Genomic DNA, 113,801 nt, shown 5'->3' with positions numbered 1-113,801 from the left:
GTTATTGCCCTTGGTAATGCTGCTGGTGTTCACTCGGGCTTGGTATTTCAGCCTGTTGCCGGGGCTTGTGTGTGTCGCCGCCAATCAATGGCAGATTCTGCTCAATAGCGGCACGCTCGTGGCGCTGCTGGGGTTGGCTGCATGTCTGATTGCCCCGCTGGCAGGATTGGTCTTATTGCGACATGGCAAAAACGCCAAGCCACCTGCCATGCGGCGCTGGGCCTATGCCCTGTATCCCATGCATTTTCTTCTGTTGCTACTCGTTCGCAAGCTCATCGTCTAACCCCTGTGGGAGCTGGCTTGCCTGCGATGCAGACACCTCGGTCTGTCAGTTGCACCGCAGCGATGCCATCGCAGGCAAGCCAGCTCCCACACAAGCTTTGCACATTCTTCAGTCCATGTCGTAAACGCACCTTTGCGTGGCGTGCGCAGGCATTTGGCCCGCACGCGCCAGCCCTACCATCGCATCAAAGGGCCCTGCACGGGCCTCAACAATACGAAAGGCTGGGAGAGACGCGATGTTCAGCAAACAAGACCAGATCCAGGGATATGACGACGCACTGTTGGCGGCGATGAGTGCCGAGGAGCAGCGTCAGGAAGACCATATCGAGCTGATCGCGTCGGAGAACTACACCAGCAAGCGCGTCATGCAAGCCCAGGGCAGCGGCCTGACCAACAAATACGCCGAAGGCTACCCGGGCAAGCGCTACTACGGCGGCTGCGAACATGTGGACAAGGTCGAGGCCCTGGCCATTGAACGCGCCAAGCAGCTGTTCGGTGCCGATTACGCCAACGTGCAGCCGCACTCAGGCTCCTCGGCCAACAGTGCGGTGTACCTGGCGCTGCTGAACGCCGGTGACACCATCCTCGGCATGAGCCTGGCCCACGGTGGTCACCTGACCCACGGCGCCAAGGTGTCGTCCTCGGGCAAGCTGTACAACGCGGTGCAGTACGGCATCAACACCGACACCGGCCTGATCGACTACGATGAAGTCGAGCGCCTGGCGGTGGAGCACAAGCCGAAGATGGTGGTGGCCGGGTTCTCTGCCTACTCCAAGACCCTGGATTTCCCACGTTTCCGTGCCATCGCCGACAAGGTCGGTGCGCTGCTGTTCGTCGATATGGCTCACGTCGCCGGCCTGGTCGCTGTCGGCCTGTACCCGAACCCGCTGCCCTACGCCGATGTGGTCACCACCACCACCCACAAGACCCTGCGCGGTCCGCGTGGCGGCCTGATCCTGGCCAAGGCCAACGAAGAGATCGAAAAGAAACTCAACGCCGCGGTCTTCCCCGGTGCCCAGGGTGGCCCGCTGATGCACGTGATCGCCGGCAAGGCGGTGTGTTTCAAGGAAGCCCAGGAACCCGGTTTCAAGGCTTACCAGCAACAAGTGATCGACAATGCCCAGGCCATGGCCGGCGTGTTCATCAAGCGCGGGTATGACGTAGTCTCCGGTGGTACCGACAATCACCTGTTCCTGGTCAGCCTGATCCGCCAGGGCCTCACCGGCAAAGAGGCGGACGCCGCCCTCGGTCGCGCCCATATCACCGTCAACAAGAACGCGGTGCCGAACGACCCGCAGTCACCGTTCGTGACCTCGGGCCTGCGTATCGGCACCCCGGCGGTAACCACCCGTGGTTTCAAAGTGCCGCAATGCATCGAGTTGGCCGGCTGGATCTGCGACATCCTCGACAACCTCGGTGACGCCGATGTCGAGGCCAACGTGGCCAAGCACGTGTCTGCCCTGTGCGCTGATTTCCCGGTTTATCGCTGAGCGCGGTTTTGGAGTAATGACTATGCAACGCTACTCAGGCTTCGGCCTCTTCAAGCACTCCCTCAGCCATCACGAAAACTGGCAGAAAATGTGGCGCACGCCGACGCCGAAAAAAGTCTACGACGTGGTCATCGTCGGCGGCGGCGGGCATGGTCTGGCGACCGCGTACTACTTGGCCAAGGAGCACGGCATCACCAACGTGGCCGTGGTCGAGAAGGGTTGGCTCGGTGGTGGTAACACTGCGCGCAACACCACCATCGTGCGGTCCAACTACCTGTGGGACGAGTCGGCGCACCTGTACGAACATGCGATGAAGCTCTGGGAAGGCTTGTCCCAGGACCTGAACTACAACGTCATGTTCTCCCAGCGCGGCGTCTACAACCTGTGCCATACCCTGCAGGACATTCGTGATTCCGAACGTCGCGTCAGCGCCAACCGCCTCAACGGCGTGGACGGCGAGCTGCTGAATGCCAAGCAGGTGGCGGATGAGATTCCGTACCTGGACTGCTCGAAAAATACCCGCTACCCAGTCCTGGGTGCAACCGTGCAGCGTCGCGGTGGCGTAGCCCGTCACGATGCCGTGGCCTGGGGCTTTGCCCGTGCCGCCGATGCCTTGGGCGTGGACTTGATCCAGCAGACCGAAGTGATTGGTTTCCGCAAGGAAAACGGTGTGTGCATCGGTGTGGAAACCAACAAGGGTTTTATCGGCGCCAAGCGCGTCGGTGTGGTCACCGCCGGCAACTCAGGGCACATGGCCTCGCTTGCCGGGTTCCGCCTGCCGATCGAATCACACCCGTTGCAAGCCCTGGTGTCGGAGCCGATCAAGCCGATTATCGATAGCGTGATCATGTCCAACGCCGTGCACGGTTATATCAGCCAGTCCGACAAGGGCGACCTGGTGATCGGTGCCGGTATCGACGGCTACAACGGCTACGGCCAACGCGGCTCGTACCCGGTGATCGAACACACCATCCAGGCCATCGTCGAGATGTTCCCGGTGCTGTCGCGGGTGCGCATGAACCGCCAGTGGGGCGGCATCGTCGACACCACGCCGGACGCCTGCCCGATCATCTCCAAGACCCCGGTACCGAACATGTTCTTCAACTGCGGTTGGGGCACCGGTGGCTTCAAGGCCACCCCGGGTTCAGGCAACGTGTTTGCCGCCAGCCTGGCCAAGGGTGAAATGCACCCGCTGGCCGCCCCCTTTTCCATCGACCGTTTCCACAACGGTGCGCTGATCGACGAACACGGCGCTGCGGCCGTCGCCCACTAACAGGAGAAATTTCCTATGTTGCATATCTTCTGTCCTCACTGTGGCGAACTGCGCTCCGAAGAGGAATTCCACGCGTCCGGCCAAGCGCATATCCCGCGCCCGCTGGACCCGAATGCCTGCACCGATGAAGAGTGGGGCGACTACATGTTCTTCCGCGACAACCCCCGTGGCCTGCATCACGAGCTGTGGATCCATGTCGCCGGTTGCCGCCAGTATTTCAACGCCACCCGCGACACCGTCACCTACGAAATTCTTGAAACCTACAAGATTGGCGAAAAACCCCAGTTCACCGCCAAGGCTTCTGGAGAGAAGGTATGAGCCAGATCAATCGCCTGTCCAACGGTGGCCGCATCGACCGCAATAAAGTCCTGACTTTCAGTTTCAACGGCCAGACTTACAAAGGCTTTGAAGGCGATACCCTGGCCGCCGCGTTGCTGGCCAACGGCGTCGACATCATCGGTCGCAGCTTCAAGTATTCGCGCCCACGGGGCATTTTCGCTGCCGGCGCCGAAGAGCCGAACGCAGTGCTGCAGATCGGCGCCACCGAAGCCACCCAGATTCCCAACGTCCGTGCTACCCAGCAGGCGCTGTACCAGGGTTTGGTCGCCACCAGCACCAACGGCTGGCCGAGCGTCAACAACGACATGATGGGGATTCTCGGCAAGGTCGGCGGCAAGCTGATGCCGCCGGGTTTCTACTACAAAACCTTCATGTACCCGCAGTCGTTCTGGATGACCTACGAGAAGTACATCCGTAAGGCCGCCGGTCTTGGCCGCTCGCCGACCGAGAATGATCCGGACACCTACGACAACTTCAACCGTCACTGCGACGTGCTGATCGTCGGCGCAGGCCCTGCTGGCCTCGCCGCTGCACTGGCTGCCGCCCGCAGCGGGGCGCGGGTGATCATCGCCGATGAGCAGGAAGAGTTCGGCGGGTCTTTGCTCGATTCCCGCGAAAGTCTCGACGGCAAGCCGGCCACCGAATGGGTTGCCAGCGTGATCGCTGAACTCAAAGCCCTGCCGGACGTGGTGCTGCTGCCCCGCGCCACCGTCAACGGTTACCACGACCATAACTTCCTGACTATCCACGAGCGCCTTACCGATCATCTCGGTGACCGTGCGCCGATTGGTGTGGTGCGCCAGCGTATCCACCGCGTACGTGCCAAGCGCGTGGTGCTGGCGACGGGGGCGTGCGAGCGTCCACTGGTGTACGGCAACAACGACGTGCCGGGCAATATGCTCGCTGGGGCGGTTTCTACCTACGTGCGTCGCTACGGCGTGGCACCGGGTAAAAAGCTGGTGCTGTCGACCAACAACGACCACGCCTACCGCGTAGCACTGGACTGGTTCGATGCCGGTCTGCAAGTCGTGGCCGTGGCCGATGCACGCCACAACCCCCGCGGCGCCCTGGTCGAAGAGGCCCGCGCCAAAGGCATTCGCATCCTTACCGGCAGCGCCGTGATCGAAGCCCGTGGCAGCAAGCATGTGACCGGTGTGCGCGTCGCCGCCATCGATGTCAAAGCGCATAAAGTCACCAGCCCCGGCGAATGGCTGGACTGCGACCTGGTGGCCAGTTCCGGCGGCTACAGTCCGGTGGTTCACTTGGCCTCGCATCTGGGCGGCAAGCCGACCTGGCGCGAAGACATCCTCGGTTTCGTACCGGGTGAAGCACCACAGAAACGCGTATGCGTCGGCGGCATCAACGGCGTCTATGGGCTTGGTGATTCCCTGGCCGATGGTTTTGAAGGCGGCGTGCGCGCCGCCAGCGAAGCCGGTTTTGCGCCGGTGGAAGGTACGCTGCCAAAAGCCTTGAGCCGTCTGGAGGAACCCACCCTTGCGCTGTTCCAGGTGCCCCACGAGAAAGCTACCGCACGAGCGCCAAAGCAATTTGTCGACCTGCAAAATGACGTCACTGCTGCTGCCATCGAACTGGCCACCCGCGAAGGTTTCGAGTCGGTGGAACACGTCAAGCGCTACACCGCGCTGGGCTTCGGCACCGACCAGGGCAAGCTGGGTAACGTCAACGGCCTGGCTATCGCGGCGCGCTCGCTGAACGTGACCATCCCGCAGATGGGCACCACCATGTTCCGTCCCAACTACACGCCAGTGACCTTCGGTGCGATAGCGGGGCGTCACTGTGGGCATATCTTCGAACCGGTGCGCTACACCGCCTTGCACGCCTGGCACGTGAAGAATGGCGCCGAATTTGAAGACGTCGGCCAGTGGAAACGCCCCTGGTATTTCCCGCGCAACGGTGAAGACCTGCATGCCGCGGTGAAACGCGAATGCCTGGCGGTGCGCGACAGCGTCGGCCTGCTGGATGCCTCCACCCTCGGCAAGATCGATATTCAGGGCCCGGATGCGCGCGAGTTCCTCAACCGCATCTACAGCAACGCCTGGACCAAGCTCGACGTGGGCAAGGCGCGCTATGGCCTGATGTGCAAGGAAGACGGCATGGTCTTCGACGACGGCGTCACTGCCTGCCTGGCCGACAACCACTTCCTGATGACCACCACCACCGGCGGCGCCGCCCGCGTGCTGCAGTGGCTGGAAATCTACCAACAGACCGAATGGCCGGACCTCAAGGTGTACTTCACCTCGGTCACCGACCACTGGGCGACCATGACCCTGTCCGGCCCCAACAGCCGCAAGCTGCTGAGTGAAGTGACTGACATCGACCTGGACAAGGACGGCTTCCCGTTCATGACCTGGAAGGAAGGCCTGGTCGGCGGCGTACCGGCGCGGGTATTCCGGATCTCCTTTACCGGTGAGCTGTCGTACGAAGTCAACGTGCAGGCCGACTACGCCATGGGCGTGCTGGAACAGATCGTCGAGGCCGGCAAGAAGTACAACCTGACCCCGTACGGCACCGAGACCATGCACGTACTGCGGGCCGAGAAAGGGTTCATCATCGTTGGGCAGGACACCGACGGCTCGATGACCCCGGACGACCTGAACATGGGCTGGTGCGTGGGCCGCACCAAACCGTTCTCGTGGATCGGCTGGCGTGGCATGAACCGCGAAGACTGCGTGCGTGAAGAGCGCAAGCAACTGGTGGGCTTGAAGCCGATTGATCCGAACGTGTGGCTGCCGGAAGGCGCTCAGTTGGTGTTCGATCCGAAGCAGACGATCCCGATGAAGATGGTCGGTCACGTCACTTCAAGCTATGCGCACAACTCCCTGGGTTATTCGTTCGCCATGGGTGTGGTGAAGGGCGGCTTGAAACGCATCGGCGAGCGGGTGTTCTCACCGCAAGCGGATGGCAGCGTGATCGAGGCAGAGATTGTTTCATCGGTGTTCTTTGACCCTAAAGGCGATCGGCAGAACATCTGATCGACCGAGTCGCCCGCATCGCAGGCAAGCCAGCTCCCACAGGGAAATGCATTCCAAATGTGGGAGGGGGCTTGCCCGCGATGAGGCCAGAACAGTCACCACAGAATTCAGACAGGTGCTTTATGACAGCAGCCAATGTTTACCAACAACGCCCCACCACCGGCGCCAAGGCCGAGTCGTCGCTGCACCATGCCGACCTCGCCAGCCTGGTTGGCAAGGGTCGCAAGAACGCCGGCGTGACCGTGCGCGAAAAGAAACTCCTCGGCCACCTGACCCTGCGCGGCGATGGCCATGATGCTGCCTTCGCCGCTGGCGTACACAAGGCCGTCGGCATTGAACTGCCCGGCCCCCTGAGTGTGGTCTTCAAAGGTGAAACCAGCCTTCAGTGGCTCGGCCCGGATGAGTGGCTGTTGATCGTGCCGAGCGGTGAAGAGTTTGCCGCCGAACAAAATCTACGCGCTGCCCTGGGCGACCTGCATATCCAGATCGTCAACGTCAGCGGCGGCCAGCAGATCCTTGAGCTGAGCGGCCCGAATGTGCGCGATGTGCTGATGAAGTCCACCAGCTACGACGTACACCCCAATAATTTCCCGGTGGGCAAGGCGGTGGGCACGGTGTTCGCCAAGTCGCAACTGGTGATCCGCCACATCGCTGAAGACACCTGGGAGCTGCTGATCCGCCGCAGCTTCTCAGATTACTGGTGGTTGTGGTTGCAGGATGCCTCGGCCGAATTCGGTTTGAGCGTTCAAGCCTGAGGAATCGCCCATGAGCCGCGCACCCGATACATGGATTTTGACCGCCGACTGCCCCAGCGTGCTCGGCACGGTGGACGCGGTCACCCGCTATCTGTTCGAGCAGGGCTGCTACGTCACCGAGCACCACTCGTTCGATGATCGCCTCTCGGGCCGGTTTTTCATTCGTGTGGAATTCCGCCAGCCCGACGGTTTCGACGAGCAAGCCTTTCGCGCAGGTCTGGCGACCCGTGGCGAAGCGTTTGGCATGATCTTCGAGCTGACCGCGCCGAACTACCGGCCGAAAGTGGTGATCATGGTCTCCAAGGCCGATCACTGCCTCAATGACCTGCTCTATCGCCAGCGCATCGGCCAGCTGTCGATGGACGTGGTTGCGGTGGTCTCCAACCATCCCGATCTCAAGCCGTTGGCCGACTGGCACCAGATTCCCTACTACTATTTTCCGCTGGACCCCAACGACAAACCGTCCCAGGAGCGTCAGGTGTGGAAGGTGGTGGAAGACACCGGCGCCGAGTTGGTCATCCTTGCGCGCTACATGCAGGTGCTGTCGCCGGAACTGTGCCGCAAGCTGGATGGCAAGGCCATCAATATCCATCACTCGTTGCTGCCGGGTTTCAAGGGCGCCAAGCCCTATCACCAGGCGTACAACAAGGGCGTGAAGCTGGTGGGCGCGACGGCGCACTACATCAACAACGATTTGGACGAAGGCCCGATCATCGCCCAGGGGGTGGAGGTGGTGGACCATAGCCACTATCCCGAGGACTTGATTGCCAAGGGGCGGGATATCGAAGGGCTCACATTGGCGCGGGCGGTGGGGTATCACATTGAGCGGCGAGTGTTCTTGAACGCCAATCGGACGGTGGTGCTCTGACTGACGCTTTCGCGAGCAAGCCCGCTCCCACATTCGACAGCATTTCAAGGTTGGAACCCGATCAAATGTGGGAGGGGGCTTGCTCCCGAAGGGGCCCTTACAAGCAACACAGGAAACAGCATCTGTAATCCGAGCACTCAACGCGCTGCCCACCCAAGCGGCAACGCAGTTCCATAAAAACAACAGCGAGGTGAAAGCATGTCTGGTAATCGTGGTGTCGTGTATCTCGGCAACGGCAAGGTCGAAGTACAGAAAATCGACTATCCCAAAATGCAGGACCCCCGTGGCAGGAAAATTGAGCACGGCGTCATCCTGCGCGTGGTCTCCACCAACATCTGCGGCTCCGACCAACACATGGTGCGCGGCCGCACCACTGCCCAGACCGGCCTGGTACTCGGTCACGAGATCACTGGCGAAGTGATCGAGAAGGGCAGCGACGTCGAAAACCTGAAAATCGGCGACCTGGTCTCCGTGCCCTTCAACGTGGCGTGCGGCCGCTGCCGTTCGTGCAAAGAACAACACACTGGTGTCTGCCTGACCGTCAACCCGGCCCGTGCCGGTGGTGCCTACGGCTACGTGGACATGGGCGACTGGACCGGCGGCCAGGCCGAATACGTGCTGGTGCCGTATGCCGACTTCAACCTGCTGAAACTGCCGGACCGCGATAAGGCCATGGAGAAAATCCGCGACCTGACCTGCCTCTCCGACATCCTGCCCACCGGCTATCACGGCGCCGTCACGGCCGGCGTTGGCCCTGGCAGCACCGTGTACATCGCGGGCGCCGGCCCGGTCGGCCTGGCGGCGGCGGCATCGGCACGCCTGCTGGGCGCGGCGGTGGTGATCATCGGCGACGTCAACTCGATCCGCCTGGCCCACGCCAAGGCCCAGGGTTTTGAAATTGTCGACCTGTCCACCGACACCCCTCTGCACGAACAGATTGCCGCGTTGCTCGGCGAGCCGGAAGTGGACTGCGCCGTTGACTGCGTGGGCTTTGAAGCACGTGGCCACGGTCACGACGGCGTCAAGGCCGAAGCCCCGGCCACCGTGCTCAACTCGCTGATGGGCGTGGTGCGCGTGGCTGGCAAGATCGGTATCCCGGGCCTGTACGTCACCGAAGATCCGGGTGCTGTCGATGCTGCTGCCAAAATGGGCAGCCTGAGCATTCGCTTCGGCTTAGGTTGGGCCAAGTCCCACAGCTTCCACACCGGTCAAACCCCCGTGATGAAGTACAACCGCCAACTGATGCAGGCGATCATGTGGGACCGTATCAACATTGCTGAGATCGTCGGTGTGCAGGTAATCAGCCTGGATGATGCGCCACGCGGGTATGGCGAGTTCGATGCGGGTGTGCCGAAGAAGTTTGTGATTGATCCGCATAAGTTGTTCAGTGCGGCGTAACTCACGGGTGGATGAAAAAGGGCGACGTTGCAGTTTGTGCGAAAACCTAGCAGCCTGCTGTTCGGTCCAAGGAAACTGCCAATATCTTTAGGTATGAGTATGTATGTAAAAGGGCGACCAGTATCGCCCTTTTACTTCATTACATCTATATCTGGTCCGTTGGCTGCTTCGCCCATTTCTCAATGTTTGAAGACTTGCAGGTCACTGCTGCGCTCAATTAAACCGGCAGTCCTTCGCTTCTTGCGCGTGGCAAGTATTGTCAGTCCATTCACCCCCCTCGGGAGTAATCGCTCGCCCAGTATTCCATCTCAGAGAGAGCCGGACGGCGGAAAACAGGCCTTTTCCTTCATAACTGCATGCCACGTATTGGGAGTCGCTGTTGATAAAGACATTTTTAAAGCCGACCTCATCGCTGTAGTCGGTGGTATCTCCGGGATTTTCTCCATGCCAAAGTCCATCCATGCTGGTGTAAATAGCAACGCCGCCATTTGGGGTATTTTGGACTCTATGTTCGAGCTCGCGCGGTTCAGGGCAACTGGCTGCCTGAGCGTTCAGACTTCCGAGCACAGCCAAAACAGCCACAAGCCCTCCCACACACGCCTTGGGGTCACTGAACTTGCCTAGCCAGTTTTTATTAGCCTTTTTCATTGCTTGTACTCCTTTACTTTATTAGGGAGCCCTCATATTAAGTAGCCGAAACAGGCTTCGAAACTGTCAGATCTCACAGTCCATAAAACTCGTTGGATATAAAAATCAAAGTACTTATAGCGTTTGGGTGTCGATGAGCGGTGCATGGTCAGTGAGCGGGTCAGACGTCGCCACACGAGATGTGGGAGGGGGCTTGCTCCCGATAGCGGTGGCTTAGTCAGTAATCTGTGACTGAACTGCCGCTATCGGGAGCAAGCCCCCTCCCACAAGAGTTTTATGATGTTTTGGAGATCAGCGAATGGCCAGTGCGCCCTGGTATACGGTCGGGCCGGTTGGCTGCTTACTCACTGAGCCTCCTTTGGTTTCAGAACTTACCATCAACTCCACGGGTTGTTTGATCGTCTCCTGCTGGCGGGGATTCAGGCCAATGATACCTTTGCCATCCTCCGGTAACAGGCCAAGGGACACAGGCGCGCCATCTTTGGGAATTGCCCACAGTTCAAGGCTTTGGTCCGGTGCTGGCGCTGTGGAGGCAATCGGTTCTACTTCCAGGTAATCCTTGTGGGCCATGATCTGTGCCGCTGGCTGCTGGGTAGTGGTCACCAGTGTCGCGGCGGACTTGACGCTGTCCTGGGTGTAGAGCGCGCCGCCGATACCAGCAACCACCACCACACAGGCGCCTATGAACAGGCGTGGGCGGCTCCAGAATGGAGGCTTTTGCTCAATCACTTGGGGTTGGATCGCAGTCATAAGTCTCTTCCTGACAAATTTTGTAGTCAGTGCATGGACCCCCTTATCCTCGATGGGTTCCAGGGTGGCCCTGGAACAACCGACGAGATACCCAGTCCAACGCCTGCTTTTGCTCCCACATTCAGAGGTTGTCTTGATGAAGATTTCACGCGGTTTTGCCCTGTCCTGCCTGTTGACCGTGGCCACCGGCCCGGTGTTCGCCGCAGGCTTCAGCCTTGGCGATGCGGCCAATGCCATCTCAGGCATGCAAGGCGGTAACAACAAGGCCGCAGCCGCTGCACCGTCGTCTGAGACAGCTGGCTTGCTCAGCGCCCTGACTTCGCAACTGAACATTACCCCCGAGCAGGCGGTGGGCGGCACGGGAGCCATGTTGGGCCTGGCGAAAAACAAACTGAGCGGCAACGACTTTTCGCAGCTGGGTCATAGCGTTCCAGGCCTCGCTCAGCTGTCGGGTAACAACGCACTGGGTAGCCTCGGCGCCTTGAGCGGCATGCTCGGCCAAACCGGTGGCAGCAAGACCAGCGGCCTCGACGGCCTGTTGGGTAACGTGAAAAACACCAGCGACTTGAACACCGCGTTCAGCGCCCTGGGTATGGACAGCGGCATGATCGGCCAGTTTGCGCCGGTGATCCTGCAGTACCTGGGCGGGCAGGGTGCCGACAGTTCAGTACTGGGCAAGCTGGCCCAAGCTTGGGGCACCAGCAATTAATCGCCCTTCCTACGCAGTAGTAACCTTCGCAGCATTACTTTGTTGCTGCCTGAGGTGAAAACCGACTGACTTAATAGTGCCCACTGCGTCGGCAGGCAAGGCGGTACGTTCGCGGTGCTGACGGACGCTTCTGTATATCGATGGTGACCTCGGGCACCGCGTTAGATTCAGTAGCACTCTTGCTGGAACCACGGAGTTAGGTTCGCCACACAAGTGGTGGACCTCCAGGGCTGGTAGGGCCGGGAGTTACTCTAACTCGCTATAGGAAATTATCTTATGAGTATAATTAGAAACAGTTTTCCACCTTTCGCACCACCCTTTTACCCGGGTCAGGATATGCCACCCAAGTTGCCTGACGTATCGAGTAAGGGCAGTGGAGAGCCGGGCCTCTACTCCAAGTATCCTAACTGGTTTCCGAAGGAAGCTCGGCCTACCGACTGCGGGTTTGGCCGCTCGTCGACCTGGCCTGACACTGTAGCGGACAAGAGTCTCCCTCCGCGACAAACCAGCTTGCAGGAGAAGCTGGAAAAAAATACGAAATACTCGTCAGATCAAACATAATGTGTTGACTGTATTGCAGCACGCAAATAAGTGGCGATCCGTTCAGGGTCGCTATTTTTAATTTGTAATATCGGTTGTGTGAGCTTTGTGCAAAGCACGGTAGTTCCTGCCCCGCCAGCTCCGGGTGCTTGACCAGGAACGCCTTGGTGTAGCGCTTCATGAACGGATAATCCAGCGCCCACCAGCGGTTAATCGCCCTTCCTCCAAGGGATTGCGTTTCCTATAACTATTTCCAAGCCATCCTTCGTGATGAGTTGTGGGCGAAATAGTTTGTATCTAAGCGGCCGGAACTGTAGGAAGTCTGAGTGCCACGCAGTAGTACCCTTTGCAGCACCACATTAGTGCGTTTGAAGGGTAATCAACTAACTGAGTGGTGACCTGATGACTTCCGTTAATTCGCTGCAGCACATGCTCCATAATCAATACAATCTGCTCGGCAACACGGTGCCGACCACCAAGGCTGAGCCCAATACCCATAACCTGGGATTGAACGCGAACTTACTGCAGAACTTGCGCGTTGATCTGGGATCCGTAGCCAACGGGTCGAACCCTGAGCGGGCACTTAATAACCTGATGGCTGGGCTGCAACAATTCCTGGGATCTACCCATGCCATGGCCCAAGAGTGGCCGGCCGGAAAAGCGCTCCCTGAAGGCGGCGTAGACCTTGTAAAGGGTGAGGACGGTCAGCCAAAAGTGGTTACCCCAGCCCAAGAGTGGCCGGCCGGAAAAGCGCTCCCTGAAGGCGGCGTAGACCTTGTAAAGGGTAAGGACGGCCAGCCAGTAGAGTTCGAGGCATCCGAAGCGCAGCGCAACGCCTGGGAAAACTCGAACTCAGCTGTGCAAACTGACGCTAACGCAGCGATTTCAAACCTCAAGCAGCTGCTGGACACTCAGGCCGCTGGAGGAGATATTTCTCAGGCATCGGCCCATTTGCGCTCGGCTTTGCAGTCCCTTTTTGAGAATACTTCTTTGGCTGACGGCCTTAAGCAGGTACGAGATGCTCTGCGCGAAAGCATAAGGTCTCAGGTTTGAGAAACAGTAGGGTTAAATACCCCTACCCACTTTGCGGCTTTCATTTGAGAAGTTCCTGAATACGTTGATCCTTCTCCCCCCAGAGCTGGTTGACCCAGCTCTGGACGGTCTGGCGAAACGCCGGATCGTTCTCGTAATCCCCCTGCCACAACGCCGAGTCCAGTTCGCGGGTGCGGATATCCACGATCACCTTCGGCACCGCGCCACTGATCAAGTCCCAGAACCCTGGAATCTTTTGTTGCGGATACACCACGGTCACGTCGAGTACCGCGTCCAGCTGTTCACCCATCGCGGCCAGCACAAATGCCACGCCGCCCGCCTTGGGCTTGAGCAACCGGTTAAACGGTGAAGCCTGTTGCTTGCGCTTGGCCTCGCTGAACCGCGTGCCCTCCAGGTAATTGACCACCGTGACCGGCTGGCGCTTGAACAGCTCGCAGGCCTCTTTGGTGATCTTCAAGTCCTGGCCCGCCAGTTCCGGGTGCTTGGCCAGGAACGCCTTGGTGTAGCGCTTCATGAACGGGTAGTCCAGCGCCCACCAGGCCAGGCCGAGGAAGGGCACCCAGATCAATTCTTTTTTCAGGAAGAATTTGAAGAACGGCGTGCGCCGGTTCAGCGTCTGGATCAGCGCCGGGATATCGACCCAGGATTGGTGATTGCTGATGACGAGGTAGGAGGTGTCACCGCGCAAGTCATCGCCACCGCGTATATCCCATTGGGTCGGGATGCACAGCGAAAAGATCAGCTTGTCGATCTCGGCCCAGGTCTCGGCGATCCACATCACCGCCCAGGACATGTAGTCGCGAAAGCGACCCGGAGCCATCAGCTTGAGCAGGGCAAACACCATCAGCGGCCCGAACAGCACCAGGGTGTTGAGCAATAGCAGCAGTGTGACAAAACAGCCGGTGAGCAGGCGGCGCATAAATAACTCTTGGAATCTTGTGGGCGGGCCATGATAAGCAAGGTCAGTCTAGAGGCCAAATCGCAAATCAGCGGACGAATGTTTCACAATGTGCCGTGTAGGGTGGCAGTCACTAACTAAGTGCCGCGTTTGCGGTCTAGAATCCGCCTACTTCTTTCCGAGGACCTCACTTCGTGAAACTATTATTTGCCTCCCTAGCTCTAGTGGCCCTGCCGGTCATGGCCGCTGAACCGACCCTCTACGGTCGCTATGAATACATTCAGTTGCCGGAGATCGGCGAAACCTTCAAGGCTAAGATGGACACCGGCGCGCTGACCGCCTCATTGTCGGCCCGGGACATCGAGACCTTCACCCGCGATGGCGATGATTGGGTGCGCTTCCGCCTTGGCGGCAAGGACGCCGGCAACAAGGTCTACGAGCATAAGGTGTCGCGCATCAGCAAGATCAAGAGCCGTGCCGACGAAGACGATGACAAGGACGAACCTGCCGTGGCCAAGCGCCCGGTAGTCGATCTGGAAATGTGCCTGGGCAACGTCAAGCGCACCGTCGAGGTCAACCTCACCGACCGCAGCAGCTTCAATTATCCGCTGCTGATCGGCGCCAAGGCCCTGCGTGAATTTGGCGCGGCGGTGAACCCGGCACGTCGCTACACTGCCGACAAACCGGACTGCTGATTGAACCCATGCCGCACATCCTGATTGTCGAAGACGAAGCGGCGATAGCCGACACGCTGATCTTTGTCTTGCAAGGCGATGGCTTCACCACCACCTGGCTGACCCTTGGCCAGGCTGCGCTGGAGCATCAGCGCCAGAGCCCGGCCGACCTGATCATCCTCGACATCGGCCTGCCGGACATCACCGGCTTTGAAACATGCAAGCAACTGCGTCGTTTCAGTGAAGTGCCGGTGATGTTCCTCAGTGCCCGGGATGCCGAGATTGATCGGGTGGTAGGGCTGGAAATCGGTGCCGACGATTATGTGGTCAAGCCCTTCAGCCCACGGGAAGTGGCGGCGCGAGTCCGGGCGATCCTCAAGCGGGTCGGCCCGGGCGTGGCGCCGACGCAGTTCCAGGTCGACCTGGAGCGCATGCAGATCAACTATCGCGGACAACCCTTGAGCCTTACGCGCCACGAGTTCCGCCTGCTGCAAAGCCTGTTGGAACAACCCGAGCGCGTGTTCAGCCGCGAACAATTGCTGGACGCGGTGGGTGTGCCGGCCGATGCGGGTTACGAGCGCAATATCGACAGCCATATCAAGAGCCTGCGCAGCAAACTGCGCAGCGTGGCGGCGGACGCCGAGCCGATCCAGACTCACCGCGGCCTCGGCTACAGCTACAGCCCGAGCAACGGCTGATGCGCCTGGGGCTGCGGATCTTCCTGGTGTATGCGCTGTTTATCGGCCTGACCGGCTACTTTGTGCTTAATACAGTGATGAAGGAAATCCGTCCCGGCGTGCGCCAGTCCACCGAAGAAACCCTGGTCGACACCGCCAACCTGCTGGCTGAAATCCTGCGCGAGGATGTGAAGAACGGCACTCTCGGCCAGAGTCATTGGCCGGCGCTGCTCAAGGCCTATGGCAGCCGCCAGCCGGGAGCGACGATCTGGGGCCTGCCGAAAAACCAGGTCAACCACCGCATCTACGTCACCGATGCCAAGGGTACGGTGCTGCTCGACTCCACGGGCGAAGCGGTGGGCCAGGACTATTCGAAATGGAACGACGTGTACCTGACCCTGCGCGGCGAATACGGTGCGCGCTCCACCCGCAGCGCTGTGGAGGATCCAGCCTCATCTGTGATGCACGTGGGCGCGCCGATTCGCGATAACGGCCAGATTATCGGCGTGGTCACCGTGGCCAAGCCCAACAGCTCATTGCAACCCTATGTGGACCGCACCGAGCGCCGCCTGCTGTGGTACGGCGCCGGGCTGGTGGTGCTCGGCTTGTTGCTGGGGGCTGTGTTGTCATGGTGGTTGAGCGTGGCGCTGCGGCGGTTGACGGCTTACGCCGAGGCGGTCAGCGAAGGGCGGCGTGCCGAGTTGCCCCATTATCGGGGCGGCGAGTTGAGGCAGTTGTCCGCCGCCGTGGAGCACATGCGCACGCAGCTGGAGGGCAAGGCTTACGTCGAGCATTACGTGCACACCCTGACCCATGAACTGAAAAGTCCGTTGGCGGCGATTCGTGGCGCGGCGGAGCTGTTGCAGGGCGATATGAGCCGTGAGCAGCAGCAGCGTTTTGTCGGCAACATCGACAGCGAAAGTGCGCGCCTGCAGCAGTTGATCGAGCGCTTGCTCAACCTGGCCCAGGTGGAGCAACGCCAGGGGCTTGAAGAGCAGTCGAGCATCCCGCTGGCGGCCTTGGTCGAGGATGTACTCAAGGCCCAGTGTGCGCGGATCGAAGGCGTCGGCTTGCACGTCGAGCAGGCGATTGCCGCCGACGTGAAGGTGTTTGGCGAACCCTTCCTGCTGCGCCAGGCCCTGGGCAATCTGCTGGACAACGCCCTGGATTTCACCCCGCCCGGTGGTGCGCTGCGGTTCAGTGCGCAGGTGCGGCATAACGATGTGCAAGTCAGCCTGTTCAATCAGGCCGATGCCATTCCCGACTACGCCTTGCCGCGTTTGAGCGAGCGCTTCTACTCGTTGCCACGTCCGGCCAGCGGGCGCAAAAGTACCGGCCTGGGCCTCAACTTTGTCGAGGAAGTGATGAAGCTGCACGGCGGCTCGTTGCAGATCGGCAATGTGCCTGGCGGCGTGCAAGCGGTGCTGCATCTCCACACAGTCTCCACATTACCCACATAAATCCCCCACACGTATTCCCCAGACTCTCTCCCATTCACACAGGGAGAGACCCATGAACCGCAGCCTGCTTTTCAAACTTGGCGCGATTGCGCTGCTGATCCTGTTGTTGTTGATTCCGTTGCTGATGATCAACGGCATCATCAGCGACCGCCAGCAACTGCGCGACGGCGTCTTGATGGACATTGCCCGCAGTTCCAGCTACGCCCAGCGCCTGGCCGGGCCGGTCATGGTGGTGCCGTATCGCAAGACCGTGCGCGAATGGAAGCTCAATGAAAAGCTCAACAAACGCTATGAAGAAACCCGTGAGGAGCGCGGGCGTCTGTATTTCCTGCCGGACCGCTTTGAACTTGACGGCAAAGTGCAAACCGAACTGCGTTCACGGGGCATCTACCAGGCGCGGCTGTTTCACGCCGACAACCGTATCAGCGGGCGTTTCGAGTTGCCTGCGCAGTTGGGCATCACGGAAAACTTTGCCGATTACCGTTTTGAACCGGCGTTCCTGGCGGTGGGCATCAGCGATATTCGCGGGATTGAAAATGCCTTGAAGCTGGAACTGGGTGACCAACGTCTGGAGTTTTCGCCGGGCTCTCAAGTGGCCTGGCTGGGCGAGGGCGTGCATGTGACGTTGCCGGAGCAGGACGGCAAGCAACCTGCGGTACTGGAGTTCGCCTTCGACCTGCGCCTGCAAGGCACCGAACAACTGCAAGTGGTGCCGGTGGGCAAGGCCAGCCAAGTTTCGCTGGCGTCCAACTGGCCGCACCCGAGTTTTATCGGCAACTTCCTGCCGGCTCAACGTGACGTCACTGACAAAGGGTTTACCGCTGATTGGCAGACTTCATTCTTCTCCACCAACCTGGAGCAGGCCCTGCAAAACTGCCTGGACGGGCAAGGCTGTGAAGATTTTACCAACCGCAGCTTTGGCGTGAACTTCATCGACCCGGTGGACCAGTACCTCAAGAGCGACCGCGCGATCAAGTATGCGCTGCTGTTCATCGCCCTGACCTTTGCCGGCTTTTTCCTGTTCGAAGTGCTCAAGAGCCTGGCCGTGCACCCGGTCCAATATGCGTTGGTGGGGGTCGCACTGGCGTTCTTCTACCTGCTGCTGTTGTCGTTATCCGAGCATGTGGGCTTTGCTCTGGCGTACCTGATATCCGCCAGCGCCTGCGTACTGCTGATCGGTTTTTACGTGTGCCATGTGCTGCGCAGCGTTGCTCATGGCTTGGGGTTCTCGGCGGGGCTGGCGGCATTGTATGGCTTGCTTTACGGGCTGCTGAGTGCCGAGGATTACGCGCTGCTGATGGGCTCGCTGTTGCTGTTTGGCCTGCTGGGCACGGTGATGGTGCTGACGCGCAGGCTGGATTGGTATGGGGTGGGCAAGCGCAAGGTGGAGGAGGAGCAATGATTGGGTTGCGCGAAGACCAGCAGATGAAGGTGAGGATGGTCAACTTCCTCAATTATACCGCCGCCGAATGTGGGAGGGGGCTTGCCCCCGATAGCGGTGGTTCAGAAACAGATGTGCCCAATGACACGCCGCAATCGGGGGCAAGCCCCCTCCCACAGTGGACGGCGGTAAGGTTTAGATGGGCGGCTGGGTCTGCAGCATCGAAGGCCGCTGGCTGATCTCGGCGTACCAGGCGGCGAGCTTGGGATTGTCCGTGCGCCATTGCAGGTCCGGGTGACGAAAGTCCAGGTAACCCAGGGCACAGGCCACGCTGATGGCGGCAATATCGAAATGGCTGGTCAGTTCGGCAATGGCGTCCTGTTCCAGCTCGGCGAGGGCGCGGCGGATCTTGTTGCGCTGTTCATCCAGCCATTGGTGCCAATGCTTTTCCACCGGGCGCATGGCAGTCTCGTAACGTACCAGCACGGCGGCATCCATGATGCCGTCGGCCATCGAGGCCAGGGTCAGGCGCCGCCAGCGGGCCGAGCCATCGCGGGGGATCAGCGGGTTGCCGACGTGCTGGTGGTCGAAGTAATCGAGGATCACCCGGCTGTCATGCAGGACCGAACCGTCGGCCAGGCGCAGGGCCGGGATCTTGCCCACGGGGTTGCCTTGCAGCACTTGGGCGTCCGGGTTGACCGGGGTCGGCAGGCAGGCGTGCAGGGCCACACGGTCCTGCTGGCCGGTCTCGATCAGCAGCACGCGGACTTTGCGTACGAACGGTGAAGCGGGGTTGTGGAACAAGGTCATGCTGGGGGCGGACATGGGCATTCCTCGAGGTGAATTGTGGCTAGCCTAGAGCGTTGTGCGGTGCCTGGCGAGGGGGACGCGTTGTTTTTGAGGGCCCTATCGCAGGCAAGCCAGCTCCCACATTGGGCTGTGTTCACAGGTCAAAATGTGGGAGCTGGCTTGCCTGCGATAGCGACCTCAGCCGCGCCGCTTAACCAACCCCCATACACCCATCATTGCAGGTATCCCGAGCCCGACCCAACTCAACGAATCCCACCACCCATCCCCCAGCAACGCCGCAAACAACCCTGCGGCACTGAGCAGGCCAATGCCCAGCGGTATGCCAAACACCTTCCAGAAATTCGACTGGCGCGGCTTCATACCTTGGCCGCCTTGCGCCGCACGATCCACAGGTAAATCCCGCTCACCAGTACGACGATGGTCAGCACATCCAGCATCGCCCACAGGATTTTCATCGGCATGCCGCCGTAATCACCGAAGTGCAACGGTTGGGACAGGCCCATGGCGTCCATGTACCACGGTCGTTCGGCGATGGCGGTAACGGCCAGGGTGCTGGCGTCAATCAGCACTGGCGTCAGCAGATGAGAAGTCAGGTGGGTGCTGCCCTTCATGAACACGGCGTAGTGATGTTCACTGGAAAAGCGTGTACCGGGGAAGGCGATAAAGTCCGGTTCCATACTGGGCGCGGCCTTGGCGGCAATGCTCAGCAGCTCAGTGGCCGGTGCGCGCTGGGTCAGCGGCGGGGCGTTTTTGTAGGGTTCGATCATGGCGCTGAGGCTGTCCTGGCGCCAGGCGGCGATGAGCAGGTCGGCGCAGGCACTGATCACGCCGGTCACGCCCACGACCAGCGCCCAGGTCAGGGTGACTACGCCGATCAGGTTGTGCAGGTCGAGCCAGCGCAGGCGGGTGGACTTGTCCTGGCGCACGGTGGCGAACTTCAAGCGGCGCATGAACGGCAGGTACAACACCGTGCCCGAAATAATCGCCAGCACAAACAGAATACCCATGAGTGCCAGCAGCAACTTGCCCGGCAGGCCGGCAAACATATCCACATGCAGGCGCAGCAGGAACAGGGTCAGCCCGCCATTCGCCGATGGTGTTTCTACCGCTTCTCCAGTGCGGGCATCGAGCATGAAGGTATGGGAAGAATTCGGCTCGGTGCCGGCCGTGGCCGCCATGATCGCGATCACGCCGTTCTTGTCGTCTTCGTCCCAGGCCAGGTACTGCATGGCCTCGCCGGGACGATGGGCCTGCGCTTTAGTCACAAGCTGCTCAAGGTTGAGCCGGGGAGTATCGGCTGGCATCTGTGCCAACTCGGGCTCATTGCCCAGCAGATGGTCGATCTCATGGTGGAACACCAGCGGCAGCCCGGTGAGGGCGAGCAACAGCAGGAATACGGTGCAGATCAGGCTGGTCCAGGTGTGGATGAAGGACCAGCGGCGGATGGTTTTGCTTTTCATTTTCTAGCCTTCAGACACACCAAGGCCGCCACGGTGACGGCCTGGTGGTTAACTCAAGCGATTACCACTGGTACGTGGCGCTGGCGACTACGCTGCGTTGGTCGCCGAAGTAGCAGTAGGAACCGTCGCAGGTGGAAATGTAATCCTTGTTGAACAGGTTGGTCGCGTTCACTTTCACCGACGCACCCTTGAGGCTGTTGTCCAGGCGGCCGAGGTCGTAGTGCACGGCGCCGTCGAACACCGTGTAGGCGTTGGCTTTGCCGGCCCAGGTATTGGCCTGGTCGCCGTAGGTATTGCCGGTGTAGCGGGCGCCAAAACCAATGCCGAAACCGTCGAGCGCGCCGGTGTGCCAGGTGTAGTCGGTCCACAGGGATGCTTGCTGGTTGGGCATCAGTTGCAGGCGGTTGCCTTTGAAGTCGCCTTTTTGCACTTCGGATTTGGCCAGGGTATACGCCGCGATCACCTTAAGGTTTTCGGTGACGTCAGAGATGGCTTCCAGCTCCAGGCCTTTGACTTTCACTTCGCCGGTCTGGTCGGTGACAGACACTCCACCGGACTGGAAACTGCTGACCAGAACGTTCTTCTGGGTCAGGTCATACACTGCGGCACTGAGCAGCGTGTTCGAGCCCGGCGGTTGGTACTTGATCCCCAATTCCCACTGCTTACCTTCGGTGGGTTTATAGGACTCTGTAGGTGAAGCGCTGGCGTTGCTCGCCGGCTGGAACGATTCGGCGTAGGAGATGTACGGTACGAAGCCCGAGTCGAACACATAGCTCAGTGCCGCATTACCGCTGAAATTCTTGCTGCGGTCAGTATTGGTCGCGTCGTTTTTGTTGAAGTACGTGGTGCCTTGATGCACCCAGTCTTCACGGCCGCCCAGGGTCAGGCGCCAGTTATCAAGAGCCATCTGGTCCTGAACGTAGAGGCCGGTCTGGATGGTTTTCTGGTTGTAGTCGTAGAAAGCGCCGGAGCGTGCGGGGCGTTCAACCGGCGTGGTGTTGACGGGGTTGAAGATGTTGACTCTTCCGGCCAGCCCGTAAATCGACAAGTACGAGGTATCGGTACGCTGGTGGTCCAGTCCGAGCAGAAGGGTATGGGTGACGTCACCGGTGGCGAAGTCGGCCTGAAAGTTGTTATCTACTGCCAATTGTCCGATGTTCTCGTCCACGTTGGTCGACGAGCGGTTGATATTGCCCGCAGCGTCGACCGGCGCCCAGCCATAGGCACCTACGGTCAATTGCTGGAACGACAATTCCGATTTGGTGTAACGCAGATTCTGTTTGAACTGCCAGGTATCGTTGAAACGGTGCTCGAATGCGTAGCCGAGTGCGTAATAGGTACGGTCGTAGAACTCGTAGTCCGGATCGCCCAGGTTCTTATGATGCGAAACGTCACCCAGTGGCAACTTGATCTTGGTGCCGACTATCGGCAGGAACTGGCTGGTGGCACCGGTATCGTCACGGGTGAACTGCGACAGCAAGGTCAGCTTGGTATCGGTATCGATGTTCCAGGTCAGGCTGGGCGCGATGTTGTAGCGTTTGTTGTCGATATGGTCGACCTGCGTACCGGCATCACGTACCACGCCGCTGAGGCCATAGAGAAACTGGCCTTCGTCGTCAATCTTACCGGTGCTGGCGAAGTTGATCTGGCGATAATTGTCGCTGCCGTATTGCACCTGGATGGCGCTGCTCTGTTCGGCGCTGGGACGACGGCTGACCATGTCCAGCAGGCCGCCCGGTGGGGTCTGGCCGTAGACCGATGAGGCCGGGCCGCGCAGCAAGGCGAGGCGATCCAGGTTCCAGGTTTCGGCTTTCGGGTTGGCATACACCCCGCGTGGCAGCGGCAGGCCATCGAGGAATTGCGTCGGCTCGAAGCCGCGTACGCGCAACCAGTCGTAACGGGTGTCGCTGCCATAGCTGGCGGACACGATACCGGGCATGTATTTGACTGCGTCGTCGAGGTTCTGGACGTTACGGTCCTGCATCTGCTCGCGGGTGGCCACCGAGATCGAGCGCGGCGCCTCGACCAACGCTGTGTCGGTCTTGGTGCCGGCGGCGGTGCGCTTTGCCAGGTAGCCCTCCACCGGGCCCCAAGCACTCTCATAGCTGTCCTGGCCGGTGATATTGGTCGTCGGCAAGGCGACGACGCCTTCCGGAATCGGCACCAAGGTGTAAGTGCCCGCACTGCTTTGTTCCAACTGCAACCCAGTACCGCGCAACGCTTCACGCAACGCGCCCTGTGCATCGAACTGGCCCTTGACCGGGGCCGAGGTCTTGCCGGCGGCGAGTGTCGGGTTGAGGGTCAGTGCCAGGCCGGCCTGGCTGGCGATCTGGTTCAGGGTGGCGGCCAATGGCGCGGCCGGCAGGTTGTAGGCACGCATGCTGGAGGCTTGTTCAGCGGCGGCCAGTGCGGTGCTGGTCAGCGGGGCGCCGAGGGCGATGGCCAGGGCTAACAGGCTGGGGCGCAACAAGGTATCTAGCGTTCGGGACATAGGGCGGCTCCTGAATGGAAATATTTCTCAATTGCCTAGGTGCCGAACGAGAAGCGGAAAGTGATAGGGCCGGGTGAAACTATTTTTTTGACGGGGTGTTTTGATCGTTACGCAGAGCGTGGAAACGATCAAGGTTTGGCAGCTACGGTCACCCACCATGGCGTGTGCTGTTCGATCTGCACGGGCAAGGTCGGCAGCAGCGCGTTCAACGCCAGGGTGGTGTCGTGCAACGGGAAGCTGCCGGTGATGCGCAGGTCGGCTACGCCTTTATCCACACCCAGGTAGCCGGCGCGGTAGCGACTTAGTTCATTGACCACATCGCCCAGGCGGGCGTTGTCGACCACCAGCATGCCGCGGGTCCAGGCATCGGAGGCCGGGGTTACAGCCAGCGTCGGGCCCAGGCCGTCGCTGCGCATCAGCACCTGCTGGCCGGCCTTGAACACCTGTTCCTGATGCAGCGCCTCAGGTTGGGCAGCCACCGCAGACTGCAATACGCTCAGGCGTGTAGCCTGGTCTTCGCGCTTGACGACAAACCGCGTGCCCAACGCTCGCAGCCTGCCGTCGCGGGTTTGCACATAGAACGGGCGCGCATCGTCGTGGCCGGTTTCGACGAGGATTTCGCCCTCCTGCAACACAATCAACCGGCGTTTTTCGTCGAAGCGCACATCAATGGCGCTATGGGTGTTGAGGTTGATCTGCGTGCCGTCTGCCAGTTTCAGCGTGCGTTGCTCGCCGGTGGCGGTGCGCTGGTCGGCCAGCCAATAGTGGATCGGCACGTACCGCTCGCCGGCAAACAGCGCCAGGCCGCACACCAGCACGATACTCGCCAGGCCACGGCCCAGCTTGCGCACGCGCTGGCGAATGCCTTGGCGCGATTGCAGCAACGCCGCACGCGCCGGGCCCGAGGCCACGCTGAAACGCTGGTCGAGCATGCCCAATTGTCGCCAGGCGCGGGCATGTTCCTCATCGCTGGCCAGCCATTTGGCGAACTCTTCGCGTTCCACCGCGCTGCCGTCGTCCGAGTCGAGGGACAGTTGCCAGGCAATCGCGGCATCCAGCACCCGCGCTGACACCGGTTTGGCACTGACGGCGGTCACGACGGCTCGCCGTACAGCGCGATGTAGCACTGGCGAATGCCCTGGGCCAGGTACTGGCGCACGCGGGGCACCGACACACCGAGGCGCCGGGCGATTTCTGCATGGCCCAGGCCGTCGAGACGTTTATAGAGGAAAGCGGCGCGAGCCTTGCTCGACAGCCTGCCGAGCAGACGGTCGATGGCCTTGAGGTCTTCGAGGATCAGGTGCTGTTCTTGCGGCGAAGGGTGTTCGCTTTCCGGGATCAGCATCAATTCGGTGAGGTAGGCCTGTTCCAGGGCGGCGCGGCGGAAGTAGTCGAACAGCAAGCCCTTGGCAATGGCCACCAGGAACGCGCGGGGTTCACGGGGTTCGCGCAGCTCATCCCGGCCCAGCAGGCGCATGAAGGTGTCCTGGCTCAGGTCTTCGGCGCGGCTTGGACATGCCACATTGCGCCGCAGCCAGGCCAACAGCCAGCCGCGATGGTCGCGATACAACGCGCCAACAAGCTCACTGTGTGGGGTCTGGACCGACGACACGGCATCACCGAATAAATAAGGGGCTTTAACTAACGAGAATTATTCGCGATTCTGTCAGAGGCGTGAGGTGGGTGCAATTGGCGTCTGTCGGGAGATCGTTCCCACGCAGAGCGTGGGAGCGATCCCTGCACCGAATCCTACAGGGAAGGGGATTGTTGACGGCGTTTCCATTGGGCCAAACGCTCTTGCAGGGCATGGGGCGTGTCGATCTGCTGCTGCCTGGCACGGCTGAACAGGATCAGCATCAGCTCCGCCGTGGCCAGTGCGTCGGCGCTGGCGTGATGGCGTTCGCCTGCTTGAAGCTTGAAGTGGTTGAGCCAGTCGTCCAGGCCGGCTTCGCGCAGCGTGACGTCGGGGCACAACAGAGGAGCCAGGTCGGCTACATCCAGAACGGGATGGGCCAGTCGATAATCCAGGCTGTCCTTGAGCGCCCGGCCCAGCATGTGTTGATCGAAGGGCGCATGGAAGGCCAGCAATGGGCTGTCGCCGACAAACGTCATGAAATCCAGCAGCGCCTCGGCCGGGTCGCTGCCGGCAGCGATCGCGCTGGGGCCGAGCCCGTGGATCAGCACGCTGGGGCTGAGTTTGGTGTCGGTGCGTTGCAGGGTGCGTTCAAACAGTTGGGAAAAATCCACCGCACCATCCTCGATGACCACGGCGCCGATGGACAGCACCTGGTCACGGTTAAGGTTCAGGCCGCTGGTCTCCAGGTCCACCACTACCCAGCGCTGGCTGCGCAACGAACCGGCGCCCAAGGCGCGAGGCTTGGGCAATTGCGCCAGGCGCTGCTGTTGCGCCGCATCCAGGCCAGGTTTTTTCTTATGCCACCAACAGAACAGACTCACAGTTGATACCGCAAGGTCAGGCTGCTTTGCAGGCGCTGGGCCTGGCGCAGGGCTTCACGCAGAATGCGCCGGTCCAGATGGTTGAGGCTGTCGGGGTCGACGCGGTTGGAATAGGGCAGGTTTTCACGGGTCTGCAATTGGTGCTGCTGCATACGGGTCTGCTGGATAAAGTGATAGGCCTCTTCATAGGCCGCGCCATCCAGCGGCTCTATCACTTCCTTGGTCACCAACTGGCGCAGGCGTTCCAGGGTGTTATTGGCGTGGATGCCATTGGCCAGTGCCAGCAGGCGTGCACCGTCCACGAATGGTGTAAGGCCCTGCACCTTGAGATCCAGGGTAGCCTTCTCGCCTCCTTTGCGGGTCAGCACGAACTCGCGCAAACGCCCTACCGGCGGGCGCTGGCGCAGCGCGTTTTCGGCCAACATGCGCTGGAACAAGCGGTTATCCGCCACCTGATCGAGAATGCCCTGGCGCAGTTGCTCGCAGCCGCGCTCATCGCCCCACACCACGCGCAAATCAAAATAGATGCTCGAGCCCAGCAGGTTTTCCGGTGTTGCTTCACGGATAAACGCACCGAAGCGCCGCGCCCACTCCACTCGCGACAAACACAGCTCGGGGTTGCCGGCCATGATATTGCCCTTGCACAGGCTGAAGCCGCACAGCGCCAGGCTCTGGTTGATGTGCTGCGCCAGGGGCAGCAAGCGGCCACGGATTTCGGCGGCTTCGACAGCGTCCTTGGCCTCGAACAGGATGCCGTTGTCCTGGTCGGTATACAGCGTTTGCTCGCGGCGACCCTCGCTGCCGAAACACAGCCAACTGAACGGCACACCGGGGTCGCCTTTTTCCGCGAGGGTCAATTCGATCACACGGCACACGGTGTGGTCGTTGAGCAGGGTAATGATGTGGGTGATCTGGGTGGACGACGCGCCATGGGCGAGCATACGCTCCACCAACTGGCCGATTTCACCGCGAATCGCCACCAGGTTTTCCACCCTGGGCGCGTTGCGGATGGTGCGGGCCAGGTGCACCAGGTCCACACGTTGCAAGGAGAACAGGTCACGTTCGGACACCACTCCACATAGGCGCTGGTCTTTGACCAGGCACACGTGGGCGATATGCCGTTCGGTCATGGCGATGGCCGCGTCGAAAGCGCTGTGGTCCGGGCTCAAGGAAAACGGCGCCTGGGTCATATGAGCTTCAATGCCCTGGCTGAAATCGCTGGTGCCATCGGCCACCACCTGGCGTAGATCACGCAGGGTAAAAATGCCCAGGGGCGCCTTGTGCGGGTCGACAATCACGATGCTGCCGACCTGCTGTTCGTGCATCAGCGTCACCGCTTCACGCAGCGGCGTGTACGGGCTGCAGGTGACCGGGTGGCGCATGGCCAATTCGCCCAATCGAGTGTTCAGCGAGTATTGGGTGCCGAGGGTTTCCACGGCTTTTTGCTGTACCTGCTGGTTGACCTGATCGAGCAGGCTGCTGACCCCACGCAAGGCGAAATCCCGAAACGCACTGGAAAGGGCGAACAGCTTGATAAACGCGGGCTTGTTCAGTTGCAGGCAAAAGGTGTCTTCGGCGGCTTTATGTTCAGTGCGGGTAGCACGCTCGCCCAGCAACGCGGCGAGGGGGAAGCACTCGCCGGTGGTGATTTCGAAGGTGGTGTCGGCCGAATCAGGTCGTTCGCCGACGACGCGGCCCTGCTTGACGATATAAAAGTGCTCGACCGGGCCACCAGAGGGTTTGAGGATGCTGTCGCCGGGGCCGTAGAAGCGCAGTTGGCACTGTTCCACCAGAAACGCCAGGTGCGCCTGCTCCATCTGGTTGAATGGCGGGAAGCGTTGCAGGAATTGCAGGGTGCCGTGGATGTTCTGCAACACCGCAGTTTTTCCTGCCTGTGCGAATGCATCAGCTTTACTCATAACAGTGACCGCAGTTTTTTGTCGTTATCGTGCTGCATGGTCGACGCCTGCACGGCGGGTGCCCATTGGACGTAAGTCTAGGTTGATGAAAACCGCACAAAACTAGGGAAAAACCCTACATGACTATCGTCCGAACCCCGTAGAACGCCCACTAGGCAAACTTTCCGACGAAGTGCACATTGTTCGCCCTTCCGACGATGTCTGACATCTGTGCTGGGAGATGATGAGAATTGCTGAGAAACGTATGTCCGACCACGATATTTTGAGTGATGCCGAGCGCGAGGCGCTGAGCGCCGTGATGCTGGAGCCTGATTTACCGCCACAACGCGTATTGATCGTGGACGACGACAAGGATGCGCGTGAACTGCTGGCCGAGATCCTGGGCCTGGACGGTATTCGCTGCATGACCGCCGACAGTGGTGAGAAAGCGTGGGATCTGTTGAAGTCGAGCAGCTCCATCGGTTTGCTGATCACTGACCTGCGCATGCAGCCCAGCAATGGCCTGGAGTTGATTCGCCAGGTGCGTGAGTCGACCCGGGCGGCGCTGCCCATCATCATCATGTCGGGGGACGCGGAGGCGCCGGATGTGATCGATGCGATGCATTTGAGCGTGGTGGATTTCTTGCTCAAGCCGATCGACAGCGTGAAGTTGGCGAAGTTGGTGAAGCGGGAGTTGGGGATGGTGCAGTGACTACCGTTTATCTTTTTTGGGTTTGACCTGTCAATTCTCACAGTAGGCAAACAGGTGATCAGCGAGTGTACTGCGCTGGAGAGTTCTGGTCTTCAGCCAGGACCTTATATCCTCCAAGGGAGCTCGTTATGCCTATTCAAAAGCCTACTGATCAAGATAGCGACGCAAGTATTCTAATTCTCAGGGATGGAAAGGCCCGTTTTTTAAAATCTTCTGATACAAGAGCGAGCTTGAGACATTTTGCGGTCATCATGAAAGACGCAGGATCATTGACAGCTGAGTATGGGAACACGCTGTTTCCGCGGGATGAGCCGTACGAGTTCGCTTTTCCACGAGATGAAGATATGCATCGAGGAAACATCGATTATAGAGACGAAAAAGGTGTTTATTTTATAAAGCCTACGTCTGGAAAATTTTTTGTTGTTTCCAAAGAGGCAGGTCCCCTAGATACGTATATAAATTATATTACCTACGTGAATTTGAAATTTGAATTTGAAGGGCAAGAACTCACGATTAACGGCACAGGTGAAGCCACTTTTGTTTTTAATCGACAGCCCTCCTAATAAGAAGAAAGCCCTGATCTCACGAACAGGGCTTTCTTCCTTTCAGCGGTTACTCAACGCCCATTCTTGGCCTTGAACTCCCGACGCCTGCGGTGCAACACCGGCTCGGTATACCCATTAGGCTGCTTGGTCCCCTCAATCACCAACTCCACCGCCGCCTGGAACGCGATGTTGCTGTCGAGATCCGGAGCCAGCGGACGATACAACGCATCCCCGGCATTCTGACGGTCCACCACCGGCGCCATGCGCTTGAGGCTTTCCATCACTTGGGCTTCGTTGACGATACCGTGACGCAACCAGTTGGCGATGTGCTGGCTGGAAATACGCAGGGTGGCACGGTCTTCCATCAGGCCGATATCGTTGATGTCCGGCACTTTCGAACAGCCGACGCCCTGGTCGATCCAACGGACCACATAACCAAGGATGCCCTGGGCGTTGTTGTCCAGTTCGTTGCGGATCTCCTCGTCAGACCAATCGGTGTTGCTGGCCAGGGGAATGGTGAGGATGTCGTCTACCGAGGCACGTTCGCGCTTGGCCAGTTCGGCCTGGCGGGCGAATACATCGACCTTGTGATAGTGCAGCGCATGCAGCGCCGCAGCGGTTGGCGACGGCACCCAGGCGGTGTTGGCGCCGGCCAGCGGGTGGGCGATTTTCTGCTCGAGCATCGCGGCCATCAGGTCGGGCATCGCCCACATGCCTTTACCGATCTGTGCACGACCTTGCAGGCCAGTGCTCAAGCCGATATCGACGTTCCAGTTCTCATAGGCGCCGATCCACTTCTCTGCCTTCATGGCTGCCTTGCGCACCATCGCGCCGGCTTCCATGGAGGTATGGATTTCATCGCCGGTGCGGTCAAGGAAGCCGGTGTTGATAAACACCACGCGCTCGCTGGCCGCCTTGATACAGGCCTTGAGGTTGACCGTGGTGCGGCGCTCCTCGTCCATGATCCCGACTTTGAGGGTGTTGCGTGGCAGGTTCAGCACCTCTTCGATGCGACCGAACAGCTCGTTGGTGAACGCGGCTTCTTCCGGGCCGTGCATCTTCGGCTTGACGATGTACACCGAACCGGTACGGCTGTTCTTGCGCGTGTTGTTGCCATTGAGGCTGTGGATCGCCGCCAGGCTGGTGAGCAGGCCATCGAGAATGCCTTCCGGCACTTCGTGGCCGTCTTTGTCGAGGATCGCGTCGATGGTCATCAAGTGGCCAACGTTGCGCACGAACAGCAGCGAACGGCCGTGCAGCGTCACGTCCTGGCCATCCACGCCGGTGTACACGCGATCAGGGTTCATGGTGCGGGTGAAGGTCTTGCCGCCCTTGGCGACTTCTTCGGCCAGGTCGCCCTTCATCAGGCCGAGCCAGTTGCGGTAGATCACCACCTTGTCATCGGCATCCACGGCGGCAACGGAGTCTTCGCAGTCCATGATGGTGGTCAGCGCGGCTTCCATCAGCACGTCTTTGACGCCGGCCGCATCGGTCTGGCCGACAGGGGTGCTGGCGTCGATCTGGATCTCGAAGTGCAGGCCGTTGTGCTTGAGCAGGATTGCAATCGGCTCGGCCGCCGGGCCCTGGAAACCGATCAATTGCGCATCGTCGCGCAGGCCGCTGTTACTGCCGCCCTTGAGGCTGACGATCAGCTTGCCATCGACGATCTTGTAGCCGGTGGAGTCAACGTGGCTGCCGGCGCTGAGCGGCGCGGCTTCGTCGAGGAACGCACGGGCGAAGGCGATGACCTTGTCGCCACGCACTTTGTTGTAGCCCTTGCCCTTCTCGGCGCCGTCGGCTTCGCTGATGGCGTCGGTGCCATACAAGGCGTCGTACAGCGAACCCCAGCGCGCATTCGAAGCGTTAAGGGCGAAGCGGGCGTTCATCACCGGCACTACCAGCTGGGGGCCGGCCATGTGCGCGATTTCATCGTCGACGTTTTGGGTCGAGGCCTGGAAGTCTGCGGCTTCTGGCAGCAGGTATCCGATGTCTTGCAGGAAGGCTTTGTAGGCCACCGGGTCATGCGCCTGGCCGGCGTGCGTCTGGTGCCAGGTATCGATCCGCGCCTGGAAATCGTCGCGTTTGGCGAGTAGGGCTTTGTTCTTCGGTGCCAGGTCGTGGATAACCTTGTCGGCACCGGCCCAGAACTGGTCGGCAGTGATGCCGGTACCGGGAATGGCTTCGTTGTTCACGAAGTCGAACAGGACTTTGGCGACCTGCAGGCCACCGACTTGAACGTGTTCAGTCATTGCTTGCCTCACTCTGCGGAGCTAATGCGCTTTTTCAGATTTTCATTATGTAGTGCACGGTTTGGCATACTACATGATGACTTGCGGTTGTGAAAATTAGACTAAATACGTCGTTTAGCGACCCACTTTGGTCGTACGGTCACAGCGGAGTACCGGATGTTCTCAAAAAACTATTGGATTGTTCCAGATAAATCTAAAAATGGTACACGATTTGTTTTCGAGGGCTCCCGGGTCCACCTTGTAGATTGAATTCCAGAGGGCGTTGCCATGGACCATCTTGTACTCACAATTATCGCTGCCGACAAACCCGGGCTGGTGGAGCGCATCGCCCAGAGCATTGCCGCCCACGGCGGTAACTGGCTGGAAAGCCGCATGGCTCATATGGCTGGGCAGTTTGCCGGGATCCTGCGGGTCGGCGTGCCGACCGAACAGCGCCAGGCATTGGTCGCGGCGTTGGAGGGCTTATCCACACACGGCATCCGCGTGCTGGTGGGTGAGGGCAGCAGCGGGCGGGCGTCGGCGTCCAAGCCAATCCTGATGACCTTGGTGGGCAATGACCGTTCGGGCATCGTGCGCGAAATCACCGCGCTGTTAAGCCAGCAGGGCGTCAATCTGGAACGCTTGAGTACTGATGTGCGCCCGGCGCCCATGAGCGGCGATCCGCTGTTTAACGCCGAGGCGTTGTTGCTGGTGCCAGCGAGCCTGTCACTGGAGACTTTGCAAGCATCGCTGGAAACCTTGGCCGATGACTTGATGGTGGAGTTGCGTCAGGAGGAGTAACGATCCACAGGGTTATGCATGGAAATCTTGCATGGGCCTGTGGATAACCTGTAGAGACCCGGCGCCAGCCCACGCCGGCCGTGCTTCTCCGTCAGTTGAGCAAAAAACGAGCAGTTTCAAGGACTTGTGCACACACGGCGGGGATCAGGTTGTGGATAACCTTGGGGTGGAACGCTGCAAGCCACGAAGGCCGTGGCTTGCAGAGGTTTGTGCGTTATTTGATCAGCGTTTGCGCACACTCAGCCAGGCATCCAGGCTGTACACCACCAGGCCGGCCCAGATAAAGGCGAATGCCATCAGTGTGGCCGGCGCCAAGTGTTCGCCGAACAGCAATACGGCTTCCAGCAGCACCAGGGTCGGCGCGACGTATTGTAAAAAGCCCAGTGCGGTGTAGGGCAAATGCCGAGCGGCGGCGTTGAAGCACACCAGGGGGATCAGCGTGACCGGGCCTGCGGCCACCAGCCACCAGGCTTCGGAGGTGCTCCAGAATGCCAGTTGCGCACTGTGGGCCGACGGGTTGAACAGCAACCACGCCACGGCAATAGGCACCAGCATCCAGGTCTCCACCACCAGCCCCGGCAGTGCCCTGACCGGCGCCTGTTTGCGAATCAGGCCATAGAAACCGAAGGTCAACGCCAGCACCAACGACACCCACGGCAAGCTTCCAACCTGCCAGACCTGTTGCGCCACGCCCACCGCCGCCAGGCCCACTGCTATCCATTGCAGGCGACGCAAGCGTTCACCGAGGATCAGCATGCCCAGCAGCACATTCACCAGCGGGTTGATGTAGTAACCCAGGCTGGCCTCGAGCATGCGCCCGCTGTTCACCGACCATACGTAGGTCAGCCAGTTAGCCGCGATCAACGAACCGCTGAGGGCCAGGATCGCCAGGCGCTTGGGGTTGTCGCGCAACTCGCGGAACCAGCCAGGATGGTTCCACACCATCAGCAGCAAACCGCCGAACAGCGCTGACCACAGCACACGGTGCACGATGATCTCGGCGGCGGGTACGCTGGCAATGGCTTTGAAGTAAAGCGGGAACAGACCCCAGATGACGTAGGCACTCAGGCCCAGGATGTACCCCTTGCGAGGGTTGGCGGCTTGCATTGCAGAATCCTTGCTTAGGCAGCTAACAAAGCGCGATTGTAAGGATATTTGTCCAGCAGTGGGACCCGCTTTGCTTTATGTGGGAGGGGGCTTGCCCCCGATACGGACTGTTAGCCATATAAATATGGCACCTGACATTCAGCTATCGGGAGCCACCCCCTCCCACATCCAAAGCAAAAGCGGTTAGAAGAGTTTGAGGGGTTCTTCGTTGAGCGCCGACAACTGCTCACGCAACGCCAGCACCTGGTCGCCCCAATAGCGCTCGGTGCCAAACCACGGGAAGCTGTGGGGAAACGCCGGGTCATCCCAGCGGCGTGCCAGCCAGGCGCTGTAGTGCATCAGGCGCAGAGCGCGCAGGGGTTCGATCAGGGCCAGTTCGCGCGGGTCGAAATCGTGGAATTCCTGGTAGCCATCCATCAGTTCTGACAGCTGGCCCAGGCATTCCTGGCGGTCGCCGGCGAGCATCATCCATAGGTCTTGCACCGCCGGGCCCATGCGGCAGTCGTCGAGGTCGACGATATGGAACATCTCGTCGCGGCACATCATGTTGCCCGGGTGACAGTCACCGTGCATGCGGATGTTCTTGTGCGGCGTGGCCTTGTACACCTCTTCCACGCGCTTGAGCAGGTCACGAGCCACGGACTCGTAGGCCGGCAGCAGGCTCTTGGGAATGAAGTTGCCTTCAAGCAAGGTGTTGAGGGAATCGTGACCGAAATTTTTCACGCCCAGAGCTTCACGGTGTTCGAACGGGCGGGTGGAACCCACCGCGTGCAAACGACCCAGCAATTGCCCGAGGCGATAGAGCTGGTCGAGATTGCCCGGCTCAGGCGCCCGGCCGCCACGGCGCGGGAACAGGGTGAAACGGAAACCTGCGTGTTCGAACAGGCTTTCGCCGTTGTGAGTCAGCGGCGCTACTACCGGTACTTCGCATTCGGCCAGTTCGAAGGTGAAGCGGTGTTCTTCGAGGATCGCCTCGTTGGTCCAGCGCTGGGGCCGGTAGAACTTGGCGATCAGCGGCTCGGCGTCTTCGATACCCACTTGGTACACGCGGTTTTCGTAGCTGTTGAGTGCCAATACGCGCGCGTCGCTGAGGAAACCGATGCTTTCGACGGCGTCGAGGACCAGGTCTGGGGTGAGTGTTTCAAACGGGTGGGCCATGCGAACTCCTGCGCGCAGCAGGGCGCCGCGTCGGGCCGGGTATGGTAACGCACCGGGCTTGAGATAGGTGGTGGCTGTGCTATTGCAATCGGGGGCAAGCCCCCTCCCACACTTGAATGTATTCGCAATTCACAATTGTGGGAGGGGGCTTGCCCCCGATGAGGCCCTATCAGGCGCCGATGATCCCACCATCATCCCGCCGAATCGCCACCACCGACGACCGCGGCTTGCCATTGGGCAGGTGTTCCGGCCAGGTCGAACCACCGGTTTCCCCTGGGTGCTGAATGCCCACGAACAGCGTCTTTTGATCCGGCGAAAAGCTGATCCCCGTCACCTCACACGCCACTGGCCCCACCATGAAGCGACGGATCTCACCGGTGCTCGGGTCGGCACACAGCATCTGGTTATTGCCCATGCCCGCGAAGTCGCCGGCATTGCTGTAGTCGCCATCGGTCAGGATCCACAGGCGCCCCGCTTTGTCGAAACCAAGACCGTCGGGGCTATTGAACATGTTCTGGGGGCTGATATTGGATGAACCGCCCTTCGGTGTACCGGCGTGCACACCCGGGTTGCCGGCCACCACGAACAAGTCCCAGGTGAAGTCCGTGGCACCGTGGTTATCGGCGTCGGCTTTCCAGCGCAGGATCTGACCGTAGACGTTCTTCTCCCGTGGGTTGGGCCCGCCCACCGGCTGGCCGTCTTCGCCGCGCTTGGCGTTGTTGGTCAGGGTGCAATAGACCTGACCGTCGGTAGGGCTGACCACAATCCATTCCGGGCGGTCCATGCGCGTGGCTTTCACCACGCTGGCGGCCAGGCGCGCGTGGATCAGCACCTCGGCCTGATTGGCGAAACCGCTGCTGGCGTCGATGCCGTTTTTGCCATGGGTGAGTTCAACCCATTGGCCTTTGCCTTTGGGATGATCGGCATCGCCGTCGCCTGCGTCGAAGATGGCCACGTACAAGGTGCCGTGGTCGAGCAGGTCTTTGTTGGCTTTTGGATTGTTGTGATTGATCTGATCGCGGCTGACGAATTTGTAGATGAACTCACCGCGCTCATCGTCGCCCATGTACACCACGGCGCGGCCGTCACGGGTTTCGGCGAGGGCGGCGTTTTCGTGTTTGAAGCGCCCCAGGGCCGTGCGTTTGACCGGGGTGGATTGCGGATCGAACGGGTCGATTTCCACCACCCAGCCATGGCGATTGAGTTCATTGGGGTTTTTGGCCATGTCGAAACGTGGGTCGTGCGGGTGCCAGTTGATATCTTTGCTGGCGGCTACCACGCCGTAGCGCTTCTGCCCGGCGTCGAAAGCTTGCTGCGGGTTGCTGCTGCCGAAACAGTCGGTGAAGTTTTCTTCGCAGGTCAGGTAGGTGCCCCAGGGGGTCTTGCCGTTGGCGCAGTTCTGGAACGTGCCGAGAACTTTTTTGCCGCTGTTGTCGGCGGCGGTTTTCAACCAATCATGGCCGGCGGCGGGGCCGCTCAAGCGGATCGGTGAATTGCCGTGGATGCGCCGGTTGTAGCGAGAGTCCTGGACGAACTGCCAGGTGTCGCCCTTGCGCCGCACTTCGATGACCGACACGCCTTCGCTGGCCAGGGCCTTGCGTACCTCTTCAGCCGATTGCGGTGCACCGCCGTGGGCGAAGAGGTAGCGGTAGTTGGTGTACTCGTTGTTGATTGCCATGAGCGCGCGGTTGTTGTCGCCCGGGAAGGGAAACAGGCTCATGCCGTCGTTGTGGTCGCCGAACTGTTGTTCCTGGGCCTTGGCCGTACCATTGCCGGACGGGTCGAAAGCCGGCGCGTTCTTGTGCAATGGCTGGCCCCAACTGATCAGCACCGAAGCGCTGTAGCCCGGAGGCAGGGTGATGGTGTCGCTGGTGGCGGCGGCAATGCTGGTGAAGCCCAGCAATGGGCTGGCGGAGGCGGCGTTCACGGCCAGGGCGCTGCGGCTCAGCAGGTTGCCACCCAGGAACATCGCCGCGCCGCACAGGGCGCCTGCGCCGATAAAGCGACGACGGGTCAGGCCGACCATCTGTTCAAGGTCGGTGGCTTGGTTTTCTTCTAATAGGCTCATCTCAGGCTCCCTGCGGTTTTTGCAGACACCTTAAGCAGCGCTTGTGACCAAATTGTTGCAGTTCGAAGACTTTGACTCGCTATACCGGCGTGCCAAGCAACACATTGCTGGGGGCGAATTGCACGCGGATCGGTTGGCCCTCGGCAGCGTCGAGGGCCTGGAGTGCAGCGGGCGGTGCCAGCGCGCATAGCACCTGGCCGTTGGGCAGGGCGACACGCACCTCACTGGGGCCATCTTCGGCGTCGAGAATCATCTCGATCACACCGCCCATGCAATTGTGTCCAGGTGTTTCAGGCTGCCCGATCGCCAGCAACTCGAGCCACCCGGCCTTGATCAGGGCGACCACTTCCACGCCGATCTGCAGTTCCAGTCGTTGGGTGCTGTCGTGGGTGATCTGTGCGACTAGATGCAAGCCGCCGGCCAGCTGCAGGCTAATCATGTCATTGCGCCCATGGCTGTCGATGACGCTGACCTGGCCGTGCAATTGGTTGCGCGCACTGGTGCGCAGCATCAAGCGGCCCAGCAGGTTGAAGTCGCTGGCCGCTTCGTCCGAACCGAGTACTTCGGCCTGCAACACTTGCAAGCGCTGATAGAGGCGCAACACCCGTTCACCTTCTTGCGTCAGCTTGGCGCCGCCACCGCCCTTGCCGCCGACGCTGCGTTCAACCAGCGGTTTTTGCGCCAGATTGTTCAGTTCGTCGATGGCGTCCCAAGCAGCCTTGTAACTCAACCCGGCGCTTTTGGCCGCACGGGTGATGGAACCCTGCTCGGCGATATGCCCCAGCAAGGCAATACGCTGGGGGCGACGGATGATGTGTTGGTTGAGGGGGCTGGGCAGGGACATGGGCATACGTCTGAATGGGATGAGCGGACGTTGCCGTCCTGGCGCAGGGGAGTCAAGTCAGGCGCTGGACCTTGGTGTACGTGCCAGGCAATAGACGTCGACTTGGCGTGCGCCGGCACCTATCAACAGCCGCGCCACGCTGTGGGCCGTGGCGCCGGTGGTGAGTACGTCGTCTACCAATGCCAGATGTTGCCCTGCTACGTGGGCGTCGGGTGCCAGGGCAAAAGCGTTGAGCAGGTTGCGTTTGCGGGCCTTGGCATCCAGGTCTTGCTGCGCGACGGTTTCATAAGGGCGTAATAACGCATGTTCATGGTAGGGAATCTCGAGGTCTTTACTGAGCCAGCGGGCCACCATCAACGCTTGGTTAAAGCCGCGTTCGCGCAGGCGTCTGCGGGCCATGGGCACCGGCAGCAGGTAGTCGGGCCGGTCGAGTTCAGCGTTGTCGAAGCGGTGTTGCAGATGTTGCCCCAGCAGACGTGCCAGCATGTGCCCCAACGGCCAGCGGGCCTGATGCTTGAAGCGGCTGATGAGGGTGTCGATGGGAAAGCTATAGGTCCATGGCGCGACGACCTGCTTGAAAGCGGGTGAGTGCCTTTGGCACTGCCCGCAGATCAAGCCGTCCATCGGCAAGGGCAGGGCGCAGCGTTCGCACTGCTCCATTAGCCAAGGCAGGTCTGTTTCGCAGACGTTGCAAATAGGTTCGGCTGATTGAGTGCTTTCATCGCAAACCAAGCAGCTCTGTATGTTTTTTGACCAGATGTAAACTTGGTGTTTGTGGTCAGGTTGACAGTGCATGATTCTTCCTTAAATATGCCGGCATCCGTGTCGCGCCTGTGGGTATTGCCCTTCCCGCAGCGCTTGCCAAAGCATAATCAAGGAATCGCCCATGAGCGCCAGCACCTCTGCCACCCTGCGTCACGATTGGTCCTTAGCCGAAGTCAAAGCCCTGTTCGTGCAGCCATTCAATGACCTGTTGTTCCAGGCGCAGACCGTGCACCGCGCGCATTTCGACGCCAACCGCGTGCAGGTATCGACCTTGCTGTCGATCAAGACCGGCGCCTGCCCGGAAGATTGCAAATATTGTCCGCAGTCGGGCCACTACAACACCGGCCTGGAAAAAGAGAAGCTGATGGAGGTGCAGAAGGTCCTCGAAGAGGCCGCCCGCGCCAAGGCCATCGGCTCGACGCGCTTCTGCATGGGCGCGGCGTGGAAACACCCGTCGGCCAAGGACATGCCCTACGTGTTGGAGATGGTCAAAGGCGTGAAGGCCATGGGCCTGGAAACCTGCATGACCCTCGGGCGCCTCGACCAGGACCAGACCGAAGCCCTGGCCCAGGCCGGCCTGGATTACTACAACCACAACCTCGATACGTCGCCGGAGTTCTACGGCTCGATCATCACCACCCGCACCTACGGCGAGCGCCTGCAAACCCTGGCCTATGTGCGTGACTCGGGGATGAAGATCTGCTCGGGCGGCATCCTCGGCATGGGCGAGTCCCTTGACGACCGTGCCAACCTGCTGATCCAGCTGGCCAACCTGCCAGAACATCCGGAGTCGGTGCCAATCAACATGCTGGTGAAGGTTGCCGGTACGCCGTTGGAGAACGCCGAGGACATCGACCCTTTCGACTTCATCCGTATGCTGGCGGTGGCGCGCATCCTGATGCCGCAATCCCACGTGCGCCTGTCCGCTGGCCGCGAAGCCATGAACGAGCAGATGCAGGCCCTGGCGTTTTTTGCCGGCGCCAACTCGATCTTCTACGGCGACAAACTGCTGACCACCGCCAACCCGCAGGCCGACAAGGACATGCAACTGTTTGCACGCTTGGGCATCCTGCCCGAAGCCCGTGAAGAGCACGCCGATGAAGTGCACCAGGCGGCGATTGAGCAGGCGTTGGTGGAGCAAAAGAGCAGCGAGCAGTTCTATAACGCCGCTGTTTGAGGCCAGCATGTCTTTTGATCTCTCCGCGCGCCTCGCTGCCCGCCGTGCCGAACATCTTTACCGTCAACGCCCGCTGCTGCAGAGCCCTCAAGGGCCCGAAGTGGTGGTGGATGGCCAGCCATTGTTGGCGTTCTGCAATAACGATTACCTGGGCCTGGCCAATCACCCGCAGGTGATCGAAGCCTGGCGCGCCGGAGCGGCCCGGTGGGGCGTGGGCGGTGGCGCTTCGCATCTGGTGGTGGGCCACGCCACGCCGCACCATGAGTTGGAAGAAGCCCTGGCTGATTTGACCGGGCGCCCGCGTGCACTGCTGTTCACCACCGGCTACATGGCCAACCTCGGCGCCGTCACGGCATTGGTGGGGCAGGGCGATACGGTACTGCAAGATCGCCTCAACCACGCGTCATTGCTGGATGCCGGCTTGCTGTCCGGGGCGCGTTTCAATCGCTACCTGCATAACGACGCCGACAGCCTGGCCAAGCGCCTGGAGAAGGCCACCGGCAATACACTGGTGGTCACTGATGGCGTGTTCAGCATGGACGGCGACCTGGCCAACCTCCCCGCACTGGCCCGTGAAGCCAAGGCCAGAGGTGCCTGGCTGATGGTGGATGACGCCCATGGCTTCGGCCCCTTGGGTGGCCAGGGCGGTGGCATCGTCGAGCATTTCGGCTTGAGCCAGGAGGACGTGCCGGTGCTGGTTGGCACCTTGGGCAAAGCCTTCGGCACCGCCGGGGCATTTGTGGCCGGCAGCGAGGAGTTGATCGAAAGCCTGATCCAGTTTGCCCGCCCGTATATCTACACCACCAGCCAACCCCCGGCACTGGCCAGCGCCACCCTGAAAAGCCTGGAGCTGTTGCGCCATGAACATTGGCGCCGCGAGCACCTCAACGGGTTGATCCGCCAGTTCCGCCAGGGCGCCGAGCAGATGGGCCTGGCACTGATGGACAGCTTTACGCCGATCCAGCCGATCCTGATTGGCGACAGTGCCCGGGCGTTGCGCCTGTCGCAAATGCTGCGCGAGCGTGGCCTGATGGTAACTGCGATCCGCCCGCCTACCGTGCCCGCCGGCACTGCCCGTTTACGGGTGACATTAACGGCGGCCCACAGCGAGGCGCAGGTGCAGCTATTGTTAAACGGGTTGGAAGAGTGTTTCCGCTTGTTAGGCGCCTCGGAGCCCGACCATGCGTAATCGACTGATATTGCTGCCCGGCTGGGGGCTTGGTGTGTCACCGCTGGAGCCGCTGGCCGCTGCACTGCACGGCCTGAACGAGCATCTGCGGGTACAGATCGAGCCTTTGTCGGTGCTGGATTCCAGTGATGTGGGTGAATGGGTCGATGAACTCGATGCGACGCTGCCGGATAACGTCTGGCTCGGTGGTTGGTCCTTGGGCGGCATGCTCGCTTCAGAACTGGCGGCGCGGCGCGGCGAGCGTTGCTGCGGTTTGCTGACCCTGGCGAGCAATCCGTGTTTCGTCGCCCATGACACCTGGCCCCACGGGATGCCGGCCGAGACCTTTGATGCATTCCTGGCGGGCTGCCATGCCGACTCCCAGGTCACCCTCAAGCGCTTCGGCCTGCTGTGCGCCAAGGGCGCCGCAGACCCTCGCGGACTGTCGCGGCTGCTGGTCAGCGGTGCGCCGAATACACCCCCCGGTGTCTTGATGCCTGGTCTGGAGCTGCTGGCCCAACTGGATACCCGAGCCGCCTTGCAGGCATTTCGCGGGCCGCAGTTGCATTTGTTTGCCGGCTTGGATGGGCTGGTGCCTGCCGAAGCCGCCAGTGACCTGCTGGCATTGCTCCCCGACGTAGAAGTCGGCCTGATTGAACAGGCCGGTCACGCGTTTCTCCTGGAAGACCCCCACGGTGTAGCAGGGGCCATCCAGGCTTTTTTGCATGAGTGTGTTGATGACTGATTTATCCCATCCTTGCCTGCCGGGCGCCTTGCCGGACAAGCGCCAGGTCGCGGCCTCGTTTTCCCGTGCAGCGGCCAGTTACGACAGTGTGGCCGAGTTGCAGCGGGCGGTGGGGCATGAATTGCTCAGCCGTTTGCCGGCCAACCTTTCGCCACAATGCTGGCTGGATATGGGCTGCGGCACGGGCTACTTCAGCCGGGTACTGGGTGTGCGTTTGCCTGCAAGCGAAGGCATCGCGCTGGATATCGCCGAAGGCATGCTCAACCATGCGCGGCCTTTGGGTGGTGCGCAGCACTTCATTGCCGGTGATGCGGAACGCTTGCCGCTTAAGGCTGACAGCATCGAATTGCTCTTTTCCAGCCTTGCGGTGCAATGGTGCGCAAATTTCGATGCAGTACTCAGGGAAGCTCATCGCGTACTGCAACCGGGCGGTGTGCTGGCCTTCGCGAGCCTGTGCACAGGCACCCTGGATGAACTGCGCGAAAGCTGGCGGGCGGCGGATGGCCTGGTCCACGTCAACCGCTTCCGCACCTTCGAGGCTTATCAACAACTGTGTGCGACCAGCGGTTTGCGGGTGATGAGCCTGGAGCGACAGCCCCATGTGCTGCATTACCCGGATGTGCGCAGCCTGACCCACGAACTCAAGGCGTTGGGCGCCCATAACCTCAACCCGGGCCGACCGGGAGGGTTGACGGGCCGCGCACGGATGGTGGCCCTGGTCGATGCTTACGAGCAGTTGCGCCAGGCCCATGGCCTGCCCGCCACCTACCAAGTGGTGTATGCCGTATTGGAGAAACCTGCATGAGCGCCGCTTATTTCATCACCGGCACCGACACCGATGTGGGCAAGACCACTATCGCGGCTGGCCTGCTGCATGCCGCCAGGCTGGCAGGTAAAAGTACGGCAGCCGGAAAACCGGTGGCGTCGGGCTGCCAGCTGACTGCCCAGGGCTTGCGCAATGCCGATGCCTTGGCGCTGTTGGCTGAATGTTCAGTGCCGCTGAGCTATGCCGAGGTTAACCCGGTAGCATTCGAGCCGGCTATCGCGCCTCATCTGGCCGCACGCGAGGCGGGTGTCGCGTTGACGGTGCAATCGTTGCTCAAGCCGATGCAGCAAGTCCTGGCCCGTGGGGCAGATTTCACCTTGATCGAGGGCGCGGGCGGATGGCGCGTACCCTTGGCTGACCAGGCCAACCTGTCGGACCTGGCCATGGCGCTCAAGCTGCCAGTGATCCTGGTGGTTGGAGTGCGCCTGGGTTGTATCAGCCACGCGTTGCTCACCGCCGAAGCCATCGCACGGGACGGCTTGCCGCTGGCGGGTTGGGTGGCGAACATCATCGATCCCAAGACCTCTCGTCTGGAAGAAAACCTCGCCACCCTGGCTGAGCGCTTGCCGGCGCCTTGCCTGGGAAGGGTGCCGAAACTCAAGCACGCCGGGGCGGCTGCAGTGGCCGAATACCTTGAATTGGACCTGCTTGACTGATTTTGGCTATCGCTAAGGCAATATGCCATTAGTGTTTTTGACGGGCCTTTTGCCAGGATGTCTGTTTCAATCCAATCTCACGATTCTCTGAAGGCAGGCTAACGCCATGGACATCTCTGGAAGCAGCGCGTTTTATTCGGGACTGAACAGCATTCAGGCCGGGCAGAACCGTGTCGACCAGGCGGCCGGCAAGATTGCCAGCGCCGCGACGTCCCAGCCATCCGGGGCGCAAAGTGATCGCCTGCAAGCCAATGATCGCGCCCAGCCGTCGAATTCTGCGAGCAATATGGTGGAAATGGCCCAGGGCAAGTTTCAAGTGGAGTTGGGGGCGAAAGTCGCCAAGGCTTCGAATGAAATGCTCGGCACCTTGATCGACACCTACGCCTGATCCTCTTTTATGTACGTAATTCAAAATGTGGGAGGGGGCTTGCCCCCGATAGCGCTGGGTCAGCTACAAAAGTACTGACTGACACTCAGCTATCGGGGGCAAGCCCCCTCCCACATTTGTCTCTTGCCCAGCCCTAATAACTCTTTGCACTCAATTTAGCGTGGCATCCCGCCGCAGGCTTCGCCGTGCCTGGCGATGACCCACATCAAGACAAACGGCATCTGGCCGATGCTTGACAACCCTGGGTCGTAAACGTATGTTTCAAACACCTGTTTGACCGCCATAACAAATCCACGCGGTTGTTCATCCCAGATACATCAGCAGAGGTTTATCGCTATGCCTGACTACAAGGCCCCCTTGCGTGATATTCGCTTCGTTCGTGACGAACTGCTCGGTTATGAAGCGCACTATCAGAGCCTGCCGGCTTGCCAGGACGCTACTCCGGACATGGTTGACGCCATCCTCGAAGAAGGCGCCAAGTTCTGTGAGCAAGTACTGGCACCGTTGAACCGCGTGGGCGACATCGAAGGGTGTACCTGGAGTGAGTCAGGCGTTAAGACCCCTACCGGCTTCAAAGAAGCCTACAAGCAATTCGTCGAAGGCGGCTGGCCAAGCCTGGCCCACGATGTGGAGCACGGCGGTCAAGGCCTGCCGGAATCCCTGGGCCTGGCGGTGAGCGAAATGGTGGGGGCCGCCAACTGGTCGTGGGGCATGTACCCGGGCCTGTCCCATGGCGCGATGAACACCATTTCCGAGCACGGCACCCCTGAGCAGCAAGAGGCTTACCTGACCAAGCTGGTGTCGGGCGAGTGGACCGGCACCATGTGCCTGACCGAGCCGCACTGCGGCACCGACCTGGGCATGTTGCGCACCAAGGCCGAGCCTCAGGCCGACGGTTCCTACAAAGTATCCGGCACCAAGATCTTCATCTCGGCCGGTGAACACGACATGGCCGACAACATCGTCCACATCGTACTGGCCCGCCTGCCGGATGCACCGGCCGGCACCAAAGGCATCTCGCTGTTTATCGTGCCCAAGTTCCTGCCCAACGCCGATGGTTCGGTGGGCGAGCGCAACGCGGTGACCTGTGGCTCCCTGGAACACAAGATGGGCATCCACGGCAACGCCACCTGCGTGATGAATTTCGACGCGGCCACCGGTTTCCTGATCGGCCCGGCGAACAAAGGCCTGAACTGCATGTTCACCTTTATGAACACCGCTCGCCTGGGGACTGCGCTGCAGGGCCTGTCCCATGCCGAGATCGGCTTCCAGGGCGGCTTGAAATATGCCCGTGATCGCTTGCAGATGCGCTCCCTGACTGGCCCGAAAGCGCCGGACAAAGCCGCCGACCCGATCATCGTGCACCCTGACGTGCGCCGCATGCTGCTGACCATGAAAGCCTTCGCCGAAGGCAACCGTGCGATGGTGTACTTCACCGCCAAGCAAGTGGACATCGTCAAGTACGGCACCGACGACGAAGCCAAGAAACAGGCCGACGGCCTGCTGGCCTTTATGACCCCGATCGCCAAGGCGTTCATGACTGAAGTCGGTTTTGAATCGGCCAACCACGGCGTGCAGATCTACGGCGGCCACGGCTTCATCGCCGAGTGGGGCATGGAGCAGAACGTTCGCGACAGCCGCATTTCGATGCTGTACGAAGGCACCACCGGCATCCAGGCACTGGACTTGCTCGGCCGTAAAGTGCTCATGACTCAGGGCGAAGCGCTCAAGGGCTTCACCAAGATCGTGCACAAATTCTGCCAGGCCAACGAAGGTAACGAGGCTGTCAAAGAGTTCGTTGCTCCGCTGGCGGCGTTGAACAAAGAGTGGGGCGAGTTGACCATGAAGGTCGGCATGGCCGCGATGAAGGACCGTGAAGAAGTCGGTGCCGCCTCGGTGGACTACCTGATGTATTCCGGTTATGCGTGCCTGGCTTACTTCTGGGCCGACATGGCACGCCTGGCTGCCGAGAAGCTGGCCGCCGGCACCACCGAAGAAGCGTTCTACACTGCCAAGTTGCAGACCGCGCGCTTCTACTTCCAACGCATCCTGCCGCGTACCCGCACCCACGTGGCGACCATGCTGTCGGGCGCCAGCAACCTGATGGACATGAAAGAAGAAGACTTCGGCCTGGCTTACTGAGCCTGACCGGTTCTGTCTAAAACCGCCGCCTCCCTCGGGACGCGGCGGTTTTTTTTGCCCGTCCGTAGCGAATATAAAAATCCGCAGTAATGCACTCAGGGATTGCAATCCGCTGCCGTTACAGTAGTGGCAATGTGATACATGTCAGGCAGGTTGTGATTAACTGACTGCATAGAGGCACAGTGCTATTTTTTTTGCGGGTCGGAGTTTTACCCTTGTCACGCGTGTCTGCACTACGTTTAAGCCACTTCCTACCCTCGCTGCTGCTATTGCTGGCTGGGCTTTCGGCTGCGTACGTCAAGGACCTCAGTGTCTTCTTCACTTCGTTGTTCAACGTGCTGCCCACCCTGGTCTTGTTGCTGGGCGGTGCCTACTGTGCGGTGTATCGACGCCAGCGTGAACTGTTCCTGATGATCACGGTGTACGTTGCCTATTTCCTGCTGGATACCCAGACCGATTTCTACCGCGACAATGGCCGCGTGCGCGAAGACGCTGCGGTGGTGTTTCACTTGTGTTGTCTATTGTTGCCGTTGCTGTTCAGCGTCTACGCGTTGTGGCAGGAGAAGACCCATTTGTTCCGTGATTTCATCGCACGCGCCGCGGTGTTACTGGCGGTAGGCAGCGTGGCATTGGCTCTGGAGCAAAGTTTCCCCCAGGAGCTACTTAACTGGCTGGCGGAGATTCGCTGGCCGGCGCTGCATGGCACCTGGATGAGCCTGATTCAACTCTCATACCCCATGTTCCTGATCGGCTTTGTCACCCTGGCGGCACAGTACTGGTACCAGCCACGCCCGCTGCATGCTGCGCAAGTGGTGGGACTGCTGGGGATGTTCTGGATGTTGCCGCAAACCTTCATCCTGCCGTTCACCCTTAACATCATGTGCAGCCAGGTGATGCTGATGATCGCTGCCGGTGTGGCCCATGAGGCCTATCAAATGGCATTTCGCGATGAGCTGACCGGCTTGCCCGGGCGACGCGCCCTCAACGAGCGCATGCAGCGGCTGGGGCGCAACTATGTGCTGGCGATGAGCGACGTGGATCACTTCAAGCGTTTCAACGACACCCATGGCCATGACGTGGGAGACCAGGTGTTGCGCCTGGTGGCGAGCAAGTTGTCCAAGGTCAGCGGCGGAGGGCGAGCCTACCGGTATGGCGGTGAAGAGTTTGCCGTGGTGTTTGCCGGCAAGACCCTGGATGAATGCATGCCGCATCTGGAGGAGATCCGCGAGATCATCGCCGGCTACGCTATCAAGTTGCGCAACCCGGACCGCCCCCATGACGACCATCAAGGCCGCCAGCGGCGTGCTGGCAGCGGTGCATCCAGTGTGTCGGTGACGGTCAGCATCGGTGTGGCCGAGCGCCAGGCCGAGCAGCGCAGCCCCGAAGAAGTGCTCAAGTGCGCCGACCAGGCGTTGTACGCCGCCAAGGGCGCGGGGCGTAACTGTGTGGTCGCGGCCGGCCAAACCCGACGTGGCGCGGTACGCATGGAAAGCGCTGCCGGTTGAGTAATGGCGCTGTATTCAGCAGCGCTACAGTGATTGTCCACAAGCGGGGCCGGCAGTAGCTTGAAAGCATCTGCTGCCGGAGACATTGCCATGCCTGAGTACAAAGCTCCCTTGCGCGACATGCGCTTTCTGATCGACAACGTGTTCGATTTCCACGGCCATTACGCGGCCCTGGGTGCAACGGACGCCAGCCCGGACATGGTCAGTGCGATCCTTGAGGAAGGCGCGAAGTTCTGCGAAAACGTGCTCGCGCCACTCAACCGCAGTGGCGATGAAGAGGGCTGCCATTTCGACAATGGCGTGGTGACTACCCCCAAGGGCTTCAAGGAAGCCTTCGCCCAATACGTGGCAGGCGGCTGGCACGGCGTGGCGGCGGACCCGGCCTACGGCGGCCAGGGCTTGCCCCATTCCCTGGGCCTGGTGCTGAGCGAGATGATCGGTTCCAGCAATACCTCTTGGGGCATGTACCCGGGCCTGACCCATGGCGCAATGTCGGCCATCCAGGCCCACGGTACCGACGAACAGAAAGCCACCTACCTGACCAAGCTCACCGCTGGCGAATGGACCGGCACTATGTGCCTGACCGAAGCCCACTGCGGCACCGACCTGGGCCTGATCAAGACCCGCGCCGTGCCCCAAACCGATGGCAGCTATGCAATCACCGGCAGCAAGATCTTCATTTCGGCCGGTGAGCACGACATGAGCGCCAATATCATCCACCTGGTGTTAGCCAAGTTGCCGGATGCGCCTGCGGGTACCAAGGGGATTTCGCTGTTTATCGTGCCCAAGTTCCATGCGGACTCGGGTGAGCGCAACGCGGTGCACTGTGGCTCCATCGAACACAAGATGGGCATCAAGGCTTCGGCCACATGTGTGCTGAATTTCGATGGTGCCAAGGGTTTTTTGATTGGCGAGGCGAACAAGGGCCTCAACTGCATGTTCACCATGATGAACCACGCCCGCCTGGGCACCGGCATGCAGGGCCTGTGCAACGGTGAAGCAAGTTTCCAGGGCGCGATCAAATACGCCGGCGAACGCCTGCAAATGCGCTCGCTGACCGGCGCCAAGGCCCCGGAGAAAGCTGCTGACCCGATCATCGTGCATGCCGATGTACGCCGCATGCTGCTGACCATGAAAGCCTTTAACGAGGGCAACCGCGCACTGACCTACTTCACCGCGCAACTGCTCGATATTGCTCATCTGGGCAGCGACGCCGGCCAACGCCAGGAGGCCGAAGACTTGTTGGCCTTCCTTACGCCGATCTGCAAGGCCTTCATGACCGAAACCGGCCTGGAGGTGACCAATCATGGCATGCAGGTATTTGGCGGCCATGGCTATATTCGCGAGTGGGGCATGGAGCAACTGGCACGCGATGCGCGGATTGCGCCGATCTATGAAGGCACCAACGGTATCCAGGCCCTCGATTTGCTGGGGCGCAAAGTGCTGGGTAGCCAAGGCAAACTGCTGCGCGGGTTTACCAGGATCGTGCATAAGTTCTGTGGGGCGCAGGCCGAGCATCCGCAATTCAAGGCCCATGTGGCGCAGCTCAACCAGCTCAATCAGGAGTGGGGTGAGTTGACCACCAAAGTCGGGATGGCGGCGATGAAGAATCCTGACGAAGTGGGCGCTGCGGCGATGGATTACCTGATGTACAGCGGCTATATCATCCTGGCTTACCTGTGGTTGCGCATGGCGATTGCCGCCCAGTCCCAGGACGATGCCGCGTTCACCCAGGCCAAGCTGGCCACCTGCGATTTCTACTTCAAGCGTCTGCTGCCGCGTACCACTACCCACCGCGCCGCCGTGGAAGCGGGCAGCGAATGCCTGATGAGTCTGCCCGGGGCGGCATTCCAGCTGGAATGACTTAAAAATACCTACTGGTCACAAGTGGACCCTATGTGTCTGAAAAGTTGTTCGGGTACACTCGGAGCTTGTAAAACCGATCCTATCGAATCACTTTTCACGTTCTCACGAGGTTTGCCATGGCTGATTACAAAGCGCCGTTGCGTGATATGCGCTTCGTCCTCAACGAAGTTTTTGAGGTCGCCAAGACTTGGGCCCAGTTGCCGGCATTGGCAGACAGCGTTGATGCCGAAACCGTTGAGGCGATCCTCGAAGAAGCCGGCAAAGTCACCGCCAAATCCATCGCCCCCCTCAGCCGCGGCGGCGATGAGCAAGGCTGCCACTGGAAGGACGGCGCAGTCAGTACTCCTGACGGTTTCCCCCAGGCGTACAGCACCTATGCCGAAGGCGGTTGGGTGGGAGTGGGCGGCGATCCGACCTATGGCGGCATGGGCATGCCCAAGGCGGTGTCGGCGCAGGTCGAAGAAATGATCAACTCGTCGAGCCTGGCATTCGGCCTGTACCCGATGCTGACTTCCGGCGCCTGTGTATCGATCAACACCCATGCCAGTGAAGCGCTCAAGGCGGCCTACCTGCCGAAGATGTATTCCGGTGAGTGGGCCGGTTCGATGTGCTTGACCGAAGCCCATGCCGGTACCGACCTGGGGATGATCCGCACCAAGGCCGAGCCTCAGGCAGACGGTTCCTACAAAGTCAGCGGCACCAAGATTTTCATCACTGGTGGCGAACACGATCTGACCGAAAACATCATCCACCTGGTGCTGGCCAAGCTGCCGGATGCACCGGCCGGGCCCAAGGGCATCTCGCTGTTCCTGGTGCCGAAGTTCCTGGTCAATGCCGACGGCAGCCTGGGCGCGCGTAACCCGGTGACCTGTGGTTCGATTGAACACAAGATGGGCATCCAGGCGTCCGCGACCTGCGTGATGAATTTCGACGAGGCCGTGGGTTATCTGGTGGGTGAGCCCAACCGTGGCCTGGCGGCGATGTTCACCATGATGAACTATGAGCGCCTGGGGGTGGGGATCCAGGGCTTGGCATCCGGCGAGCGCTCTTATCAGAACGCGATTGAATATGCCCGCGACCGCCTGCAGAGCCGCTCTCCGCAGGGGGCACAGGCCAAGGACAAAGTGGCAGACCCGATCATCGTGCATCCGGATGTGCGCCGCATGCTGCTGACCATGAAGGCAGCGAACGAAGGCGGTCGGGCGTTCTCCACGTATGTGGCAACGCAGTTGGACATCGCCAAGTTCAGTGACGATGCAGCTGCTCGGGAGCGCGCGGATAACCTGGTGGCATTGCTGACCCCCGTTGCCAAGGCCTTCCTTACCGACCTGGGCCTGGAAACCACCGTGCTCGGCCAGCAAGTATTCGGCGGCCATGGCTACATCCGCGAGTGGGGCCAGGAGCAGTTGGTGCGTGACGTGCGCATCACCCAGATCTACGAAGGCACCAATGGCATTCAGGCCCTGGACTTGATGGGCCGCAAGATCGTCGGCAGCGGCGGTGCTTTCTACACCCTGTTCGCCGATGAGATCCGCCAGTTCATCGCCGGATCAAGTGCCGAGTTGGCCGAGTTCACTGAGCCGCTCAGCGCAGCGGTGGATAACCTGGATGAATTGACGGCCTGGGTGCTGGATCGCGCCAGGAACAACCCGAATGAAATCGGCGCAGCATCGGTGGAGTACCTGCATGCGTTCGGCTACATGGCCTATGCCTACATGTGGGCGCGCATGGCCAAGGCCGCGTTGGGCAAGGAGACCGAGGAAGCGTTCTACGCCAGCAAACTGGGTACCGCACGTTTCTACTTTGCCCGCTTGTTGCCGCGTATCCACTCGTTGAGTGCATCGGTAAAAGCCGGTAGCGAATCGCTGTTCCTGATGGATGAAGCCCTGTTCTAAGGGCGTGGAGGCTGTGTAAGCATTCTCTTACATGACGTACTGCTATTCGTCCTCTATCGCCAAATTGGATCCACGGCTAATCTACTTCACATGGACGTCGCGCAGGAAGCGCAAAGCAACAACACGGACACGTAGGATTCTGCCAGGACGGCGGAGTGAAATGGATGTCAGGGAAACAGTCTGCAAAGCCCCGCTTCGGCGGGGTTTTCTTTTGTCCGCGAAAAAGTCAGGCGCTTGCCCGAGGGGCATTCATCACGTCTTCGAGCAAGGTGCGCAGCAACGCCACCGTCGCCTGCTGGCGCTGCACATCGCGGCACACCAAGCCTACTTTCAGCGCCACCCTGGGTTCACTCAAGGGTTTCCACAGCAGCGCCTTGCTGTTGTGTTCGTCCTGGGAGCGGCCCGGCAGTACCGTCGCCAGCCGGGAGTGAGGCAGGCTGTCGAGAATGCCCACCATGGTATTGAGTTCGGCCTGCACCTGCGGGCGGCGTCCCAGGTTAGCCAACTGGCCCTGCCAGATCTGCCTGACTTGAAACTCCTCCCCCAGCAGCAACATCGGCAGTTCGGCCGCCTGTTTCAACGAGACTTTCTTGAATTCGCGCAGCGGATGGTCTTCGGGAATCACCACCTTCAACTCATCTTCGTACAGCAATACGCCGTGCAGGCCCGGCTGACGTGGCGGCAGGTAGCTGATGCCAATGTCGAGGGCACCGTTGAGCAACCGGCGCTCGATCTCAAGCCCGGTCAATTCGTAGATCTGCACCACCAGATGGGGCTGGGCCTTGCGCACGCGCTCGAGCATCTGCGGCACCAGGCTCGTGTGCACGGTTTGCAGCACGCCGATGGCCAGGGTGCGCATGGCCTGGCCCTTGAAGTTGCGCAGCGCCTCCACGGCTTGCTGCATGCCATCAATGAGCGGCAATGCATGGTTGTATAGGGTGTGCGCCGCCAGCGTCGGTAACAGGCGCTTGCTGCTGCGTTCGAACAGACTCACGTCGAGGTTCTGCTCGAGTTGGCGAATCTGTTGCGACAAGGCTGGCTGGGAGATCGACAAACGCTCCGCGGCACGGCCTACGTGGCCTTCCTCATACACCGCGACGAAATAACGCAGTTGCTTGAAATCCATAAGGTTTGCTTATCGAAAAAGCTGGAAAATCGAAATGGCCGTCGGCCCCGCAGACGCCTAGTCTAGCGCCTATTCGCAGGGCTTACAGGGCCGGATCGGACAATGAATAGCGTTTGTGTTGATAACGTTTGCATAGGCAAGACAAAAAACCTACCGGTGATTTGGCAAGGTTATTCCGACCAAGGTCCGGTTGCCATCGGGGCTGACGTGTGAACCTGTTCAACATGCGCCGGCCAGCGCCGAGCCTTGACGATCTGATCCTGGATCCGCCGCACGACAACCGTTCCACTGAATCCCTGATGCCCACCGTGGCGCGCCCGCCTCAAGTGTTCGTGCGTGGCCAGGGCTCCTGGCTGTGGGACAGCGATGAGCGTGCCTACCTGGATTTCAGCCAAGGCAATGCTGCCAACAGTCTCGGTCATAGTCCGCAGGTGTTGATCAAGGCCCTGGCCGAGCAAACTCAGGCGCTGATCAACTCCGGCAACGGCTTGCACAATCGCGCCCAACTCAATCTCGTCGAGCGTCTTTGCCGGCATACCGGCAGCGACCAGGCTTATCTGCTCAACAGCGGCGCGCAAGCCTGCGAGGCGGCGATCAAGCTGGCGCGCAAATGGGGGCAGCTGCATCGCGGGGGGGCCTATCGCATTATCAGCGCGAGCAACGGTTGCCATGGTCGTAGCTTCGCTGCCCTGGCGGCTTCGGCAGGTTTATCGGGTAACCGCTTCGAGCCACAACTGCCAGGCTTCAGCCATGTCCCTTTCAACGATCTTCCCGCTTTGCATGCCGCGGTAGATGCCCAGACGGTAGCCATCATGCTGGAGCCGATCCAGAGCGAAGCCGGCGTGACCCCTGCGACCGAGCACTACCTCAAGGGCGTCGAGCGGCTGTGTCGCGAACTGGGGATCCTGCTGATCCTCGACGAAGTGCAAACCGGTATCGGCCGTTGCGGCACCTTGCTCGCCGAACAACAGTACGGCGTACGTGCCGACATCATCACCCTGGGCAAAGGCCTGGGCGGCGGTGTGCCATTGGCGGCGCTGCTGGCGCGGGGCAAAGCCTGTTGCTTTGATAAGGGTGAGTTGGGAGGCACCCACCATGGCAATGCGCTGATGGCCGCGGCTGGGTTGGCTGTGACCGATACGGTGCTGGGACACGGCTTTTTAGAGCATGTACGTGAGTCGGGCTGTTACCTGGGCGAAGGTCTCGCCCGCCTGGCCTATCGTTACGCGCACGGCCCATTGCGCGGAAATGGCCTGATGTGGGGGCTGACGTTGTCGGATGATTCTGCGGATGCGGTGGTAAAGGCCGCCTTGCAGGAGGGACTGATCCTCAACGCGCCGCAACCCGACTGTTTGCGCGTCACCCCGGCACTGACGATAAGCAAAGGCAACATCGACGAAATGCTCCAGCGCCTGGCCCGCGCCTTTTCACGGGTGCGTACTGCCCAAGTGCAATGTCGCAAGGGCATCGCCGTTTAACTCCTTATTCCGAAACCGTCTCGCGGCATACGCGGCGCCTCCAGCCTGATTCTTTTGGCTGGGGGCGTTTTTTTGTCTGCGTAATTTCTGGATTGAAAAGGGCGCTTGAGCTTCTTGTAAAACCCTGGCTTTTTAGCGGACGTCGGCATGGACTGCCGATGGGGCGCCAGATGCGCCACTTCTAATCTATACCACTGAGTGGTATGTTTCAGGAAAGGGATATCCATGAGGCTGAGGTTGTTCAAAACGCGGCATTTTGCTGATGCTGCCAGCAAGGCCTGGATCTGCGATTCAGAGCTGAGGGAGGCATTCAATGAAATGCTTAAAGGCCAGGCTGATAATTTGGGCGGCGGTGTTTGGAAGAAGCGGCTGAATCGAAACCGGCATCGCTCAATTGTATTGGCCAAGGGTAGGCACTATTGGGTTTATCAATTGCTGTTCGCCAAGCAGGATCAAAGCAACATCAGCCAATGCGAACTGGCTTGGTTTCGGACGCTGGCTAAGTCTTATGAAGGTTTCAATGAAGCACAGATTCAGCAGATGCTGGATATCAGGGAGTTTGTGGAGATACATCATGACCAAGAAATACAAAAGTGAGGCTTTTGAGTCCATTCATCACTCTGCTGAAGCGCTATATGCAGTAGGCGCTATCAGCAAAACCACCCTTCGTGAGTTCGACGAGGCATGCCTTGCAGATATCCCGGCGCAAATCCCGGCCGAGCAAATCAAGCAGCTACGTGAGCGTAACCATGTCAGCCAGCCAGTATTTGCCCGTTACCTGAACACCAGCGCTTCCACGGTGAAGCAGTGGGAGTCAGGCGAGAAACAACCCAGCGGCATGGCGCTCAAGTTGCTGAGCATCGTGCAAAAGCACGGGCTGGAGATCCTGGCCTGAAGCTGGCCCGATGCCAGATCCCACTGAACCCTCACGAACCCCCAAGGTCGATTAGCTACACGGCTCACACGAGCCGATTTTTATGGAGCTGACCCATGGACATCATTCGTATCATCATTGCCATTCTGCTGCCGCCACTGGGTGTGTTCCTGCAAGTAGGTTTCGGCGGCGCCTTCTGGCTGAATATCCTGCTGACCCTGTGCGGTTACTTCCCCGGCATTATTCACGCGGTGTACATCATCGCCAAGCGCTGAGGCCCTCAGCCTTTTGCAATGAGCCGTGAGTTGCGCTCATTGCGAAAGGCCAGTTGCTCGATGGTCTGGGTGGCGTGTTCGGCTTCTTCCCGCGCCTGAAGGATGATGCCGTGCTGCTCGGACTTGCTGCACACCGGGTCGGCATTGCTGGCGTCCCCGGTAAGCATGAAGGCCTGGCAACGGCAGCCGCCGAAGTCCTTTTCCTTTTCATCGCATGAACGGCACGGCTCGGGCATCCAGTCGTAGCCACGAAAGCGATTGAAGCCAAACGAGTCGTACCAGATGTGCTGCATGCTGTGGTCGCGCACATTGGGAAATTGCACAGGCATCTGTCGGGCGCCGTGACAGGGCAGGGCAGTGCCGTCCGGTGTCACGGTCAGAAAGATGCTGCCCCAGCCGTTCATGCAGGCTTTCGGGCGTTCCTCGTAATAGTCCGGCGTCACGAAGATCAGCTTGCACGGGTGCCCTTCGGCTTCCAGCTTGGCGCGATATTCGTTGGTGATGCGTTCGGCGCGCACCAGTTGTTCCCGGGTCGGCAACAAGCCCACGCGGTTGAGCTGGGCCCAGCCATAGAACTGGCAAGTGGCGAGTTCGACAAAATCTGCCTCCAGCGCAATGCACAGCTCGATGATGCGGTCGATCTTGTCGATATTGTGCCGGTGGGTAACGAAGTTCAGCACCATAGGGTAGCCATGTGCTTTCACCGCACGGGCCATTTCCAGCTTTTGCGCGAAGGCCTTTTTCGAACCGGCCAGCAGGTTGTTCACCTGTTCGTCGCTGGCCTGGAAGCTGATCTGGATGTGATCCAGGCCGGCTTTCTTGAAGTCGCTGATCTTTTGCTCGGTCAAGCCGATGCCGGAGGTGATCAAGTTGGTGTAGAAGCCCAGCTTGCGGGCTTCAGCGATCAGCTCGGCCAGGTCCTGTCGCACCAGCGGCTCACCGCCGGAGAAACCCAACTGCGCGGCGCCCATTTCGCGGGCTTCGCGAAACACTTTGATCCACTGCTCGGTGCTCAGCTCCTTGCCCTGCTCGGCAAAATCCAGCGGATTGGAGCAATACGGGCACTGCAACGGGCAGCGGTAAGTCAGCTCGGCCAGCAGCCACAGCGGCAAGCCGACCTCTGGTTTTTCAGGCAAGGGTGATCCAGTGCTCAGCACGGGCGACCTCCATGAATTGCTCGATATCTTCACCGAGCTCAGGCACACCGGGGAATTGCTTATCCAGCTCGGCGATGATCGTTGCCACGTCGCGCTCGCCGTCGATCAAGCCACCGATCAATGCGGCGCTGTCGTTGAGCTTGATCATGCCTTCAGGGTAAAGCAACACATGGCCTTTCTGCGCGGGTTCGTACTGGTAGCGATAGCCCTGGCGCCAGGTCGGTTTCTTGCTGCGATCAAAGCTCATAGGGTGATCCCTTTATGCCAGACCCGCTGCTCGGTCACGCTGTGATAGGGCGGGCGTTTGAGTTCGTAGGCCATGCTCATGGCATCGAGCATGCTCCACAGGATGTCCAGCTTGAACTGCAGGATCTCCAGCATCCGTTCCTGGCCCTCACGGGTGGTGTAGTGCTGCAGGGTAATCGCCAGGCCGTGTTCCACGTCGCGACGGGCCTGGCCCAGGCGGGTGCGGAAGTATTCGTAGCCGGCCGGGTCGATCCACGGGTAATGCTGCGGCCAACTGTCGAGGCGCGACTGGTGGATCTGCGGTGCAAACAGCTCAGTCAGTGAACTGCTGGCGGCTTCCTGCCAGCTGGCGCGGCGGGCGAAGTTGACGTAGGCGTCCACTGCGAAGCGTACGCCGGGCAGCACCAGTTCCTGGGAGCGCAGTTGGTCCGGGTCGAGGCCCACGGCCTGGCCCAGGCGCAGCCAGGCTTCGATACCGCCGTCCTCACCCGGCGCGCCGTCGTGGTCAAGCAGGCGTTGGATCCACTCGCGGCGGATCTCCCGGTCCGGGCAGTTGGCCAGGATCGCGGCGTCCTTCAGCGGGATATTCACCTGATAGTAGAAGCGATTGGCGACCCAGCCCTGGATCTGCTCGCGGGTGGCGCGGCCTTCGTACATCGCCACATGATAGGGGTGATGGATATGGTAGAAGGCGCCCTTGGCCCGCAGGGCTGCTTCGAATTCAGCCGTGGTCAACGCTGTGTCAGTCATTTCGGTCGCTCCTACAATTCAATGCTCATGCCGTCGTAAGCCACTTCCACGTTACGCCGCGCCAGTTCCGCTCGCTCGGGGGAGTCTTCATCGAGGATCGGGTTGGTGTTATTGATGTGAATAAGCACCTTGCGCTGCTTGGGCAACTGCTCCAGCACTTCCAGCATGCCGCCAGGGCCGTTCTGTGCCAGGTGGCCCATCTCGCGTCCGGTGCGGGTGCCGACGCCGCGGCGCTGCATTTCATCGTCATCCCACATTGTGCCGTCCACCAGCAGGCAATCGCTGCCGGCCATGATTTCCAGCAACGGTGCATCGACCTTGCCCAGGCCTGGGGCGTAGAAGAGTTTGCCGCCGGTGCGTAGGTCTTCGACGATCAGGCCGATATTGTCGCCTGGGTGTGGGTCGAAGCGGTGAGGCGAGTAGGGCGGCGCAGCGCTGCGCAACGGCAGCGGGGTGAAACGCAGGTTGGGGCAGGCCGGGATGGTGAAGCTGGCGTCCAGCTCGATGCGGTTCCAGGCCAGGCCGCCATTCCAGTGGGTCAGCATGGTGAACAACGGGAAGCCGGTGCTCAGGTCTTCATGGACCATGTCGGTGCACCACACTTGGTGTGGGCAGCCCTCGCGCAGGCTCAACAAGCCGGTGGTGTGGTCGATCTGGCTGTCCATCAGGATGATCGCGCTGATGCCGGTGTCGCGCAGGGCGCGGCCGGGTTGCATGGGCGCAAAACCCTGGAGTTGTGCGCGGATGTCCGGAGACGCATTGCACAGCACCCAATTCACGCCATCATCGGAGATCGCGATGGACGACTGGGTGCGCGCATGGGCCCGCAGGCTGCCATCGCGAAAACCTGAGCAGTTCACGCAGTTGCAGTTCCACTGCGGGAAGCCGCCGCCGGCGGCGGAACCTAGAATCTGGACAAACATGGTCGCTCCATCAGGCAAAGCTCAAAACAAAAACGCCCCGGGCGAACCGAGGCGTTGTATTACTCAGCCAATCAACGGCTGGCGAAGTACATGGTGACTTCGAAACCGATACGCAGGTCAGTGTAAGCAGGTTTGGACCAGGTCATATTCTTACTCCTATCAAGGGATGGGACGTTCACTAGCAAGTAATACATATAGTCCACCTCCCATTGGAGATGTTCAGATATTGCCAGGGAATATTACGCAATTCTTTTCAAGTTAGCGCTGTCTGGGTGGAAAAAGCCTGTTGCAGGGTTGGCAATGATCACTGCGCCGTTTGCCAGCCATCATTGCTGCACGGCCCGTTCGCCACGCAGCGCCAGCCGCCTGCAGCGTTATTGAGCTGTTGGGCTGCGCGTTGCAAGTCCTCGCGTGTGCGGCTTTGAATCAGCTGATGAAGTTGATCCAGGTATCCCGACGAATGACCCGCCCGGTGCGCGTGCCAAAGCAAGTCGGCAGCTTGGCCGATGGGCAGCGCCTGGGCTGTGAACTGCTGCGCCAGGGCCTGGTTGCCCAAGTCTGGACTGCGTTCGATCAACGACGGCAGTTGCCCCAGGAAGGTTTGCAGTTGCTCGACAATCCCGTCCAGGGACAGGCTGGGCGATTGCACGCCAAACAACAGGCCGGTTTGCCCGTTGATTTGCCGGATACCGCTGAACACGGCATAGCCGATTTGCAGCTCCACCCGCAAACGCTGATAGAACGACGCCTGGAGCGCATGCCCGAGTAACCGCCATGTAGCTTCATCGATCAGCGATAGACTCGGCGTTGGGCAAAACAGCAACAAGGCGGCTTCGCTGGAGTCGGTGTTGACCTCGTGCCAGAGGTGTTGGCCGTCGATTGCCTGAGATGTGTACGGGATGTTCGCCGGCTGCCCTGGCAAATGGGCGGCTGCGATTTTGATCGCCGCTTGACTCGCGGTGGATAGGCCAGAGCCCAGCCCCTGCCAGCGTGCGCCAGACCACGACGCTTGTGCTTCCAAGGACTCGGGCTGCACCCCGGCGCAGCAAGCAGGCAACGCCTTGAGCAGCTTCCGAATGGCGATCGGCGGCGCCGGTTCGGGCGAGGATAGCGGTTCATCGCACCTGTTCAGGCAACGTGCCAGTTCTTCGAGCACCGCCGGCATCGGTTCGTGAAGACCGTGCATTTTCACCAGCCAATCATTGGCAATGGTTTCGCAAGACAACTCGACGCCCGCCTGGCGAGCATGTTCGCGCAACGGCTGCAGCGCGGGTTCGAGCCCGCTGGGGGCGGCAGCGTCAAACCGCCAGTGCAGGTACAACGCGCCTTCGTCGGTGTCATCCGCCAACGTCTGGCTGAATATCAACGCCGAGAATTCCTTTCGCCCCCGTGAGCGGTCCTGGGCAAAGCTACGCAAGCCACGGTGGGCGCTGGTTTGGCCACGGATCAGGCCGGCGCGTTCTTCTTTGGCCGGCGGACGCAGCAGGGGGTTGTTCGGTGGCAGCTGCCAGTTGTGCTCAAAGGCAGGCAACTGCAGCGCATCGAGCATGGCCTTGAGGGCTGTGACGCCTTGCTCCGAAAGGTCTTCGCTATCGTTGCGAGCCAATGCCAGGGCGCCCTGGACCTGTTGTTGACGAGCGTTGAGCAAGGCGAACTCTTCGCGTAAGGCTGTCCAATCGCTGCGTGCGAAAAAACTCAGCCAGTCGTACAGCAACGCTTCAATCTGCGTGGCCGATTCATTCCTGGTATCGAGGGTGAAGTCGATAGCCAGCACCGCTTGGCCGGCGAAGTGGTACAGCACGGATGCGTGCAGCGCGGTGGCCAATTGTCGTGCTTTCAGCAGCGCGATCAACCCGCCTGGTGCCGAAGCGTTGAGCCAAGTGCAGAGGAACTCCAGCGCTTGGCGTGGGGCGTTACAGGTGATGACCTGATGCAGGTGCTGATTGGCAAGGTGTTGATAGCTGTGTGCTGGGCCCTGCATCAAGGCGGGGGAAGCGGCTTGCGGATGCAGTGGCCCCGGGGCCAGTTCGTCACTGAACTGCTGGGCCAAGGCTTGCAGGTCTGCAAGCGATTGTGGGCCGGCAAGGCTCAAGGTCATCTGCCCACTTTGATAGAAATGCCCGTGGAAGTCGCGCAGGGCGTGCTGAAAGGCGTCACTTTCCACTGGCAGGCTGTCGCGGTTGCCGGCATGAAAACCTCGCAGCGGATGATCCGCCGCCAATCCCTTCATCAACGCCACTTGCAGTTGAGCCTTGGCATCCTGGGACCAGGCCACAAACTCCGCGTCCAGCACTTCGCGTTCACGCCGTTGATCGTCGAACGTCAAACGTGGTTGGGCCAGCATGTCCGCCAAGCGTGCCAGCCCATCTGCGAAGGACGACACCGGCAGTTCAAAGAAGAAATCGGTGGTGCGCTCACGGGTGCTGGCGTTGACCTGCCCACCGTGGCGCTGCACATAGGCCATCAGCCCCTCGCCCGCCGGAAAACGCTCAGTACCTAGAAACAGCAGGTGCTCAAGAAAATGCGCCAGCCCCGGCCAGGCCAATGGCACGTCATGGCTGCCGGCAGCCACCCGTAAAACCGCGGCGCAACGTTTCAGGCGCGGTGCATGGCGCAGGGCAACCCGCAGGCCATTGGCCAGGGTCAGGTGAATGGGGTGAGGGTGAACCGGCGCAGGCATGGGTACTTCCGAGGCATGGGAAGTGCCTATGCTAGCAAACCCACCGGGTCAGGGCTTGTGCAGTGCGCCGTAGAGTTCGGGGCGACGGTCGTGCAGGTAATGATTGGCGGCGCGGGCGTCGAGGATCGATTGACGATCCAGCGTGCCGACAATCAATGCTTCATCCAGGCCGGCCTGGGCGAGCCGCTGGCCATCCGGCGCGGCAATGCTGCTTTGCCCGCAGTACTGAATATCGCCTTCATGCCCGCAGTAATTGGCGTAGGCCACGAAACATTGGTTCTCGAAGGCTCGTGCACGCACAGTGACGTCGGCGACAAAGTCGAACGGCACCATATTGGCGGTGGGCACCAGGATCAGTTCGGCACCGGCCATGGCCAGGCGCCGGGTGTTTTCCGGAAACTCAAGGTCATAGCAGATCAGCATGCCTACCTTCCACCCGTTCAATTCCACCACGGGGAAATCATCCGGACCGGCACTGAACATCGAGTGATCAAGATCGCCAAACAGGTGGGTCTTGCGGTAGTTGCACAAGCGCTTGCCCTGGGCGTCGATCAACTGCACGGCGTTGTAGACCTGGCCATCTTCGGCCCGTTCCGGGTAGCCGTACAGAATCGCCAGGCCGGCACTGTGCGCCAGTTCGGCAATCGCCTGTGCCGACGGCCCATCCTGAGCTTCGGCCAGCGCGCCAACAGCTTCGGTGCCGATGTTATAGCCGCTGAGGAACATCTCCGGCAGCACCAGCACATCGGCGTCGCACGCTTCATGGGCCACCTGGTGCAGACGCTGGAGGTTGGCGGCCACATCCAGCGGCAGCGGCGGGCATTGGTACAGGGCGACACGCATGGTCAACTCCTTACTCGGCGAGGGCGATTGGCCCGATTTCATCGAACACATCACCTGGCCCCGGGTTCTCTGGGTGGGTGCTGCCACCGAAGTGGGTCATGATGCCCCAGACCGCATTGAGCGAGGTCTGTACCGCGCCTTCCACCCAGGCCGGGGTCCAGGAAACATCATCGCCGGCGATGAAGATCCCACGTTGTTCGGCGGGCATGTCCTTCTGCATGAAGTGCGCATACATGCGCTGGTTGTAGCGATAGTGACCGGGCAGGGCGCCTTTGAACGCGCCGAGGAAATGCGGGTCGGCTTCCCAGGATACGGTAATCGGGTCGCCGATGATGCGCGCCTTGATATCGACTTTCGGATAGATCTTATTCAGCGCGTCGAGGGCCAGCTTGACGCGCTTATCGATAGGTTGGGGCAGCATTTTCAGCGCATCGCTCATCCACGAGTAGGACAGGCAAATCACGCCCGGCTTGTCGTCACCGTTATCGAACAGATAGGTACCGCGGGTCAGGCGATCGGTGAGGGTCATGCTCATCAGGTCGCGACCGGTCTGCGGGTCTTTGTCTTTCCAGAATGGGCGGTCGACCATCACAAAGGTTTTCGATGACTGCATGTAGCGCGTGCGGTCCAGGGCCATCCACATTTTTTGCGAGAACAGGGTTTCGTCGCATTCGATCTGGGTGGTCAGCAGCCAGCTTTGGCAAGTGGTCAGCACTGCGGCATATTCACGGGTGTCGCCGTAGTTGTCGGTGACGGCGAAACGGCCGTCGGCGGCGTGGGCAATGCGTTTCACGCCTGCCCGTGGTGCGCCTCTATGCAGCGAGCTGAGGCTGGTGCCGGCTGGCCAGTGTGCGCAGCGCTCCGGCACGTGGCGCCAGATGCCCATGGGCACTTGCGCCACGCCGCCGACGACCAGGTGTTGATGGTCATCGCAATTGGTCATCACCACACGGAAGATTTCCAGCATGGAGTTGGGGAAATCCGAGTCCCAGCCACCCGTGCCGAAGCCGACCTGGCCAAACACCTCGCGATGATGGAACGACAGCTTGGCGAAGGCCTTGGAGGTGGCGACGAAGTCGTAGAAGGTACGGTCATCCCACAGCGGCACCAGCTTGTTCCATAGTGCCTTGAGGCGCGGCACGTCGCGGTCGCGGATCGCCTGCTGGATATCACCGAACTGCGAGCCGGCTTCCAGGGCATCGGCCCAGGCATCGGCCACTTCCTGGAACAGTGCCGGCAAATCAGAGAGTTTTTGTGCGTAGTGGGTCTGGCCTTCCAGATCGATCACGGTACTGCCGGACGCCGGGGTCAGCGGGTTGGGGAAGGGTTTGGTCTCCAGCCCCAGCTTGTCCACGTAATGGTAGAACGCGGTGGACGACACGGGAAAACGCATGCCACCCAGCTCGGCGATGATGCCCTCGGCGCCTTCAAAGGCTTGAGAGCGCAAACGACCACCCATCTTCGAGGCTTCATACACCACCGGCTTGAGGCCCAGCTTCATCAGCTCGTAGGCTGCAACCAGGCCCGCGATACCGGCCCCCACGATCGCCACCTCGGCGCCATGGTGGACGGCGGGAATACTGCCCAGCCCGGCGGGGTGTTCGATCCAGTCATCAAAGGCAAACGGGAAATCCGGGCCAAAAATGGTGATGGGTTTCTTGCCGTCTGCGGGGTGGCGATTGGTCTTGCTGATGGTGCTGGACGGAATGCTCATGGCTGACCTTACTGACGGCTCGGCGGGATATGGCCCGTTGAGTATAGGAAAAGATGGCAGCCAGTTTAGGGAGCGTTGCGCTCGTTAATAAGACGCAATGTGTCGTCGGAATGCATTGATTTTTGTCAATATGACGAAGTGGTCGATCAGATTGGCTGTCCGCGATCCAATTTGTTGCTGAGGATGATCGAGGTGGTAGTTTTCTCCACACCGTCGACACTGCCGATCTGATCGAGCAGTTGATCCAGTTGCTCCGGCGAATCGGTGCGCAGCCATGCCACGTAATCGAACTCGCCGCTGACCGCACACAACTGCTGCACCTGCGCCATGGCACTCAGCCTGCGCAGCACCTCTTTGCCTGAGCGTGGTTGCACGGTAATCCCCACATAAGCCTGCAATCCCCCATCTGCAACGCGTTGGCCCAGGCGCACGCCATACCCGCTGATCACCTGGGTCTTCTCCAGGCGTGCCAGGCGCGACGTCACCGTGGTGCGCGCAATGCCCAACTGCCGGGCGAGCATGGCCACGCTTTCGCGAGCGTTGAGCTGCAGGGCGGCGATGAGCTGGCGGTCGATTTCGTCTAGGGGGGACAAGGGGGGAGGCTCCAGTGCGGACGGCAATGAGCAAGCATGGTACAGGCTTGGTCCGGATGAAAGAACCGCTACGCCAGACACGCAAAAGCCGCGCAATGCGCGGCTTTCTTGTTTGGTGGGCCCAGTAGGACTCGAACCTACGACCAAGGGATTATGAGTCCCCTGCTCTAACCAACTGAGCTATAGGCCCTCAGTAGGCCGCGGATTATAACGATGGTTTCTTCAGTGTGCCATCCGAAAAATCCTCCTGCCTTGTACGAAGGAAGTTTGCGGCAAAAAGCGCCGGTGGCAGGGGCAGGCTGACGATGTAGCCTTGCATCTGTTCGCACCCTTCTGCCGCGAGGAAGGCTTGCTGTGCTGTGTTCTCCACGCCTTCGGCGATGATGGTGAATTGCATGCTGTGGCCGAGGGCGATGATGGCGCGCACGATGGCGACGTCGTGGGGGTCATCGGGCAGGCCGCGGACGAAGGATTGGTCGATCTTGAGGAAGTCCAGGGGCAGGCGCTTGAGGTAGCTGAGGGACGAATAACCGGTGCCGAAATCGTCGATTGCCAATTGGACACCCAGGCGCTTGAGTTGGTGCAGTACTTCCAGGGCTTCCTCTGCCTGGCTCATGATGAAGTTTTCAGTGATCTCTAGCTGTAGGCAGCCGGGTTCCAGGCGGTAATCGCGCAGCAACTGTTCGATGCGTGACAGCAGCTTGGGGTGACGCAGTTGAGCGCCAGCAAGGTTGACCGACAGTGGACCGAAATCGTCGAAAGCCTGCTGCCATACATGCAGCTGGCGGCAGGCCTGTTCCAGTACCCAGTCGCCAATCTGCAGGATCATGCCGTTCTCTTCGGCCAGGGCAATGAAGTGTTCGGGCGGGACTTCGCCCAAGGTCGGGTGATGCCAGCGAATCAAGGCTTCGGCACCGATCAGATCCTGGGTCACCAGGCTGCGCTTGGGTTGGTAACACAGGCTCAATTCGTCACGTTCGATGGCGCGACGCAGTTCGTGTTCCAGCGCCACGCGCTCACTGGCCTGGGCTGTCAGGTCGCGGGTGTAGTGTTCGACCCGGTTGCGGCCCTTGGCTTTGGAGCGGTACATCGCGGCATCGGCGTTTTTGACCAGGGTGGCAACGTCGGTGCCGTCCTGCGGGTACAGGCTGGTGCCGATACTGGCGCTGATAAAGAACTCGTGCTCTCCGGCCTGGAACGGCGGTGTAAAGCAATCGAGCAGTTTATTCGCCAGGTGCTGGGCATCGCTGGCCTGTTGCAAGCCGGGAAGCAGAATGATGAATTCATCGCCACCCAGGCGGGCCACGGTGTCCACGTCCCGCAGTTGCTCCTTGAGGCGTACGGCGATGTCTTTGAGCAGCAGGTCGCCTATCGGATGGCCGAGGCTGTCATTAATGTGTTTGAAGCGGTCGAGGTCGAGAAACAACACCGCACCCTGTTTGCCGCTTTCCTGCTGGCCATTGAGGGCGGCCTGCAGTCGATTTTCAAACAGGGTACGGTTGGGCAGGCCGGTCAACGGGTCATGGTGGGCCTGATAGTCAAGGCGTGCCTGGGCCAGCTTGAGGCTGGAGATGTCAGCAAACACGGCCACGAAGTGTGTGATCAACTGGTCGTGGTTACGCACGGCGCTGATGGTCAGCCAACTCGGATACACCTCGCCGTTTTTGCGACGGTTGGAAATCTCGCCTTGCCAGTGACCGTGGGCCGTCAGTTGATGCCACATCGCCGCGTAGAACGCGCTGTCATGCAGCCCGGAGGCAAGCAGACGTGGGGTATGGCCGAGGGCTTCGGTCTCGCTGTAGCCGGTAATCTCACTGAAGGCGCGATTGACGGCGCTGATGTTCTGTCGGGTGTCGGTGATCAAGACGCCTTCGGCGGTGCTTTCGAACACCGTGGCGGCCTGTTGCAGTTTTTCCTGCATTAACTGGCGTTCGGTGATGTCTCGGGCGATGGTCAGCATGCAATCGTCGTCGCCAATGGGCAGCGGGCGACTGGACACCTCGCAAAGACGAATCTGGCCGTCAGCGCGGCGGATATGGCAAACGAAATCGCGGACAAAGCCGTCGCGATGCATCAACTCCAGCATGAGCTTACGTTCGTTGAAGTCGACCCAGATGCCCAGGTCCGAAGCTGATTGATCCAGTGAGGTGGCGCTGGTGAAGCCGGTCAGGTGGCTGAAACCTTCGTTTACCTCAATCAGCAGTCCATCGCTCTGGCGGCTCAGCAGCAAGCCATCGGGGGAGGCATGGAACGCCTTGGCAAATTTCTCTTCGGAGGTTTGCAGCCGCTGTTGGGTTTCCTTGAGTTGAGTGATGTCGCGCACCACCACCACCAGAGCTTCGGTGGTGTCGAGTTGGAAGGGCTCAGCGGAGATCAGCCCGGTAAATGCCTGGCCGTTACTGCGCAGAAACTGCATTTCCAGGTTGCGGATACTGGTGGTCTGCACCCGGTGCAGCAAATCCGGGCCAATACCTTGGACGTCCCATATATTCAGCTCAGTGGCGGTTTTGCCTATGACCTCGTTGGCGCTCAGGCCAATCTGGTCTTCGAATGCCTTATTGACCTCCAGCAGGCAGCCATCGGACAGCCGCGCAATCACCAGGATGTCCGGGCATTGCTGAAACACTGAGGCAAACTTCTGCTCGGACAGTTGCAAGGCTTCCTCGGTGCGCTTGGCTTCGCTGATGTCGATCATCAAGCCGCGTAGCACCGGCTCATGGCCATGTTCGATCAGGCTGACGATATCGCGGACCCACAGGCAGCGGCCATCAGCGGTGATGACGCGGTAGTCGACGCTATGATCGCGATTGGCACGGGTTTCCCGGTAGCAATACGCCTCGGCGCGGGTCAAGTCAGCAGGGTGGATAATATTGCGCCAGAAGCCCGGAATCAGCCAATGGGCGCGGGGATAGCCGAGCAGGTCTTCGGCATGGGGTGACACATAGCTGTAGGTGAAATCGCTGATGCTCGCTTCCCAGGCAATGGCAGACAAGCTCTCCACCAGGCCACGATAGTGGTACTCGCTGCTACGTAGTTCTTGCTCAAGGGCGACCCGGCGGGAGATTTCCGAGCTGAGCCGGCGATTGATCCGAATGACCACTGCCAACACGGTGCTCAGTAGCAACACCGCTGGCAGGCCGTACATCAGCAGGGCCGCCCAGAGCGTGCGGTGATCCGTGAGGCTGCCGACCCAGTGTTGCTGGATTGCATCGGTTTCGGCTGGGCTGAGGTCGGCGAGGACTTTGTCCAGGATGCCCACCAGTATTTTTTCATCCCGCGGGACGCCCATCGCCAATTGGTAGCGGTAGGGCGTTTCACCGCTGACGTACAAACCATCGAGTTTGAGTTGGCGCAGGCTCCAGACACTCGAGGCCAGGTCGCCGACTACCGCATCCACTTCATCGGTGGCCAGGGCTTGCAGCGTCGAGCTGACGTTGGGCATTGCGACGAGATTCAGGTCCGGATGGTGGGTACGCAGCAACTCATGGGGCGCGTAGTTTTCCACCACGGCAATTTTCAGCCCGTACAAATCCTTGAGGCTGCGTGGTTTTGCGCCGCCTTCATGGGCAAGGATGATAATGGGGAAGTCCAGGTAGGGACGTGTGAAGGCCAGGAAACCTTGGCGCTCCGGGGTGGACATGATGCCGGGTAGCAGGTCGAGCTGGTTGCTCCGGGCTTGCTCAAGCGCAGCAGTCCAGTTGGCTGGCTCGATCAGCTTGATCCGCACACCCAGGCGGTCCTGGATCAGGCGTACATAGTCAGCGGCCAGGCCCTGGTAATGGCTGTTTTCATCACGGTATTCGAAAGGTGGCCACGATGCGTCCACACCGAGGCGCAGCTCCTGATGGTCCGCCAACCAGCTACGCTCATCATCCGTAAGAGTCAACGCGCCAGCCGTTGCGGTCCAGGTCAGCAGCGACAGTAGTAACACGGTCGGCAATCTGGGCATAACGGTCTCGTTATGGCACGGGGAATGACTCGAGTGTAGACGGGCATTTCAGGGGAGAGGGGGGGGCGAAGAATTTTATCTGTGCAAAACAAAACCCCCGGCCTGGGCCGGGGGTTCTGGTATCACTCGTCGAGGAAGGAGCGCAGATGCTCGCTTCGCGTCGGGTGGCGCAACTTGCGCAGCGCCTTGGCTTCGATCTGACGGATCCGCTCGCGGGTCACGTCAAACTGCTTACCGACTTCCTCAAGGGTGTGGTCGGTATTCATGTCGATGCCGAAACGCATGCGCAGTACCTTGGCTTCACGGGCAGTGAGGCCGGACAGCACGTCGCGGGTCGCTTCTTTCAGGCTCTCAACGGTGGCGACATCGATTGGCGACTGCATGGTCGAGTCCTCGATGAAGTCACCCAGATGGGAGTCTTCGTCATCACCAATCGGCGTTTCCATGGAGATCGGCTCTTTAGCGATCTTCAATACCTTGCGGATTTTATCCTCAGGCATTTCCATGCGTTCGCCCAGCTCTTCCGGGGTCGGTTCACGGCCCATTTCCTGCAACATCTGCCGGGAAATACGGTTGAGCTTGTTGATGGTCTCGATCATGTGCACCGGGATACGGATGGTGCGGGCCTGGTCGGCGATCGAGCGAGTGATCGCCTGACGGATCCACCAGGTGGCATAAGTCGAGAACTTGTAGCCGCGACGGTATTCGAACTTGTCCACCGCCTTCATCAGGCCGATGTTGCCTTCCTGGATCAGGTCGAGGAACTGCAGGCCACGGTTGGTGTACTTCTTGGCAATAGAGATCACCAGGCGCAAGTTCGCTTCAACCATCTCTTTCTTCGCGCGGCGGGCCTTGGCCTCACCGATCGACATGCGACGGTTGATGTCCTTGATCTCGGCAATCGTCAGACCGGTTTCGGTCTGCAACGCGATCAGCTTCTGCTGGCAACGAATGATGTCCGGCTGCAGGCGACCGATGGCTTCGGCGTATTTCGCCTTGCCCTTGGCCAGTGCGTCAGTCCAGCTTTCGTCAACTTCGTTGCCCGGGAACTGGCGCAGGAAGTCGGTACGCGGCATACGCGCATCACGCACACAGAGCTGCATGATTGCACGCTCTTGGGCACGCAAACGCTCAAGGGCACTGCGAACGCGCTCAACCAGGCCTTCGAACTGCTTGGGCACCAGTTTGATCGGCATGAACAGCTCAGCCAGGGCCACCAGCTCGGCAATTGCCTGCTTGTTGCCACGACCGTGCTTCTTCAACGCCTTGCGGGTGATTTCCATTTGATCGGAAACCGCACCAAAACGCTGGGCCGCGACAACAGGGTCCGGACCGCTCTCGACTTCATCTTCGTCGTCGCTGCTGGCTTCAGCCTCGTCGTCGTCGGTGTCGTCGTCCGCTTTCGGCGCTTTCGGGTCGACAGGCGGCGGTACTTCGGCGGCAGGCGGCGCAATGCCGTCGTCCGGGTCGATATAACCGCTCAGGACGTCGGACAGGCGGCCACCTTCGGTGGTGACGCGGGTGTACTCGGAGAGAATGTGGTCAACCGTGCCAGGGAAGTGCGCGATTGCGCCCATCACTTCACGGATGCCCTCTTCGATACGCTTGGCGATTTCGATTTCGCCTTCGCGTGTCAGCAGCTCGACGGTACCCATTTCACGCATATACATGCGTACTGGGTCCGTCGTGCGGCCAATATCGGTCTCTACTGCAGCCAGCGCGGCAGCAGCTTCCTCAGCGGCGGCCTCGTCGGTATCAGCGTCGGCCAGCATAAGGGAGTCCTTATCTGGCGCGACTTCGAATACGTTGATCCCCATGTCATTAATCATGCGGATGATGTCTTCCACCTGCTCTGGATCTGAAATATCCTCAGGCAGGTGGTCGTTGACCTCCGCGTAAGTCAGGTAACCCTGCTCACGACCTAGTGTGATCAACTCTTTGATACGAGACTGCTGTTGCGCTTTTCCGGACATAACACCCTATCCACTGAAGGTCTTGGCGGGCAAAAAACAAGCCGAGGATTATACCCGAGCTATGACCTCACACGCCAGCTGAGGTCGGGTTTGATGCGGAAACATTCTGTTTTAAGAGGTCGCGCATCTGTTTTGCTATCTGAATTTGCTCTTCAGCCGACAATCCCGGCTGCCTGGCTCTCTTGATGAGCTCATCGAGGGTCTGTGTATGCTGACCCGCGGATAACCTATTAATGGTGTCTAAAAACTGTTGTTCAAGGTTATCGCCGTCAATTAGCCACTCCTTTTCCGCCAGGGCTTTCAATAAGCGGCCCTGTTCCGTGCCATGCCAGCGAGCCATAAGCTGAATTGAGTTTAGCTTAGGATTTTTTTGCACCGCCTCGATCAGGGCAATCAGCACCTGGGCATAGGTGTTGCTCTCGTTGGCAAAATGGTCGGCACTCTCAACCTTGCCGGCCAATTGCGGGTGGTGAATCAGTGTACGCAGCGCAATAAGTGTCGGGGCTTCTACCGCCACCGGCGTGCGTGGAGCGTAGGCTTCATCGCGATCGCCGCGCTTGCCGTTCTTGCTCCAGGGTTTCTTGTCCCATTTCTTGCCGCCGGCGCCGGGTTTCTTTGGCGTCCACTCCTGCTGGGGCGCAAAGGCCTCCTGGGGTTGGTGAAAGTCGGCATAGTCCGGCATGGCGTCGTAATCCATGCCGGGGTCGTAGGCCGGCGGCGCATCCTGTGGTGCGCTGTGCACCAGCTGACTTACGGCTTCGCCGCTCAAGCCGGTGATCTCCAGCAGGCGCTGGCGCATCAGGGTGCGCAAGTTGGCGCCCGGGACCTTGTCGATCAGCGGCGCGGCGAGGGTGGCCATATGGGCCTTGCCCTCGAGGGAGCGCGGGTCGGCTTCTTCGGTCAGTTGCTGGAAAAAATAATCTGCCAGCGGCTGCGCATGTTGATTGATGCGCGCACGAAACGCGTCGGTGCCTTCCGAGCGCACCAGTGTGTCCGGGTCCTCGCCTTCGGGCAGGAACAAAAAGCGTGCACGGCGCCCGTCCTGCAGGCTCGACAGCGTGGCCTCAAGCGCGCGCCAGGCGGCATTGCGGCCGGCCTGGTCACCGTCGAAGCAGAACAGCACGCTGGGCACGACGCGAAACAGGCGCTTCAAGTGCTCTTCGCTGGTGGCGGTGCCGAGGGTTGCCACCGCGTTGCGCAGGCCTTGCTGGGCCAGGGCTATCACGTCCATGTAGCCTTCAACCACGATGATCTCGTCGAGGTTGCGGTTGTTCTTGCGCGCTTCGAACAGGCCGTAGAGTTCCTGGCCCTTGTGGAACACCGGGGTCTCCGGGGAGTTCAGGTACTTGGGCTTGTCGTCACCGAGTACGCGGCCACCAAAGGCGATGATACGGCCACGGCTGTCGCGGATCGGAAACATCACGCGGTCGCGAAAACGATCGTAGCGCTTGCCGGTCTCGGCGTTCTCCACCAACAGGCCGGCATCGATCATGGCTTTTTGCTGGAGGGTATCGCTGCTCAGGTGCTTGTACAGATTGTCCCACCCAGGTGGGGCGAACCCGAGGCCGAAGTCGCGGGCGATTTCACCAGTGAGGCCGCGTCCCTTGAGGTAGTCAACGGCGGCCTTGCGCTGCGGGTGGCTCTTGAGAGCCTGGCGATAAAAATCGGCAGCGGCCGTCAACAGCGGATACAGGGGCGAGTCGGTGGGCTGCCTGGGTTTGTGCGGGCGGCCACTTTCTTCGCGGGGGATTTCCATGCCGGCGGCTTTGGCCAGGTCCTCGACGGCCTGGGGGAAGTCCAGGTTGTCGTGGTCCATCAGGAAGCCGAGGGCGTTGCCGCCGGCGCCGCAACCGAAGCAGTAATAGAACTGTTTGTCGGGGCTGACGCTGAACGATGGGGTTTTTTCTTTATGGAACGGGCAGCAGGCGGTGTAGTTCTTGCCGGCTTTTTTCAGTTGTACGCGTGAGCTGACAACATCGACGATGTCGGTGCGGTTCAGAAGGTCGTCAATAAAGCTCTGGGGAATCAGCCCGGCCATGGCGTTCTCGTCATCACTGCGTGTAAATGAGGGCCCGTGAAGTGTTCAAGCGCACGTATAGAGTGCTCGATCATCATCGTCTGCTTGGGTTGTCAGGAAAGTGTATCTGCCGAGCATTCACTGACGGTAGTTTCTGATCAGTCTTCGGCATGGAAATGTTGCCCGGGCGTCCGGTCTTGGCCGATGAGGGCCTCGGAAACGCATCGATGGACACAGCCGACACAGTTGATCGCCTGCTTGAAGAATAGGTGTGCTCGTCAGTAGCCTTGTTAGGCTCGTCAGAAGAGACGTGCACCGCTGGCAAAAGAGCCAGCCCTGACGTTTGAAGCAGTGTCTCGGTCGCATGTGCGGCGTCGACGGTGAAGCATCAAGCGATATCCGCAAATGCCAACAGCCCGGCTGAGGGCCGGGCTTGGCAGAAGCTTGCTACGAACGTCTGTGTATTAGTACAGACGAACGGCGCGGCGCTGTTCGCGCTGAACTTTCTTGGCGTGACGCTTAACAGCGGCTGCTGCTTTACGCTTACGCTCAGAAGTTGGCTTCTCATAAAATTCGCGGCTACGAACTTCAGCCAGAACACCGGCTTTTTCGCAGGAGCGCTTGAAACGACGCAGAGCTACGTCGAAGGGTTCGTTCTCTTTTACTTTGACGGCTGGCATCCAGAGCTACCTTCTTTCATTACCGGGAATCAACGTTCTCGTCGCAAAAAATTCGCGGCTGAGGTCGTCGGTTTTTAAGGGTTGCGGATGTTAACCCCTCATTGCCCGGAATGCAAAGCCTCTGATCGAAAACCGCTAGTCGGGAGGGGGAGCGGGGACTATCATGCGCGCCTTCGAATTCAGCCTCTACAAGGCGCAAACCCATGTTAGTACTGGGACTTGAAACCTCCTGCGACGAAACCGGCGTCGCCCTATATGACAGTGAACGCGGGCTTTTGGCCGACGCGCTGTTCAGTCAGATCGACCTGCACCGCGCCTATGGTGGCGTGGTGCCGGAGCTTGCCAGCCGTGATCACGTCAAGCGCATGCTGCCGTTGATTCGCCAGGTGCTGGACGAGGCCGATTGTGTGGCGACCGAGATCGATGCCATCGCCTACACCGCGGGCCCTGGATTGGTCGGAGCCCTGCTGGTTGGGGCCTCTTGCGCCCAGGCGCTGGCTTTTGCCTGGGGCATTCCGGCTCTTGGCGTGCACCATATGGAAGGCCATTTACTGGCGCCCATGCTGGAAGAAACACCACCACAGTTCCCGTTCGTCGCTTTGTTGGTTTCGGGCGGCCATACGCAGCTGGTTCAGGTCGATGGTATCGGCCAATACACCTTGCTGGGCGAGTCCCTGGACGACGCCGCCGGCGAAGCTTTCGACAAAACCGCGAAGATGATGGGGCTCAATTATCCAGGTGGCCCGGAAATCGCCCGTCTTGCCGAGAAAGGCGTGGCTGGGCGCTACACCTTCCCGCGTCCGATGTGTGATCGCCCTGGCCTGATGTTCAGTTTCAGCGGCTTGAAAACCTCCGCCTTGAACACCTGGCAGCAGAGCGTCAGTGCCGGGGACGACGGTCAACAAGCCCGTTGCGACATCGCGCTGGCGTTCCAGCAGGCCGTGGTGGAGACTTTGACCATCAAGTGCAAGCGCGCCCTGAAGCAGGCGGGTATGAAGCGGCTGGTGATTGCTGGCGGCGTCAGTGCCAACAAGGCATTGCGCGTGTCCTTGGAGAAAATGCTCGGCGACATGAATGGCCATGTGTTCTACGCGCGCCCTGAGTTCTGCACCGACAACGGCGCCATGATCGCCTATGCCGGTTGCCAGCGCTTGCAGGCCGGACAGCACGAAAGCCTGGCGATCAGCGTGCAGGCACGTTGGCCGATGGAGCAGTTGCCGCCGTTGTAAGAGTCGACATGAGCCTGGCTCATCAGGGGGATTCAAAAATGCCGTTCGCGCCCGGCAAACAGGTCGCGTAGATTGCCGCGGTGACGCCAGACGATCAGCAGTGTCAGCATGCTCATCGGCAGCAAGGCTTGCGGTTCCTGCCAGGCCAACAGTGGCAGGATCAGCGGTGTGGCGATCAGCGCGGCGAGCGAGCTGGTCCGGGTCAGGTAGAACGTCAGCAGCCAGGCGAGCATGGCCAGTAAGGCTGCCGGTGGGTAGATGCCCAGCAGCATACCGGCCGCGGTGGCAACGCCTTTACCGCCGCGAAAGCGGAAGTACAGCGGGAACAGGTGACCCAGGACGGCGCACACGCCCACCCAGGCTTGCTGTTGCAAGGTAAGGCCGAGGAGGTTGGCGATCAGCACGGGCAGCAAGCCCTTGCACACATCGCCAAGCAGCGTCAGGACGGCAAGTTTCTTGCCGGCCAGGCGCAACATATTGGTGGCGCCGGCATTGCCTGAGCCACTCATTCGCGGGTCGGGATTTCCCGTCAGGCGGCTGAGCAAAATGGCGAAGGACAGCGAGCCGAGCAGGTAGGCGAGAATCGCCAGTGACCAAAACATGCTAACTATTCCGGGCGAGGACGCCTTGATTCTAACGGGGCATCGCGCCCTTGTCGTGCTGCGGAGAAGAGTACTTGGACAGAGTGTTTATCGAAGGCCTGGAAGTCGACACCGTGATCGGGGCCTACGACTGGGAGCGCGGGATCCGGCAGTGCTTGCGCCTGGACCTGAGCTTCGCCTGGGATAATCGCCCGGCCGCTGCAGGTGATGACCTGGCGCTGGCGCTGGATTACGCCAGCGTGTCCGCGCGTATCCAGGCTTTTGCCGAGCAGTCCCGGTATCAGTTGGTGGAAACCTTTGCCGAGCGCTTGGCCGAAGTGCTGATGAGCGAATTCCAGATTCCCTGGCTGCACCTCAAATTGACCAAGCCAGGCGCCGTGCCGGCTGCCAAGGGCGTGGGCGTGGAGATCGAGCGCGGATGTCGTTGACTCAGATTTACCTTGGGCTTGGCAGCAATGTTGAGCGCGAAAGCCGTCTATGCGCCGGCTTGGATGCGCTGGCGGGGTTCTTGACGGATATGCGCTGTTCAGCGGTGTTCGAAAGCCAGCCAGTAGGGATCAAGAGTGGACCGTTTTTCAACTTGGTGGTGTCGGCTTATACCGACCTGCCGTTGTTGGAGTTGGATCGCCGGCTGAAATTCATCGAGGCCGATAATGGCCGTTATGCGCCCGACCGCAAAGGCCTGCCGCTGGATATCGATGTGTTGCTGTATGGCGATTTGGTGGGTAATTTCGATGGGTTGATCCTGCCACGGGCAGAAATCCTGAGAAATGCTTTCGTGTTGTGGCCCTTGTCGATGATGGCCCCGGATCGTGTGCACCCCGAGGCCGGCCAGACAATGGCCGAGTTATGGCGCGATGCGCAGATCGACCAAGTGCTGGCGCCTGTTGGCTTCGAGTGGCGAGGCCGACAACTGACACCGCCAGCTCTCTTGTAGGGGCCGAGCTTGCTCGCGAAAAATCTGAGGCGCTGCGTTAGCGTTGACGTTTTCGCGAGCAAGCTCGCTCCTACAAAGGCTTGTGTTGTTCCTTGTAGGCTTTCAGCGCGTTCAGCCGTTCGCGCTTGAGCGCCTCTCCCAGCTCTGGGCCTTTGAAACCTTTTTCCAGCAATGGTGCAACCGGCACTTCGCGTGCAGCCTTTGCCGCGCCGCGCAAATAATCTGCCTGTGGATAACTGCGTTGTTCAAAGCCTTTGCGGCCACGGGCATCCATTTCGCAGGCTACTACAAACTCTTCGAAGCGTTGCGGCCGCCGGTACGCGTCAAAACTCTGCAGTAATTCCAGCAATGTCGAGGCTTTGAGTTCCAGTGCACGATGGCCGTGGGTATGAAATTCGCCCACCAGCAATGCCAGTTCCTGGCAATCCCTGGGCACCTTGAAGCGCTCATTCACCGCCTTGATCAGCCTTAAGCCGCGGTGTTCGTGGGCAATATGCTGCGGCAACTTATCCACAGGCGTCAGGCCTTTGCCCAAATCGTGCAGCAGGCAGGCCCAGCGCACTGTCAGCGGTTGTTTGTGCAAAGCGGCTTGTTCCAGCACGCTCAATGTGTGAATGCCGGTATCGATTTCCGGGTGATGAGCCTCGGGTTGGGGCACACCGAACAGCGCGTTTACCTCCGGCATCAGGGTTTTCAGTGCGTCGCAGTCGCGCAGTACCTGGATAAACACCTGGGGCTGATCTTCCATCAGCGCCCTTGAAATTTCTTTCCAGCTGCGTTCGGGGGTAAGGGCCTCGAGTTCGCCGGAAGCACTGAGTTGATGCATCAGCTCAAGCGTCTCGGGCGCGACCCTGAAGCCAAGGTGTGCATAACGCGCGGCAAAGCGGGCAACGCGTAGCACGCGGAGCGGATCCTCGGCGAACGCGGGGGAAACGTGACGCAATATACGTGCTTCAAGATCGCGTTGGCCGTGATAAGGATCGGTCAGGTTGCCATCGTCATCTTCCGCCATGGCATTGATGGTCAGGTCACGACGGATCAGGTCTTCTTCTAGGGTGACATCGGGGCTTGCGTGAAACACAAAGCCGCCGTAACCCCTGCCGCTCTTGCGTTCGGTGCGGGCAAGGGCGTATTCATCACCATTCTTCGGATCGAGAAATACCGGGAAATCGGCGCCAACCGGCTTATAGCCCTTGGCGAGCATTTCCTCGGTGGTTGTACCGACGACGACGCGGTCGATGTCGGTGACCTTGATGCCCAGAAGGCGATCACGCACGGCGCCGCCGACTTTGTAGATTTTCATGAAAAAGCCTCCATTAGCGCCACAGGATAACGCCTGTGCCGGGCCAGTGGAGGCTTTGCTGCTTCAGAGATGAACGACGGCCATGTCCAGGCGGCCGTAGTCATTGTCGTTGTGATCACTGCGTGGTGGCACGTGATGGGTTTTCATGACCTGATCGCCCTGTAGCGTTTCCAGGTGGATGTCGAACCCCCACAGTCGATGCAGGTGCTTGAGCACTTCCTCGGTGGATTCGCCCAAAGGCTTGCGATCATGCTGCTGGTGACGCAGGGTCAGCGAACGGTCGCCGCGCACATCGATGCTATAGATCTGCACGTTAGGTTCGCGATTGCCCAAGTTGTACTGAGCGGCCAGGGTTTCGCGGATGATGCGGTAACCCGGTTCGTCGTGGATGGCCGGGACCACCAGGTCGTCCTTGAGGTCGTCATCGAGGATGCTGAACAGCTTGAGGTCGCGAATCACCTGAGGTGACAGATATTGCAGGATAAAACTCTCATCCTTGAAGCTGCTCATGGCGAACTTGATGGTCGACAACCAGTCGCTGCCAGCGATTTCCGGGAACCAGCGGCGATCTTCTTCCGTGGGGTGTTCGCACATGCGGCGGATATCGCGGTACATGGCAAAGCCCAGGGCATAGGGGTTGATGCCGTTGTAATACGGGCTGTCGAAGCCGGGCTGGAACACCACGCTGGTGTGTGAGGTAAGGAACTCCATCATGAAGCCGTCAGTGACCAAGCCTTCGTCGTACAGATCGTTCATCAACGTGTAATGCCAGAAAGTTGCCCAGCCTTCGTTCATCACCTGGGTCTGGCGCTGTGGATAAAAGTACTGGGCGATCTTGCGTACGATGCGCACGATTTCCCGCTGCCAAGGCTCTAGCAGCGGAGCGTGTTTCTCCAGGAAATAAAGGATGTTTTCCTGAGGTTCGACGGGGAAGCGCGCATTGTCCTTGTCGTTGTTTTTGCCGGCACGTTTGGGGATTGTGCGCCATAGGTCGTTGATCTGTTTCTGCAGGTGCTCCTCACGCTCCTTTTGGCGCAGGCGTTCCTCTTCTGCGGAGATCGGGTAGGGACGTTTGTAGCGGTCGACCCCGTAATTCATCAGGGCATGGCAGGAGTCCAGAAGGTCTTCCACCGCATCGATACCGTGGCGTTCCTCACACTGCATGATGTACTGCTTGGCAAACACCAGGTAATCGATGATCGAACTGGCGTCGGTCCAGGTGCGAAACAGGTAGTTTCCCTTGAAAAAACTGTTGTGCCCATAACAGGCGTGAGCGACCACCAGCGCCTGCATGCAGATGGTGTTTTCTTCCATCAGGTAGGCGATGCACGGGTCGGAATTGATCACGATCTCGTAGGCCAGGCCCATCTGTCCTCGCGTGTACGACTTCTCGGTGCTGAGGAAGTGTTTGCCATAGGACCAATGGTGGTAACCCAACGGCATGCCCACGGAGGCATAGGCATCCATCATTTGTTCGGCGGTGATGACCTCAATCTGGTTGGGATAAGTATCCAGGGCATAACCCGCCGCAATACGGCTGATTTCCCGGTCATAGGCCTGGATCAATTCAAAGGTCCACTCGGAACCGGTGGAAATGGGTTGACGCTTGTTCTCTTTTTTGGCGGTCATGTCACTAACCTGCGCTGGAAGAGTTCACGGAAGACCGGGTAGATATCGCCGGCCGAGACCAGTTGCTGCTGGGCGAACGTATCGGCAAAGGCTTCGCCGATGCGCTCGTACTCGAACCACAGGGCCTGGTGCTCACGGGGGGTGATTTCGACGTAGGTGTAGTACTGCACAAACGGCATGATCTGGTTGATCAGGATGTCACGGCAGATCGGCGAGTCGTCGTTCCAGTTGTCGCCGTCGGAAGCTTGGGCGGCGTAAATGTTCCAGTCGTTGGCAGGGTAGCGTTCGGCCATGATCTCCTGCATCAGCTTCAATGCGCTGGAAACGATAGTGCCGCCGGTCTCCCGCGAGTAGAAGAACTCTTCTTCATCCACTTCCCGGGCGCTGGTGTGATGGCGAATGAACACGACGTCGATCTTGTCGTAGTTCCGTTTCAGGAACAGGTACAGCAAGATAAAGAAACGCTTGGCAATATCCTTGGTCGCCTGGGTCATGGAGCCGGACACGTCCATCAGGCAGAACATCACGGCCTTGGAACTGGGGTTGGGCTGTTTGACCAGCAGGTTGTATTTCAAATCAAAGGTATCGAGGAACGGTACGCGGCGGATGCGCGCGCTGAGTTTCTCTATTTCTGCCTCGATTTCCTGGATATCGCCGAAGTTATCCGGCTCTTCACGCTTCAAGCGCGCCAACTCCTCCTTGGCCTGCTTCAGTTTGGCGCGGCTGCTGCCGGACAGGGCGATGCGCCGTGCATGGGCTGAACGCAAGGTGCGGATGATGTTGATGCGCGATGGATTACCCTCGTTGCTGATCCCGGCGCGCACGGTCTTGAAGGTGTCGGTCCCGGTCAGGTTGCGCTTGACCAGGTTGGGCAGTTCCAGATCCTCGAACATGAATTCGAGGAATTCTTCCTGGGTGATCTGGAATACGAATTCATCCATGCCTTCCCCGGCGTTGCCGGCCTTGCCCGGGCCTTTACCGCCACCCCCACCTTGTGGGCGCTGGATGTGTTCGCCGGTGGTGAATTCCTTGTTGCCGGGGTGCACGACGGTCTGTTTGCCGCCGCGGCCGTGGTGAAGCACCGGCTCGTCAATGTCCCGCCCCGGGATACTGATTTGTTCGCCGTGCTCCATGTCAGTGATGGAGCGGCGGCTGACGGCTTCTTCGACGGCCTTTTTGATGTGGTCACGGTAACGCCGCAGGAAACGCTGGCGGTTTACCGTGCTCTTGTTTTTGCCATTGAGGCGTCGGTCGATCACATAGCTCATAGGGAGCCCTCCGGGCAGCTTCACGTTACAAGCTTCAAGCGGCTAGCTGGAAGCTTCGGGACAAGCGGTCGGCTGCCAGGCCAACGGTCTGGCAGTGCACACTTGTCGCTGCCTTACTGCGATTTGCGCACCCGCAGGTACCACTCGGAGAGCAACCGTACCTGTTTGTCGGTGTAGCCTCGCTCGACCATTCGAGTAACGAAGTCGTTGTGTTTTTGCTGATCCTCCTTGCTGGCCTTGGCGTTGAAGCTGATGACCGGCAGTAGGTCCTCGGTGTTGGAGAACATTTTCTTCTCGATGACCACCCGCAGCTTCTCGTAGCTGAGCCAGGTGGGGTTCTTGCCGTTGTTGTTGGCCCGGGCGCGCAGTACGAAGTTGACGATTTCGTTACGGAAATCCTTCGGATTGCTGATGCCGGCGGGTTTCTCGATTTTTTCCAGCTCCTCGTTGAGGGCCACGCGGTTGAGGATTTCGCCGGTTTCCGGATCGCGGTACTCCTGATCCTGAATCCAGAAATCGGCGTACAGCACGTAGCGGTCGAAGATGTTCTGGCCGTACTCGCTGTAGGACTCCAGGTACGCGGTCTGGATTTCCTTGCCGATAAACTCGATGTAGCGCGGTGCCAGGTATTCCTTGAGGAATCGAAGATAGCGTTCACGGGTTTCGGCCTGGAATTGCTCCTGCTCGATCTGCTGTTCCAGTACATAAAGGAGATGCACCGGGTTGGCGGCAATCTCATGCGGGTCGAAGTTGAAGACCTTGGACAGGATCTTGAACGCAAAGCGGGTCGACAGGCCGTTCATACCCTCGTCCACGCCAGCGGTATCGCGGTACTCCTGGATCGACTTGGCCTTGGGATCGGTGTCCTTGAGGTTTTCGCCGTCGTATACGCGCATCTTCGAATAGATATTCGAGTTCTCCGGCTCCTTGAGGCGCGACAGCACGGTGAACTGGGCGAGCATCTTCAGGGTATCGGGCGCGCAATGGGCCTTGGCCAGGGAGCTGTTGAACAGCAGTTTGTCGTAGATCTTGATTTCATCGCTGACCCGCAGGCAGTACGGCACCTTTACGATATAGATCCGGTCAATGAAGGCTTCGTTGTTCTTGTTGTTGCGGAAAGTGTGCCATTCCGATTCGTTGGAGTGGGCCAGCAGAATCCCGGTGAAGGGAATGGCCCCCAGGCCTTCGGTACTGTTGTAATTGCCTTCCTGGGTCGCGGTGAGCAGTGGGTGGAGCACCTTGATCGGTGCCTTGAACATCTCCACAAACTCCATCAGGCCTTGGTTGGCCCGGCACAGCGCGCCTGAGTAGCTGTAGGCGTCGGCGTCGTTCTGCGGGAATTCTTCAAGCTTGCGGATATCGACCTTGCCCACCAGCGCCGAAATATCCTGGTTGTTCTCGTCGCCCGGTTCGGTCTTGGCGACCCCGATCTGGTTGAGGATCGACGGGTAGAGTTTTACTACGCGGAACTGGCTGATATCTCCACCAAACTCGGCCAGGCGCTTGGTAGCCCACGGCGACATGATGGTATTGAGATAGCGTCGAGGGATACCGAAGTCTTCTTCAAGGATCGCGCCATCTTCCGTGGCGTTGAACAGGCCCAGGGGCGACTCGAAGACCGGCGAGCCCTTGATCGCGTAGAAAGGCACCTTCTCGATCAATTGCTTGAGTTTTTCAGCCAGGGACGACTTACCGCCGCCGACGGGGCCGAGCAGGTAGAGAATCTGCTTCTTCTCTTCCAGGCCTTGGGCGGCATGGCGGAAGTAGGAAACGATCTGATCGATGCATTCCTCCATGCCATGGAAGTCTTCAAAGGCCGGATAGCGGCGGATCACCTTGTTGGAGAATATCCGCGACAGCCGCGAATTGTTGGCGGTTTCCACCAACTCCGGCTCACCGATCGCCAGTAGCAGGCGCTCGGCCGCAGATGCGTAGGTGCTGCGATCCTGCTTGCACAGCTCGAGATACTCTTGAAGGGTGAGTTCCTCCTGCTGCGTGGACGCGAAGCGTTGTTGGAAGTGGCTGAAAATACTCATGACGTCGTCACCTCGCTCGATACGTGGAGCCGACGCCGGATCAATCAGTCGATGCTGGCAGTCATTGACGGACGCCAATGGCTGTTTTCCCCCCAGAACACCCTGAAACGCTACCGATGACCCGTACGCCGGTGTACCGGCTCTCCCCTGATTTGGATGGCCTGCGCTTAAGGATAGTTCGGAATCCGGGAGGTAAAGGGGTGATGCGCAATTAGTTTGGCTGCGCCGTTCGTCAGAAACGGCGCAAGCCCAAGCGTCACGCGGGGTAGCGGGGTGTGAAAAAAATTATTGCGAATCGCCGGAGGAAATTTCCGAAGGGTAGGTCGCACGCCACAGCTCAAAGCCGCCGTCCAGGCTGTAGACGTCGGAGAAGCCCTGGCTGACCAGGTAAGCGGCCGCGCTCTGGCTGGAATTACCGTGGTAGCAGGCTACGATCAGGGGCGCATCAAGGTCGGCGGCGCGGATGAAGTCGGCGATATTGACGTTATCCAGATGCCGCGCGCCGCTGATGTGGGCGGCTGCGTAAGTCGGCTGGTCACGGATATCAACCACCACTGCACCTTGCTCGCGCAGGGCCTGGGCTTGTTCGGGAGGGATACGTTTGAATTCGCTCATGGCGGGCTCCTATGGCTTGGCGGTGGCCGGCTGGGTAATGGGAAGGGGATCTTGGCACTGGCAGTCATGACGCTCACCTGTGTCGATATTCATCAGGGTCATGGCGCCGCCCCACACACAACCGGTGTCAAGGGCGAACACGCCGGGCTCGTCGCACTTGCCTTCCAGGGCGGCCCAGTGACCGAAGATGATCCGGGTGTCACGGGTCTTGCGTTCCGGGTGGGCGAACCAGGGCTTATAACCCGGGAGCGCAGTGTCGGCGCCTTCCTTGCTCTTGAGATCCAGCTTACCTTCGGCGGTGCAGAAGCGCATGCGCGTGAAGTAATTGGTGATCACACGCAGGCGGGCCACGCCGGTGAGGTCGTTGTCCCACTTCACCGGGTCATTGCCGTACATGCCGTCGAGGTAGGCCGTATACAGGTTGTCGTCAGCCAGTGCACTTTCGACTTCGGCGGCGCACTTGAGGGCTTTTTTCAACGTCCATTGGGGCGGGATGCCCGCATGGACGAGGGCGATGTTGCGGCTTTCGTCGTAATGCATGATTTTTTGGCGACGCAGCCAGTCGAGCAGCTCGACGCGATCGGGCGCATCGAGGATTTCCCGCAAGGTATCGCCCTTTTTCAGACGCTCGATATTATTGCCGACGGCCAGCAGATGCAGGTCGTGGTTGCCCAGTACGCACATCAGGGAATCACGCAGGTTATAGAGATAGCGCAGGGTTTCCAGGGACTGGGGGCCACGGTTGACCAAATCCCCCACCAGCCACAGGCGATCCTCAGCCGGGTCGAAGGCTACGCGCTCCAGCAGGCACTTAAGGGGCTCCAGGCACCCTTGCAGGTCACCGACCGCATACGTCGCCATCAGTGCAGGGCTCCGGGCACCGCGAGGCGGAAGGGCTTGATGGTGGCGTCGAACAAGTGGCCATCGGTGGCCTTCATTTGATACGAACCTTGCATGGTGCCGACTGTGGAGGTCATCACCGTGCCGCTGCTATAGGTATGGCTGGCGCCGCTGTCGATCAAGGGTTGCTGGCCCACCACGCCTGCGCCGCGCACTTCCTCGACCTGGCCGTCACCGTCAGTGATCACCCAGTGCCGTGACAGCAGCTTGGCCGGTACCAGCCCGTTGTTTTTCACTGTGACGGTGTAGGCAAAGGCGAAACGGTTGTGTTCAGGTTGCGATTGGTCCGCCAGGAAGCGGGTGACGACGCTGACGTCGATCTGGTAGCGAGGATCGGACATGCAAGAGGCCTTAGAAGCGGAGGACAGCAGATGCGGCTCAGTCTAGGCCATCAGGTGGGCACTAGGCCAGACATGCTGTCTGGGATGACGTGAGCCCAATGTGGGAGGGGGGTTGCTCCCGGTAGCGGCGTGTCAGTTGAAACTGTATCCACTGATACTCCTCTATCGGGAGCAAGCCCCCTCCCACATTTGGACCATGTTGTCCTTTTGTCTTATTCCGCTGCTGGAGCAGGCTGGATAGCCAGTTGGTCGGCCAGGCGCACGAACGCGGCCAGGTCCAGCTGCTCGGGGCGCAGGCTGCCATCGACGCCGGCGGCCTCGATTTCAGCGGTGCTCAGCAGAGCCTTGAGGGTATTGCGCAGGGTCTTGCGACGTTGGTTGAACGCTTCGCGTACCACGCGTTCCAGTAATTTATGGTCCTTGGCCGGATGCGGCAGCACCGCATGCGGTACCAGGCGCACGATGGCCGAGTCGACCTTGGGCGGCGGGTTGAACGCGCCAGGGCCTACGTTGAACAGGTGCTCCACACGGCAATGGTACTGGACCATGATCGACAAACGGCCCCAATCACCACCGCCAGGGCCGGCGGCCAGGCGTTCCACCACTTCTTTTTGCAGCATGAAGTGCATGTCGCGGATGATCCCGGCGTTGTTCAGCAGGTGGAAAATCAGCGGTGTGGAGATGTTGTACGGCAGGTTACCCACTACCCGCAAGCTGTTGGGCGCGGCGTTGAGGCTGTTGAAGTCGAACTTCAGTGCGTCGCCCTGGTGCAGGTTAAAGTTGGGCTTGCCGGCGAACTGCTGGTTGAGGATCGGGATCAGGTCCTTGTCCAGCTCTACCACGTCCAGTTGCCCGCCACTGGCCAGCAAGCCTTGGGTCAGCGCGCCCTGGCCAGGGCCGATTTCCAGCAGGCGGTCCTCGGGCTTGGCATGGATGGAGCGCAGGATGCGGTCGATCACGCCAGCGTCGTGCAGGAAGTTCTGCCCGAAGCGCTTGCGCGCCCGGTGTTGGTAATGCTCAGTCATATACGGGTCTCGGCCATCTGATAGGCGGTTTCCAGGGCTACGTGCAGGCTGCCGGTATCGATCTTGCCGCTGCCCGCCAGGTCCAGGGCTGTGCCATGGTCGACGGAGGTGCGGATGATCGGCAGGCCCAGCGTCACGTTGACTGCGGCGCCGAAGCCTTTGTATTTCAGCACGGGCAGCCCCTGGTCATGGTACATCGCCAGCACTGCGTCGCAGTGCTCCAGATATTTGGGGGTAAACAGAGTGTCTGCGGGCAGTGGACCGCGCAGGTCCATGCCTTCTTGGCGCAGGCGCTCTAATGTCGGTTCAATGATGTCGATTTCTTCATGGCCCAAGTGACCGCCCTCACCGGCGTGGGGGTTGAGCCCGCAGACCAGGATACGCGGTTGGGCAATGCCGAATTTCTGTTGCAGGTCGGCGTGCAGGATGCGCGTGACACGCTCGAGGCGCTCGGCGGTTATGGCGTCGGCGATTTCACGCAGCGGCAGATGAGTCGTCACCAAGGCGACGCGCAGGCCGTGGGTGGCGAGCATCATGACTACTTGAGCGGTGTGGGTCAGCTCGGCGAGGAATTCGGTATGGCCGGAGAAGGCGATGCCGGATTCGTTAATCACACCTTTGTGCACCGGAGCGGTGATCATGCCGGCGAAGTCACCGTCGATACAGCCTTGGCCCGCACGGGTCAGGGTTTCCAGCACAAACGCCGCATTGGCCTTGTCCAGTTCACCGGCAACAACCTTGGCGTGCAGCGGGGTATCCCACACATACAGGCTGCCTGCGGGCGCCGGCAGATCGGGCCAGCTGCCCGGTGCCACGTCCAGCAGCTTGACAGCCACACCCAGTTGCGCGGCCCGCTCGGTGAGCAGGTCGCGGCTGGTAATGGCAATCAGGGGGTGTGGCTGGGGTTGCGAGGCAAGCAGCAGGCAAAGGTCTGGACCAATGCCGGCCGGCTCGCCGGGTGTCACCGCGAAACGCTGGGGTTTCACTGGGTGGCCTGGTCGGTGCCTGTTTGCTCGGCGCCTGGCAGCTTGTTTTCTACATAAGCTTCGTCACGGATCTGACGCAGCCAGGTTTGCAGCTCTTCGTCGTATTTGCGGTTACGCAGTACGGTCAGGGCTTGCTGCTCGCGGGCCTGGTTGGTGTTGTCCGTGGCACGACGGCCAAGGACTTCCAGCACATGCCAGCCATATTGGGTCTTGAACGGTTTGGACAACACGCCTTGCGGGGTATCGGCCATGACCTGCTGGAACTCCGGTACCAGGGCTTTTGGGTCGATCCAGTTCAAGTCGCCGCCGTTGAGGGCAGAACCTGGGTCTTCCGAGAAGCTTTTGGCCAGGGTAGCGAAGTCTTCGCCGTTTTCGATGCGGTCGTAGATCTTCTGCGCCAGTTCCTTGGTTTGTGCCTCGGTGCGGATCTCGCTCGGTTTGACCAGGATATGACGAACGTGTACTTCGTCTTTCAGCGAGGTCTCGCCGCCGCGCTTGCCCAGCAGCTTGAGGATAATGAAGCCGCCTGGCGTACGTGCCGGTTGGGTGATGTCACCCACGTTCATGGCGCTCAGTTCACGGTCAAACGGAGGTGGCAGTTGCGCGGCTTTACGCCAGCCCATGTCACCGCCGTCCAGGGCGTTATCGCTGCCGGAGACGGCAATCGCGGTCTGGGCAAAGTCAGCGCCGGCCTTCAAGCGGTCGTACACCGCTTGGGTCTTGGCCGCTGCGGCATTCAGTTGCTCGGCGCTGGCGCTGTCTGGCGTTGGAATCAGGATATTGGCCAGGTGCAGTTCTTCGGAGAGCTGCATCTTGCCAAGGTCCGAGGCCAGGAAGTTCTTCACTTCCTGTTCGGACACCTGAACCCGTTCGGCCACACGGCGCTGGCGCACACGGCTGATGATCATCTCGCGCTTGATCTGGTCACGGGCGTCCTCATAGGACAACCCGTCGTGAGCCAGGGCGGCGCGGAACTGATCGATGCTCATGTTATTGCGTTGAGCGATGGTGCCGACGGCCTGGTTCAGTTCTTCGTCCGAAATACGGATGCCGGAGCGTTCGCCGATCTGCAGTTGCAGGTTTTCGACGATCAGACGCTCCAGTACCTGGGGTTCCAGGACACTGGTCGGCGGCACGCCACCGCCACGCTTGGCGATGGTTTGTTGGACTTCCTTGACCCGTTGGTCCAACTGGCTCTGCATGATCACGTCGTTATCGACGATGGCCGCGACTTTATCCAGCTGTTGGACCGCGGCGTGTGCCGTCACAGTACCCAGGAACAGCGCGCCCAGCACTAGCGGGCGCAAACACTCAGAAAGCTTTGTCTTCACGTTCACGATAACCTTCAATGCCTTTGTCGAGGAAGCTCTCTACCTTGGCGCCGGTCAGGCCGCCGAGTCCTTTAAGGACGATCTGGAGGAAGAGCCCGTGGTCACCCTTTTCGTTCTGCGGGGCGATCTGCGTGTATTCGTCGTTGGAAACCCAGTAACGGTTGATGACACGAAGCTTCCAGCAGCAGTTGTCGTATTCGAAACCACCGAAGGCTTCCAGCGTGCGGTTGCGGGCATAGTCATACTGCCAACGGGTGATCAGGTTCCACTGCGGAATGATCGGCCACATCATCGAGAAGTCGTGTTGCTGGATTTTGTAGTAATCCTTCACGTAATTCTCTTGGCCTGGGCTGCCGAAGTCGCCGCCGAACTGCCATTTGCCGGTCAGTTGGTTGTAGACGACCTGGTCATTACGATAGCGGTAGCCGAGGTTGACGACCTTGTTCGGATTGTCTTCCGGCTGGTAGTGGAACATCGCACTGCCGGAACGAGGGCTATGGCTTTCGGTATCCCAGTTGTAGTCGGCCGTGGCGCGCCAGTCGCGGTTGAAGCGGAACTCGTATTCCAATGCAATTGGCGAAACGTTCGAGTGCGCGTCATCGCGTGTCTTGGCATCGATGCCCGGCAATTGAACTTCACGGTCTTTGAAGTACACCGCTTGGCCGATGGAGGCGCGTTGACGCTCGAAACCATTCTCTTCGATCCAGCGGCTGGTAAGGCCAAAGGACAGCTTGTTCTCGTCGCCGATGCGGTCGGAGCCGCTGAAGCGGTTATCCCGGAACAGTGAGGAGTAGCTGAACGAGTTTTCGCTCGTGTCGAAAACAGGGATCTCGGTTTGGTCTTTATTCGGCACGTAGAGGTAGAACGCACGAGGTTCGAGGGTCTGGTTGTAGTCTTTGCCGAACCAATTGGTCGTGCGGTCGAAGTACAGGCCGCTGTCGATACTTGCGATAGGTACTGAGCGATCCTGCGAGCTATTGAAGGTTTGACCGCCAGCAGCCATTTGGCTCTTGCCTGTACCGTCAAGGTCCAAATCGTACTTGGTATAAACGTACTTCAACTTAGGCGTCAAAAAGCCATAGGACCAGTTCATCGGATACGAAACAGCTGGCGCGAGGTTCAGGCGCGTACCGTTGGCACGGGTCAGGCCGGTAACGTTGGTATCGAGTCGACGCGACACCAGGCCATTTTCGTCGGTAAAGTTACCGTTCTCCAGATCCCGATCAAAGCGTACGGCTTCGGTTTCATAGCTGAAATCCAGGCCACCCGGATGAAATGGCAGTTGGCCATTCAAGGTGAGCTGGGGCAGGCGGTCATATGGCGTGATCTGAGTGATTGTCGCCAACTGATAGGCCTGCACATTCAAGCGGGCCTGATAAGAGTCGCCCCGATACGTCAGGGAGCCCTGTTGGTTCAGAGCGTCCTGGCTCTCAACCCCTTCCTCATACGACTTCAAATCCTGGAAGTAGTAAGGGTCGCTGATCCTGGTGTAATCCACCTGGGAAGTCAGACGCGAATCCAATCCACCCTTATGCTGCCAGTTGAGCATATAGCGGGTTTTTTCGTAATCGGTCTGGTTCTTGCGCTCGTCATTATCATCGTTGAGGTACGCCCCACCAAACTGCCCTTCACTCGACTTGGTCAGGTAGCGGAATTCGCCTTCCATCAACAAGCCGCGCTTGGTCATGTATTGCGGGTACAACGTAGCGTCATAGTTCGGCGCCAGGTTGAAGTAGTACGGCGTCACCAGGGTGAAGCCCGTCTCGCCACCGGTGCTGAAACTTGGCGGCAGGAAGCCGGATTGACGACGATCGTCAATCGGGAAGTAGATGTAGGGGGTGTACAGGATCGGAATGTTCTTGACCCGCAACGTCGCGTTGGTGGCTGTACCGAAACCGGTGGCCGGGTTCAACGTGATGTTGTTGCCCTTGAGCTGCCAGGCGTTGCTGTCCGGCTCGCAGGTGGTGTACGTACCGTCCTTGAGACGGATGATCGCGTTCTCGGCACGCTTGGCGTACAGCGCGTTACCGCGGATGCGTGACTTGTGCATCACGTATTCGGCGTTGTCGATCTGGGCGGCGCCGGTGTCCAGCTGCACTTCGGCATGGTCGCCGACAATCAGCGCGCCGTTGTCGCGCAAACGCACCTTGCCGTTCAGCTCGCCACGGTTCTCGGCCTGGTACAGGCTGGCTTCGTCCGACTCCAGCTGCATGCTGCCCTGGCGCATGACCACGTCACCGGCCAGTGTCGCAACCTGCTGCTCCTGCTCGTAACGAGAGGCCTTGGCACCGATGAAGGTCGGCGCATCGCTCTTGTTCGTCTTGTCGTTCATGCCAGGACGAACAGGCTCGATGTAGGCACCACTGCAGTAAGGACCGGTTTCGGCCAGCTGTGCTGCGGTCAGCTTCTCGCGAGGCACCCAGTCAAGGTGGCTGTAGTCGGCGCTGCGCGAACGCAGGCCACGGCCCTTGGCTTCGGTGACCAGCATGGTCTTCGGCTCGGCGTCGGCCTTGCCGCCGGCTTCGCCTTGCGGCGTACCGTTGGCCGAGCTGACGGCGGAACCGTCATGCACCGGACGCGGCGGCAGCGGGGCGGCGGCGGTCTTCGGCGCACAATCCCAGGCACCCGAAGCGGAGACCGAGCAGTCATACTGCTCAGCGGCGACCACGTGTGAAGTGGCGAAAGGTTGCATGGCCAGCAGACTGCCGGTTACCAGCAACGGAAATTTTCTACGAAACGCGGGGGATTTCAATGCCATCTTATTAGTCCGGGCTTCCTGCGTGCCATCTGCCCGCGGTTTGGGCCGCACGCCTCTCGATGGTCTGAAAAAGATGCGTGATAATAAAGCATGCCCCGCTTGACGGCTAGCGCCGTCGGAGACCTCTGTAATGCCCGAGCAAGATCTACGTTTACAACAGCTGGAAGTCTGGCTGGATGAGCAGTTGCCAATCCTATTCAACGCTCAGGACTGGGGCGCCGTGCCCCCGGCCACATTGACCGCGGCCAGCAGCGACGCGAGTTTCAGGCGTTACTTCCGCTGGGAGGGCGGTGACCATACGTTCGTTGTCATGGACGCGCCACCTCCCCAGGAAAACTGCAAACCTTTCGTCGATATCGCGCATCTGCTGGCGAAATCCGGAATAAATGTGCCGAAAATTTATGCAGAAGATCTGCCCCGTGGCTTTCTTTTGCTTAATGACCTGGGCAGAAAAACCTATCTGGACGTAATTGACGGTGAAAACGCCGACCAGCTATTTGCCGATGCCATCGATGCGCTGCTCGCGTTGCAACAACTGCCGATGGACCAACCACTGCCCAGCTACGACGTGGCCTTGTTGCGCCGCGAGCTGGAATTGTTCCCGGAGTGGTACGTACGCCGGCACTTGGGAATCGACTTTGACGCCGAGCAACAGTCCCTCTGGCAGCGGGTCAGCGAGCAGTTGATCGACAGTGCGCTGGCGCAGCCCAAGGTGCTGGTGCATCGCGACTATATGCCGCGCAACCTGATGATCAGCTCGCCCAGCCCTGGCGTACTGGATTTCCAGGACGCGGTCTACGGCCCGGTGACCTACGACATTACCTGCCTGTTTAAGGACGCCTTCCTCAGTTGGCCCCAGGCCCGTGTGCGGGATTGGCAGCGCGGCTACTGGGAGCGTGCCGGCAAGTTGGGAATTCCCGTGCAGGATGATTTTGAAGACTTCCTGCGCGCCAGCGACCTGATGGGCGTGCAGCGCCACCTCAAGGTCATCGGTATCTTTTCGCGCATTTGCCATCGCGACGGTAAGCCACGCTACCTGGCGGACGTGCCGCGCTTCTTAGCTTATATAGACGCAGTGCTCGCCGACCGGCCTGAGTTGAGCGAACTGGGCGAGCTGCTTGCCAGCCTGCGCCAACCCGCCGAGGCGAGCGTATGAAGGCCATGATCCTGGCGGCGGGCAAAGGCGAGCGCATGCGTCCGCTCACGCTGCATACGCCCAAGCCGCTGGTGCAGGCCGGTGGTAAGCGTCTGATCGAATATCACCTGGAAGCGCTGGCCAAGGCCGGCTTCACCGATATCGTGATCAACCACGCCTGGCTCGGTCAACAGATCGAGAGTTACCTGGGCGATGGTGCGCAGTTCGGTCTGCGCATCCGCTATTCACCGGAGGGCGAACCGCTGGAAACCGGCGGCGGGATTTTCCAGGCCCTGCCGTTATTGGGGGATGAGCCGTTCCTGGTGGTCAATGGCGATATCTGGACCGACTACGACTTCGCCCGACTCAAGCAACCGCTCAAGGGTCTGGCGCACCTGGTGATGGTCGACAACCCGGCACATCACCCCTCGGGTGGTGATTTCTATCTGGATCATGGTGTGCTTCATGATGCGGCGCCCGGTGCCGATAACCTGACCTTCAGTGGCATATCAGTGCTCGACCCTCAATTGTTCGCGGGTTGCAGCGCGGGTGCCTTCAAGCTGGCCCCGCTGTTGCGGGCGGCCATGGCTAAAGGGCTGGTAACGGGGGAACACATGACAGGATGTTGGATTGATGTCGGCACGTTGGAGCGCCTGGCACAGGTCGAAACTCTGCTGACAGCGGGGCAGTAGGATGTTGTGGCCAGGGACGCTGATCGGCGCCGGGGCTGGCTTTGCCATTGCCAGTATTCCGGGGGCATTGTTGGGGGCATTGCTGGGGCAGGCGCTGGATCGCCGCCTGCAGCTGCACAGTTGGGCGCAGTTGCGCGAGCGCCTGGGCGGGCGCCCGGCACTGCGCAACGACGAATTGTTGTTTGTGCTGTTGGGGCGACTGGCCAAGAGTAATGGGCGGGTTGTCGATGGGCATATCCAGCAGGCGCGTCAGGAAATGCGTTCGTTGGACATGAACGAGCCGGCCCAGCGCCGCGCCATCATGGCATTCAACCGTGGTAAGTCCGGCAGTGTCCGGGTACGCAGCTACCTGCGTGTACTCAAGGCCCAGCCCCATGCGGCGGAAGGCGTCTTGCGTGCTTGTTGGCGCATGGCCTGGGCGGACGGCCGGGCGGATGATGCCGAGCGCGACCTGATCGACCAGTGGGGTAAGTGGCTGGGCTGGACGCCGCAACAACTCCAGGCGCTGGCAGTCGATTACGCGCCGGAGCGCAAGCCATTGGCAAGTCGTGGCGGGGCCTATCAGGAGGCGTTGCGGATTCTAGGCGTGACGGCAACCACCGAACCCTCGGTGATCAAGCGCGCCTACCGCCGCCTGCTCAGCCGTCATCACCCGGACAAGATCGCCGGCAGCGGTGCCAGCCCCGCGCAGGTACGGGAGGCGACGGAGCGCACCCGGGAGCTGCATAACGCCTATGCGTTGATTCGCGAGCGGCGGGATTTTCGCTGAGGCTATTGGTCTGAAAACCCAGGCCAATGTGGGAGGGGCTTGGCCTCTCCCACATTGGTTCTACATTAATTTCGAATTTGTGATCAGTTGGCGCCGGCCTGCGGGCTCAGCCACCCGCGAACCCGCCGATACAACTGTTCCTGCTCTGCTGCGCTATTGCCGGGCAAAGCCGTGAGTGATACCTGCTTATAGGCGTCATTTTTCGAGCGTTTGGCGGCCTGAAGACGTTCCTGTGCGTTTTTGCGTTCCTGGGCGCCATCTTGATAGAACACATCTGCCGTAGGCACCTTCAAGCTCGGCGCCAGTTGTTGCAGGTCTGGTTGGCGGGCGGCGGGCGTCTTCCCTGCCACCATGACCAATTTCTGCACCTGTGAGGGTTGTTTCTCGCTCAGGTAACGTGCCGCCCACCAGGCGCCGGTGCCATGGCCGAGCAATACCACGCTGCGGGCGCTCTGGGTCTGGGCAAAGGCGACGGCGGCATCGATACGGTCGAAGATGCGCTTGGCGTCGGTCTTTTCCTGTTCATCCGCGCCCGGTACCACCGCCGGGTCAGTACCTTCGGCCTCGGCGCTGGCGGCCTGTTCGACGGGTTTGGCGGCCGTGCTGCCCTCCTTGCTGCTGGTATCGACTGCAGCCTTGGGCGGTTCGATGACGCGCGGCGGCAGAGTGTCCACATTCACGTCCGGCAACGACAGGCTCAGGGTGCCCCAGTGGGCGTCCGGTAACTTGCTCCGCAAGGGGGCGATGGCTTGCGGCCAGTCAGCGTTCTCCCCGGCCCCTGGCACAATAATCACCACGCCTTCAGCTTCGGCATTGTTGGCGGGTTTCCAGAGTGCCAGAAACGAATCGCTCCCAGCCTGCAACTGTTGTTGTTCCTGTTGCGGAACCTGCCGTTCGAGCGCGCTGGCTTCTGCCTGGCTACGCTCGGGCAGGGGGTGGCGTTCAACCGGTTTTTCGTCTGCAGGCGCTGGCGCTTCGGCGGCCTGCACGGGCGGGGCGCTGGTCAATAGTAGCGATAGGCACAATGCTGACAGTGCCGAGCGGTGAAGAAAAAGCATCGTTAATTCCCGGCCAGAAGTGATTCCAGCAGCCTAATGGGTTGGTCGGTATTTGTCAGTGGCGTGAGGAGTGGTTTTCGCGTTCAATTCGTTATCGGCTGTTTGTAGTTTGCCTTGAAAGGGTAGGGCGTCGTCTCAGCCCTCTGACCATTCAGCCAATGAATGACAGACAACATCCCGTGGGCAGCTATTCTTGTGCCAGCCCTACATTAATAAGAGGCCGCGCACATGAGTACTTCCTCATTCAAGATCGCCCACAAACTGCTGACCGGCGCGGGCGCCATTGGACAACTGGCCGCTGAGCTCACGCGCTTGGATGTCGATAACCCGTTGATCGTCACCGATGCCGCGCTGGTCAAGTCCGGCACCGTGGCGTTGGCCCTGGAGCACCTGGGTGATCGCGCCTACGAAATTTTTGATCGCGTGCTGCCTGACCCGGAAATCGCCATCGTCGAAGACTGCATGCGTGCCTATCGCGAGGGCGGGCATGACGGTCTTATTGGCGTGGGCGGCGGCAGTGCCATTGATATTGCCAAGAGCGTGGCAGCCTATGCCGGCTACCACGGCGCGCTGGCGGACTTGTTCGGCGTCGACCAGGTGCCGCGTAAGGGCCCGCCGCTGATCGCCATCCCCACCACGGCCGGCACCGGCTCGGAAGTGACCAATGTGGCGATCCTCTCCGACAAGGCCGCACAGCTGAAAAAAGGCATCGTCAGCGACTACCTGCTGCCGGATGTGGCGCTGATCAGCCCGCAAATGACCCTGACCTGCCCGCGCAGCGTCACTGCCGCCAGTGGTGTGGACGCCCTGGTGCACGCCATCGAGTCCTACCTGTCACTGAATGCCTCGCCGATTACCGACGCCCTGGCCATCGGTGCGATCAAGTTGATTGCCCGCGCGCTGCCCAAGGCTTACGCCAACCCGGCCAACCTGCAGGCCCGTGACGACATGGCCACCGCCAGTCTCATGGCCGGCATGGCCTTCGGCAACGCTGGGGTCGGCGCCGTGCATGCGCTGGCGTATCCCCTGGGTGGGCGCTTCAATATCGCCCATGGTGTGAGCAATGCGCTGCTGCTGCCCTATGTCATGCATTGGAACAAATTGGCATGTGTTGAACGAATGCAAGATATTGCTCAGGCCATGGGTGTGAACGTGGCCGGCTTGAGTGTCAACGATGCTGCCGACCGTGCCGTGGAGGCCATGACGCGCTTGTGTGCCGCAGTGGAGATCCCGGCGGGGCTGCGCAGTTTCGGAGTGCCCGAGGATGCCCTTGCGTCCATGGCCACGGAGGCGGCAGGTATTGAGCGCCTGATGCGCAATAATCCGCGTCAGCTCAGCGCGGCGGATATCGAGAAAATCTACCGGGCTGCTTACTAAGCATTGAGATAGGTCACCGTGCGCGCAGCAAAGCATGAGGTATACAATGCGCGCCATCGTGATTTAGCTCAAAAAGGTGCGTCATGCAGCCCTTCGTCATCGCTCCATCGATTCTCTCCGCCGACTTCGCCCGCCTGGGTGAAGAGGTGGACAAAGTGTTGGCCGCCGGCGCCGACTTCGTGCACTTCGATGTCATGGACAATCACTACGTGCCCAACCTGACCATCGGCCCGATGGTCTGTGCCGCGCTGCGCAAGTACGGCATCACCGCACCGATCGACGCGCACCTGATGGTCAGCCCGGTGGACCGCATCATCGGCGACTTTGTTGAGGCCGGCGCGACCTACATCACTTTCCACCCGGAAGCGTCGTTGCATGTCGACCGTACCCTGCAACTGATCCACGAAGGCGGCTGCAAGGCCGGCCTGGTGTTCAATCCGGCCACCCCGCTGAGCGTGCTTGAGTACGTGATGGACAAGGTCGACATGGTCTTGCTGATGAGCGTCAACCCAGGCTTCGGCGGGCAGAAGTTCATCCCGGGCACCCTGAACAAGCTGCGCGAAGCTCGCGCACTGATCGATGCGTCCGGCCGCGATATCCGCCTGGAAATCGACGGTGGGGTTAACGTCAACAATATCCGAGAGATCGCCGCTGCTGGCGCTGATACCTTCGTGGCTGGCTCGGCGATCTTCAATGCCCCGGACTACCAGGCCGTCATCGACAAGATGCGCGCCGAACTGGCGCTGGCGCGTCCATGAGCGGCTTTGAGCAGTTGTTCCCCGGCAAACTGCCACGGCTGGTGATGTTCGATCTGGACGGTACCTTGATCGATTCGGTGCCCGACCTGGCGGCGGCGGTGGATGAAATGCTGCTCAAGCTGGGACGCAAGCCGGCGGGGGTCGAATCGGTGCGTGAATGGGTGGGCAACGGTGCGCAGATGCTGGTGCGCCGGGCCCTGGCCAACCATATCGATGCCGAAGGCGTGGATGACGTCGAGGCCGAACACGCCCTGGAGCTGTTCAATGCGGCCTATGAAAATGGCCATGAGCTCACCGTTGTCTACCCCGGTGTGCGTGACACGCTCAAATGGTTGAGCAAGCAGGGTGTGGAAATGGCCTTGATCACCAACAAGCCGGAGCGCTTTGTCGCACCTTTGTTGGACCAGATGAAGATCGGTCGTTATTTCCGCTGGATCATCGGTGGCGACACCTTGCCGCAGAAGAAGCCTGACCCGGCTGCGCTGTTCTTCGTGATGAAAATGGCCAATATCCCGGCGTCCCAATCGTTGTTTGTCGGCGATTCACGCAGCGATGTGCTGGCGGCAAAGGCCGCCGGAGTCAAGTGCGTGGCCCTGAGCTACGGCTACAACCATGGGCGGCCGATTGCAGAAGAATCGCCGGCCCTGGTGATTGACGACCTGCGACTGTTAATCCCCGGTTGCCTGGGAGCGAGCGCTGAGATAACGTTGCCCGACATTGATCCGTCCCCTTCTGGAAACGCCATCGTGGTGGTTACTCGCAAACTCTGGATGAAAGTCATCAAGGCCCTGGCCCGCTGGCGTTGGCGCGCCTGACTGATCCTCGCCGCACTGCGGCACGTTTGCCTACTTGACCGTTTATCCCTCATGCCACGAGGCACCCCATGATCCGTGAAGAATTCCTGCGTTTGGCCGCTGCCGGCTATAACCGTATTCCCCTGGCCTGCGAAACCCTGGCCGACTTCGATACGCCACTGTCGATCTACCTGAAACTGGCCGACGAGCCCAATTCCTACCTGCTCGAGTCGGTACAGGGCGGCGAGAAGTGGGGCCGTTACTCGATCATCGGCTTGCCATGCCGCACCGTGTTGCGGGTACACGACCATCATGTGAGCATCACCCATGACGGTGTCGAGATCGAAAGCCATGACGTAGAAGACCCGCTGGCCTTTGTCGAAACCTTCAAGGCACGCTACAACGTGCCAACTATTCCTGGCCTGCCGCGTTTCAACGGTGGGTTGGTGGGGTATTTCGGCTACGACTGCGTGCGTTATGTGGAAAAGCGCCTGGGGAAATGTCCGAATCCGGACCCTTTGGGTGTACCGGACATTTTGCTGATGGTCTCTGACGCGGTGGTGGTGTTCGACAACCTTGCCGGCAAGATGCATGCGATTGTTCTCGCCGATCCTGCCCAAGAGGCTGCCTTCGAGCAAGGCCAGGCCAGCCTTGAAGCGTTGCTGGAAAAACTGCGTCAGCCGATCACCCCGCGTCGCGGCCTGGACCTCAGCCGACCACCGGCGGCCGACCCGGTGTTCCGTTCCAGCTTTACCCAGGCTGACTACGAGCGTGCGGTCGACACCATCAAGGAATATATCCTTGCCGGCGACTGCATGCAGGTGGTGCCATCGCAACGTATGTCCATCGACTTCAAGGCTGCGCCGATTGACCTGTACCGGGCGCTGCGTTGCTTCAACCCGACCCCCTACATGTACTTCTTCAATTTTGGTGACTTCCACGTCGTGGGCAGTTCACCGGAAGTGCTGGTACGTGTCGAAGACAACCTGATCACCGTGCGTCCGATCGCCGGTACTCGCCCGCGCGGCGCGACCGAAGAGGCGGATGTGGCGCTGGAAGAAGACCTGCTCAGCGACGACAAGGAAATCGCCGAGCACCTGATGCTGATCGACCTGGGCCGCAACGATACCGGGCGGGTCTCAGAAATCGGCTCGGTGAAGCTGACCGAGAAGATGGTCATCGAGCGCTATTCCAACGTGATGCATATCGTGTCCAACGTCACCGGCGAATTGAAAACCGGATTGACGGCGATGGATGCGTTGCGGGCGATCTTGCCGGCGGGCACGCTGTCGGGTGCGCCGAAGATCCGCGCCATGGAAATCATCGATGAACTGGAGCCGGTCAAGCGTGGTGTCTATGGCGGTGCCGTGGGGTATTTTGCCTGGAACGGCAATATGGACACTGCGATTGCGATCCGCACCGCGGTGATCAAGGACGGCGAACTGCATGTGCAGGCCGGAGGAGGGATTGTGGCTGACTCGGTGCCGGCCCTTGAATGGGAAGAAACCCTGAACAAGCGCCGGGCGATGTTCCGTGCCGTGGCGCTGGCAGAGCAAACTCCACAAGACTAAAGCTGAAATAAAAAATGTGGGAGCGGGCTTGCCCGCTCCCACATTTGTTTTGTGCAGTATTTAGAAATCCAGACTGACCCCGACATTGACCCCTTGCTGGGTCAAATTGTCATCCTTCCTCAGGTTATACGCCGCCCGCAACGCCAGCTCCTGAGTCAGTTTATGGCTGACCCCAAGGCTCAGACGATCGGAGTTGCTGCGAGGCGTATACCCGTCCAGCTTGAAGTCGATTCCCTGCACGCTGTTGAGCGAAATATTCACTTTCTGCGTGTCATTTTCGAACTCGTGATCGTGAGCCACTTCGCCGAACACCTGGGTTTGCGGTGTGACGCGGTAGCTGCCCTGCAGCCCGATGCCCAAACGCTTGGAGTCACGTTGTTGATCATCAAAGGTCAGCGCGGTGGAGCGACTGTTTTTTTCCGAATAACCATTCACTTCGACGCGTGCATAATCGGCGCTGATGAACGGCGACAGGTGCCAGTCGCTGCCCGGTGCGGCAACGTCATAGCCCAGCCGGCCGCTCAAGGCCCAGAGCCAACCATCGGTATCACCTTTTTCGGACGCTTCGTTCACGCCCAGGACGAACTTGCGCTTGAGACTGTCGAAGTCCAGTTTGCCGCCGGTCAAGGCGGCATCGGCCCACCAGTGATTTTGCTGGTATTGAGCGAAGGCCGTGCCCATGTAGCTGTTGAGCTTGTAGTCCGAATCGTTGGCGCCAGCTTCGAGTGTCTGTCGATACAGGCCGGCGGCAACACCTACGCGCCAGTTTTCATCGAGCCGGTAGCTGCTGCCGATATTCAGGTTGTAGCCGCTGCCGTCGCCACTGGCCGAACTGCTCTGGTCATCGAAATCCAGACGCTGCCCACCACCGGCCACGATTGCACGCCATTGTCCGACCGCTTGCCAGTTGCCACTGTCTGCTTGCCATTGATTGCGCAGCTCGTCCTGGTGGGCGCGCAATGTGCCTTGGGCCATTTCCGGCAGCAAGGTCAGCTCCCAGGGCGCCGCCAGCAGCGAATAGGCGTAGTCGGCAATCAGCCTTTGCCCCGCCACCGTGGGGTGGACCGAGTCGTTGTAGATCAGCTTGGTCGGGTCTGGGTTGGTGCCGCCAATGCCATAGGTGGGGTTAGCGCTGCAGCTGTTGCCGCTGAAACAGGTGCCGGTCAGATTCTGCCCCGTGGCCAGGCCGAATCGCGCTGGGTCGGCGAAGGCTTCCTTCAACAGCAATGGGATATTCAACGGGATAACTTGGGCGTCGACGTACGACAGGCGCTGAACCAATGACTGGTTGAACAGATTGCTCAGGGCCGAGGTCGCTGCCTGCTGCGGGGTGCCATTGATGGCCGGCGTCAGCCCAAGGTCGGGCAACATCCACACCATGATGTACCGCGCCCCGGCTTGTTGCAGCGCCTGGGCGCTGTCAGCCAGGCGCCCGCCGGCGGCGATGGCTTGTTCGGGGCTCAGTACGCGGCCTTGGAGGAAGTCATTGCCGCCGCCGGAGAGAAAATACAGCGCATTGGGGTCGGCTCGTCCGCCGTTGGCTGGCAGATATCCTTGGCGGCTGCGCAAAACTGTACCCGCGCCAGGATTGCCGGGTGGAATCGCAGCATCGGAGACCGAGGTAATAGAGTCGAGGATGTTGTCGGTACGGTAGCCCCCTACCGCCCAGTTGTTACCATCTGGCAAGCCTTGGGCTGCGCGAACCGGTGAGGTGGAGGCGTTCAGGTCGTTGGGGGCTACCCCCAGTTTTGCACCCAACAGGGTCGATGAAACCAGACCGTACTCACCCTGGAACGTCGGGCCTGTACGGTTGGTAAACCGTAGCGTGGAACCATTCGAGCCATCGGGAAACTGGCCCGCATCGGCCAGGCTGTCACCAAAAACCACCATCGTTGAATACGGTGACGAAGCTGCGAACGCCTGGGCGCATGCCAGTGACAAGAGACAGCCGGCAAGGGGCGCGAAAAATGCTGGTCTGAACATTCAAGGTTCCATTTGGTTGTTTTTGTATCGGAACTCAAACACTAGCAAAACTTCTGGTATTTTCTGTAGGGATATACCGAATTCGCCTACGTTCCCCCCCGTATTTACTACTCCATATTGCACCGCTGGCTAGGCTACGTTACTGTGCTTGAACGTATGAATGAGACCCTCTCCGTGTTGATCATCAGCAAACTCTTGATGCGAGTAGTCAAGGCACACGCCCGTTGGCGTTGGCGCGCCTGACATTTTTCTCTGCCGGCCCGGCCGGACCTGTACCGATTTGCCTTCTTCACCCGTTGTCTGACGCCCCTTGCCGGCTACCCCCGGCAATCGGAACGTGCGCCTGGCAGCGGGTCACTCTCTTGGAAGGCCGTCATTTGAAATCAGTGAATTCAAGAGGCTTGAACCCCACATGTTGCTGATGATTGATAACTACGACTCCTTTACCTACAACGTTGTGCAGTACCTTGGCGAGCTCGGTGCCGAGGTCAAGGTCGTGCGCAACGATGAACTGACCGTCGCCGAAATTGCCGCCCTGAATCCGGAGCGCATCGTGGTTTCGCCAGGCCCTTGCACGCCGACCGAAGCGGGCATCTCTCTTGAAGCCATCAGCTATTTCGCCGGCAAGCTGCCGATCCTGGGCGTATGCCTGGGCCATCAGTCCATTGGCCAGGCGTTTGGCGGTGACGTGGTACGTGCACGCCAGGTCATGCATGGCAAGACCAGCCCGGTGTTCCATAAGGATCTGGGTGTGTTTCATGGCCTGAACCTGCCCGTGACGGTGACCCGTTATCACTCGCTGGTGGTCAAGCGCGAAACCTTGCCTGAATGCCTGGAGTTGACCGCCTGGACCCAGCTGGAGGACGGCTCGGTCGATGAGATCATGGGCCTGCGTCACAAGACACTGAATATCGAAGGGGTGCAGTTTCACCCTGAATCAATCCTGACCGAGCAGGGCTACGAGCTGTTCGCCAACTTTCTCAAGCAGAGCGGCGGCACGCGCTAAGGACTTTTCATGGATATCAAGACTGCCCTGAACCGTATCGTCGGCCATCTGGACCTGAGCACCGCGGAAATGAGCGATGTGATGCGCGAGATCATGACCGGTCAATGTACCGACGCGCAGATCGGCGCCTTTATGATGGCAATGCGCATGAAGAGCGAAAGCATCGACGAAATTGTCGGTGCGGTGTCGGTGATGCGTGAGCTGGCGGACAGGGTCGAACTCAAGACCCTCGACGGCGTTGTCGATGTGGTCGGCACCGGCGGTGACGGTGCAAATATTTTCAACGTATCGACAGCCTCATCTTTTGTGGTGGCTGCCGCTGGCTGCACCGTCGCCAAACATGGTAACCGTGCGGTGTCCGGCAAGAGCGGCAGTGCCGATTTGCTGGAAGCGGCGGGTATCTACCTGAACCTCACGCCGGTACAAGTAGCACGCTGCATTGACAGCGTTGGCATTGGCTTCATGTTTGCCCAGTCCCATCACGGCGCGATGAAGCACGCTGCCGGCCCACGCAAGGATCTCGGCCTGCGTACCCTGTTCAACATGCTTGGCCCGCTTACGAATCCGGCCGGTGTGAAGCACCAGGTGGTGGGTGTATTCAGCCAGGCGTTGTGCCGGCCACTGGCCGAAGTCTTGCAGCGCCTGGGCAGCAAACATGTGCTGGTGGTGCATTCCAAGGATGGCCTGGACGAATTCAGCCTGGCGGCGCCGACCTTTGTCGCTGAGCTGAAGAACGATGAGGTCACTGAGTATTGGGTCGAGCCCGAAGACTTGGGCATGAAGAGCCAGAGCTTGCACGGCTTGGCGGTGGAAAGCCCGGCAGCTTCGCTGGAACTGATTCGTGATGCTCTGGGGCGCCGTAAGACCGAAAACGGTCAGAAGGCCGCGGAGATGATTGTTCTGAATGCTGGCGCGGCACTTTACGCAGCCGACCACGCCTATAGTCTTAAGGAAGGTGTCGCCTTGGCTCACGATGCGCTGCACACTGGTCTGGCTCGTGAGAAGCTCGAAGAGCTGGGAGCCTTCACTGCCGTATTCAAGATGGAGAATGAAGGATGAGTGTGCCGACCGTTCTGGAAAAGATCCTGGCTCGCAAGGCCGAAGAGGTGGCCGAGCGCCGCGCCCGCGTGAGCCTGGCCGAGTTGGAGGCGCAGGCGAAGGCTGCCGATGCGCCACGGGGTTTTGCCAGTGCCTTGATCGCCCAGGCCAAGCTCAAGCAGCCGGCCGTGATCGCCGAGGTGAAAAAAGCCTCGCCGAGCAAAGGCGTCATTCGCGAAAACTTTGTACCGGCTGAAATCGCCGCCAGCTATGAGAAGGGCGGGGCGACTTGCCTGTCCGTGCTGACCGATATTGATTACTTCCAGGGTTCCGACCTGTTCCTGCAACAGGCTCGTGCTGCATGCAAGTTGCCGGTGATCCGCAAGGACTTCATGGTTGACCCTTACCAGATCGTCGAAGCCCGAGCCTTGGGCGCTGACTGCGTGTTATTGATCGTCTCCGCACTGGATGACGTGAAAATGGCCGAGTTGGCGGCGGTGGCCAAAAGCGTCGGTCTTGATGTACTGGTCGAAGTGCATGACGGCGACGAGCTTGAGCGCGCACTGAAAACCCTCGACACGCCGTTGGTGGGGGTCAACAACCGTAACCTGCATACGTTTGAAGTCAGCCTGGAAAATACCCTGGATCTGTTGCCGCGTATTCCCCGTGATCGTTTGGTGATTACTGAAAGTGGCATCGTCAATCGTGCCGACGTGGAGCTGATGGAAATCAGCGGCGTTTACTCGTTCCTGGTGGGCGAGACGTTCATGCGTGCCGAGAACCCGGGGGCGGAATTGCAACGCCTGTTCTTCCCGGAGCGTGGCGTGACAGTCAGTGGTTCGACGTTAGACTGATCCAAATGCGCTATAAAATGTGGGAGGGGGCAAGCCCCCTTCCACATTGGGTCTTGTGTTTAATCTCAAAGCTAGGTGTTCGATGACTCAGCCCGTGATCATGACTGTCGAAGCGGGCCTTGCCGCCGAGCAGCAGCTGTTGGCAGCCGTTGGCGCGGGCGAGCAGGACTTCGGGCTGTTGTTCTGGCAGCCCAGCGATCAGGCGTTGGTCATGCCGCGCCGGTTGAGTCGGCTGCCGGCATTTGCGGTGGCCAGCCAAGTCTCGGCGGATGCCGGTTGGCCGGTATTGCTGCGCGAAACTGGGGGTGAACCCGTGCCGCAGTCCGCTGCCACGGTCAATATCGCCTTGGTGTATGCACCGCCGCGCAGCGAAGGTGACCAGGGCCGCATCGAAACCGGTTACCAGCGCTTGTGCCAGCCGATCTGTGATTTTCTGCTTGAGTTGGGCGGCGATGCCTCCGTCGGCGAAATCGACGGGGCTTTTTGCGATGGTCGGTACAACGTCAATCTCAATGGCCGCAAGATGGTCGGTACCGCCCAGCGTTGGCGCCAAAGTGGCGGTCGCCCGGTGGGCTTGATCCACGGCGCCTTGTTGCTGGATAACGATCGTGAAGAATTGATCGACGCGGTCAACCGTTTCAATCAAGCCTGTGGCCTGGAACAGCGGGTGCGTGCCGAGAGCCATATCGCCCTGCACGAAGCGTTTCCCGCACCGGATGCGATCAGTCGGCTCGACACGTTGTACCGTCAGATGCTGGCCAGCTTCCTGCCGGGTTAGCGGGTGCCGAATACCACCATCGTCTTGCCTTTGACATGTACCAGGTTGCGTTCTTCCAGGTCCTTGAGCACACGGCCGACCATTTCCCGTGAACAGCCGACAATACGCCCGATCTCCTGGCGCGTGACCTTGATCTGCATGCCGTCGGGATGGGTCATGGCGTCGGGCTGTTTGCACAACTCCAGCAGGCAGCGCGCTACACGACCGGTGACATCGAAGAACGCCAGGTCGCCGACCTTGCGCGTGGTATCACGCAGGCGTTGGGCGATCTGACCGCTGAGGGCATACCAGATATCCGGATCATGCTGGGCCAGTTCGCGAAATTTCGCATAGCTGATCTCGGCGACTTCGCACTCAACCTTGGTGCGCACCCAAGCACTGCGCTCCTGTTCCTTGCCCGCCTGCTCAAACAATCCCAACTCCCCGAAAAAATCTCCGGTGTTCAGGTACGCGATGATCATTTCGCGGCCGTCTTCATCCTCGATCAGGATGGTGACCGAGCCCTTGATAATGAAAAACAGGGTTTCTGAGCGCTCGCCGGCGCAGATGATGTTGTGCTTGGCCGGATGACGTCGGCGCTGGCAATGCATCAACAGCTTGTCGAGGTTCTTGATCTTGGGTGTGGGAGTAAGAGCAACCATGGTTGTTTCCCGAAAGACTGCGCGGTGTGGTTGGCGTTGTTTTTATCCAGCGGCCTCAATATTGATACGCACTGTAAAAATCATGGCAATGCGCCATTGATTTGGCGCCAGCTTACCAGACACATTCTGCCTCGATTAGCGAAATTGCTTGGCAAACGCTGTCATTTATCAAATTCAGGCAGAGCGCTGCGGTTTTGAGGCCCTGTGCTAAGCTGGCGACCCTTTTTTAGCAGTGGAGTCTGGGCGATGAAGGCACGCATCCAATGGGCGGGCGAAGCCATGTTCCTCGGTGAGTCGGGTAGCGGTCATGTGGTGGTCATGGACGGCCCGCCGGAAGCCGGTGGTCGTAACCTGGGGGTACGCCCGATGGAAATGTTGTTGCTGGGCGTTGGCGGCTGCAGCAATTTCGATGTGGTCAGCATCCTGAAGAAGTCGCGCCAGGCCGTGGAAAGCTGCGAAGCCTTCCTGGAAGCCGAGCGCGCCACTGAGGATCCCAAGGTATTTACCAAGATCCATATGCATTTCGTGGTCAAGGGCCGTGCGCTCAAGGAAGCCCAGGTCAAGCGTGCCATTGAGTTGTCCGCCGAGAAGTACTGCTCGGCGTCGATCATGCTGGGTGCCGCAGGCGTGGTCATCACTCATGATTACGAAATCATCGAGTTGGGCTGACTGCTGGAATCGCAGGCAAGAGAAAGGGCGCTTCGAGCGCCCTTTTTTCCGGTTTGAATTTGATGCACTTTTAGATTCTATAGGTGCTTTTGGTCATGACCTTGGCCATCAGGCTCATTCCGAACCTCACCGGTGCTGGAAAACGGAAGCCGCCGGCGTCTAGAGCGCTTTCTGCATGGTGTTCTTCATCGATGCGCATCTGCTCAAGAATCGCCCGGGACTTTTCGTCTTCGGCCGGCAGCTGCTCCAGATGTTCATCCAGGTGCTTGCAGACCTGATGTTCGGTCGCGGCGACAAATCCGAGGCTGACTTTGTCGCTGATCAACCCGGCGGCAGCGCCGATACCAAACGACAAGCCATAAAACAGTGGGTTCAGAACGCTGGGGTGGCTGCCTAACTGGCGGATACGCTGTTCGCACCAGGCCAGGTGGTCGATCTCTTCCTCGGCTGCATGCTCCATCGCTGCACGTACCTGCGGCAACTTGGCGGTCAGCGCCTGGCCTTGATACAGCGCCTGGGCACAAACTTCACCCGTATGGTTGATACGCATCAGGCCGGCGACGTGACGGGTGTCAGTTTCGCTCAGCTGCGCATCGGGCTGCACGATGGCGGGCGATGGGCGGTAGGGTTGACCGCTGAATGGCAGCAGTGTGCGCATGGCCATGTCGGCTTGCAGCAACAGACGGTCAATCGGCGAGTAGTGACGTTGGGTAGTCATGCTGACCTCCAGGAAGAATCTCGGCGGCCAGTTTACCGCAAGAGAGGGCGAAGCGTTTGCGCTGAGTCAATTCGACCCCGGCCCTCAGCCTGGCGGCCAGTTCATCTGACGCTGACCGAGCACATGCATATGGATGTGATAAACGGTCTGCCCGCCCAACTCATTGCAATTCATCACGATCCGAAAACCCTCTTCACAACCTAGCTCCAGGGCCAGGCGCTGGGCTGTAAACAGGATATGGCCGGCCAAGGCCTTATCATCTTCGGTCAGATCATTCAGGGTGCGGATGGGCTTTTTCGGAATAACCAGAAAATGTACCGGCGCCTGCGGGGCGATATCATGGAAGGCGAGAACTTGATCATCTTCGTAGATGATCTTCGCGGGTATTTCTCTGTTGATGATCTTGGTGAACAGAGTATCCAAAGCTGTTTCTCCACTATGAAAATACAGGGTGAATGTACCCAGGCGGTCAGCGCGGGCAATAGGCCTTGTTGATGGCGCCGGCAATCTTGCGGGTCAGCCAACGCGGACTGAGGCGCGGGCTGAATGCGAGCCAGCGGTTGCGGCGCCCGGGAATGATGATGGCTTTGTTCTTTTCCAGCGCGCGTACGGTGTAGAGCGCGACCTCTTCCGGGCTCATCAGTTGCTGGCTGCGGTCAAGTTTCGCCGTATCCATATGCGCGGTGCCGAAGAAGGCGGTGCGCGTAGGGCCTGGGCAAAGTACCGAAACCTTGATGCCACACGTCTTCAGCTCTTCGCGCAAGGCTTCTGAAAAGTGCAGTACATAGGCTTTGCTGGCGTAGTAGCTGCTCATCCAAGGGCCCGGTTGGAAGGCTGCCACTGAAGCAACGTTTAGAATCTGCCCGCCACCGTGCAGCGCCATGGCATTGCCGAGGGCATGGCACATGCGGGTCAGGGCCAGGATGTTGACTTCGATCAGGTCCTGCTCGGTCATCCAGTCCTGGGCCAGGAACGGCCCGCTGGTGCCAATGCCGGCGCAGTTGACCAAAAGATCAATCTGTCGCTCGCCCTCTTCAAGCTCCAGCAAAAAACCGGACAAACGCAGCGGCTCGCCCAGGTCGCAGGCACGAAACAGCACCTCGACGCCGAAGCGTTGGGTCAATTCCAATGCAATGCTTTCCAACTGATCACGCTGGCGGGCCACCAGAATCAAGCTGCGGCCGCGTCGAGCCAGGGCTTCGGCCAAAGCCAGGCCGATGCCGCTGGAGGCACCGGTGATCAGAGCGTAACGGGTCATGCCTTTCTCCATCGCAACGCCGCCGACCTGTGACAGTGGCGTCACAGGTGGCGGGCGTTTCTTCACTGTTCTGGAGAGTCTACAGGTTCGGCCGCGTCGTCAGCACTTTGCGCTGCGGCTTCATCCACAATGACGCTTTGATCGACGTCTTCATCGGAGGTGATGGAGCTGCTTTCGTAACTGCTGTCCATATTGGCTTCAAGTTGGTCCAGATAACCGTTCATGCCCAGGGTCAGGCCGATGATGAGCATCAATGGAATAAACGCCAGCCACAGCGAGGCCAGGATTTTCACCGCAGTAGAGTTCGGTGGTGGCGGTGCGCCGTATTGGTTGGCACCCGCGTTCCCCGGCAATACCAGCAACAGGATAGGGAAAACGCTATTAACCAGTGGGACCAGGTTCAGCAAGTACAACCAGCCAGACCAGCCCAGGTCGTGCAGGCGCTGCACACCGATTTGCACGCTCACCACGACGAGTCCAACAAATAGCGCGAAACCCAGCAGCGAGCCGAGAATGATGGCGATTGTTGGCGAGGCAGTCGCCACCGCGAAGCCGACGGTACTGATGATGCCAGCAGCCACCAGCATCGCGACGGTCAGTGCCAGCGTCCAGGCCAGGTACCGCAGGCGGCCGATGCGCCCGTTTATGGTGAATACCTTGAGGGTGGCGAACTCCGGCAAGTCATCGCCAACCGCAGCGCGTGGCGGGGCATAAGGTGAGGCTTCGGAGCGGGAAAAGGCGGAGCCAGGGGAGCTCGTCTCGTGGGTTTCGGCCAGGCTGAATGCTACGGGTTGTTCGGCTTCGATGCGTGCGTCGACCCCGGCGTTTTTCAATGCCGTCAGGTAGGTTTCGGCATCGGGGCGGGAAAGATCGCGTTTGAGCGCGACCGGGCGGCCGGTAAAGAGTTTTTCGATCGCCTCGACATCGCTCTTGAACAGCTCGGCGAGGTTCAGCTTGGCGGTGGTGCTTTCGACACCCGGGAGCAAGGCTCCGTCAAACACAATCTTGAAACGGCTGTCGCTCATGCGGGCATCCTTGTCACTTAATCAGGGAGGGTGTGCAGGCCCGTCCAATCGGCGGACCGTGCAGTGGGTCAGCGTGGCCAGCGCAGTTGCGCGGCATGCTCGCGTGCTTTGCGGTATTCGGCATCCAGGCGGGCGACGAGTTCATCGACGCTGGGTAAATCATCGATTTCACCGACGCCCTGACCGGCTGACCATACAGTTTTCCACGCTTTGGCCTCATCACTCAATGGTTTGAGTTTGGAGCCGAAATTGACTTCACCTTTGCCTTGCAGCGCGGCGAGGTCGAAACCGGCATTTTCCAGGCTCTGGCGCATAAAGCTCGCAGGTACGCCGGAGACTGCGGGAGTGTGCACGATGTCGGCAGCGCGCGATGTGAGCAGCATCTCTTTATAGGCATCCGGCGCGTGGCTTTCGGTAGTACCGATAAAGCGCGTGCCGAAATACGCCAAGTCGGCTCCCAGCAATTGGGCGGCGAGAATTTCGTGGCCATGGTTGAGGCAACCAGCCAGCAGCAGGGTTTTGTCGAAAAATTGGCGAATTTCGGCAATCAGCGAGAAGGGGCTCCAGGTGCCAGCATGGCCGCCGGCACCAGCGGCTACGGCGATCAGGCCATCGACGCCCGCCTCAGCGGCTTTCTCGGCATGGCGTCGGGTCGTGACGTCATGAAATACCAGGCCGCCGTAGCTGTGGACGGCATCTACCAATTCCTTCACCGCACCGAGGCTGGTAATGACGATGGGCACCTTGTGCTCCACACAGATCGCCAAATCGGCCTCCAGCCGTGGGTTGCTGTTATGCACGATCAGGTTCACGGCATAGGGCGCTGGGTTGTCCAACTGCGCCAGGCCAGCTTCGATTTCTTCCAGCCAAGCCTTGAAACCGCTGCTTTCGCGTTGGTTGAGCGCCGGGAAGCTCCCGACCACCCCGTTGCGGCAGCAGGCCAGGACCAGTTGCGGGTTGGAGATCAGAAACATCGGCGCAGCCACCACGGGCAGGCGCAGACGTTGTTCCAGCAAAGCGGGCAGCGACATTGGAGGTTCCCCGAGTAATTGAAGTTAGAACGGTTTGACCACGACCAAAATTACGATAGCCAGCAATATCAGAACCGGCACCTCATTGAACCAGCGATAAAAGACATGGCTGCGGGTGTTCTCGCCACGGGCGAAGCGTTTCACCTGCGCGCCGCACATATGGTGGTAGCCGATAAGTAGCACGACCAAGGTCAACTTGGCGTGGATCCAGGCTCCGGATTGGAAAATGCCGGGGTTGAGCGCCAGCATCCAGATGCCGAAGACCAGTGTGGCAACCATCGCCGGGCCCATGATGCCCCGGTACAGCTTGCGCTCCATGACGCTGAAGCGTTCTTTGCTGACGGTGTCGTCGCTTTGGGCATGGTAGACGAACAGGCGCGGCAGATAGAACAGCCCGGCAAACCAGCAGACGATGCTGACGATGTGGAAGGCTTTTATCCATAGATAGAGCATTTTAGTTATTCCCAGGTTCACGGTAGCCAAGATAGTAGTGGCTCATGCGCCCGTACGTCACGTTGACGGTTGTCGCAGGACGATGCGGCCCCTATTATCGACGCCTTTCCAGTGGGTTCGTTGAGGGCAGGTTTATGGTCAAGGTCGGTATCGTCGGCGGCACGGGTTACACCGGTGTCGAATTGCTGCGTCTGTTGGCCCAGCATCCGCAGGCTGAGGTGGTGGTCATTACTTCCCGATCCGAAGCTGGGCTGGCCGTGGCCGATATGTACCCGAACCTGCGAGGCCACTATGACGGCCTGGCGTTCAGCGTGCCGGATATCAAGACCCTGGGCGCCTGCGATGTGGTGTTCTTTGCCACGCCTCACGGTGTTGCCCATGCGTTGGCGGGTGAGTTGTTGGCGGCTGGTACAAAGGTCATCGACCTGTCGGCGGACTTCCGCCTGCAGGATGCTGATGAGTGGGCCAAGTGGTACGGCCAACCCCACGGTGCGCCGCAGTTGTTGGAAGAGGCGGTCTACGGCCTGCCGGAAGTCAATCGTGAGCAGATCAAGCAGGCACGCCTGATTGCGGTGCCGGGTTGCTATCCGACTGCGACGCAACTGGGCTTCCTGCCATTGCTGGAAGCTGGTTTGGCGGATGCTTCGCGACTGATCGCCGACTGCAAGTCGGGTGTCAGCGGGGCGGGACGTGGTGCGGCGGTAGGTTCTCTGTACTCTGAAACGTCGGAAAGCATGAAAGCCTATGCGGTAAAGGGGCATCGTCACCTGCCAGAAATCCGCCAGGGGCTGCGTCGCGCTGCCGGCAAGGACGTGGGCCTGACCTTCGTGCCACACCTGACGCCGATGATCCGTGGGATTCACTCCACGCTGTATGCGACCGTTACTGACCGCTCGGTAGACCTGCAGGCATTGTTTGAAAAACGTTATGCCAATGAGCCGTTCGTCGATGTAATGCCGGCGGGCAGCCATCCGGAAACCCGCAGTGTGCGTGGCGCCAATGTGTGCCGTATTGCAGTGCATCGCCCGCAGGATGGCGACCTGGTCGTGGTGCTGTCGGTGATCGACAACCTGGTCAAGGGCGCATCGGGCCAGGCGGTGCAGAACATGAACATCCTGTTCGGCCTGGATGAGAAGCTGGGCCTCTCCCATGCAGGCATGCTGCCTTAACGCTCATCGACCGTTACGCAAAGGCCCGCTGATCGGGCCTTTTGCGTTTTTAATGGCGGCTGTGCAGATTGATATACCGTAACAATAGTTGACCGCTTTTCTAGGAGAAGCGGATAATACCGGCCATTACGCATATGACGGCGCTACGCCGGGAGATTATCAGCATGAGCGTTGAGTCCTTCACCCCCACGGCTTTGCAATTTACCCACGGTGCTGCGCACAAGGTGAAGAGCCTGGTCGATGAAGAGGGTAATGATCGCTTGAAGCTGCGCGTATTCGTTACGGGCGGCGGTTGTTCAGGGTTTCAGTACGGTTTTACCTTCGATGAAGATGTGGCCGATGATGACACCATCGTCGAACGCGAGGGCGTCAGCCTTGTCGTGGACCCGATGAGTTTCCAGTACCTGGCAGGTGCCGAGGTGGATTACCAGGAAGGTCTGGAAGGCTCGCGTTTCGTGATCAAGAACCCAAATGCCACCACTACTTGTGGTTGCGGCTCTTCGTTCTCGATCTGATCGGTAGCCTCGTGCGCAAAAAAACGCCGCTTGGCTTGATTAGCCACGCGGCGTTTTGCTGTCTGGGATTCAGGCGGGGTAGATCGCGCCGAGTACCCGAAGCCCGCGAGCACCGGTGACGCTGGGACGGTTGGCGGCGACGCCTTCCAGGCAGCAATGTGCCAGCCAGGCGAAGGCCATGGCTTCGACCCAGTCGGGATCTACGCCGTAGATAGCTGTACTGCTGACGTGGGTGGTGGGCAACAGCGCTGTCAGTCGATCCATCAGTGTTTTGTTATGGGCGCCGCCGCCGCAGATCAGCAAGGTCTCTGTGGTTGGTTGTGCGCTTTGCAGGGACTCGACGATGGTGAAGGCCGTCAGTTCCAGTAACGTGGCCTGTACGTCCTGAGGTTCAAAGACAGGCAAGCGGGCAAGGTGCTCCTGCAGCCAGGCGAGGTTGAACACTTCGCGACCCGTACTTTTTGGGCCTTTGGTCAAGAAGAACGGGGCGCTGAGCAATGTGTTGAGTAGCCGGGGCTGGACCTTGCCGCTGGCAGCCCATTGCCCGTCGCGATCAAAGTGTTCGCCGCGCTGCAGGTGAATCCAGGCATCCAGCAGGACGTTGCCCGGGCCGCAGTCGAAGCCGGCGACAGGTTTGTTTGTCTCAATCAGGCTGAGGTTGCTGAACCCGCCAATATTCAACACAGCGCGGTTGCCCGTGTGTTCGCCGAACAAGGCTTCATGAAACGCAGGTACCAAGGGCGCACCCTGGCCGCCAGCGGCAACATCACGGCTGCGGAAGTCGCTGACTACGGTGATGTCAGTCAGCTCGGTGAGCAGGGCAGGGTTGCCGACCTGTACGGTAAAGCCTCGGGCGGGTTCATGGCGAATCGTCTGGCCATGACTGCCGATTGCACGAATGTCCTGAGGCTTCAAGTTGTGCTGATCCAGCAAGGCGTGGATGCCTTGGGCGGCCAGCGTGACCCACTGTTGCTGGGCAATAGCAGACCGGGCGATTTCATCTGGGCCGCTGGCGCACAGGCTCAATAGCTCAGTGCGCAATGTCTCGGGCATGGGAATGTAGCGGGTGGCGATCAGATTGATCGCCGTGCCTTGTTCAATGAGGGCGATATCCAGGCCGTCGAGGCTGGTCCCGGACATCACACCGATATAGAGCGGCATACCCTAACGCTTCGCCGAAGCCAGTAATGTGGAGCGCTCTTGATCCATTCGCGCCATCAGCGGCTGGCTCTGTTGCATGAAGCGTGCGCGTTCGGCCTTGGCGATCGGGTCGGCCATCGGCAGCTTCTGGCCCAAAGGGTCAACGTGTACGCCATTGACCTGGAACTCATAGTGCAAGTGCGGCCCTGTGGACAGGCCTGTAGTGCCAATGTAGCCGATTACTTGGCCCTGTTTCACGTTGCCGCCAGTCTTGACGCCCTTGGCAAACCCTTGCATGTGCCCATACAGCGTTCGGTAGGTATTGCCGTGCTGGATGATCACCGTATTGCCGTAACCGCCGCGACGTCCCGCCAACAACACTTTGCCGTCGCCAGCTGCCTTGATAGGCGTACCGCGCGGAGCGGCATAGTCGACGCCCTTATGCGCGCGGATTTTGTTCAGAATTGGATGCTTGCGACCCATGGAGAAACGCGAGCTAATACGGGCAAAGTCCACGGGGGTGCGGATGAAAGCCTTGCGCATGCTGTTGCCATCAGCCGTGTAATAGCTGCTATTGCCTTGTTTGTTCGTGTAGCGCACGGCGGTGTAGGTTTTGCCGCGGTTGGTGAAGCGTGCAGAGAGAATGTTGCCTGTGCCTACTACTTTGCCGTTGGCGACTTTCTGCTCGTAGATCACGTCGAATTCGTCACCCTGGCGGATGTCTTGGGCGAAGTCGATGTCGTAGCCGAATACGCTGGCCATGTCCATGGTCATGCTGTGCGAAAGGCCTGCGCGGGCGGCCGATTGCGACAGGGAGCTGTTGATCACGCCGTGTACGTAGGCTGAGCGCATGACCGGCTTGGTAGTGATGCGGTTGAAGGCAAAGCCTTTGGCGCCTTTGCTCAGGCTGATGCTTTCCAGGTCGCTGATGCTGGTGTGCAGGTTGTTCAACTGCCCGTCGGGCGTCAGTTCAAACTCAAGCTTTTGCCCGTGTTTGAGCTGGGTGAATTGCTTGGCTTGCTTATCGCTGGCCAACACCTCGGTGACGGTAGCGGCAGGCAGTCCGACCTTTTCGAATAGCGTTGATAACGTGTCACCTCTGCTGACGATGACCTCGCGATGCTGAGGGCTCTTGGCTGCGGCTACCGGAGGTTGGTCCCAGGTGGCTTGCTGGGTGTCTCCGGGAGTGCTTTCGATCTGTGCGAAAGGCGATTCGGTCGGGGGATTTGTGGCTTGTTGGGCGTCGGAAGCGTCTTGATCTTGTGTCAGTTGCTCAACAGGGCTTTCCAGGTCAAGGCTAAGGGATGTTCGTTTGGCTTCTACGTCACTGGAAGGGAATACCAGGAGTGCCAGGCTGAGAAGGGCGGCGATACCACTTGCGGCGAGCAGGTGGGTCTTCGGGTAAAGCGGCGGCGCTTTAGACGGTTCAGTGGTCATAGGTAATTTTGACTTTGAAGATGAAATGGAAAAGATGAATGACATGATGAAGATGAAATAACTGTATAAAATATAACCAAATCATCTGTGGCGCAAGCTCGCGAATGCTGGGCTCGCTGAATGGTGTCCGTGCGCAGGGCAAAACTTGTAATTAGTCCCTGATCTTGTATGGTTGGTTCCCTTTTGAATCTGAGCCTTGCGGGTCTGTTATGAAGTCGGTTGAAGAGCAGCTAGCGCTGATAAAACGTGGTGCGGACGAACTGTTGGTCGAGTCTGAGCTGATCGAAAAGCTCAAGCGCGGCCAGCCCCTGCGTATCAAGGCTGGCTTTGATCCGACCGCGCCGGATCTGCACCTAGGTCACACCGTGCTTATTAATAAGCTGCGTCAGTTCCAGGAGCTGGGTCATCAAGTCATCTTTCTTATAGGTGACTTCACCGGGATGATCGGTGATCCGAGCGGTAAGAGCGCAACGCGCCCGCCGCTGACTCGCGAGCAGGTACTCGATAATGCCGAGACCTATAAGACACAGGTGTTCAAGATCCTTGATCCAGCCAAAACCGAGGTGGCGTTCAACTCCACCTGGATGGACAAGATGGGGCCGGCAGATTTCATTCGCCTGACTTCCCAGTACACCGTGGCACGCATGCTTGAGCGCGATGACTTCGACAAGCGCTACTCCACCAATCAGCCAATCGCGATCCATGAGTTCCTTTACCCGCTTGTTCAGGGGTATGACTCGGTAGCGCTGCGTGCGGATGTTGAGCTGGGCGGCACCGATCAGAAGTTCAATCTGCTGATGGGTCGTGAGCTGCAGCGTGCGTATGGTCAGGAGGCTCAGTGCATTCTGACCATGCCGTTGCTTGAGGGGTTGGATGGCGTCAAGAAGATGTCCAAGTCCTTGGGCAACTATGTTGGCATTCAGGAAGCTCCGGGTGTGATGTACGGCAAGCTGGTTTCCATTCCGGATGCTTTGATGTGGCGTTACTTCGAACTGTTGAGCTTCCGCTCGATGGACGAAATTAACGCGCTGCGTGCGGATGTAGAGGCGGGTGCCAATCCTCGCGATGTGAAGATCAAGCTGGCAGAAGAGATTGTTGCGCGCTTCCATGGTGAGGAGGCTGCAGCCAGTGCTCACCGCGCTGCGGGTAATCGTATGAAGGATGGCGAGCTGCCTGACGATCTGCCGGAAATTGAGTTGACGGCTGTTGAGGCGATGCCGATTGCGGCTGTCCTTAATAAGGCGGGCCTGGTAAAGAACTCGGCGGTCGCTCGTGATCTCTTGGGGTCGGGCGGTGTGCGTATAGATGGTGAGGTAGTTGATCGCACCTTTATATACGAGCTGGGCGCTACCCATGTGTGCCAGGCAGGAAAGAAGGCATTTGCGCGCATTACGCTCAAATCCGAATAAGTCTGAAATTAGGTGTTGACGGCGAATTATATCTGTCTATAATTCGCCCCACTTCCGGCGCAGTCGAAACGGAAAACTCCTTGGTAAACAATGAGTTATGAAGTTTTCGGCAGCAAGTTGCTTCAGTTCACCGAAGCCCAGAGGAAGTTGAAAAAGAGGTGTTGACAGCAGCGTGTAACGCTGTAGAATTCGCCTCCCGCTGATGAGAGATCAGAAGCGCAAGTGGTTGAAGTTGTTGAAGAAATCTTCGAAAGCTTTTGAAAATAATCACTTGACAGCAAATGAGGCTGCTGTAGAATGCGCGCCTCGGTTGAGACGAAAGATCTTAACCAACCGCTCTTTAACAACTGAATCAAGCAATTCGTGTGGGTGCTTGTGGAGTCAG

At 59.8% G+C, this 113,801-nt stretch carries 103 protein-coding genes, 1 tRNA gene and 1 pseudogene (1 of these 105 running past the window's edge); 49 read left to right on the top strand and 56 right to left on the bottom strand.

The window, feature by feature from the left end; genetic code table 11:
- The 8 genes from TU73_RS21965 to fdhA all read left to right on the top strand — a co-directional run.
- On the top strand, nt 1-283 hold the 3' end of the coding sequence (locus TU73_RS21965; protein ID WP_057013976.1) for a TraX family protein. Its footprint begins 446 nt before the window's first position; 283 of the gene's 729 nt are visible here — the last part of the coding sequence; its start codon lies beyond the left edge, outside the window; the stop codon is at nt 281-283.
- 235 nt (nt 284-518) lie between these two features.
- Complete coding sequence (gene glyA / locus TU73_RS21960; protein ID WP_057013975.1) at nt 519-1,772, top strand: serine hydroxymethyltransferase; 1,254 nt, start codon at nt 519-521, stop codon at nt 1,770-1,772.
- 22 nt (nt 1,773-1,794) lie between these two features.
- Complete coding sequence (locus TU73_RS21955; RefSeq protein WP_010207084.1) at nt 1,795-3,045, top strand: sarcosine oxidase subunit beta; 1,251 nt, start codon at nt 1,795-1,797, stop codon at nt 3,043-3,045.
- A gap of 15 nt (nt 3,046-3,060) precedes the next feature.
- The gene (locus tag TU73_RS21950) at nt 3,061-3,363 is read left to right on the top strand and encodes a sarcosine oxidase subunit delta (protein WP_057013974.1); all 303 of its coding nucleotides are present in this window, start codon (nt 3,061-3,063) and stop codon (nt 3,361-3,363) included.
- Entirely contained in the window at nt 3,360-6,377 is a 3,018-nt protein-coding gene (locus tag TU73_RS21945) for a sarcosine oxidase subunit alpha (RefSeq protein ID WP_057013973.1), read from the top strand. Before TU73_RS21950 ends, TU73_RS21945 begins: the two co-directional genes overlap by 4 nt.
- 122 nt (nt 6,378-6,499) lie before the next feature.
- On the top strand, nt 6,500-7,132 hold the full coding sequence (locus tag TU73_RS21940; protein ID WP_057013972.1) for a sarcosine oxidase subunit gamma: 633 nt from the start codon (nt 6,500-6,502) through the stop codon (nt 7,130-7,132).
- A 10-nt stretch (nt 7,133-7,142) separates the two neighbouring features.
- Nucleotides 7,143-8,000, top strand: a complete 858-nt coding sequence (gene purU, locus TU73_RS21935) for a formyltetrahydrofolate deformylase (protein WP_057013971.1) — start codon at nt 7,143-7,145, stop codon at nt 7,998-8,000.
- A gap of 198 nt (nt 8,001-8,198) precedes the next feature.
- Nucleotides 8,199-9,398: a formaldehyde dehydrogenase, glutathione-independent gene (fdhA, locus tag TU73_RS21930; protein ID WP_005792122.1), complete on the top strand. Its 1,200-nt coding sequence runs from the start codon at nt 8,199-8,201 to the stop codon at nt 9,396-9,398.
- A 213-nt stretch (nt 9,399-9,611) separates the two neighbouring features.
- Here the strand turns inward: fdhA and TU73_RS21925 are convergent, their stop codons facing one another.
- On the bottom strand, nt 9,612-10,046 hold the full coding sequence (locus TU73_RS21925; protein ID WP_057013970.1) for a hypothetical protein: 435 nt from the start codon (nt 10,044-10,046) through the stop codon (nt 9,612-9,614).
- Between the two features lie 291 nt (nt 10,047-10,337).
- The gene (locus tag TU73_RS21920) at nt 10,338-10,796 is read right to left on the bottom strand and encodes an anti-sigma factor domain-containing protein (RefSeq protein WP_057013969.1); all 459 of its coding nucleotides are present in this window, start codon (nt 10,794-10,796) and stop codon (nt 10,338-10,340) included.
- A gap of 136 nt (nt 10,797-10,932) precedes the next feature.
- Here TU73_RS21920 and TU73_RS21915 point away from each other — a divergent pair, with 136 nt between their 5' ends.
- On the top strand, nt 10,933-11,505 hold the full coding sequence (locus TU73_RS21915) for a DUF2780 domain-containing protein (RefSeq protein WP_057013968.1): 573 nt from the start codon (nt 10,933-10,935) through the stop codon (nt 11,503-11,505).
- 666 nt (nt 11,506-12,171) lie between these two features.
- On the opposite strand, the pseudogene TU73_RS29670 reads toward TU73_RS21915, so the two are convergent.
- Nucleotides 12,172-12,250, bottom strand: a pseudogene (locus TU73_RS29670) (hypothetical protein); the annotation flags it as partial.
- A 197-nt stretch (nt 12,251-12,447) separates the two neighbouring features.
- Here TU73_RS29670 and TU73_RS21910 point away from each other — a divergent pair.
- Entirely contained in the window at nt 12,448-13,098 is a 651-nt protein-coding gene (locus TU73_RS21910; RefSeq protein ID WP_057013967.1) for a hypothetical protein, read from the top strand.
- Nucleotides 13,099-13,138: 40 nt separating this feature from the next.
- Here TU73_RS21910 and TU73_RS21905 read toward each other — a convergent pair whose 3' ends face one another.
- Nucleotides 13,139-14,017 (bottom strand): acyltransferase, encoded by an 879-nt coding sequence (locus tag TU73_RS21905; protein ID WP_057013966.1) that lies wholly within the window; start codon nt 14,015-14,017, stop codon nt 13,139-13,141.
- 173 nt (nt 14,018-14,190) lie between these two features.
- Here TU73_RS21905 and rloA2 point away from each other — a divergent pair, with 173 nt between their 5' ends.
- The 4 genes from rloA2 to creD are packed head-to-tail and all read left to right on the top strand — an operon-like array spanning nt 14,191 to nt 18,209.
- A complete protein-coding gene (gene rloA2, locus TU73_RS21900) occupies nt 14,191-14,691 on the top strand; it encodes a retropepsin-like aspartic peptidase RloA2 (protein ID WP_057013965.1) in 501 nt (166 codons plus the stop codon).
- A gap of 8 nt (nt 14,692-14,699) precedes the next feature.
- A complete protein-coding gene (creB, locus tag TU73_RS21895; RefSeq protein WP_057013964.1) occupies nt 14,700-15,368 on the top strand; it encodes a two-component system response regulator CreB in 669 nt (222 codons plus the stop codon).
- Complete coding sequence (creC, locus tag TU73_RS21890) at nt 15,368-16,807, top strand: two-component system sensor histidine kinase CreC (protein WP_057013963.1); 1,440 nt, start codon at nt 15,368-15,370, stop codon at nt 16,805-16,807. The genes creB and creC overlap by 1 nt, the downstream gene beginning before the upstream one ends.
- A gap of 52 nt (nt 16,808-16,859) precedes the next feature.
- The gene (creD, locus tag TU73_RS21885; RefSeq protein WP_057013962.1) at nt 16,860-18,209 is read left to right on the top strand and encodes a cell envelope integrity protein CreD; all 1,350 of its coding nucleotides are present in this window, start codon (nt 16,860-16,862) and stop codon (nt 18,207-18,209) included.
- A gap of 174 nt (nt 18,210-18,383) precedes the next feature.
- On the opposite strand, the gene TU73_RS21880 is transcribed toward creD, so the two are convergent.
- From TU73_RS21880 to TU73_RS21845, 8 genes are all read right to left on the bottom strand, one after another.
- The gene (locus TU73_RS21880) at nt 18,384-19,013 is read right to left on the bottom strand and encodes a glutathione S-transferase (RefSeq protein WP_057013961.1); all 630 of its coding nucleotides are present in this window, start codon (nt 19,011-19,013) and stop codon (nt 18,384-18,386) included.
- A 162-nt stretch (nt 19,014-19,175) separates the two neighbouring features.
- Nucleotides 19,176-19,358, bottom strand: coding sequence for a hypothetical protein (locus TU73_RS21875; RefSeq protein WP_057013960.1), 183 nt, complete (start codon nt 19,356-19,358; stop codon nt 19,176-19,178).
- A complete protein-coding gene (locus TU73_RS21870) occupies nt 19,355-20,458 on the bottom strand; it encodes a PepSY-associated TM helix domain-containing protein (RefSeq protein ID WP_057013959.1) in 1,104 nt (367 codons plus the stop codon). The genes TU73_RS21875 and TU73_RS21870 overlap by 4 nt, the downstream gene beginning before the upstream one ends.
- Nucleotides 20,459-20,519: 61 nt before the next feature.
- Entirely contained in the window at nt 20,520-22,949 is a 2,430-nt protein-coding gene (locus TU73_RS21865; protein WP_057013958.1) for a TonB-dependent siderophore receptor, read from the bottom strand.
- Between the two features lie 128 nt (nt 22,950-23,077).
- A complete protein-coding gene (locus tag TU73_RS21860; RefSeq protein WP_057013957.1) occupies nt 23,078-24,046 on the bottom strand; it encodes a FecR domain-containing protein in 969 nt (322 codons plus the stop codon).
- Complete coding sequence (locus TU73_RS21855; RefSeq protein ID WP_057013956.1) at nt 24,043-24,561, bottom strand: RNA polymerase sigma factor; 519 nt, start codon at nt 24,559-24,561, stop codon at nt 24,043-24,045. Before TU73_RS21855 ends, TU73_RS21860 begins: the two co-directional genes overlap by 4 nt.
- Nucleotides 24,562-24,698: 137 nt before the next feature.
- Complete coding sequence (locus TU73_RS21850) at nt 24,699-25,406, bottom strand: 3'-5' exonuclease (RefSeq protein WP_057013955.1); 708 nt, start codon at nt 25,404-25,406, stop codon at nt 24,699-24,701.
- Complete coding sequence (locus TU73_RS21845; protein ID WP_057013954.1) at nt 25,403-27,325, bottom strand: putative nucleotidyltransferase substrate binding domain-containing protein; 1,923 nt, start codon at nt 27,323-27,325, stop codon at nt 25,403-25,405. The genes TU73_RS21850 and TU73_RS21845 overlap by 4 nt, the downstream gene beginning before the upstream one ends.
- 244 nt (nt 27,326-27,569) lie before the next feature.
- Here TU73_RS21845 and TU73_RS21840 point away from each other — a divergent pair, with 244 nt between their 5' ends.
- Entirely contained in the window at nt 27,570-28,016 is a 447-nt protein-coding gene (locus tag TU73_RS21840) for a response regulator (RefSeq protein ID WP_057013953.1), read from the top strand.
- Between the two features lie 128 nt (nt 28,017-28,144).
- The gene (locus TU73_RS21835; RefSeq protein WP_057013952.1) at nt 28,145-28,579 is read left to right on the top strand and encodes a hypothetical protein; all 435 of its coding nucleotides are present in this window, start codon (nt 28,145-28,147) and stop codon (nt 28,577-28,579) included.
- A gap of 53 nt (nt 28,580-28,632) precedes the next feature.
- On the opposite strand, the gene TU73_RS21830 is transcribed toward TU73_RS21835, so the two are convergent.
- Nucleotides 28,633-30,810 (bottom strand): malate synthase G, encoded by a 2,178-nt coding sequence (locus tag TU73_RS21830; RefSeq protein WP_057013951.1) that lies wholly within the window; start codon nt 30,808-30,810, stop codon nt 28,633-28,635.
- A 267-nt stretch (nt 30,811-31,077) separates the two neighbouring features.
- On the opposite strand from TU73_RS21830, the gene TU73_RS21825 reads away from it, so the two are divergent.
- Nucleotides 31,078-31,590: a glycine cleavage system transcriptional repressor gene (locus tag TU73_RS21825; RefSeq protein ID WP_057013950.1), complete on the top strand. Its 513-nt coding sequence runs from the start codon at nt 31,078-31,080 to the stop codon at nt 31,588-31,590.
- Nucleotides 31,591-31,812: 222 nt separating this feature from the next.
- Here the strand turns inward: TU73_RS21825 and rarD are convergent, their stop codons facing one another.
- From rarD to TU73_RS21800, 5 genes are all read right to left on the bottom strand, one after another.
- Nucleotides 31,813-32,697 carry an EamA family transporter RarD gene (rarD, locus tag TU73_RS21820; RefSeq protein WP_057013949.1) on the bottom strand — a complete coding sequence of 295 codons (885 nt, stop codon included), beginning with the start codon at nt 32,695-32,697 and terminating at the stop codon, nt 31,813-31,815.
- Nucleotides 32,698-32,880: 183 nt separating this feature from the next.
- Entirely contained in the window at nt 32,881-33,855 is a 975-nt protein-coding gene (locus TU73_RS21815; RefSeq protein WP_057013948.1) for a serine/threonine protein kinase, read from the bottom strand.
- 169 nt (nt 33,856-34,024) lie between these two features.
- Nucleotides 34,025-35,923 (bottom strand): PhoX family protein, encoded by a 1,899-nt coding sequence (locus TU73_RS21810; protein WP_057013947.1) that lies wholly within the window; start codon nt 35,921-35,923, stop codon nt 34,025-34,027.
- 79 nt (nt 35,924-36,002) lie between these two features.
- Nucleotides 36,003-36,767 carry a TOBE domain-containing protein gene (locus TU73_RS21805; protein WP_057014018.1) on the bottom strand — a complete coding sequence of 255 codons (765 nt, stop codon included), beginning with the start codon at nt 36,765-36,767 and terminating at the stop codon, nt 36,003-36,005.
- A gap of 57 nt (nt 36,768-36,824) precedes the next feature.
- A complete protein-coding gene (locus TU73_RS21800) occupies nt 36,825-37,562 on the bottom strand; it encodes a ComFC family protein (protein WP_057013946.1) in 738 nt (245 codons plus the stop codon).
- Between the two features lie 91 nt (nt 37,563-37,653).
- Here TU73_RS21800 and bioB point away from each other — a divergent pair, with 91 nt between their 5' ends.
- The 10 genes from bioB to TU73_RS21750 all read left to right on the top strand — a co-directional run bounded on the left by bioB (nt 37,654) and on the right by TU73_RS21750 (nt 49,900).
- On the top strand, nt 37,654-38,709 hold the full coding sequence (bioB, locus tag TU73_RS21795; RefSeq protein WP_057013945.1) for a biotin synthase BioB: 1,056 nt from the start codon (nt 37,654-37,656) through the stop codon (nt 38,707-38,709).
- Nucleotides 38,710-38,716: 7 nt separating this feature from the next.
- Entirely contained in the window at nt 38,717-39,898 is a 1,182-nt protein-coding gene (gene bioF / locus TU73_RS21790; RefSeq protein WP_057013944.1) for an 8-amino-7-oxononanoate synthase, read from the top strand.
- Nucleotides 39,891-40,622 (top strand): alpha/beta fold hydrolase, encoded by a 732-nt coding sequence (locus TU73_RS21785; RefSeq protein ID WP_057013943.1) that lies wholly within the window; start codon nt 39,891-39,893, stop codon nt 40,620-40,622. Before bioF ends, TU73_RS21785 begins: the two co-directional genes overlap by 8 nt.
- On the top strand, nt 40,615-41,427 hold the full coding sequence (bioC, locus tag TU73_RS21780; RefSeq protein ID WP_057013942.1) for a malonyl-ACP O-methyltransferase BioC: 813 nt from the start codon (nt 40,615-40,617) through the stop codon (nt 41,425-41,427). The genes TU73_RS21785 and bioC overlap by 8 nt, the downstream gene beginning before the upstream one ends.
- Complete coding sequence (gene bioD / locus TU73_RS21775) at nt 41,424-42,104, top strand: dethiobiotin synthase (protein ID WP_057013941.1); 681 nt, start codon at nt 41,424-41,426, stop codon at nt 42,102-42,104. Before bioC ends, bioD begins: the two co-directional genes overlap by 4 nt.
- Nucleotides 42,105-42,210: 106 nt before the next feature.
- Nucleotides 42,211-42,492 (top strand): hypothetical protein, encoded by a 282-nt coding sequence (locus tag TU73_RS21770; RefSeq protein ID WP_057013940.1) that lies wholly within the window; start codon nt 42,211-42,213, stop codon nt 42,490-42,492.
- 336 nt (nt 42,493-42,828) lie between these two features.
- On the top strand, nt 42,829-44,634 hold the full coding sequence (locus TU73_RS21765) for a phenylacyl-CoA dehydrogenase (RefSeq protein WP_043049735.1): 1,806 nt from the start codon (nt 42,829-42,831) through the stop codon (nt 44,632-44,634).
- Nucleotides 44,635-44,849: 215 nt separating this feature from the next.
- Nucleotides 44,850-46,139, top strand: a complete 1,290-nt coding sequence (locus TU73_RS21760; protein WP_057013939.1) for a GGDEF domain-containing protein — start codon at nt 44,850-44,852, stop codon at nt 46,137-46,139.
- 90 nt (nt 46,140-46,229) lie between these two features.
- Nucleotides 46,230-48,002 carry an acyl-CoA dehydrogenase C-terminal domain-containing protein gene (locus TU73_RS21755; protein ID WP_057013938.1) on the top strand — a complete coding sequence of 591 codons (1,773 nt, stop codon included), beginning with the start codon at nt 46,230-46,232 and terminating at the stop codon, nt 48,000-48,002.
- Nucleotides 48,003-48,121: 119 nt separating this feature from the next.
- Entirely contained in the window at nt 48,122-49,900 is a 1,779-nt protein-coding gene (locus TU73_RS21750) for an acyl-CoA dehydrogenase C-terminal domain-containing protein (RefSeq protein WP_057013937.1), read from the top strand.
- A 226-nt stretch (nt 49,901-50,126) separates the two neighbouring features.
- Here the strand turns inward: TU73_RS21750 and TU73_RS21745 are convergent, their stop codons facing one another.
- On the bottom strand, nt 50,127-51,026 hold the full coding sequence (locus TU73_RS21745) for a LysR family transcriptional regulator (RefSeq protein ID WP_057013936.1): 900 nt from the start codon (nt 51,024-51,026) through the stop codon (nt 50,127-50,129).
- A 209-nt stretch (nt 51,027-51,235) separates the two neighbouring features.
- Here TU73_RS21745 and TU73_RS21740 point away from each other — a divergent pair, with 209 nt between their 5' ends.
- The 4 genes from TU73_RS21740 (at nt 51,236) to TU73_RS28600 (ending at nt 53,653) form a co-directional block, all read left to right on the top strand.
- Entirely contained in the window at nt 51,236-52,504 is a 1,269-nt protein-coding gene (locus TU73_RS21740; protein ID WP_057013935.1) for an aspartate aminotransferase family protein, read from the top strand.
- A gap of 225 nt (nt 52,505-52,729) precedes the next feature.
- The gene (locus TU73_RS21735; RefSeq protein WP_057013934.1) at nt 52,730-53,101 is read left to right on the top strand and encodes a type II toxin-antitoxin system RelE/ParE family toxin; all 372 of its coding nucleotides are present in this window, start codon (nt 52,730-52,732) and stop codon (nt 53,099-53,101) included.
- Nucleotides 53,079-53,399: a helix-turn-helix domain-containing protein gene (locus TU73_RS21730; RefSeq protein ID WP_057013933.1), complete on the top strand. Its 321-nt coding sequence runs from the start codon at nt 53,079-53,081 to the stop codon at nt 53,397-53,399. The genes TU73_RS21735 and TU73_RS21730 overlap by 23 nt, the downstream gene beginning before the upstream one ends.
- A 95-nt stretch (nt 53,400-53,494) precedes the next feature.
- Complete coding sequence (locus TU73_RS28600; protein WP_003194776.1) at nt 53,495-53,653, top strand: YqaE/Pmp3 family membrane protein; 159 nt, start codon at nt 53,495-53,497, stop codon at nt 53,651-53,653.
- A gap of 5 nt (nt 53,654-53,658) precedes the next feature.
- Here the strand turns inward: TU73_RS28600 and pqqE are convergent, their stop codons facing one another.
- From pqqE to rpsU, 14 genes are all read right to left on the bottom strand, one after another.
- Nucleotides 53,659-54,789, bottom strand: coding sequence for a pyrroloquinoline quinone biosynthesis protein PqqE (gene pqqE, locus TU73_RS21725; protein ID WP_043049729.1), 1,131 nt, complete (start codon nt 54,787-54,789; stop codon nt 53,659-53,661).
- Complete coding sequence (pqqD, locus tag TU73_RS21720) at nt 54,782-55,057, bottom strand: pyrroloquinoline quinone biosynthesis peptide chaperone PqqD (RefSeq protein ID WP_042571467.1); 276 nt, start codon at nt 55,055-55,057, stop codon at nt 54,782-54,784. Before pqqD ends, pqqE begins: the two co-directional genes overlap by 8 nt.
- Complete coding sequence (gene pqqC, locus TU73_RS21715) at nt 55,054-55,806, bottom strand: pyrroloquinoline-quinone synthase PqqC (RefSeq protein WP_046069807.1); 753 nt, start codon at nt 55,804-55,806, stop codon at nt 55,054-55,056. Before pqqC ends, pqqD begins: the two co-directional genes overlap by 4 nt.
- Before the next feature lie 11 nt (nt 55,807-55,817).
- Entirely contained in the window at nt 55,818-56,729 is a 912-nt protein-coding gene (pqqB, locus tag TU73_RS21710) for a pyrroloquinoline quinone biosynthesis protein PqqB (protein WP_057013932.1), read from the bottom strand.
- Nucleotides 56,730-56,800: 71 nt separating this feature from the next.
- Nucleotides 56,801-56,875 (bottom strand): pyrroloquinoline quinone precursor peptide PqqA, encoded by a 75-nt coding sequence (gene pqqA, locus TU73_RS28595; RefSeq protein WP_003194766.1) that lies wholly within the window; start codon nt 56,873-56,875, stop codon nt 56,801-56,803.
- Between the two features lie 158 nt (nt 56,876-57,033).
- On the bottom strand, nt 57,034-59,409 hold the full coding sequence (pqqF, locus tag TU73_RS21705) for a pyrroloquinoline quinone biosynthesis protein PqqF (RefSeq protein ID WP_082642650.1): 2,376 nt from the start codon (nt 59,407-59,409) through the stop codon (nt 57,034-57,036).
- Nucleotides 59,410-59,457: 48 nt separating this feature from the next.
- Nucleotides 59,458-60,252 (bottom strand): carbon-nitrogen hydrolase family protein, encoded by a 795-nt coding sequence (locus TU73_RS21700; RefSeq protein WP_057013931.1) that lies wholly within the window; start codon nt 60,250-60,252, stop codon nt 59,458-59,460.
- A gap of 10 nt (nt 60,253-60,262) precedes the next feature.
- Nucleotides 60,263-61,945, bottom strand: coding sequence for a flavin monoamine oxidase family protein (locus TU73_RS21695; protein WP_057014016.1), 1,683 nt, complete (start codon nt 61,943-61,945; stop codon nt 60,263-60,265).
- Nucleotides 61,946-62,112: 167 nt separating this feature from the next.
- Entirely contained in the window at nt 62,113-62,559 is a 447-nt protein-coding gene (locus TU73_RS21690; RefSeq protein ID WP_057013930.1) for an Lrp/AsnC family transcriptional regulator, read from the bottom strand.
- A 113-nt stretch (nt 62,560-62,672) separates the two neighbouring features.
- Nucleotides 62,673-62,749 (bottom strand) — tRNA-Ile (locus TU73_RS21685).
- Between the two features lie 15 nt (nt 62,750-62,764).
- Nucleotides 62,765-66,508 (bottom strand): bifunctional diguanylate cyclase/phosphodiesterase, encoded by a 3,744-nt coding sequence (locus TU73_RS21680; protein ID WP_057013929.1) that lies wholly within the window; start codon nt 66,506-66,508, stop codon nt 62,765-62,767.
- Between the two features lie 122 nt (nt 66,509-66,630).
- Nucleotides 66,631-68,481: an RNA polymerase sigma factor RpoD gene (gene rpoD, locus TU73_RS21675; protein WP_046069802.1), complete on the bottom strand. Its 1,851-nt coding sequence runs from the start codon at nt 68,479-68,481 to the stop codon at nt 66,631-66,633.
- A 67-nt stretch (nt 68,482-68,548) separates the two neighbouring features.
- Nucleotides 68,549-70,519 carry a DNA primase gene (gene dnaG, locus TU73_RS21670; protein WP_057013928.1) on the bottom strand — a complete coding sequence of 657 codons (1,971 nt, stop codon included), beginning with the start codon at nt 70,517-70,519 and terminating at the stop codon, nt 68,549-68,551.
- A 443-nt stretch (nt 70,520-70,962) separates the two neighbouring features.
- Nucleotides 70,963-71,178, bottom strand: coding sequence for a 30S ribosomal protein S21 (rpsU, locus tag TU73_RS28590; protein ID WP_002551877.1), 216 nt, complete (start codon nt 71,176-71,178; stop codon nt 70,963-70,965).
- A 203-nt stretch (nt 71,179-71,381) separates the two neighbouring features.
- Between rpsU and tsaD the strand changes: the two genes are divergently transcribed.
- The gene (gene tsaD, locus TU73_RS21660) at nt 71,382-72,407 is read left to right on the top strand and encodes a tRNA (adenosine(37)-N6)-threonylcarbamoyltransferase complex transferase subunit TsaD (protein WP_046069800.1); all 1,026 of its coding nucleotides are present in this window, start codon (nt 71,382-71,384) and stop codon (nt 72,405-72,407) included.
- Nucleotides 72,408-72,439: 32 nt separating this feature from the next.
- Here tsaD and plsY read toward each other — a convergent pair whose 3' ends face one another.
- Nucleotides 72,440-73,009: a glycerol-3-phosphate 1-O-acyltransferase PlsY gene (gene plsY / locus TU73_RS21655; protein WP_057013927.1), complete on the bottom strand. Its 570-nt coding sequence runs from the start codon at nt 73,007-73,009 to the stop codon at nt 72,440-72,442.
- Between the two features lie 74 nt (nt 73,010-73,083).
- Between plsY and folB the strand changes: the two genes are divergently transcribed.
- Together folB and folK are read left to right on the top strand one after the other, a co-directional pair.
- A complete protein-coding gene (folB, locus tag TU73_RS21650) occupies nt 73,084-73,437 on the top strand; it encodes a dihydroneopterin aldolase (protein ID WP_057013926.1) in 354 nt (117 codons plus the stop codon).
- Nucleotides 73,428-73,946, top strand: a complete 519-nt coding sequence (gene folK / locus TU73_RS21645) for a 2-amino-4-hydroxy-6-hydroxymethyldihydropteridine diphosphokinase (protein WP_057013925.1) — start codon at nt 73,428-73,430, stop codon at nt 73,944-73,946. Before folB ends, folK begins: the two co-directional genes overlap by 10 nt.
- Nucleotides 73,947-74,016: 70 nt before the next feature.
- Here the strand turns inward: folK and TU73_RS21640 are convergent, their stop codons facing one another.
- The 11 genes from TU73_RS21640 to TU73_RS21590 all read right to left on the bottom strand — a co-directional run bounded on the left by TU73_RS21640 (nt 74,017) and on the right by TU73_RS21590 (nt 88,138).
- Entirely contained in the window at nt 74,017-75,249 is a 1,233-nt protein-coding gene (locus tag TU73_RS21640) for a multifunctional CCA addition/repair protein (RefSeq protein WP_057013924.1), read from the bottom strand.
- A gap of 63 nt (nt 75,250-75,312) precedes the next feature.
- On the bottom strand, nt 75,313-76,878 hold the full coding sequence (locus tag TU73_RS21635) for a SpoVR family protein (protein WP_046069795.1): 1,566 nt from the start codon (nt 76,876-76,878) through the stop codon (nt 75,313-75,315).
- Nucleotides 76,875-78,146, bottom strand: coding sequence for a YeaH/YhbH family protein (locus TU73_RS21630; RefSeq protein ID WP_057013923.1), 1,272 nt, complete (start codon nt 78,144-78,146; stop codon nt 76,875-76,877). Before TU73_RS21630 ends, TU73_RS21635 begins: the two co-directional genes overlap by 4 nt.
- 113 nt (nt 78,147-78,259) lie before the next feature.
- Entirely contained in the window at nt 78,260-80,182 is a 1,923-nt protein-coding gene (locus tag TU73_RS21625) for a PrkA family serine protein kinase (protein ID WP_003194732.1), read from the bottom strand.
- A 285-nt stretch (nt 80,183-80,467) separates the two neighbouring features.
- Nucleotides 80,468-80,797: a thiosulfate sulfurtransferase GlpE gene (glpE, locus tag TU73_RS21620; RefSeq protein WP_046069794.1), complete on the bottom strand. Its 330-nt coding sequence runs from the start codon at nt 80,795-80,797 to the stop codon at nt 80,468-80,470.
- 9 nt (nt 80,798-80,806) lie between these two features.
- Nucleotides 80,807-81,658, bottom strand: a complete 852-nt coding sequence (locus TU73_RS21615; protein WP_057013922.1) for a symmetrical bis(5'-nucleosyl)-tetraphosphatase — start codon at nt 81,656-81,658, stop codon at nt 80,807-80,809.
- The gene (gene apaG / locus TU73_RS21610; RefSeq protein ID WP_057013921.1) at nt 81,658-82,038 is read right to left on the bottom strand and encodes a Co2+/Mg2+ efflux protein ApaG; all 381 of its coding nucleotides are present in this window, start codon (nt 82,036-82,038) and stop codon (nt 81,658-81,660) included. The genes TU73_RS21615 and apaG overlap by 1 nt, the downstream gene beginning before the upstream one ends.
- 212 nt (nt 82,039-82,250) lie before the next feature.
- Nucleotides 82,251-83,063, bottom strand: coding sequence for a 16S rRNA (adenine(1518)-N(6)/adenine(1519)-N(6))-dimethyltransferase RsmA (gene rsmA / locus TU73_RS21605; RefSeq protein ID WP_057013920.1), 813 nt, complete (start codon nt 83,061-83,063; stop codon nt 82,251-82,253).
- A complete protein-coding gene (gene pdxA / locus TU73_RS21600) occupies nt 83,060-84,049 on the bottom strand; it encodes a 4-hydroxythreonine-4-phosphate dehydrogenase PdxA (protein WP_057013919.1) in 990 nt (329 codons plus the stop codon). The genes rsmA and pdxA overlap by 4 nt, the downstream gene beginning before the upstream one ends.
- The gene (locus TU73_RS21595) at nt 84,046-85,380 is read right to left on the bottom strand and encodes a peptidylprolyl isomerase (RefSeq protein WP_152625184.1); all 1,335 of its coding nucleotides are present in this window, start codon (nt 85,378-85,380) and stop codon (nt 84,046-84,048) included. Before TU73_RS21595 ends, pdxA begins: the two co-directional genes overlap by 4 nt.
- Nucleotides 85,361-88,138: an LPS-assembly protein LptD gene (locus TU73_RS21590; protein ID WP_057013918.1), complete on the bottom strand. Its 2,778-nt coding sequence runs from the start codon at nt 88,136-88,138 to the stop codon at nt 85,361-85,363. Before TU73_RS21590 ends, TU73_RS21595 begins: the two co-directional genes overlap by 20 nt.
- Nucleotides 88,139-88,268: 130 nt before the next feature.
- Between TU73_RS21590 and TU73_RS21585 the strand changes: the two genes are divergently transcribed.
- Genes TU73_RS21585 through TU73_RS21575 form a run of 3 tightly spaced genes read left to right on the top strand, consistent with a single transcriptional unit; the run spans nt 88,269 to nt 90,734 of the window.
- Nucleotides 88,269-89,294, top strand: a complete 1,026-nt coding sequence (locus TU73_RS21585; RefSeq protein WP_057013917.1) for an aminoglycoside phosphotransferase family protein — start codon at nt 88,269-88,271, stop codon at nt 89,292-89,294.
- Nucleotides 89,291-89,965, top strand: coding sequence for an N-acetylmuramate alpha-1-phosphate uridylyltransferase MurU (murU, locus tag TU73_RS21580; RefSeq protein WP_057013916.1), 675 nt, complete (start codon nt 89,291-89,293; stop codon nt 89,963-89,965). The genes TU73_RS21585 and murU overlap by 4 nt, the downstream gene beginning before the upstream one ends.
- Nucleotide 89,966: 1 nt before the next feature.
- Complete coding sequence (locus TU73_RS21575; RefSeq protein ID WP_057013915.1) at nt 89,967-90,734, top strand: TerB family tellurite resistance protein; 768 nt, start codon at nt 89,967-89,969, stop codon at nt 90,732-90,734.
- 83 nt (nt 90,735-90,817) lie between these two features.
- Here TU73_RS21575 and TU73_RS21570 read toward each other — a convergent pair whose 3' ends face one another.
- Nucleotides 90,818-91,792 (bottom strand): alpha/beta hydrolase family protein, encoded by a 975-nt coding sequence (locus TU73_RS21570; protein WP_057013914.1) that lies wholly within the window; start codon nt 91,790-91,792, stop codon nt 90,818-90,820.
- 228 nt (nt 91,793-92,020) lie between these two features.
- Between TU73_RS21570 and TU73_RS21565 the strand changes: the two genes are divergently transcribed.
- The 4 genes from TU73_RS21565 to trpE all read left to right on the top strand — a co-directional run bounded on the left by TU73_RS21565 (nt 92,021) and on the right by trpE (nt 96,292).
- A complete protein-coding gene (locus tag TU73_RS21565; protein WP_057013913.1) occupies nt 92,021-93,169 on the top strand; it encodes an iron-containing alcohol dehydrogenase in 1,149 nt (382 codons plus the stop codon).
- Nucleotides 93,170-93,252: 83 nt separating this feature from the next.
- A complete protein-coding gene (gene rpe, locus TU73_RS21560; protein ID WP_046069785.1) occupies nt 93,253-93,927 on the top strand; it encodes a ribulose-phosphate 3-epimerase in 675 nt (224 codons plus the stop codon).
- On the top strand, nt 93,924-94,742 hold the full coding sequence (locus TU73_RS21555) for a phosphoglycolate phosphatase (RefSeq protein ID WP_057013912.1): 819 nt from the start codon (nt 93,924-93,926) through the stop codon (nt 94,740-94,742). The genes rpe and TU73_RS21555 overlap by 4 nt, the downstream gene beginning before the upstream one ends.
- Nucleotides 94,743-94,810: 68 nt before the next feature.
- Nucleotides 94,811-96,292, top strand: a complete 1,482-nt coding sequence (trpE, locus tag TU73_RS21550; protein WP_057013911.1) for an anthranilate synthase component I — start codon at nt 94,811-94,813, stop codon at nt 96,290-96,292.
- 60 nt (nt 96,293-96,352) lie between these two features.
- On the opposite strand, the gene estP is transcribed toward trpE, so the two are convergent.
- Complete coding sequence (estP, locus tag TU73_RS21545; protein ID WP_057013910.1) at nt 96,353-98,275, bottom strand: esterase EstP; 1,923 nt, start codon at nt 98,273-98,275, stop codon at nt 96,353-96,355.
- Between the two features lie 412 nt (nt 98,276-98,687).
- Between estP and TU73_RS21540 the strand changes: the two genes are divergently transcribed.
- From TU73_RS21540 to TU73_RS21525, 4 genes are all read left to right on the top strand, one after another.
- Complete coding sequence (locus TU73_RS21540; protein ID WP_046069781.1) at nt 98,688-99,281, top strand: aminodeoxychorismate/anthranilate synthase component II; 594 nt, start codon at nt 98,688-98,690, stop codon at nt 99,279-99,281.
- A 9-nt stretch (nt 99,282-99,290) separates the two neighbouring features.
- Complete coding sequence (gene trpD, locus TU73_RS21535) at nt 99,291-100,340, top strand: anthranilate phosphoribosyltransferase (protein ID WP_043051166.1); 1,050 nt, start codon at nt 99,291-99,293, stop codon at nt 100,338-100,340.
- A complete protein-coding gene (gene trpC, locus TU73_RS21530) occupies nt 100,337-101,173 on the top strand; it encodes an indole-3-glycerol phosphate synthase TrpC (RefSeq protein WP_057013909.1) in 837 nt (278 codons plus the stop codon). The genes trpD and trpC overlap by 4 nt, the downstream gene beginning before the upstream one ends.
- 82 nt (nt 101,174-101,255) lie before the next feature.
- Entirely contained in the window at nt 101,256-101,951 is a 696-nt protein-coding gene (locus TU73_RS21525) for a lipoate--protein ligase family protein (protein ID WP_057013908.1), read from the top strand.
- Here the strand turns inward: TU73_RS21525 and crp are convergent.
- A complete protein-coding gene (crp, locus tag TU73_RS21520; protein WP_057013907.1) occupies nt 101,948-102,592 on the bottom strand; it encodes a cAMP-activated global transcriptional regulator CRP in 645 nt (214 codons plus the stop codon). The genes TU73_RS21525 and crp overlap by 4 nt on opposite strands.
- Nucleotides 102,593-102,838: 246 nt before the next feature.
- On the opposite strand from crp, the gene TU73_RS21515 reads away from it, so the two are divergent.
- A complete protein-coding gene (locus TU73_RS21515) occupies nt 102,839-103,261 on the top strand; it encodes an OsmC family protein (RefSeq protein ID WP_003194686.1) in 423 nt (140 codons plus the stop codon).
- Nucleotides 103,262-103,331: 70 nt separating this feature from the next.
- Here the strand turns inward: TU73_RS21515 and coq7 are convergent, their stop codons facing one another.
- From coq7 to hemJ, 6 genes are all read right to left on the bottom strand, one after another.
- Entirely contained in the window at nt 103,332-103,979 is a 648-nt protein-coding gene (gene coq7 / locus TU73_RS21510) for a 2-polyprenyl-3-methyl-6-methoxy-1,4-benzoquinone monooxygenase (protein ID WP_056846879.1), read from the bottom strand.
- Between the two features lie 84 nt (nt 103,980-104,063).
- Nucleotides 104,064-104,402 (bottom strand): histidine triad nucleotide-binding protein, encoded by a 339-nt coding sequence (locus TU73_RS21505; RefSeq protein WP_057013906.1) that lies wholly within the window; start codon nt 104,400-104,402, stop codon nt 104,064-104,066.
- A 46-nt stretch (nt 104,403-104,448) separates the two neighbouring features.
- The gene (locus tag TU73_RS21500; protein WP_057013905.1) at nt 104,449-105,237 is read right to left on the bottom strand and encodes an SDR family NAD(P)-dependent oxidoreductase; all 789 of its coding nucleotides are present in this window, start codon (nt 105,235-105,237) and stop codon (nt 104,449-104,451) included.
- 62 nt (nt 105,238-105,299) lie between these two features.
- Nucleotides 105,300-106,262 (bottom strand): DUF805 domain-containing protein, encoded by a 963-nt coding sequence (locus TU73_RS21495; protein WP_057013904.1) that lies wholly within the window; start codon nt 106,260-106,262, stop codon nt 105,300-105,302.
- A 68-nt stretch (nt 106,263-106,330) separates the two neighbouring features.
- A complete protein-coding gene (locus TU73_RS21490; RefSeq protein ID WP_057013903.1) occupies nt 106,331-107,293 on the bottom strand; it encodes an NAD(P)H-dependent flavin oxidoreductase in 963 nt (320 codons plus the stop codon).
- Nucleotides 107,294-107,317: 24 nt separating this feature from the next.
- Nucleotides 107,318-107,746, bottom strand: coding sequence for a protoporphyrinogen oxidase HemJ (gene hemJ / locus TU73_RS21485; RefSeq protein WP_057013902.1), 429 nt, complete (start codon nt 107,744-107,746; stop codon nt 107,318-107,320).
- A gap of 134 nt (nt 107,747-107,880) precedes the next feature.
- Between hemJ and argC the strand changes: the two genes are divergently transcribed.
- Nucleotides 107,881-108,915 (top strand): N-acetyl-gamma-glutamyl-phosphate reductase, encoded by a 1,035-nt coding sequence (gene argC / locus TU73_RS21480; RefSeq protein WP_057013901.1) that lies wholly within the window; start codon nt 107,881-107,883, stop codon nt 108,913-108,915.
- 164 nt (nt 108,916-109,079) lie between these two features.
- Nucleotides 109,080-109,430 (top strand): iron-sulfur cluster insertion protein ErpA, encoded by a 351-nt coding sequence (gene erpA / locus TU73_RS21475; RefSeq protein WP_003176443.1) that lies wholly within the window; start codon nt 109,080-109,082, stop codon nt 109,428-109,430.
- Nucleotides 109,431-109,499: 69 nt separating this feature from the next.
- Here erpA and TU73_RS21470 read toward each other — a convergent pair whose 3' ends face one another.
- On the bottom strand, nt 109,500-110,591 hold the full coding sequence (locus TU73_RS21470; protein ID WP_057013900.1) for an anhydro-N-acetylmuramic acid kinase: 1,092 nt from the start codon (nt 110,589-110,591) through the stop codon (nt 109,500-109,502).
- A 3-nt stretch (nt 110,592-110,594) separates the two neighbouring features.
- Nucleotides 110,595-112,007 (bottom strand): peptidoglycan DD-metalloendopeptidase family protein, encoded by a 1,413-nt coding sequence (locus TU73_RS21465; RefSeq protein WP_057013899.1) that lies wholly within the window; start codon nt 112,005-112,007, stop codon nt 110,595-110,597.
- 209 nt (nt 112,008-112,216) lie between these two features.
- On the opposite strand from TU73_RS21465, the gene tyrS reads away from it, so the two are divergent.
- The gene (gene tyrS, locus TU73_RS21460) at nt 112,217-113,416 is read left to right on the top strand and encodes a tyrosine--tRNA ligase (RefSeq protein WP_057013898.1); all 1,200 of its coding nucleotides are present in this window, start codon (nt 112,217-112,219) and stop codon (nt 113,414-113,416) included.
- Nucleotides 113,417-113,801 lie beyond the last annotated feature (385 nt).

Origin of the sequence: Pseudomonas libanensis (genome assembly GCF_001439685.1) — a bacterium.
Lineage (GTDB): Bacteria > Pseudomonadota > Gammaproteobacteria > Pseudomonadales > Pseudomonadaceae > Aquipseudomonas > Aquipseudomonas libanensis.
This window is presented reverse-complemented; position numbering and strand designations above follow the sequence as displayed.

What these genes read in the sequence shown, in the direction of transcription:
- glyA (WP_057013975.1), top strand. Translation starts at nt 519, where the DNA reads ATGTTCAGCAAACAAGACCAGATCCAGGGATATGACGACGCACTGTTG.
- TU73_RS21955 (WP_010207084.1), top strand. Translation starts at nt 1,795, where the DNA reads ATGCAACGCTACTCAGGCTTCGGCCTCTTCAAGCACTCCCTCAGCCAT.
- TU73_RS21950 (WP_057013974.1), top strand. Translation starts at nt 3,061, where the DNA reads ATGTTGCATATCTTCTGTCCTCACTGTGGCGAACTGCGCTCCGAAGAG.
- TU73_RS21945 (WP_057013973.1), top strand. Translation starts at nt 3,360, where the DNA reads ATGAGCCAGATCAATCGCCTGTCCAACGGTGGCCGCATCGACCGCAAT.
- TU73_RS21940 (WP_057013972.1), top strand. Translation starts at nt 6,500, where the DNA reads ATGACAGCAGCCAATGTTTACCAACAACGCCCCACCACCGGCGCCAAG.
- purU (WP_057013971.1), top strand. Translation starts at nt 7,143, where the DNA reads ATGAGCCGCGCACCCGATACATGGATTTTGACCGCCGACTGCCCCAGC.
- fdhA (WP_005792122.1), top strand. Translation starts at nt 8,199, where the DNA reads ATGTCTGGTAATCGTGGTGTCGTGTATCTCGGCAACGGCAAGGTCGAA.
- TU73_RS21925 (WP_057013970.1), bottom strand. Translation starts at nt 10,046, where the DNA reads ATGAAAAAGGCTAATAAAAACTGGCTAGGCAAGTTCAGTGACCCCAAG.
- TU73_RS21920 (WP_057013969.1), bottom strand. Translation starts at nt 10,796, where the DNA reads ATGACTGCGATCCAACCCCAAGTGATTGAGCAAAAGCCTCCATTCTGG.
- TU73_RS21915 (WP_057013968.1), top strand. Translation starts at nt 10,933, where the DNA reads ATGAAGATTTCACGCGGTTTTGCCCTGTCCTGCCTGTTGACCGTGGCC.
- TU73_RS21910 (WP_057013967.1), top strand. Translation starts at nt 12,448, where the DNA reads ATGACTTCCGTTAATTCGCTGCAGCACATGCTCCATAATCAATACAAT.
- TU73_RS21905 (WP_057013966.1), bottom strand. Translation starts at nt 14,017, where the DNA reads ATGCGCCGCCTGCTCACCGGCTGTTTTGTCACACTGCTGCTATTGCTC.
- creB (WP_057013964.1), top strand. Translation starts at nt 14,700, where the DNA reads ATGCCGCACATCCTGATTGTCGAAGACGAAGCGGCGATAGCCGACACG.
- creC (WP_057013963.1), top strand. Translation starts at nt 15,368, where the DNA reads ATGCGCCTGGGGCTGCGGATCTTCCTGGTGTATGCGCTGTTTATCGGC.
- creD (WP_057013962.1), top strand. Translation starts at nt 16,860, where the DNA reads ATGAACCGCAGCCTGCTTTTCAAACTTGGCGCGATTGCGCTGCTGATC.
- TU73_RS21880 (WP_057013961.1), bottom strand. Translation starts at nt 19,013, where the DNA reads ATGTCCGCCCCCAGCATGACCTTGTTCCACAACCCCGCTTCACCGTTC.
- TU73_RS21875 (WP_057013960.1), bottom strand. Translation starts at nt 19,358, where the DNA reads ATGAAGCCGCGCCAGTCGAATTTCTGGAAGGTGTTTGGCATACCGCTG.
- TU73_RS21870 (WP_057013959.1), bottom strand. Translation starts at nt 20,458, where the DNA reads ATGAAAAGCAAAACCATCCGCCGCTGGTCCTTCATCCACACCTGGACC.
- TU73_RS21865 (WP_057013958.1), bottom strand. Translation starts at nt 22,949, where the DNA reads ATGTCCCGAACGCTAGATACCTTGTTGCGCCCCAGCCTGTTAGCCCTG.
- TU73_RS21845 (WP_057013954.1), bottom strand. Translation starts at nt 27,325, where the DNA reads ATGAGTAAAGCTGATGCATTCGCACAGGCAGGAAAAACTGCGGTGTTG.
- TU73_RS21840 (WP_057013953.1), top strand. Translation starts at nt 27,570, where the DNA reads ATGTCCGACCACGATATTTTGAGTGATGCCGAGCGCGAGGCGCTGAGC.
- TU73_RS21835 (WP_057013952.1), top strand. Translation starts at nt 28,145, where the DNA reads ATGCCTATTCAAAAGCCTACTGATCAAGATAGCGACGCAAGTATTCTA.
- TU73_RS21830 (WP_057013951.1), bottom strand. Translation starts at nt 30,810, where the DNA reads ATGACTGAACACGTTCAAGTCGGTGGCCTGCAGGTCGCCAAAGTCCTG.
- TU73_RS21825 (WP_057013950.1), top strand. Translation starts at nt 31,078, where the DNA reads ATGGACCATCTTGTACTCACAATTATCGCTGCCGACAAACCCGGGCTG.
- rarD (WP_057013949.1), bottom strand. Translation starts at nt 32,697, where the DNA reads ATGCAAGCCGCCAACCCTCGCAAGGGGTACATCCTGGGCCTGAGTGCC.
- TU73_RS21815 (WP_057013948.1), bottom strand. Translation starts at nt 33,855, where the DNA reads ATGGCCCACCCGTTTGAAACACTCACCCCAGACCTGGTCCTCGACGCC.
- TU73_RS21810 (WP_057013947.1), bottom strand. Translation starts at nt 35,923, where the DNA reads ATGAGCCTATTAGAAGAAAACCAAGCCACCGACCTTGAACAGATGGTC.
- TU73_RS21805 (WP_057014018.1), bottom strand. Translation starts at nt 36,767, where the DNA reads ATGTCCCTGCCCAGCCCCCTCAACCAACACATCATCCGTCGCCCCCAG.
- TU73_RS21800 (WP_057013946.1), bottom strand. Translation starts at nt 37,562, where the DNA reads ATGCACTGTCAACCTGACCACAAACACCAAGTTTACATCTGGTCAAAA.
- bioB (WP_057013945.1), top strand. Translation starts at nt 37,654, where the DNA reads ATGAGCGCCAGCACCTCTGCCACCCTGCGTCACGATTGGTCCTTAGCC.
- bioF (WP_057013944.1), top strand. Translation starts at nt 38,717, where the DNA reads ATGTCTTTTGATCTCTCCGCGCGCCTCGCTGCCCGCCGTGCCGAACAT.
- TU73_RS21785 (WP_057013943.1), top strand. Translation starts at nt 39,891, where the DNA reads ATGCGTAATCGACTGATATTGCTGCCCGGCTGGGGGCTTGGTGTGTCA.
- bioC (WP_057013942.1), top strand. Translation starts at nt 40,615, where the DNA reads ATGACTGATTTATCCCATCCTTGCCTGCCGGGCGCCTTGCCGGACAAG.
- bioD (WP_057013941.1), top strand. Translation starts at nt 41,424, where the DNA reads ATGAGCGCCGCTTATTTCATCACCGGCACCGACACCGATGTGGGCAAG.
- TU73_RS21770 (WP_057013940.1), top strand. Translation starts at nt 42,211, where the DNA reads ATGGACATCTCTGGAAGCAGCGCGTTTTATTCGGGACTGAACAGCATT.
- TU73_RS21765 (WP_043049735.1), top strand. Translation starts at nt 42,829, where the DNA reads ATGCCTGACTACAAGGCCCCCTTGCGTGATATTCGCTTCGTTCGTGAC.
- TU73_RS21755 (WP_057013938.1), top strand. Translation starts at nt 46,230, where the DNA reads ATGCCTGAGTACAAAGCTCCCTTGCGCGACATGCGCTTTCTGATCGAC.
- TU73_RS21750 (WP_057013937.1), top strand. Translation starts at nt 48,122, where the DNA reads ATGGCTGATTACAAAGCGCCGTTGCGTGATATGCGCTTCGTCCTCAAC.
- TU73_RS21745 (WP_057013936.1), bottom strand. Translation starts at nt 51,026, where the DNA reads ATGGATTTCAAGCAACTGCGTTATTTCGTCGCGGTGTATGAGGAAGGC.
- TU73_RS21735 (WP_057013934.1), top strand. Translation starts at nt 52,730, where the DNA reads ATGAGGCTGAGGTTGTTCAAAACGCGGCATTTTGCTGATGCTGCCAGC.
- TU73_RS21730 (WP_057013933.1), top strand. Translation starts at nt 53,079, where the DNA reads ATGACCAAGAAATACAAAAGTGAGGCTTTTGAGTCCATTCATCACTCT.
- TU73_RS28600 (WP_003194776.1), top strand. Translation starts at nt 53,495, where the DNA reads ATGGACATCATTCGTATCATCATTGCCATTCTGCTGCCGCCACTGGGT.
- pqqD (WP_042571467.1), bottom strand. Translation starts at nt 55,057, where the DNA reads ATGAGCTTTGATCGCAGCAAGAAACCGACCTGGCGCCAGGGCTATCGC.
- pqqC (WP_046069807.1), bottom strand. Translation starts at nt 55,806, where the DNA reads ATGACTGACACAGCGTTGACCACGGCTGAATTCGAAGCAGCCCTGCGG.
- pqqB (WP_057013932.1), bottom strand. Translation starts at nt 56,729, where the DNA reads ATGTTTGTCCAGATTCTAGGTTCCGCCGCCGGCGGCGGCTTCCCGCAG.
- pqqF (WP_082642650.1), bottom strand. Translation starts at nt 59,409, where the DNA reads ATGCCTGCGCCGGTTCACCCTCACCCCATTCACCTGACCCTGGCCAAT.
- TU73_RS21700 (WP_057013931.1), bottom strand. Translation starts at nt 60,252, where the DNA reads ATGCGTGTCGCCCTGTACCAATGCCCGCCGCTGCCGCTGGATGTGGCC.
- TU73_RS21680 (WP_057013929.1), bottom strand. Translation starts at nt 66,508, where the DNA reads ATGCCCAGATTGCCGACCGTGTTACTACTGTCGCTGCTGACCTGGACC.
- rpoD (WP_046069802.1), bottom strand. Translation starts at nt 68,481, where the DNA reads ATGTCCGGAAAAGCGCAACAGCAGTCTCGTATCAAAGAGTTGATCACA.
- dnaG (WP_057013928.1), bottom strand. Translation starts at nt 70,519, where the DNA reads ATGGCCGGGCTGATTCCCCAGAGCTTTATTGACGACCTTCTGAACCGC.
- rpsU (WP_002551877.1), bottom strand. Translation starts at nt 71,178, where the DNA reads ATGCCAGCCGTCAAAGTAAAAGAGAACGAACCCTTCGACGTAGCTCTG.
- tsaD (WP_046069800.1), top strand. Translation starts at nt 71,382, where the DNA reads ATGTTAGTACTGGGACTTGAAACCTCCTGCGACGAAACCGGCGTCGCC.
- plsY (WP_057013927.1), bottom strand. Translation starts at nt 73,009, where the DNA reads ATGTTTTGGTCACTGGCGATTCTCGCCTACCTGCTCGGCTCGCTGTCC.
- folK (WP_057013925.1), top strand. Translation starts at nt 73,428, where the DNA reads ATGTCGTTGACTCAGATTTACCTTGGGCTTGGCAGCAATGTTGAGCGC.
- TU73_RS21640 (WP_057013924.1), bottom strand. Translation starts at nt 75,249, where the DNA reads ATGAAAATCTACAAAGTCGGCGGCGCCGTGCGTGATCGCCTTCTGGGC.
- TU73_RS21635 (WP_046069795.1), bottom strand. Translation starts at nt 76,878, where the DNA reads ATGACCGCCAAAAAAGAGAACAAGCGTCAACCCATTTCCACCGGTTCC.
- TU73_RS21630 (WP_057013923.1), bottom strand. Translation starts at nt 78,146, where the DNA reads ATGAGCTATGTGATCGACCGACGCCTCAATGGCAAAAACAAGAGCACG.
- TU73_RS21625 (WP_003194732.1), bottom strand. Translation starts at nt 80,182, where the DNA reads ATGAGTATTTTCAGCCACTTCCAACAACGCTTCGCGTCCACGCAGCAG.
- glpE (WP_046069794.1), bottom strand. Translation starts at nt 80,797, where the DNA reads ATGAGCGAATTCAAACGTATCCCTCCCGAACAAGCCCAGGCCCTGCGC.
- TU73_RS21615 (WP_057013922.1), bottom strand. Translation starts at nt 81,658, where the DNA reads ATGGCGACGTATGCGGTCGGTGACCTGCAAGGGTGCCTGGAGCCCCTT.
- apaG (WP_057013921.1), bottom strand. Translation starts at nt 82,038, where the DNA reads ATGTCCGATCCTCGCTACCAGATCGACGTCAGCGTCGTCACCCGCTTC.
- rsmA (WP_057013920.1), bottom strand. Translation starts at nt 83,063, where the DNA reads ATGACTGAGCATTACCAACACCGGGCGCGCAAGCGCTTCGGGCAGAAC.
- TU73_RS21590 (WP_057013918.1), bottom strand. Translation starts at nt 88,138, where the DNA reads ATGGCATTGAAATCCCCCGCGTTTCGTAGAAAATTTCCGTTGCTGGTA.
- TU73_RS21585 (WP_057013917.1), top strand. Translation starts at nt 88,269, where the DNA reads ATGCCCGAGCAAGATCTACGTTTACAACAGCTGGAAGTCTGGCTGGAT.
- murU (WP_057013916.1), top strand. Translation starts at nt 89,291, where the DNA reads ATGAAGGCCATGATCCTGGCGGCGGGCAAAGGCGAGCGCATGCGTCCG.
- TU73_RS21575 (WP_057013915.1), top strand. Translation starts at nt 89,967, where the DNA reads ATGTTGTGGCCAGGGACGCTGATCGGCGCCGGGGCTGGCTTTGCCATT.
- TU73_RS21570 (WP_057013914.1), bottom strand. Translation starts at nt 91,792, where the DNA reads ATGCTTTTTCTTCACCGCTCGGCACTGTCAGCATTGTGCCTATCGCTA.
- TU73_RS21565 (WP_057013913.1), top strand. Translation starts at nt 92,021, where the DNA reads ATGAGTACTTCCTCATTCAAGATCGCCCACAAACTGCTGACCGGCGCG.
- rpe (WP_046069785.1), top strand. Translation starts at nt 93,253, where the DNA reads ATGCAGCCCTTCGTCATCGCTCCATCGATTCTCTCCGCCGACTTCGCC.
- TU73_RS21555 (WP_057013912.1), top strand. Translation starts at nt 93,924, where the DNA reads ATGAGCGGCTTTGAGCAGTTGTTCCCCGGCAAACTGCCACGGCTGGTG.
- trpE (WP_057013911.1), top strand. Translation starts at nt 94,811, where the DNA reads ATGATCCGTGAAGAATTCCTGCGTTTGGCCGCTGCCGGCTATAACCGT.
- estP (WP_057013910.1), bottom strand. Translation starts at nt 98,275, where the DNA reads ATGTTCAGACCAGCATTTTTCGCGCCCCTTGCCGGCTGTCTCTTGTCA.
- TU73_RS21540 (WP_046069781.1), top strand. Translation starts at nt 98,688, where the DNA reads ATGTTGCTGATGATTGATAACTACGACTCCTTTACCTACAACGTTGTG.
- trpD (WP_043051166.1), top strand. Translation starts at nt 99,291, where the DNA reads ATGGATATCAAGACTGCCCTGAACCGTATCGTCGGCCATCTGGACCTG.
- trpC (WP_057013909.1), top strand. Translation starts at nt 100,337, where the DNA reads ATGAGTGTGCCGACCGTTCTGGAAAAGATCCTGGCTCGCAAGGCCGAA.
- TU73_RS21525 (WP_057013908.1), top strand. Translation starts at nt 101,256, where the DNA reads ATGACTCAGCCCGTGATCATGACTGTCGAAGCGGGCCTTGCCGCCGAG.
- crp (WP_057013907.1), bottom strand. Translation starts at nt 102,592, where the DNA reads ATGGTTGCTCTTACTCCCACACCCAAGATCAAGAACCTCGACAAGCTG.
- TU73_RS21515 (WP_003194686.1), top strand. Translation starts at nt 102,839, where the DNA reads ATGAAGGCACGCATCCAATGGGCGGGCGAAGCCATGTTCCTCGGTGAG.
- coq7 (WP_056846879.1), bottom strand. Translation starts at nt 103,979, where the DNA reads ATGACTACCCAACGTCACTACTCGCCGATTGACCGTCTGTTGCTGCAA.
- TU73_RS21500 (WP_057013905.1), bottom strand. Translation starts at nt 105,237, where the DNA reads ATGACCCGTTACGCTCTGATCACCGGTGCCTCCAGCGGCATCGGCCTG.
- TU73_RS21495 (WP_057013904.1), bottom strand. Translation starts at nt 106,262, where the DNA reads ATGAGCGACAGCCGTTTCAAGATTGTGTTTGACGGAGCCTTGCTCCCG.
- TU73_RS21490 (WP_057013903.1), bottom strand. Translation starts at nt 107,293, where the DNA reads ATGTCGCTGCCCGCTTTGCTGGAACAACGTCTGCGCCTGCCCGTGGTG.
- hemJ (WP_057013902.1), bottom strand. Translation starts at nt 107,746, where the DNA reads ATGCTCTATCTATGGATAAAAGCCTTCCACATCGTCAGCATCGTCTGC.
- argC (WP_057013901.1), top strand. Translation starts at nt 107,881, where the DNA reads ATGGTCAAGGTCGGTATCGTCGGCGGCACGGGTTACACCGGTGTCGAA.
- erpA (WP_003176443.1), top strand. Translation starts at nt 109,080, where the DNA reads ATGAGCGTTGAGTCCTTCACCCCCACGGCTTTGCAATTTACCCACGGT.
- TU73_RS21470 (WP_057013900.1), bottom strand. Translation starts at nt 110,591, where the DNA reads ATGCCGCTCTATATCGGTGTGATGTCCGGGACCAGCCTCGACGGCCTG.
- TU73_RS21465 (WP_057013899.1), bottom strand. Translation starts at nt 112,007, where the DNA reads ATGACCACTGAACCGTCTAAAGCGCCGCCGCTTTACCCGAAGACCCAC.
- tyrS (WP_057013898.1), top strand. Translation starts at nt 112,217, where the DNA reads ATGAAGTCGGTTGAAGAGCAGCTAGCGCTGATAAAACGTGGTGCGGAC.